Genomic DNA, 113,736 nt, shown 5'->3' with positions numbered 1-113,736 from the left:
GGAAGGGCGATGGAACCAGCCGAGACTTTGCGGACGAACTTGTCGGTACTCAGACTGAAAAAATCCCTGGCGACATCCTCAGCGGGAATGATCGGTCGCCCGGAATACATTGCTATCAAGAGAAACGCCGTGTTCATGATCCCGGAGTGAAGCACGATGGCATAGTTGTGAGAAGGTCGCGCAGCGGGTTGGCGGGGAAGCGGATAGCATGGAGCGCAAATCGGACGGGTACGTTGGGTCGGAGAGACTCTCCGAAGCGTGTGAAAGGGGGTAGGGAGCCCATGCTTGGGTAAGTCGGGCGGGAGCCTCGACGCCAAGCAACGCTTCTGGAGAGGCCGCAAGACAAGTGCACCTTTTGCGGTGCAGGCATCCCCGGATCCCGCTGGGGGCGCTGCCACACTGGTGCTGCCGGCAGGAGGAGGGTCATCCAGGCCCGCGGCAGCGCCTTGAGGGCCGAACCCTCTGCGCTTACCGACCAGAATGCTTTGGCTTGGGCTGATGCAGGCGTCGGCTGGTGTTCTTGCGGAAGGTGTTGCGCAGATCCTTGTTGATCAGCTCGATGTCGAACCAGTCCGGATCGAAATGCCCGCCGGCCCAGCGAAGGTTGGAGCTGTGGTCCTCGTGGTTCGGATCCCGGATGGTCTCGAGGAAATCGGCATAGGACCAGGGGCCGCCGACGTCCTCGGGCGGCCGGGCCCGGGCCCCTTCGGTGCATTCTGCGTGGCGGGGCAGGGGATCGAGGGATAGCCACTCCTCGATCCGGATCACATGGGTCCAGTCATCGCCAAAGTCGTAAAGGTAAGTGAAGGTCAGATCCTGGCCGCTGAAATCCGCCAGCCTGACCTCAGTGTAGTCGAAGGTCTGCGGGCCCCCGAAACCATCCTCAAGCTGATCGGGGTCGCCATATCGCAGCCCGCCGATCCGGAACTCATGCAGATGGCTGTCGGTCCAGCTGAACGCGGCCTGCAGCACCAGATGCAGCCTGTCGAGCGTCCAGTCCGACGGCACGACAAGTCGCCGCCAGATCGGCGGGTCAATCTCCGCCAGAGAGACATGCAGGCGGACGGCATTCGCGGGCTGGTACAAGGCAGGTCCCCCGGTCAGATCGCAAAATCGTCCAGCGATTTGCCCGTAGCCAGCGCCTCGGCGATCCATGCCGGTTTGCGCCCACGGCCGGACCAGGTGATTTCGGCGTTTTCCGGATGGCGGTACTTGGGCGCAGACGCCGCGCGTTTCCGGGTGGGAGCGGCTTCCGCAAGTTCGTCTAAACTGAAACCGAGTTCGCGGGCCAAGTCGTCAACCTTGGCGCGGGCCTCGGCCTTGCGACGGTCCTCGAAACTCGCGATGGCCTTCGCAACATTCTTTTGCAACTGCTTCAGCTCGGGAAGCGACAAGGCGTTAAGATCGATATCCGTCATTTGGTCCTCATTTGTTGCCCGGTGGATTTGAGCCCGAGCCTTGGGGAAGAAAGGCGTCTGGCGCTGGAAAGCAGGCACCGCGATTGCGTGTCAGATAAGCGCAGATATCCTGGGGATTACAACATGTCGGGGATTGGGGTTCGCGAGTGTTGGCTTTTGCCTTTTTCACGCATGGCTCGGCTGAATGCGAGGATCGTCTGGGGGAAAGCCTTCCCCTTGGTCGTCACTGGCATTGCCGACACACCCCCATCAGCGGGGAGACCCCGAAACGCCCCCTGAGAGTGAAAGTGCGGGCGGGTTTTCCGTGACGGGTTGAGGGCTGGAGGAGAGGCCTCCGGCGCCCGTCGCGGAGATCATCCCGATGACTAGAGAGCATCGCGCGGCCCACAAGAGTGGCCCGCGAACGAACCTTTATGACGACATCACCGACAAGATCATCGCCGAGTTGGAGGAAGGCCGGCTGCCCTGGGTCCAGCCCTGGGGAACCGCGGCGGCGCAAGCGCCGCTCGCCATGCCGCGAAACGCCAGCACGGGTCGGCAATATTCCGGGATCAATGTCCTGATCCTATGGGGCGCGGTCATCCAGCGGGGCTATCCAACCCAGCACTGGCTGACCTTCCGCCAGGCGCTGTCGCTCGGCGGCAATGTCCGCAAGGGCGAGCGGGGCACCACCGTCGTCTATGCCGACCGTTTCACGCCTGAAGACGAGAAGCGCCGCGCCCGGGAGACCGGGGAAGATGCAAACAGCATCCCGTTCCTGAAGCGCTTTACCGTGTTCAATGCGGCGCAATGCGATGGTCTGCCCGACGACATCGCCGTAGAGGCGCCGCCACCGCCGCCTGGGCTGATCGAGCCGCAGGTCGAGACGCTGATCGCGAAGACCGGTATCGACTTCCGGATCGGTGGCAACCGCGCCTTCTATGTCCCCGCGCTCGACTATGTGCAGGTCCCACCTCCGCAGGCGTATTTCGAGCCGATCAACTGGCACCGCACGGCGCTGCACGAGATGGGGCATGCCACGGGGCACAGCGCCCGCCTGGCTCGGGATTTCTCGGGCGGCTTCGGAACGAGGAAATACGCCTTCGAGGAACTGATCGCCGAGATTTCGAGCGCGTTCTGTTGCGCCTCGCTCGGGATCGTCCCGACGGTGCGCCACGCCGACTACGTGGGCTCGTGGCTGGAGGTGATGCGCGAGGATTCCCGCGCGATCGTCCGTGCAGCCTCGCAGGCCAGCAAGGCGGCCGACTGGCTGCTGGCCCATCTGCCCGACGACAGCACCGATGTTGAGCGGCAGACCTCGGCGGAAGGGAGCGCTGCGGCATGATCCTCCTGACAGATGCGCAGCGCGCGCACCTTCTCGCCAATGGTCGCCAACCGGATGTCGATCACATTCCTGTCGTCAAATTCTTCAATCCCTTTGGTGCCGGCGTCTGGCTCGCGACCGAACTGGACGCGGACGGTGACATCATGTTCGGCCTGGCCGATATCGGCTATCCCGAGCTTGGCTCCTGGAGCTTCGATGAACTGTGCTCGATCCGGCTGCCCTTCGGCATGGGGATCGAGCGCGATTTACTCTTCACCGGCGACGTGCCGATCTCGGTCTGGGCCGACACCGCGCGCCAGGCCGGCAGCATCCGCGATGCCGAGCGCCTGCTTTACCGCTCGGGCCGCCTGTCGATCAGGCCACCCTCCGATACGGAGGCCCGGCATTCCTGATGTCCGGGTTTCCGGCTTTCCACGCTCGGCGCCGCTCTCTTCGAAGGACGAGGGCGGCGCTTCTCCTCGTGACGCGGTGAAAGTACGGCGCCCGGCCGACTGCCCGTTGGAGAACAGGACCATGACACGAAAGATGAGAACACCCGCCGTCGAACCGCAGCCGCTCCGGTTCTCGGCCCAGGAGCAGGCCGTGGTCTATGAAGCCCGGCAGATCCTGCTGCGCCATCTCAACCAGAACCCTGTCCTGTCGTCCTGGCAGGCGGTGCTCGACTATTGCGCCCTCACCATCAGGGGCGATGTGGAGCGGTTCCATGTCCTCTATCTCGACCGGAGGAACCGGCTGATCTCCGACGAATGCCTCGCCATCGGCACGGTCGATCATGTCCCGGTCTATCCCCGGGAGGTGCTGCGGCGATGCCTGACGCTCAATGCCTCGGCGCTGATCATCGTCCACAATCATCCGGCCGGCGATCCCAAGCCCTCGGCCGCCGACCTCGCGATGACGAAAGAAATCCGGAACGCCTGTGCGTCCCTAGGGGTGATGCTGCACGACCACATCATCACCGGCGCCGGCCGGGAGACCAGCCTGCGTGCCCGCGGCGAGCTCTGATGGGTATGCGCGTTCATCCGCGGCGCGGCCTAGAGAGGGAAAGGAGTGGGGGGAGTTTCGTGACGGGCTGGTTGCCGGAGAGAGAGGCTCCTCGGCGTCCGTCATGGAGACCCTGACATGGCCACTGCCACGCAGAAAATCACCCTGTCGTCCTCGCGCGACATCCCCTTCAACAAGCTGGTGCTCAGCCAGTCCAATGTCCGGCGCGTGAAAGCCGGTATCTCGGTCGAGGAACTGGCCGAGTCCATCGCCCGCCGGGGGTTGATCCAGTCCCTGCATGTCCGGCCCGAGCTCGACGCCAAGGGGCAGGAAACCGGCCTCTTCGAAGTGCCGGCTGGCGGCCGCCGCTATCGTGCGCTGGAGCTTTTGGTCAAACAGAAGCGCCTCAACAAGACCGCGCCGGTGCCCTGTATCGTCTCGGAGGCCAGAGACGATATCCTGATCGACGAGGTGTCGCTGGCCGAGAATATCGAGCGCGCGCCGCTGCATCCGCTCGACCAGTTCCGCGCCTTCCAGGTCCTTCGCGAGAAGGGCATGAGCGAGGAGGAAATCGCCGCGGCTTTTTTCGTCGACGCCAAAGTGGTGAAGCAGCGTCTGCGCCTCGTTTCGGTCTCGCCGGCGCTGCTCGAGACCTATGCGGAGGACGGCATGACGCTGGAACAGCTCATGGCCTTCACCGTCTCCGACGACCATGCACGGCAGGAACAGGTCTGGGAGGTGATTAAGGATAGTTGGCAGAAGGAGCCTTACACCATTCGTCGCATGCTGACCGAGACCACGGTGCGCGCTTCCGACAGGCGGGCGCTCTTCGTCGGCATCGAGACCTATGAGGCGGCGGGCGGCTATGTGCTGCGCGATCTCTTCCAGCAGGACGATGGCGGCTGGCTTCAGGACCCGATGCTGCTCGACCGGCTGGCCGGCGAGAAGCTGAAGGCCGAGGCAGAAACCATCGCCGCCGAGGGCTGGAAGTGGATCGAGGTCGCCGTGGACTTCCCCTATGGCCATACCAGCGGCATGCGCCGTCTGGCCGGTACCACCATCGACCTGACTGACGACGAACGTGCCGAGCGTGAGAAGCTGCGGGACGAGTTCGACGCGCTGGAGGCGGAATATGCCGAGGCTGACGAGTTCCCCGACGAGGTGGACGCGCGGCTCGGCGAGATCGAGGAGGCGCTGGAGGCCTTCGAGGCCCGGCCGATGCGGTATGACGCGGACCAGATGGCGGGGGCCGGTGTCTTCGTTAGCATCCGCCATGACGGCCAGCTCTCCGTCGAGCGCGGCTATGTCCGTGCCGACGACGAGGCGATGGAAGGTCAGGAAGGGCAGGGTGCTGATGGGTGTTCTCCCGAGGAAGGCGAGTCCGGTGGTGTGCAGCGCGCGGTCATCATGGTGGGTGGCACGGCGACCGAACCTGAGGAGGACGAGGACGTCGAAACGATCCGACCTCTGCCGGACCGCCTGGTCAGCGAGCTGACCGCGCATCGCACGCTGGCACTCCGCGATGCCGTGGCGGCGAACCCGCATGTGGCGATGACGGCGCTGCTGCATCGGCTGGTCACCGATTGCTTCCTGCCGCATTCCACCAGGGGGTGCCTCGAGGCTCATGTCCGGGAAGCTCATTTCCCGGTACAAGCCGACGACCTCGGCGAGAGCGTTTCGGCGCGCGCCATCGCCGAGCGGAACGAACGCTGGGGCGATCATATTCCGGCCGACGATGCCGCTCTCTGGGACTGGCTCACCGATCAGGACGACGACACCCGGATGGAGCTGCTCGCCCATTGCGTCAGCTTCGGTGTGAACGCGCTCCATGAGAAGCCCAACCCCTACAGCGGCATGGGCGTCAGCCAGCACGGGCTCGACGTGAGACTGTCTCAGGCCGACCGGCTGGCGCGGGCAACGGGCCTCGACATGGTGGCCGTGGGCTGGCGGCCGACCGTCGGCAACTATCTCGGCCGCGTGACCAAGCCGCGGATCATCGAGGCAGTGCGCGAGGGCGCCGGAGACCGCGCGGCGCAACTCATCGACCATCTGAAGAAGGGCGACATGGCCAAGGAGGCCGAGCGCCTGCTGGCCGAAACCGGCTGGCTGCCGGAACCGCTGCGCATGGTGGATCGCGATGCCGATATCGCGTTGGATGTCGGGGTCGACACGGAGGCGGATGATTTGCCTGAATTCCTTGCCGGCGATGGCGAGGATGAAGAAGTCGCGGAGGACGAGGAGAAGTCGATGGTCGCCGCCGAATGATGCTCAGGCGGGGTGGCCTTCGCTGCCCCGCCTCATCCCTTCCGTTTCCGCAACTTGGCCGGTCCTCGTGACCGGGCTTTTGCATTGGAGAACCCTGATGCCTGATACGATCGATATCGACCGAATATTCCGTGAGAACCGCGCCATTCCGCCATCCGAACGCACGCTGCCCTGGGAGGAAACCTGCGACGGCATCACCGTAGTGGTGGAGCCGAAGCCGCATTGGGCGGATGACATGCGCGCCTTTCGTCTCGAAAGGCGAGAATACTGCCGCTACACCGATTGGGCCGCGAATGGCGGTCATGCCCGGTTCTACGGTCATATCGACACCAGCGGCGATGAGGTGATGATGAGAGCGCGCGCGATGATCGCCCGCGAGATTGCCGATGGACTCTGGGACTGAAGGCCTGTTCACGTCCGACGATAGCCGCCACCGTCTTCCTGTCATGGGCCTCCATGGTTCCAGTTCCAGCATCACCACGGTGCCGCTCATCATGTTCGGCATCGATTTCCGCCCCTGTCCTCGACCACATTCCTGATGCCAGCGTGGCGGCAAGGCTGGCCGGGCGAAGCATCTGCAAGGGGGTCTCCGGCACCTGTCGGATGCAAGACACCACCCCCGCTTCCATTCGCTAACCTTGGTCTGATCCGTCTCTTTGACATTCAACCCCGTAGGGGTCGGCTTGCGCATACGTGCCGCCCTCGGGGATTCGGAAAAAGTCCGAACGCCCGAGGGTGAGTGCAGATCCGGTCAGACACGTCGGGCGCCTGTCGCGCGGGGGATGGTCCCCCGCCTCCAAAGACAGGAGCCAATCCCGATGTCCTATGCAGATGCCACCGCTTTCGCCGCCAGCCTCGCCACCACTCTGATGGTCGTAATCGTCGTGTTCCAGGCCGGGGACGGAACCCACGGCGCCATGCCCGCCGACGAGTTCGACGGCGACGAAGACATGGTGAAGCTGGAACTGGATCCATGGGCCTGAGGCGCGAAAGCGCCTCTCCCCAAACGGCCCGAGCGCGGAGACCCGCGCTTCGGGCCTTCAGTGCCTCTCGATGGTCCCCCGTCGTCGGCAGCGGATCCGGGAACAAGCCCGGTCAGAGAGGAAGAGTGCGGGCCGTTCGGCCGTGACGGGTTGAGGGCTGGAGAGAGAGGCTTTCCGGCGCCCGTCATGGAGTGATCCCGATGACCTTTGCCCGTTCCGAAACCTTACGTTCCATCGGCCAGATTCTGACGGCTGATGTTCTGCCCGCGCTGTATCGGTCGCAAAAGCTGCCGCTGCGCATCTCTTGCCTCGGTGTCGCCAGCTATGACGCCAGTGACGCGGCGAATAGCTTTGACCGCGTGATCCCGCTTGGGGAATGCCCGTCACCGGAACAGGCCATTCAGGCCGCAGCCTTGCGCCTGCCGCGCGGTGATATTTGCACGGGGCCGAATAGCTTTCCGTATTTCCAACCGCGCATCATGCTCATTCAGGACCGCGATCAGCGCCTGGTCCTCGCCGGCGAGATCCGCGCCGGCATTATCCTCTGGCAGCAGCCGGTCGCATCCGATGCCGAGGCACGCAGTATTGTGACCGAGGCCAGCCGATTGCGCGGTATGGCATTCCTAGCCTCGGAGCCCGGTGATGCGCGACGGCTGCGTTACCGCGCTGCTGCTCTGGAGGCACGGTTGGTTGATCCCTTCTGGCGCGAGACCGCGGCCGATCTGCTCCGCCTGCCACAGGCCGCCTGAGCTTCACCCTTTCCATCCCATTCGGCCCGGTGTCACGCCGGGCCATGTCATGCCCGGAGACCATCATGGCCGACTATTTCACCCATTTCTCCTGCCTGCTCGATGTGGGCACCCCCGAGCAGGCCGCCCGTGCGCTCGATCTCTACAATGCGCTCTCGGATGAGAATGCCGCTGGGGATCCGCCTTCGGACGGGTTTCTGCTTTCCATTCAACCCGAGCATGGCGGAACCCAGCTCTGGATGCGCGATGATGGCACCGGCGATCCCGAGCATATCATCCAATTCGTCAAACGCTGCGCGAAGGAGTTCGGGCTGACCGGCCTTTGGGGAATGCAATACGCCAACACCTGCTCGAAGCCGCGTGTGGACGGGTTCGGCGGCGGAGCGCACGTCCTCGATCTCGCCACCGGCGAGACGGTGGACTGGATCTACACGGACGGCTGGCTTTCCACCGTGTTGGGGGGAGGCAATCCCTATGAGTGAGGTCATCGAGATCACTGTCTATCGTCTCGACGAGCTTTCCGATGCAGCTAGGGACAAAGCCCGCGTCTGGTATCGTGAGGGTGGCTTCGGCGATGACTGGTACGATGGCGTCTATGAGGATTTCCAGCGCGTCGCCGAAATCCTAGGGCTGAACCTCAAGACCCGAACCGTCCGGTTGATGGGCGGCGGCACACGGCAAGACCCCTGCATCTGGTTCCGGGGCTTCTGGAGCCAGGGGGATGGCGCCTGCTTCGAAACTTTCTATGCCTATCGCAAGGGCGCGCCGCGCCTGATCAGGGAATACGCGCCGCAGGATACCGAGTTGCACCGCATCGCCGATGCCCTGCAGGCGGTCCAGCGGCGTAATTTCTACCAGCTACGCGCCGAAGCCACCCATCGCGGCCATTATTACCATGAGTATTGCATGGCAATCTCGGTCGAGCGTGACAGCCTGAGTTGGCAGGACTTGACCGCCGACGCCGAGGAGGTGGTTATCGAGGCGTTGCGCGATCTCGCCCGCTGGCTCTACCGCCAGCTCGAGCGCGAATACGACTATCTGTCCTCGGATGAGGTCGTCGATGAGGCCATCATCGCCAACGGTTACACCTTCACCGAAGCCGGACGCAGGTTCGGCTGATCCTGACAAGCGCCCCCACCATCCGGTCGGGGCGCTTTGTTCATGTCGTCGTTTCCAGAGTCAGAGAGGGGCCGGGACGGGGTGAGTCCGGGTGGTCGAGAGAGCGCTGTCCGGGCTTGTCCCTCCCGCTCTCCGAGGATCCCCGATATGAACATCTCGTCTCCCGTGACCGATCCGGTCACGCCGCTCGGCGCCGCACCCGCGATCTTGGCCGCCGCCAATATCCTCCTTCCCCATCTCGAACGCGGTCAACGCGTCGATATTGCGATCCTGCGCGATGCGATGGAAAGCGCTTTCGGCGCCTCCGACGCCAGTGGCGCCTGGGACTGGAAGCTCGCTTATGAGGCCTGCGAGGTCGCCACGGTTCTGTTCCTGCGCAAATACGGAAAGGCGCTGTTCCGCAAAGCCGCCTCCCCGGCGTCCCGGCTCGGTCCTCTGGCGAAGATCGCGGGGTTACTACCGACGCAGACCCGCCGCTCCGAAGAAAGTCAGAGCTTCCAGCAGTTCAGCACGCCTCTGCTTCTCGGCTTTGCCGCCCTGACCGCGGCCGCGATCACGCCCGATGACGTGGTGCTGGAACCCTCGGCCGGCCCCGGCCTGATGGCGATCCTCGCACAGGCTGCCGGCGGCTCGCTGATCCTCAACGAACTCGCCGAGACCCGCGCCGATCTTCTCTCTTCCCTCTTTCCGGCCTTTCCAGTCACCCGGTTCGACGCCGCCCAGATCGACGATCATCTGGTCCCGGAGGCCGTGCCGTCCGTGGTGCTGATGAACCCACCTTTCTCGGTCATGGCCAATGTCGAGGGGCGGATGGCGGATGCTGCCCTTCGTCATGTCGCCTCGGCGCTGGCCCGGCTTGCTCCTGGCGGACGGCTGGTCACGATCACCGGCGCGAACTTCGGACCGGAAGCACCGGCCTGGCGCGACGCCTTCATCCGCCTGCAGGACCGCGGCCGCCTGGTCTTCACCGCGGCGATCGATGGCGCGGTCTTCGCCAGACATGGCACCCGCATCGACACGCGGCTGACGGTGATCGACAAACTGCCCGCCGACGATCCGTCAGTCTTCCCGGCCTCGGCAGGGATTGCACCCGACGTTGTCACGCTGCTCGGCTGGATCGAAAGCCAGCTTCCGCTGCGCTTGCCGGTGTCGCTGCCGAAGGTCGCTTCTCCCGTGCCGGCAGCTGCGCCGAAGACCGTGCGCGGTTATCTCGCTCGCGCCACAGCGTCCCGACCCGCCGCCGCACCAGCGTCCGATCCCGAGGGGGTGGAGCTCGAGTATGAGACCGTGGACTGGGCGCCGCCCGAGGGCGCGCGCTTGTCGGACGCGATCTATGAGGAATATGCGCTGCAATCGCTGCGCATCTCCGGCGCCGAGCCGCACCCGACCAGGCTGGTGCAGTCCGCCGCCATGGCCTCCGTCGCACCTCCGAAGCCCTCCTATCGGCCAATGTTGCCCGCCGACATCCGTACCCGGCTCTCCGACGCGCAGTTGGAGACCGTTATCTACGCCGGGGAATCCCATTTCGATCACCTCGCAGGTGCCTGGACCGTGGACGAGCATTTCGACAAGGTGAGCGCCGCCGCCGAGGATGCTGCCGGCGCTGTCCGTTTCCGCCGCGGCTTCATGCTCGGTGACGGCACCGGTGCCGGCAAGGGCCGTCAGTCGGCCGGGATCATCCTCGACAACTGGCTGCGCGGTCGCCGCAAGGCGGTCTGGATCAGCAAGTCCGACAAGCTGATCGAGGATGCGCAACGTGACTGGTCGGCGCTCGGCATGGAACGCTTGCTGGTCACGCCTCTGTCACGCTTCCCTCAAGGCGCAAAGATCACGCTGTCGGGAGGCATCCTGTTCACCACCTATGCCACCCTACGCTCCGATGACCGGGGCGAGAAGGTTTCGCGCGTCAGGCAGATCGTCGAATGGTTGGGCTCCGATTTCGATGGGGTCATCATCTTCGACGAGAGCCATGTGATGCAGAATGCCGGTGGCGGCAAGGGAGACCGCGGCGATATCGCCGCTTCGCAGCAGGGACGCGCAGGCCTGCGGCTCCAGCATGCCCTGCCGGATGCCCGCGTGGTCTATGTCTCGGCAACCGGGGCCACGACCGTCCACAACCTCGCCTATGCACAACGGCTCGGTCTCTGGGGTGGCGAGGATTTTCCGTTCCAGACCCGCGCTGAATTTGTCGAGGCGATCGAGGCCGGCGGTGTGGCGGCGATGGAGGTTCTGGCCCGCGACCTGCGATCTCTCGGCCTCTATACCGCGCGCTCGCTTTCTTATGACGGCGTCGAATACGAGCTGGTCGAGCACAAGCTCACCGACGAGCAGCGCCGCATCTATGACGCTTACGCGGCCGCGTTCGCCGTGATCCATGGGAACCTGGACGCGGCGATGGAAGCGGCCAATATCACCGGCAGCCCAGAATCTGGTGGGGCGACGCTGAATCGGCAGGCCAAATCCGCAGCGCGCTCGGCCTTCGAGAGCACCAAGCAGCGCTTCTTCGGCCATCTACTGACCTCGATGAAAACCCCGACGCTGATCCGCTCGATCGACGCCGATCTGGAGACGGGCCATGCGGCCGTCATCCAGATCGTCTCGACTGGCGAGGCGCTGATGGAACGGCGGCTGGCGGAGATCCCGACCGAGGAATGGAACGACATTTCCGTCGACCTCACGCCGCGGGAATATGTCGGCTCGTATTTGCAGCATTCCTTCCCGGTGCAGCTCTACGAACCCTTCACCGACAGCGAAGGCAACCTCTCCTCGCGGCCGGTGTTCCGGGACGGTCAGCCGGTCGAGAGCCGCGAAGCCGTGGCCCGGCGGAACGAGATGCTCGAACAGCTCGGCTCGTTGCCGCCGGTTCCGGGGGCGCTCGACCAGATCGTTCAGCGCTTCGGCACCGATCTGGTGGCGGAGGTCACCGGCCGCTCGCGCCGGATCGTGCGCAAGGGCGATGGCGCATCGGCGCGTCTGGCGGTCGAGAACCGTGCGCCCTCCGCAAACCTGGCAGAGACCTCGGCCTTCATGGATGATCAGAAGCGCATTCTGGTCTTCTCGGATGCGGGGGGCACCGGGCGCAGCTATCATGCGGAGCTCTCGGCGCGGAACCAGCGGCTGCGGGTGCATTACCTGCTGGAACCGGGCTGGAAGGCCGATACCGCCATTCAGGGGCTGGGGCGCACCAACCGCACCAATCAGGCGCAACCACCGCTGTTCCGGCCCATCGCCACGGACGTCAAAGCCGAGAAGCGCTTCCTCAGCACGATCGCCCGTCGTCTCGACACGCTCGGCGCGATCACCCGCGGCCAGCGCCAGACCGGCGGACAGGGCCTGTTCCGGCCCGAGGACAATCTGGAATCCGCCTACGCTCGCGATGCGCTACGCCAGCTCTATCTGCTGATCGTGAGCGGCAAGGTCGAGGGCTGCTCGCTGGAGAGGTTTGAATCCGCTACCGGTCTCAAACTGATGGACAGCAATGGGATCAAGGACGATCTGCCGCCGATCACCACTTTTCTCAACCGCCTTCTGGCGCTGACCATCGAGATGCAGGGCATCCTGTTCTCGGCCTTCGAGCAGCTTCTGCAGGCGCGCATCGACGGCGCCATTGCATCGGGCACCTATGACATGGGGCTGGAGACCCTGAAGGCGGAAAGCTTCATCGTCACCGACCGGCAGGTGATCCGTACCCATCCCGGCACCGGTGCCGAAACGCGGCTCCTGACCCTGACCGAGCGCAAGCGCAATCAGCCGGTGACGCTGGATGCAGCTCTTGCAGAACTGGATGATCCACGGGCGAAGCTGCTCGTCAACGAGCGGTCCGGTCGTGCCGCCATGCAGATCCCCACCACCAGCGTCATGCTGGACGATGGCGAGATCGAGCGCCGCGTCCGGCTGATCCGGCCGATGGAAGCGATGAACATGCCAGCGCGGGCGATGGGCGAGACCCACTGGGTCGAGGCCGAACGCGCTGCCTTCGCCTCGGCATGGCAGGCCGAGTTGGACGAAGTGCCGGAGTTCACCGACAGCATCCTGCATATGGTGACCGGGCTGCTGCTGCCGATCTGGAAGCGCCTGCCGCAGGACTCCTCCCGCGTCTATCGGCTCCAGACCGATGAGGGCGAGCGCATCATCGGTCGCCGGGTCTCACCCGCTTGGGCGGCCAATGCCGCCACCAGCGGGGTTGCGACCAGCATCACCCCGGACGAGGCCTATGCCGCGCTGATCGAGGGCCGGACGATCTTCGATCTGGCCGAAGGGCTGCAACTGCGACGCTCGCGTGTCATGGGCGCGAACCGGATCGAGCTCACCGGCTTCACCGATACCATGCGCGATCGGCTGCGCGCCTATGGGCTCTTCAGCGAGATCATTTCCTGGAAACTTCGCTTCTTCGTTCCGGTCGGGGAAGCCGGGCCGGAGATCATCGGCAGACTGCTCGACCGCTTCCCGGTCGAGCGCATTTCCGAGCGGGAGGCCGCGTGATGGCACGCCTCAACGCTTCCGAACTGGCGCAGCGTCTCGGCCGAGAGGCCGAGGCGGTATGCCGCCACTATCTCTCGAATGGGCGCAAACAGGGCAATTACTGGCAGGTCGGCGATGTGCAGAACAGTCCCGGCCGCTCCATGTTCGTCCGTCTGACCGGGCCGGAATCGGGCAAGGGCGCGGCCGGCAAATGGACCGATGCGCAGAGCGGGGAACATGGCGATCTGCTCGACGTGATCGGCGAAAGCCTCGGCCTTATCGATTTTGCTGATGTTGCCGAGGAAGCCCGCCGCTTCCTCAGCCTGCCGCATCCCGAACCGGAGCCACAGTCCCGCAAGTTCCGAACACCGCCGGTACCATCCGGTTCGTCCGAAGCGGCGCGCCGCCTCTGGCACATGACCCGGCCATTGATCGGCAGCCTCGCGGAGACGTATTTACGCGGACGCGGCATTACGGATTTACGCGGAACCGCGAATCTGCGGTTCCATCCGAGCTGCTACTGGCGACCCGAGGGCGATGGGCCGACAGAGGCATGGCCCGCCATGATTGCCGCGGTGACCGACCTCGATGGCAGGATCACCGGCGCGCATCGCACCTGGCTCATCCGCGACGGCTCCGGCAAGGCGCCGCTCGATCCGCCGAGAAAGGCAATGGGAGACCTGCTCGGAAACGCCGTCCGGTTTGGCGGGGTGCAGGTTGTCATGGCGGCAGGCGAGGGGATCGAAACCATCCTCTCGCTGCGGCAGGCATTGCCTAGGATGCCGATGGCCTCCGCACTTTCGGCCGGGCACCTCTCCGCCATCCAGTTCTCCCCGCATCTGCGCAGGCTCTACATCGTCCGCGACAACGATCCGGCAGGTGACGCCGCGCGGGACAGCCTGGTGGACCGGGCCATCGGAGCCGGGATCGAGGCCATCACGCTCTCGCCCATGCTGGGGGATTTCAACGACGATCTCGTGAGCCTCGGCCTGGAGGCGCTTAGGGCGCAGATCCGGGTGCAGATCGCCCCTGAGGACGTCAGCCGTTTCATGTCACGCGCGCCATAGCCAGAGAGGGTCGTGATCTGGGACAAACGATCCCGCCATGGGCAAGGGGTTGGGGCACCTCGGCAAGGGGACCGCGCCTTGGCCTTCTTGAGAGGGCGAGCGGCCCACAAACGCTCCGGCCCGGCAATGGCGGCGCCCGACTGATTTCCGTCGGCGGCCAGCCACCCCACGCGACAGGTCGCGTGGGACCCCGTCTCCCCCGCCTTTACAGCGCGAAGCAAATCAGCCGGGCTTTGCCATCAAGGCCCTCGCAAAGAGCTCGGGCTGCCAGGCCGGAGCGCCCGTGGGCTTGTCGTCGCCATGAAGGCCGCGACGGTCGCGGTCCAGCCGAAGGACACATCCCATGTATGCCCATGACGAATTCGAACCCGATCACAGCACGTCTCCCACCGGCCATGTCATCGAAGAGCTCGAACTCTATGGCTACCGTCCCGCCGAGGGCGAGGCCGACCCCCGGATCACGCCCGAGGACAACGCCATCCAAGGCGCGGTTGCCGACATCTTCGATGCCCTGATCTCCACCATGGCCGACACCAGCCTCGATTTCGACCTAGACGAGATCATGTGGTCCACGGTCAACACCTTCCACCGCGCCGTCGAGCGGATCGAACGCAAACTCGACGATAACGAGCAGGCTCAGAAGCGCCTTCAGCGCGAACAGGACGGAAGCGAGGTGAAATCCGTCCAGTTGGAGACCCTGATCGGCATCGGAGAAAACCTGATCGAGCGTCGCGACAGCATGGAGACCTTCCGCGAGACCGCCGCCGACCTCTTCCTGCGCACCACAGGCACGCCCTGGTCGCCGCGCTCCGGATCACGGGTCAACCATCGCCAGATGACCTCGGCCATGATCGACAGCCGAGATTTTCTCGCCGCCAAGCAGAGGGCCGACAACGAGGTACTGCTACCCGCCGGGCCGAAGATCGCCTTCTCGGGCGGCGACACCACCGATCACCGCACGATCTGGGCCAGGCTCGATCAGGTCCATGCCAAGCACCCCGACATGGTGCTTCTGCACGGCGGCAGCCCGAAAGGCGCCGAACGCATCGCGGCCACTTGGGCCAACAACCGCAAGGTGCCGCAGGTCGCCTTTAAGCCCAACTGGACGAAACACGCCAAGGCCGCGCCCTTCAAGCGCAACGACCGGATGCTCGATACCATGCCGATCGGGGTCATCATCTTCCCCGGCACCGGCATTCAGGAAAACCTCGCCGACAAGGCCCGCAAGATGGGCATCCCGGTCTACCGCCTGGCGGAGGGCAGCGCATGAGCGCTGCCAGCAATCCGTCGACACCATGCCCGGCAGAACTCTCGCCATGCCGGGCAGTTTCATGTTATGTTCGCCTTGCGCCATGGTGGTGGTGGAAGGCGCGACCGTTCCACGTCAAACGGGAGACTCCACCATGATCGTTCTCGGAATCCTTGCATCTTTCGCGGCCATTGCGGGCCTGTGCTGGTTGGTGTTCAACCTCGCCGTCTTCGCCCTGCCGTTCCTCGTCGGGTTTCACACCGGCATCTGGGCGTATGGCACCGGCGCAGGCTGGTTCGGTGCAATCTTTGTCGGTGGCTTCGCCGCCGGCCTGACGCTTGCCATCGGTCAGGCGCTGATCATGCTCGTGCGCCCGCTCTGGGCGCGGTTTGTCATCGCGCTGATCTTCGTGGTACCGGCGATGCTCGCTGGCTTCCACGCCACCCTTGGGATCACCAGGGCCATCATGCCCTCGGAGACATGGCAGATGATCTTCTCGGCCATCGGCGCTGCCGCCGTCGGCATTTCCGCCTTTCTCCGCATTGCCGGTTCGGCAGCCGAGCTTTCGGGTAGGTCTCCCATAGGCGCATGACATTTTTGACGGTCCGATGAGGCGGGGCCTGATCAGTGCTGGACTGCCATCCCAATCGTCAGATTGCCGGTATGGGGCGGGGTGTGGATCGGCAAGAGGCCCGCGTCACGGCCCGTGGCTGCGCAGTGGTAATGGCGGACCGTTCGAGCGGCAAATCGCACCTGTGATCGCGGGGGGGCGCCGGGCGGGGCGCTTGGAGAGTGATGCGCATGGCCTGTCGCGGGTGAGCAAACCCGCCGGTGGAAAGGCCGGTCAGGATGACGGGCATCCGCAGTCGCCATCGTCTCCGTTCCTTGCCCGTCCCATGTCGGCTCCATACGGCCCTTTCAATGGCCTGATCTGGCCGAATACCGGCAGTGCCTCGACCGGCTTGGCGCAACAGCGCCGCCATAACTTTCTTCCCCTGGGCTGCGCCCATCCCGCGCGAAACAAGAAAGTTCTGCCTGTGCTGTCCGGCCCCCGGCACGCCGGGGGTGCGCCGCCGGTCGTCTTCGGCCTGTCGATCGCCATCGGGCCGCAATGGTGCGGACCCGGAAACGGAAAACGGAGACTTAAAATGGCGACCATCGGCACCTTCAAGAAGACCGGCAACGAATTCACCGGCGAAATCGTCACCCTCAGCGTTCAGGCCAAGGGCGTGCGCATCGTCCCCGACACCCGCGCCACCGGCGAGAACGCCCCCAGCCATCGGGTCCTGGTGGGCCGCGCCGAGATCGGCGCCGCCTGGTCCAAGCGCTCGGGCGAGGGCCGCGACTATCTGGGCCTCAAGCTCGACGATCCGAGCTTCACCGCCCCGATCTACGCTAACCTCTTCGACGACGAAGATGGCGAGAGCTACGCGCTGATCTGGTCCCGTCCCAACGGTCGCCGCAGCGAGTAACGACGCCCTGGGCCCCGGCCGAAAGGCCGGGGCCCGCCCGCCAAACCGGGCAACCGAATCAGTTCCTCGGTTCGGCGGTGCCAAGACAAAACGCGATATAAACGCAGAAGAATTCCGGTAGAGATTTCCCGGAGAGCGACTATAATAGTCGTAGTTCTGGCGTGCGCGCCGGGCCGGATGGGAGGTGATCTGCATGATCACCGCCCGACAATCGCGGGCCGCGCGTGCGCTTCTTGGCTGGACACAGGAGCAGCTTGCGGATGAGGCCCGGGTATCTTTGACCGCGCTCAAGCGCCTTGAGTCCGAAAGCGGACTCGAGGTCTACGAGACCACGCGCGATCAGGTTCGACGGGCGTTCGAAGCGAATGGCATTCTGCTCCTGAACTCCGACCAGGGGATTGGAGTGATGCATGTTCAGGCGAAGGCCGTCGCTAAGAGCTGACTATTCCGGCAGGTTTCGCCGTGAACGGAATTGCGCTATTGCCGTGCTCACGAAAACGTCAACCTTCTGTGCTAGGATTGTACAGAAGCCGCAGTGGGGATGCGTGTGACGATCAGCAGCTTGCAGGATGTGCCGCCGCAGGGGACCGTGGTGACGGAGTATGACCGTCGTCACATGGCGCAGTACATGCGTTTGCTCGATGCTGCAGGCGAGGGCGCGAGCTGGCAGGAGGCCGCGCAGATCATCCTGGGTCTCGATGCGCAGAAAGAGCCGGAGCGGGCGCGCATGGTCCATGACGCCCATCTTGAACGCGCGCGCTGGCTTAGTTCCGAGGGCTATCGGCAATTGGCGGCGGGGCGCACCGCCTGAGGAGGTGATGCGCCGCGCGCATCACCTGATGCCTTGGGGCGGGCTTCCCAAGTGATTGATCTCTTGGAATCCTTTTTTGTGATCAACCCAGGGGAGAGGCGATGCCATGCAACCTGATCGCTCGAATTGGCGTGACCAGGCCGCCTACGATTATCTCGATGATCTGGCTGCGCCGGAACTCGGCTGGGAATGCCTGCGCCGCAATCCCGAATATCAGCATGATTACGCAAAGCTCGCAGGAGAACCCCCGGAGAGGGTTGATCTGATGGATCAGGTCGGCCGTCGATGGGGGTTGTGCTTTCCCGGTTCGCCCCGGTCTGAGCGCGACTGTCGCAGAGATATTCTGGCGCCCCGAAATCGATACCAGCGCCGTGGTGCTCGTGGTCGCTCCCGGGTCACTCGTCGACGAGACTGACGACGCTGGCGACGAGATATCTGCCTTAAACGGCAGGGTATCACGCATTGGCAAGCACCTGTGCCACAGGCTACCGGACGGAACATACCTGCATCTCGTCGCTCCGCTGAAACACCGCGGTCGGCTTGTGGCTGCCGTCCCCCTCGGTCCCGAGGGCCTTGATCGCATGGAGGCGATCCAGCGGCTCCTGGCGGACCAGCATCGCCGTCGATCAATCCCACGCGACACCCGCCTGACCGCGCAGCAGAAAGCGCGCCTGCGGCGTGTCCTCCAGGCCTCCGACGCCGCCTTCGACGGCGCGACCCAGAAGCAGATCGCCGAGGTCCTGTTCCGTACCGGTCACCTGGACCGCGATGAATGGCAGGTCTCCTCAGCCCGCTTTGCCGTCTCCAGCCTCCTTCGCGAGGGGCGTGACCTGATCTCCGGCGGCTATCGCAAGCTTCTGCGTCACCAGCGCCGCCTCTAGGTCGGTGATCCCGCGCCGCGGTGTGCGAATTTACCCCTGCCAACTCCCCACTGCATCTGACCGGACGCGCTTCGCCATCGTGACCGTCATCAGCCGCTGTTTCGCGGCACTGGTCACACACAGTAGGGAGACGCCCGATGTCCGCCATCTCAACCGAACTTCCCCCGCGCTATCTGCGCACCAAAGAAGCCGCCCAGTTCCTGAGCCTGTCGGCTCGGACGCTGGAGAAGCACCGGACCTATGGCACCGGTCCCGCCTACCACAAGCTGGGCGGACGCGTGGTCTATGCGATTGAGGACCTGCAGGCCTGGGTCGGACGCGGCGCCGTCACCTCGACATCCGACCCGCGCGGGCAAGTGCTGCCAGCGAAGCGCCACACGCTCCCCAACCTCCCGCAGCCTGGCCGCTTCGTGCGCTGACGCGGGGGCGACACCTTCATGACCGATGGACGCAGACCCCGTTCCGAGCGCGGGCAGCTCGATCTGTTCCGCGCGCTGCCCGGGGATTTCGCCCCCAGAGATGCGCAGGACCTCATGGCCTATCCCTTTTTCTCCCTCGCCAAATCCAAACGGGTCGCACCGATCGACTTTGCCGCTGGCAGCGTCAGCATCCGGGTCGAGGCTGTTCCCGATCACGGTATGGCCACAATCTGGGATGCCGACATCCTGATCTGGGCGGCGAGCCAGATCGTCGAGGCGCGTGACGCGGGGCTGCGCACCTCCCGGCTGATGGCTGCCACGCCATATGAAATCCTCACCTATGTCGGTCGCGGAACCAGTGCGCGGGATTACCAGCGCCTGAAGGCGGCGCTGGATCGTCTGCAGTCGACGACAATCTCCACCTCGATCCGGCAGCCTACGGAAGGACGCCGCCATCGTTTCTCCTGGATCAACGAATGGCAGGAGCGCAGCGACAGGGAGGGGCGCCCGGACGGCATCGAGTTGATCGTGCCCGACTGGTTCTACCAGGCCGTGCTCGACAATGCGCTCGTCCTCACCATCGACCGGGCGTATTTCGACCTGACTGGCGGGCTCGACCGTTGGCTCTATCGCCTGGTGCGCAAACATGGTGGCAGGCAACGGGACGGTTGGCGTTTCGACTTCCACCATCTTCACCAGAAGTCCGGGGCACTGTCGCCCTTCAAGCGGTTTGCCTTCGAGCTTCGCGACATCATCCGGCGGCAGCCGCTGCCTGGCTACACGCTCTTTCTTGAAACTGAAGTTGGTGGCCGCAAGTTGCTGGCCTTCGAGCCTGCGCCGGGCTGTGGAAAACCTGTGAATGCGCTCGTGCTATCGGGAACCCCGACTATCGTGCCATCAGGAACCGGTGGCTCGTGCTATCAGGAACCCAAACAGGGTGTAACGTACGGAAGCAAAATCGGAAATCGCTCCGTTAACTTAGAGTCTAACGAAGACTCTAACTTTGAAGAGCGCGCGGATGGTGTGGAGAACATCATCCGCAGCGCAGCCGGGAGCCTTCGAAAGGCTGAGAAACCGGACGCATCAAGCATGCCTGGCGCTGCCGGATCGCTCCCGGACAGCCCCGCCTCCGACACGATCCGTCGCCCCGTCTTGGCACGCCTTCCACTCGATCTCCCGGGAGATCGGTGATGAGTGTCATTCTGAGACCCGGCAAATCACCCGCGACTGAGGCTTCCTCTCTCAGCTTCGACGGTATGACCCGCGTCGAATTGATCTGGCTGGAGAAGCGGACCGAGTTCTGGATCCGGTTCGGCAACGGGGCAGGGGAGCAGGTCCTGGACCGCAGCCGACGTGTGGTCTTCTTCAAACCTGGTTCTGTCTTCGCCTTCGTTCGCTGGGCGGCGAATGATTATGGAACCGTCCTCTCGCGCGTCGACATCGTGCGGACGATGGCGCCCGGCCGTTCCTATCAGACGCTGCCATTCGTGCGCCCAGGTGGCGAGATTTTGTTGAAGATCGAAGGCTGGCCCAGGGTCGAGAAGGTCCTCCGCCATGTCGATGCCATCGAGGGTCTCGGCATCGATCCTGCCGACGTCGATCCCGATCACTGGCGCCATGTCGCCCACTGGATGAAGGCGGGCGAAGCGCCGCGACCCTATACGGCGGAACGCCATGCCGCATGGCGCCGGCGTCGGGAGATCGGAAAATGACCCGTGCCCGCTACATCATGGTGACGGTTGCCGCGCTCGCCGCCGTCATCGCCGGCAGCATTCCGACTGCGCCACGGCTGGTCTGGAACGCCTCGGCCAGCGTGCCGATTGGTCTCTACGCCATCGCGCCGGCGGATCGGCTCAAGGTGCCAGATCTGGTCGTGGTCATGCCGCCCGAACCCTTTGCAGGTTTCATGGCCGCGCGCGGCTATGTCGGTCGCGATGTGCCGATCCTGAAGCGCGTCACCGGGCTGCCGGGACAACGGGTCTGCCGCGACGGCGCCGCGATCACCGTCGATGGCAGACACCTGGGGGAGGCGCGAGAGCGCGACAGCCAGGGCCGTGATCTTCCCGTCTGGCAGGGCTGCCGCACCATCGTAGAGGGCGAGGTCTTCCTGATGAACCCGGCGGTCTCTGACAGCTTCGATGGCCGCTACTTCGGTCCGTTCCCCGCCTCGGCAGTGATCGGCCGGGCCAGTCCACTGTTCACCGACGAGGGTGGCGATGGCCGCCTCGTCTGGCACGCGCCGGAGTGGTGACGCGCGCTTATGGCGGGACGTGCCAGCGGCCTGCCTCCCATTCACCGCAAGAGGAAGGAGCTTCCAATGCCACAGATCGGCCAATTCACACGCACCCCGTCCGGCTATTCCGGACAGCTTCGCACGCTCTCTCTGGACCTGGAACTGACCTTTGTTCCAACCGATAACGTCGATTCCGAGAAAGCTCCCGCCTATCGCATCCATCTCGGTGACGAGGAGGGCCCGGAGGTTGGTGCGGGCTGGAAACACACCGGCGAAACCGCAGGGGCTTTCGTTTCGGTCCTGCTCGATGATCCGGTTTTTCAGCATCCGATCCGCGCCCGCCTGTTCCAGTCGGATGAGGAGGGCAGGGCGTGGGGGCTGCACTGGGCCCGCCCTAAGAAACGCGACGAGCGGGACTGACGATGATCGTGTCCTGCACCTGTCCCGCTTCGGGGAGATTCGGCGCCCGCGGCCGCATGCTCCTCCTTCTTCTTTCCGGCCTCTTCATTCCGGTCACCGCCACCCAGCCGCTTCTGGCGCAAACCGATGCGCCGGATCACGCAATTGCCGCGCATCCCTACGCCGCCCAGGTCACCGAGGCATCGCAGCGCTTCGGCATTCCGACGACATGGATCATGGCCGTGATGCGGGCAGAGAGCGCGGGCGATCTGCGTGCGGTTTCTTCCGCTGGCGCGATGGGGCTGATGCAGGTCATGCCCGACACCTGGGCCGGGCTGCGCATCCGTCATGGTCTCGGCCATGATCCCTTCGAGCCGCGTGACAACATCCTCGCGGGCACAGCCTATCTGCACGAGATGTGGGACCGCTATGGCAATGTCGCGGCGATGCTGGCGGCCTATAACGCCGGTCCCGCCCGCTACGATGAATACCGCCTGGCGGATCGCCCGTTGCCGGCCGAGACGCGCGCCTACGTCGCTGCGCTTGCACCCGTTCTGCTTGGCGAGCCGTCATCGGGCGGCACTGTTGCTGCAGCCCGGCCGCTCGATTGGCGTGAGGCGGCGATCTTTATCAGCCGCGACGACGGGACGCTTGCGATCGATCCTGTGTCGCCTCACCGGACGGTCGGCAGCTCTCTTTCCCCTGTCCCGGCGGCGCCGCAGGCGAGCATCACCCCGCAGCCTGAGGGCCTCTTCGTCCGGCGGGAGACTGGTGAGGCCCGGCCATGATCCGCGCGACGACACTTCGAATTCTATCGTGCTCTGGCGTGTCTTGGAGGGCGGGAGGGGTGGCGGCGGGCACCACGACCGAAGGATGGCAGGATAAAAGGGCGCACGGTGCGCGGCGGTTGGACGGTTGTTTTTGTTTATGTTTTTGCCGCGCTCCGCACCGTGTGGCGCGTGCCCGTACTGTGCGAGATGTGCCTAACATTCTGATCTTTTGCGTTGTTTCGCACTGTGCGGGGATTTCTTATGCCCGATGATCGCGAGTTCCGCATCCGCCCGGGGCGTATCCGCTCGACACGGGCGCAGCAGGCCCGGCCCTTCATCGCACAGGCCCTGGCTGCCGCGAAAAAGGCCGGGGATGGGGTCTCGCGAGCGGGGCGCGTCACCCCGGGCAATCGGTCCCGCTTCGGGCGCGGTCAGCGCGCCAGTATTCAGGCCAATCGCCTGATCACCGCCCGCACGCGCGGCGCGGTGGTCAAGGCGCGTGTGGTGCGGCACAGCGGGGCGTCCGCGCCTCTCGGAGCCCACCTCGATTACCTGCGCCGGGACGGCGTGACCCGCGACGGGGAGAAGGCCAGACTCTTCGGGCCCGGAACGGAGGATGCCGATGGCCGGGCATTTGCCGAGCGGTGTCGCGATGACCGTCATCATTTCCGGTTCATCGTCTCACCCGACGACGCGCCGGACATGTCCGACCTGCAATCCTTTACCCGCGATCTCGTCGGGCGGATGGAACAGGACCTCGGCACGTCGCTTGACTGGGTTGGCGTCGATCACTGGAACACCGCCCATCCGCATGTCCATCTGATCGTTCGCGGCATGCGCGACGACGGCCAGGATCTCGTGATCTCGCGGGACTACATCAAGGAGGGCATGCGGGACAGGGCACGGGATCTCATCACCCAGGAACTGGGCCCACGCAGCGATCTCGACATCCACCAGACGCTTGAACGTCAGATCGAGGCCGAGCGCTGGACGCAGCTCGACCGTCAGTTGATGCGGGATGCGGGGCGTTCGCGCATCCTCGACATGGCGCCGGATACGGATCGGCAGCCGGATGCGTTTCACGCGCTGAAGGTCGGGCGGTTGCGCCGGCTGGAAGTCCTCGGCGTTGCTGACCAGATCGGACAGGCGCAATGGCACATCAGGGATGATGCAGAGGCAGTCCTGCGGGAGATGGGGGAGCGTGGCGACATCATTAAGCGGATGCATCGTGCCCTGACTGACCGGGGGATCGAGCGCGGGTCCTCGAGTTTCGTCCTTGCCGCGGAGAGCCTCGATGTTCCCGTCATCGGTCGTCTGGTCCAGCGGGGCCTCGATGACGAGCTGAAGGGGACAGCCTATGCCGTCGTCGATGGTGTCGATGGCCGGAGCCACCATATCCGTCTGCCCCATCTCGACGCCGCCGGCGACAGCGCCCTAGGCTCGATCGTGGAACTCCGCACCTATGACGATGCGCGCGGCCAGCGTCGCGTTGCACTGGCGGCTCGGTCCGACCTGCACCTTGCTGCGCAGATTACCGCGTCCGGGGCCACCTGGCTCGACCGGCAGGCCATCGCGCGGGACCCGCTCGCCCTGTCGGACCATGGCTTCGGTGCCGAGGTCCGGCAGGCCCTGGACGCGCGCGCCGATCATCTGACCTCGGAGGGGCTGGTCGAGCAGCGGGGCGGCAGGGTGGTCTTTGCCCGGCGCCTGCTCGGAACCTTGCGCGACCGGGAGTTGCAGGCGGTTGGCGCGCAGCTCTCGGGAGAAACCGGGTTGCCGTTCAACAAGGCGGGGGCGGGCGACTACGTCAGCGGCCTCTATCGCCAGCGCCTCGCGCTGGCTTCGGGGCGCTTTGCCATGATCGAAGGCTACGGTGCCGACGGCGCGCTCGGCTTCCAGCTCGTGCCCTGGTCTCCGTCTCTCGAAAAGCACCTCGGCCGGGATGTCACCGGCGTCGCACGCGGGGACGGCTGGGTGGACTGGGACTTCGGCCGCAAGCGCGGCCTCGGCCTCTGATTGAAACACTGGAAAGGAGCGACAGTCATGTCCGCGACCAAGATCCTCTGGGGGCAGATCTCCATCGTCTTCCTCATCATTTTGGCCACCACCTGGGGCGCAACGCAATACGTGGCCGTGAGCCTCGGCTATCAGGCACAGCTGGGCTCGCCCTGGTTCGTGCTGTTCGGGACGCCCGTCTACTATCCTCCCGCCATCTTCTGGTGGTGGTATTTCTACGAGGCCTACGCGCCACCGGTCTTCGCGACGGGCGGGATCATCGCGGCATCCGGGGGCTTCATCGCCATCGGCGTAGCCATCGCCATGTCGGTCTGGCGCGCCCGCGAGGCGCACAACGTCGCGACTTACGGTTCTGCCCGATGGGCTGAGAAGGGCGAGGTGAAGGCGGCCGGACTTCTAGACCCGGATGGCGTGGTCCTCGGCCGCTATGAGCGGGAATACCTGCGCCACGATGGGCCGGAGCATGTGCTTTGTTTCGCGCCGACACGATCCGGCAAGGGGGTAGGGCTTGTCGTACCCTCGCTTCTCACCTGGCCCGGCTCGGCCATCGTTCATGACATCAAGGGCGAGAACTGGCAGCTGACCGCAGGGTTCCGGGCCCGGCATGGTCGGGTCCTGCTGTTCGATCCGACCAATCCGAACTCTTCAGCCTACAATCCCCTGCTCGAAGTGCGCCGCGGAGAGTGGGAGGTTCGTGATGTTCAGAACATCGCCGACATCCTCGTCGACCCCGAGGGGAGCCTGGAGCGGCGGAACCACTGGGAGAAGACCAGCCACAGTCTGCTCGTCGGCGCGATCCTGCACGTCCTCTATGCCGAGAAGGACAAGACGCTGGCCGGTGTCGCCAACTTCCTGTCCGACCCGCGGCGTCCTGTAGAGTCGACGCTGCGCGCCATGATGCGGACGCCGCACCTGGGCGAGGCGGGGCCGCATCCCGTGGTCGCCAGTGCTGCCCGCGAGTTGCTCAACAAGTCCGAGAATGAACGCTCCGGTGTGCTGTCGACGGCGATGTCATTCCTTGGCCTCTATCGAGACCCCGTGGTCGCCCAGGTCACGCGCCGCTGCGACTGGCGGATCGGCGATATTGTCGGGGGAGTGCGCCCCGTCACGCTGTATCTCGTGGTGCCGCCCTCTGACATCAATCGCACCAAGCCGCTCATCCGGCTGATCCTCAACCAGGTCGGCCGACGCCTGACCGAAGACCTGCAGGGCAAGGATGACCGTCATCGGCTACTTCTGATGCTCGATGAGTTCCCGGCGCTTGGCCGGTTGGATTTCTTCGAGAGCGCGCTGGCCTTCATGGCAGGCTACGGGCTGAAGAGCTTCCTCATCGCCCAGTCGCTGAACCAGATCGAGAAGGCCTACGGCCCGAACAACTCGATCCTCGACAATTGCCACGTCCGGGTGAGCTTTGCGACCAATGATGAGCGTACGGCCAAACGGGTTTCTGATGCTCTCGGCACCGCCACCGAGATGAAGGCGATGAAAAACTATGCCGGGCACCGTCTGGCGCCCTGGCTCAGCCATCTCATGGTGTCCCGGTCGGAAACTGCGCGGGCCTTGCTCACGCCCGGAGAAATCATGCAACTGCCGCCCTCCGACGAGATCGTCATGGTGGCCGGTACACCGCCGATCCGGGCGACGAAAGCACGGTATTACGAAGATACGCGGTTCACCGAACGGGTCTTGCCGCCACCCGACTTGGTGGATGTGGACGCTTCGGGGAAAGATGACTGGAGCAGCCTGGCAGTCCCAACCCAAGACGACGAGCTCGAGCCAGTATCCGAGACGGTACCGGAGGATGAGGACCCGACAGCGTCGGAGCGCCGTCTTCAGCCGGAGCTGGCGCAGCCTCAGCCGGTCGACAGGCAGACGCCTCTCGAGAACGAGTTTGAATTCGACCCACCCGAGGACGAAGAAGATGGCGCCATCCGCAATCGCCGCATCGCGCACCAGATGCGCGGTATCGCGCGGCAGGTCTCCCTCAATCCCGACGACGGGATGGAGCTTTGATCATGACCACCAGCCGCAAGAAGACGAAGATTTCGGTCTACCTCGATCCTGAGGTCATGAAGATGCTGGCAGACTTCGCCGCCCGGCGTGATCGATCCCAATCGATGGTGGCCGAGGCCGCGATCGCATCCTTCCTCTCTCCGGATGACGCAGAGCGCCGCGACGCGGTTCTGGCCCGACGCCTGGATCAGATCGACAGGCGGATCACCCGGCTGGAACGCGATGTCGGGATCTCCGTCGAAAGCCTGGCTGTGTTCATCCGTTTCTGGCTTGCGACAACACCGGCTCTGCCGGAACCCGCAGCCAAGGCGGCGCGGGCCAAGGCAGGGGAGCGTTACGAGGCATTCATCTCGGCTCTCGGTAGGCGCCTGGCCCAGGGGCCGAAGCTGCGGCAGGAGGTGTCGGAAGATGTGGACGGCGGGGCAGGTGCCTGAATGGATGTCACCTATCTCAGCCGCAGACGTCGGAACTGTAGCCGTGATCACCGTGTCCGGGCTGATCGGCCCAGAGCTGCCGCTGAAGTTGACGCCAAATGCTGCGATGCAGCTTCCCCAAGGCGGACGTCCACCACTTAAGCCAAGGCGCGTTGGTTCAGGGCAACCATGATGGGTCGCAATATCGTAACCGTCATTCCCGCTTATCGGTTGCTAGACTGAGTACAGGTGAACGTGACTCGTAGGAGTATCGGGACAAACAACAGTCCTGCGGGCGCTCATTCGCCGTCGACGATATGCTCCTCCGGTAGATTTTCCGGTTTCCGACCTCCTGCGAAAACCGAATGATGGATGCACGAGCCTGAAGGGATGCGCCGAGGTTCCATTCTCGGAATGATCCACCCAAAGACGTCACGTCTCGTGGAGTCCGAAGGCTTTCTCCGCGGAACGAATTCCAGCAGACGCCAGCCAACGCTCATGGAGTCATGCTCGTCCGAGGTCGGATCCGGACCAACGTATTGTCCGTGATCGGCCTTTCCGAGAACCAGTTCATTTACGGTTCGTGTCTTGTAAAGCAGGCCAAAGTCTTTCGTTTCTTCGATCATCCAATGTAGGGGGATCTTGGCCAACCCAGCCTCCTCCTCCGGATACCCGCCTCCGATATCGCCGTGAACACCGGCAAACCACACTTCCTTGAAATCTTGCGGCGTTCCGTCAGTATCATCAAATCTGTTCGCCCTGAATGTTTGACCCTCGTTCCAAAGCTGAGGCCTGAACATCGTTCGTCGATCGGAAATAGCCACGGCATGACGCACTGCCTCAACGGAGGAATTGTTGCGGGTATGGGCATGGCTGCGCAGGCGAGGCAGAGTGCGACCACTCTCGATGACAGATGCGACAGTATCAAAAAGTCCGAGCAGTCGTACGGGTGGACGGTCCGGTCGCATGATCCTCTCGAACAGACGCATTTCGGCGAAGGCATCCTCGCCGCTGGAACCAATGCGCTTGTAGGCCCTGTAAGCGTAGTCGAGAAGATTAAGGTTCCTCGCTTCCATCAAACCGAACGTGTGAATGAAACCCGACAGAACGCGGGCCGAGTACGCTCCGCGTGAGAACCCGAAAATGTAAATCCTATCGCGCTCCCCGCCGTCGTTGCGCTCGTAGTTCTCGATAAGAAATCGATAAGCCTGCTTCACATTGGCATCGAGGCCCCACCCTGTCGCCATACCCCAGATCTCAACGGCCTTGCGCCAAAGATGAGACCAGGCCCCTTCAGCGCCGAAGGTTCCCACGCCTGGATCATAGTAGACGAGCTGCTTTTCGTTCTTCGTCAGCGTTCCATATAGCCGAAGGATGTTGGTCCGGTCGGCTGATATTTCGTTTGATGTGCCGTCAAGCAGAATGACGATATTCTTTGGCATATGCGTACCTCACACTACCGCTTCGAGCCGTTCTTTAAACTCGCGCATCCAGGACTGCGCCATGGCGGAATAAGGCTGATCTTCAGCACACATCTCTACCAGCTCGGCAAGCGTTCGGTCCCCGAACCCGTCCACTTGCAATCCCGCACGCCTGATGTCCGGGTCCGCATTTCCCTTCAACTGTTCAGCCAGGAGTTTCAGATCGATTGCGAGATCGGCCAGAAATTCCAGCCGGCGAAGAAGGCGCGTGCGGGCTTGTACGAGCCTCAGGCGATTGAGGCCGTAGACATGTACCGACGTGGCACCCTTCGAACTCAAGCCGTCCGCACCTGTAAAGTCCGGATCGCCGGCGAGCTCCTTCGCGAGGACGAAGGAGACAGGCCTCTCTCTGTCAAAGAAGTATCTGATATGAAGTTCCGGGTCGTCCTCGCACGGATTCAACAGAAGCGCCTTCTCGGCCGTTATCTGGTCCGTGCGCTTCGAAGCACGAACGCCCGTCCCTGCGAGCGGAAAACTGTCCTTCTTTCCTGATCCGACGGTGGCCGATGCCGAATACCCAGCCGTTTCCTCCAGCAGTCGCACTTGGGACGTATCCCCTTTAGGGGTGACCTGGTTCCGCTTTCGATTGCAATCGATGCAACTTGGAAGCAGGTTTTCCCACACCATCGCCAGCCACCAGTAGCCCCTGTGGTCGCTTTCACCCGCCACGGCGCCTTTGGGACGGAAGTGTTCAACGTCGAGCGGCTGAGAGCTCGCATAGAAGGTTTCGCAGTAGGCACACTTGCCATGAAACATCTTTTCGAGCGCGTCTTTAACAGACTTGAGCTTGTATCTCTTGAAGTCAAAGCTCGCTGGATTTGGAGGATTGCCTTCAAAATGCGTGATCGCATCAAGAAGCTCTTGACCGCCCTTCTCACTCAGATCCTCGGGCGCCGCTTCTGTTCGATCGACCTTTCTCATCCGACGCGCCGCAAGGCTTCGAGAATCGATTGGCGGGTGTCGTCGCGCAGCTGCCGCAGCTTTTCGTCGCTGGCGTCGCGACGCTCACGCAGGAATGTCGCTATTGCCTCCTGGACCAGCCGCTGGACCTCCGTGTGGCCAATCGGCAGGTCCGCGGAGAGTTCCGCAAGATAAGCAGAAAGCTCCGGATCATCCGAAGGTTTGGTACCCTTGGCCAAACGGTCCTCCATGTCCGCCGCGCGCTTTTCCGCGGCGAGGCTTTCTGTTGTTCGCATCTGGAAGAAATCGGCGGTCAGAAGCTGCTCCACCGTCCAGTTCTCGTTGTCGGGCAGATCGACGAGACTATGGGTAAATACGGGAAGGTCGGTGCGGGCCTGATCGCCGGATATCCGCTCCAGGACCATGACCTCGCCTTTCTTCATGCCTCTTAGACAAAGCGGATCATGCGACGTCGCAATGAACGTGACGCCCGGCAACGCCTTTCTCAAACCGGTCATGATTGACATTTTCCAGCGGGGATGAAGGTGGGCCTCGACCTCGTCGACCAAGACCAGTGCCGTCGCTCCATCGAGAGACTCAAAGCCAGGGTTCACCCGCGGGTCCATCAATCCCTGCATGATGTCGCAGAGCATGGCGAGCACGGCGCGAAACCCGGACGATACCTGCTCAATGGGTGTTCTGAGGGGACTTCCCTGCTCCTTGTCGGACGGCTCAGCGACGACGAAAACCTTGCCCTCACTTCGCTCAAGGACGTCGAACGCACCCTCGATACTGAAGACTTCGCGCAGGGCACGTACCACCATATCGAAGTTCGCATCATCCAGTTTGAGCAACCAACGTTCCGGATTGGAGAGGAGCTCGTCTGAATGAAAGAGCGATCTCACATGTTTGTGGACCGCGAAGTTGCGCTCGCCTTTCAGAAATTGTCGGTAGGCACCGTATGCAAAAATGGGCAGATGCACGGAGCCGCTTGGGGTCATCCGGCCGCCTTCTCCGCGCGACAACATGAGCGATATGTTGGGGTGCTCAGTGAACTCTGCCAATATCTCGGCATTGGGCGGCGGCGCCTGATCGGGGGCTCCTAGATATTTTGGATCGAGCACGGCGTTTGACACTTCGAAGCGCAGCTTCGCTCGCGCGGCCTGCGGCATGACCGCCAGGGCAACAGCCTCCAGAATTGTGCTCTTGCCCGTGGCGTTCTCGCCCAGAATCAACAATGCGGGCGCGGGCTGACTTGGTTCCGATGGCGGCAGATCGAAGTCAATTTGCTCGAGCGACTTAAAATTGCGGATTGACACCGACCGCAGCGATGCTGGTTTACCGGGAAGCACAAGCATTGGAGCCGCGGCCTCTTCGTAGACCCCACGCGCGTCGATGCTTTCAATCGCAGCACGGAACCGATCAATTCCGTCATTCGTTCGAGCAAGCGCTGCGATCTGACCGCGCCGGTCGCGGGACACACGGCGCTCCAACGCTTCATGAAGAACCTCGCGTAGGAACAGATCACAGGCGCCCTCGTGTCCGAATTCTGTCGGCTCTGGCCTTTCGGTCTCGCGCCGTAACTGGAGCTCTGTTTGTTGGATCGAGTGTCTAATTGCGCGTTCGCGGCTTTCTTGGAGCTCAGTCCGATCAAGTCGGAAATGCCTGATTGTCTCGTGGCCGCGTCGACTGAGACCAACGACCTCCCCGGTTGAGCGAAAAAATAGGCTTCTCCAAAGTTGCTTGTCCTTGCAGGGATCGAGAAGCACGTGTCGTTCTTCCAGCGGATAGTCCGGCCAACGCCCATCGTTGCGCTCGACAAAGCTCTCCAGCATCTGAAGGTCTGGTATTTTTATCCGTCGCCCATTTACCGGAAAGAAGCTTGGGTTCTCAGGCCTACAGTCATGGCAAATGGGGTAAAGGTTTTCCCAGGCTTCCGCGAGCCAGGCGTAGTACAGGTGAGACACGCTGGCATCTTCGACCGGTTCGGCATTTGCACTTGGCCGAAAACGATAGACCGAAGTTTCGCTAAGAGGTGTCTCGCAGAATGCACATCTGCTCTTGAAAAGTGTCTCCAAAGCATCGCGAACATTCTCACTTGTGCTCGGACCCTTGGGATCAAGAACAGATTCGACCCGCGTCTGATGCAATTTGCGGGCATCCTGGCGGAACATTTCCAACAAATTGCGGCGTGCTTCATGTGCGGTTGAGCGAGAGAACGCTGCCGGGACAGAGATGGCATTACGATCGACAAACCTCACATTGAATTCCTTTCGGCGTGCGGGGTCCTGGAGCAGCTCCTGACCGGACAGAACGAGTACGTCGAATGCCAGTGTCGGTAATTGGCATGCGTAGAACCAGCAAAAAAATAGTTTCTGAAGACGCGGGTAGCTTCACATCTCCAAGTCACACTGTCAAAATCGGTCCTGACAGTGTCCGAAGATGTTCCACTCCGGCAGATTGGACGGCCTGGTTGCCGTTCGCGTGTGCCATTTCGCATACGCAAATTGAGATGCCCCTAGATTTGTAGACGCTTTGCTCCCTAACTTTGAGGCAAGAAGGCCGACAGCCTCGTCTTCCAACGCATGATTGCGATCGCGCTTGGGTAAATCATCGAACGACTTCATCTCATATCATCTACCCGTTCCGCTAACGGTGCGCAGAGGCATGCCGTCTTCTATGTGCTACATATCATTCGAAATTTTGATGCGAAGGTATCAACAACGAATGACTCCGTTGAGGCCAAGACTTGTGAATGTGTACTATTCTTGGCCGCGAGCGAGTACCCTGGCTGGACCACAAAGATCTCGAATTGGTATTCGAGCTGGTTTCGCTGCGAGCGCAGGGCCTTCAAATCGTCAACTCCGCCTTCTTCGAAGCGACTTGGCTTGCCAGCTCGCAGACGATCACCTTCACGCCTAAGCAACCGATCGATCAACCTCTGTGGTCGTTCGCACCTTCGAACTGACCGTTGGGCTTGACCACACACCTCGTAGAGGTCGCCGACCCTCGCACCAGGCGCATCCGAAGACGAATACTTGCAGTGATACAATCGCACCGTGACGTGATTGCCATCTTGCTCGAAAGCCACGACATCAGCGACCTCACCGGTCCCATCATCATTAAATATGATGTGGCTTCCCGTAGCTGAGCGAACCTGCTCGATTGTCCTCGCTTGAACACTATCGGCCCGCCGCTCAAGTCCGAGCGATTCAACGCGGATATCCACACCGGTCCAATCCCAGACCTCGAAATGGTCATCTGGGAAGTACGGCACTTCCGTATCGGGAAGTGGAAAGAGTTCATCCGCCACAAGGGAATCACCGTCGGCGAAGTAGATCGTCGGGGGATACTCATGAAACCAGCGTGACAACGGGACAGGCGTCGCACTCTTTTCGGCTGACGCAGATTGACCTTCCTTCAACGCGTACCGCACGCCTTCGTCGTTGATCGTCATCGTAAACTCTGCACGCGCAGTACCTGCCACTATCGAGAACTCGATGCGGTTCTGTGCGTCATGCGACGAAAGCTCCAGTTCGCAGTCATAAATGGAGTGTCGTTCACCGTTGATTGTGAAAACCCAACTATCTTCATCAAGGACAGACATCCCCTCATACCAATCGACTGCGACTGGAGACTTTTGGGGAACCTCCGAGACAAGCTCGGGCTGAATGAGGCGATCAATGATGCCGGCCGTCGAGATCGTCTCATCGAGAAGTGAACGACCAAGGTCGTGGCACCAGTCCATCCAGCGTCCGAAATCATTGGTACGCTCTTGCGCCCAGATCTTTCCCTTTCGCGAACAGCCGAGCGACACCCTGCCATCGTCAGTGAAGCCGACAACCATCAGGTTTGTCTTGCTGCGCGTCCTGTTCCCACTTCGGCTTCGCAATTCATCAGCAATATCGCTGCCTTGATATTGCGAATAACGAATCTTGCGGCGACGCGTTTCACTCAAGCCTAACGTATTCAGCACCGGACGCCGCAAAGGATCGAGCGCCCGAAAGATATCTTCGCCCCGAATTCGTTCTGCATCGTCGCCGCATAGCGCCTTGGCCAAATCGTCCAAGCGATCATCATGCGAAGCCGAGACATAAAGCAGACCGGCCTCTTGATCCCAATGCACCATGAAGAGATCGTAGGTAACATCGGCGATGCCTTTGAAGCGGCTCCATTTCGGTAGGTCGGCGCGTTCGGTGATGAAGATTGCCAGCGCGTCGTGGTGGTTAATGTGTGGACCGTCGACGATCAGCTGTCGGTGGTCGAACCTTTCAATGCCACCAATTGGGTCCCAAGGCGATTGGGTTGTCTTGTAGACAATCGTCCCCAAGGTCGGGCGCAATGTTTCCAAAGGTATCTCTGCATCGATTCCCCCAAAGCCCTCGAACACCTCTTCGCGTCGGACGGCACGCTCGGTTGCTTTTGAACCAATCTGATTGATGAGCTTGTTCCAATCCGCATCCTCAGCAAACAAACTTGCCAAGGGGCTTCCTTCATCTCGCGTCACCGCAGCGATAACTGTTGCCTCACCCAGATCGTCGCGAGTGCGCGTGAAACGACCAATGAACTGCAGCGTCACGGCCTCTGACTTCTTCGGATCATGCAATCCCGCTATCTTGAGCTCGGGCAGATCAAAACCCTCACCGAGCATATCGACACAAACGACGATGCGATGCTTGCCTGCTCGTAATTTCGTGATCGCATCAGCTTGCTCAGATGCGCTCAAACCGCTGTGTAGAAGAACTGGATTGTATTGAGGCCAACGACGCCGATACTTCTCATGCAACTCTTCCGCTCGGGTCCGCTTGTTTCCCCGCGCCATCGCAAGGTGGCGATATCCGTTCGCCTCGTCCGCTTCGAGAGCTTCACCGACTTTCTCAATGATTTGTTCGTCGATATCGTCGCGGTCGAGCCCATCGACGGGCTGATAGTCGATTTTTCTGAAATAGCCCTCCGCTTGAGCCAGTCCCAGCGGGTAAACAAAAATGAACTTGCCATCGACCCGCATTCCATCATTGCGAAACGGCGTTGCTGTGAATTGAACGATCTTGACCTTACCGAACGCTTCCCTGAATTCGCGCCAGGTTCTCGCAGCCACGTGGTGAGCCTCATCGATGAAAAGATGCGACGTACACTCAGCCATTGCCGCTTGAATTTCTGACGACACACCAGCGGCGATAGACATCGTTGTGATAACGACGTTCGAGATGGCGAACAGACCACGTGCTTCCTCGACACTCGTTGGTCGCTTGCGCAGCAACGATACCACTGGGTATTGCGCGCCTTCATCAATCAAGCCAGCTTTAGGCAGTATACCCAGTTGCTCGAACGCATTTGCAATCTGTGTTCTGAGCGCGTCGCTTGGCACGATCACCAGAATGCAATTTGCCCGTTCTTGAAGACCTGCTGCAATCATCGTCTCCGTCTTACCGGTTCCCGTCGGCATAACGACCGTGGCGATCTTCGCGGACACAGTCCAATGGGCTTGCAAAGCGTGTAGAGCGCCAATCTGAGGTGAACGGAAACCTGGTTTTATGACCTGATCGCCATCCGTTTGCTCGCTTGCGAAAGAAACGCCATTAGTCCAGCTGGAAGCGATCTCATTGCAAAGCTTCGCAATTTCGTCAGCATCTTTTTTCGGGTTCAGCGGCAACGGCGCTAGAAGGGTGAGTGGTGCATCAGATGCCCTCTTGACGAAGGTCTCGACGTCAACTGCCGAGGGGCACACATACACTTTGTCGAACGGAACAGATGAGGTTGTCTTACGCGGAAGAAACAGGATTTCGTGTCCGTCCTGATCTTCGCCGACGACACCGACGAGATGTCGTTGTGAAAACGGTCTTATTCTAAGTCGCCGAGTAATGGCCGGTTCCGCAATTGCCTCAATACTAGCGCCAAACTGCGCTCCAAAAACAGCTAGCCTGCGATCAAAATCGATATCGATCTCGGGCGAGGATTCATCTATATCGAAGAGCGTCCCGACATTATTTCTTCTACCCGTCAAACCCATTACGCCTTTTCTGCTTCTTTATGCTTAAGAGCTTCAGTATACGAACGACCTGCTTTGGACTATGCCGGTTTAGATAACGCGATTCCGGAAGCCCGGTTACAGTCTCCCTCTTGCTGTACCAATTTCTCTGCCGAATGTCTGCTTTTGCAGGAAGCCGTCCCATACCATGCTATAGCAGCGAAGGTTAGCTTCCCGCCCATACCTCCCCCTTTCAATATCCCCTTATAAAAGCGGCGCACCCTGATCGAGCAGCTCCGACAGAACTTCGACGCGCGGGCGCGGACCTTGCAATGCCACGTCCACGGTCCCGGCGGCGACTCTGCGGGCTAGGCTTCTCGCCAGCACACGCTGTTGGGTCGATATTTTCTGCAGATCGGCCCGACCATGGATGAACTGACTGCGCAGCTCGAACAGGTCCTTGTAAGCCTGCACGCTTGACCGATCGTTGAGGAGCGCGCCGATGCGAGCTGCAACCCGGTCTGTCGCCTTCATGCCCTTATGCTGGTCCGGCCTCGGTCGCATAAACGCCTTGTGATCCATCTCCAGACCAACCGCCGCTTCGATCGCGGTCATGTGGGCCATGACCTCATCGATGCCGTCCGACAGGAAGGCCCGCACTAGAAAGTGCACGATCGGCGTCTCGAATAGGGGGGTCGCGCGGGCAGCCTCAACGACGCGCCAAGCCTGATCGGTCATCAACGCGAGCCCCCGCTTGGCATCGTCGCTCAGTGGAAGCTCAGTCGCCCGCTCAAGTTCGATCTCTTCGCCGTCGTCATCGACAATCCATGGTTCGAGCGTGAGGCTGTCCGCGCTCGGTGGGGTCGCCGGCCGGATGAACAGGTCCTCGTCCACCGTGTGAATCCAGGGCAGCCGGAAGCCGCGCCAGTCGACCTCCTGCATAGTCGACCAGTCCTCCCACGGGGCGAGGATCAAGTAGAAGAGCGCAGCCTCAACTGCCGGCGGAAATTGCCCAAGGTGCGGGTCGATCTCCCCGAAGTCGCGGTTCATCGCCATATACAGCCACGGCGACGCGCGCTTCTCCGGTTGAGGATCGAGGGCAATCTCCTCCTCGACGACCAACCACTGAAATTGCGCAAGCCGCCGAGCGTCGAGCGGCTCGTTGGGCATGGTCCGCTCAATCCGTGGGGCATCGAAAAGAGCGGCCAACTCGTCGGCACTGAATTGCGCAACCCGCGACCGCCCAAACGTCATGACCGGGAGATCGTCGGCGAGATCGAGCGGGCATAAGTGACGGCGCACCGACGTCTTGCGGCGGCAAGCCTCATCGAGAGCGTTCGCCGCAACGACAGGATCGAGCGCCAGATGAGTCTTCCCTGCCGGCAGATGGCACGGGAGCCCAAGCGATCGCAGAGCGGTGCTGAGCGCGAACACGGGCTTGTCGATGCCATACTCCGCCGCGCAGAGCTCGCTCAGAGCGTTGAAGCGCGGCGCTCTCAGGAGGTTCTTGGGGCCTGGCCGAGGGATGCGCCAGAGATCCTCGACCACGGCGATCATGGCGGCGTTCGCGCCCATCAGCCGGCCTCGCTGCGCGCCTGTGGAAACCAGCTGCGCTCCGCCCGCTGCTTGACCAGATGGGCTTCGAGGTTTTCGTGCTTCCGCTCGATGCTCTCATTGTAGATATATTCGGCATCCCGCCAGAACGCGGCGATCGCGGTGACGAACTCGCGCAGGGTGGCGACCGGGATCACCATCGAGCCTGCAGGCGGTGGCGCGGGCCCTGCCTGCGGCTCGCCAAAGCCGGGCGGCATGGGCGGCATCACAGGCCAAAGGTCGGGTCGGCGCCGATGCAGTTCTATCGCCGAGTCCCCGTCACCATGGCGGCACGCATTGCCGAGGTGCTGGAGGATATCGATGAGCGGGAAGCTCGGAAACTCGTCCAAATTTATACCGCGCAACCCTCGGAACCACTTTTGCAAATCTTTCCAGTTGGCCTTGTCGATCTTGTCGGCGATGGGCTCGCCGGGGCGTAGTTCGTTCGCGCAACCGCGCAGATAGCTGCGAATCTGCCGTTCCCAGATCGACTGGATCGACAAGCCGAAGGTCAAGATCGCCTCACTCTTCACCGCTTCCATGTCGGCCTGAGCGAATTGATGACCGGGCGAGTCGCTCGCCCCCAGTTCCGCGATCTTTGCGTCGAGCGTCTCGAGCGCCGGCACCATCACGTCGTCCAGGTAGGAGTGGATGGTCAGGCCGTGCTTGCTCGTCAGGACGTCGGCGAAGCAGTTCTTCCAGCGAAACGTGGTCATGTTGGCGCTCCCAACGAAGCTGCCTCGGCGATGCAATCGCGATAAGCGTAGTTGATCAGGTCGCGGACGAGCTCAAGGAGGCTGCCGGTCGGGAGGCCGTCGAACGGGTCGCCGTAGGCGAGTGTGTTCCGCCGCTCGGCAAGGGTTGGGTGAACGTCGCCGGCGAGCTGCCCGATCGCTGTCCCACCGCAGCGCTCGACCGTAGGTATGTCCCTGCCGGTCAGCCCATCGGCTGTCACCATATGCTTGAGGCGTGCAGCGAAGCCGCGTTTTCTCTTCAAGAGCTCCCCGCCGTGGCGGTCCATCACGGCCCGTTCGAGCGCAATCAGTGTGGCCAGCTCGCCGGCCTTGATCAGGCTGAAGTCGATCCAGCCCAACAAGTAGAGCGTCTGCGCCCGGACGAATTTTCGCTGGATAATCTCTGGGATTCGCCGGTCTATCCCCAGCCCAGCGATGAAGGCCCTCCAGGCGTCCGCGCGGTCGAAATGCAGGAATGCTGCGGCGTTGCCCGTCGCCGGCCAGGCCAGGGTCAGGGGTTCGTCACGGCCCTCCAATGTGATGTGGGAAAACGTGCTCATTAAGGAGCCGCGCTATGGGACGAAACAGTGGGCGCGATGATGCGCAAGGTACGCCCCATGGCGTGCGTCGAGTCCGGAGATCATCGCGCCTCGGACGATACCCAATCGGTCGAGATTATCCTGGCTCAGCGTGTTGGAGACGAGCAGCGTTCCGTTGTCCTCGAAGGAAATGAGACCTCGATCGAACAAGGCATCGACATGCACTGCGAGCAAGAGTCCGTTGAAGGGGTCGAGCCGCTCAGTGTTCGTGGAGCTTCGCCACGGCTTGATGTGGGAGGCACGCAAAAGCGGAAGGTGATCAACGCCAGCCAGCGGACACGTCCCGCCCCAAGCGACGACGAGGGCGTTCCGAAAGTCGCCTTGACCGATCCTCGCGGCTTGCAAGCGCTCCTTTTCAGTGAGCGGGTCCTCGGGAGGCGCCACCACCCTGACTGGGCCGTCGTCAGTCTCCAGGCGACTTGCGCGCTCCAACAACGCGATCGTAGCAGCCAGATTCCTATCGGAGACGCCGAGAGCAAACCCGTGACGGCCGACGGTCGTGCGATGTGGCGCGATGTATTCCGGGAATTCCCGAAGATGCGCGTTCACGTAGCTCCGAGGTGGCTCGACGGTATCGACGCCTAGAGCCCGAAGGCTATCCGCCACGTCGAGGAAGCCTGGGTGAACGACCAGGGGCCGAATAGCAGTTTCCCGCTTCACGTAAATAATGAAATCGCCGCGTCGCATCTGCACTACCTTGCCGGTGCGATTACGCTGTTCGAAACCCAACGTCTCCAGCGCATCGACAAGGTCCGCATCATGAATAGGAAGTCCATTCTGCCGCACGAGCGTCGATGGCACCACCGGGAGGCTCAGCCCCTCAGCTTTGCGTTTCCAGGTTCGGACATTGGAATCCGGCCAGTCAACGCGGAGCTTCCCAATCTGCTCGGACAGTTCGCTCCGGAGGTGCGTGGAAAAGCGGTCGACGGGCTTTCCTTCACCGGGCCAGTCCCCGCGATACGGACAGGTCCAATCGGCCACTCCCGTATTCAAATACTTCGCATCGAATAGCCCGACGAAGAGTGTATCGCCCGGATTCGGTGAGACGAACGAGGCCCATATCCTTCGCTTGCGCAAGATAGGGCGGTTCTTCTCTTGGGTGTCTTGGTAGAGGATGAAACCCTCCGGGTCGTCGCGCCAAAGATCTGCGATGCTCGCCGCGGAAGCGCCGCGTTTGGGAGTGTGATGGCGAAGAAGCGCGACCTCCTCTGGAGCAATACCACGTTCCAAAAGCAGATTGTTGAAGGTGGCGCTCATTGATGAAATCCAATCTGGCAGAGTGGCCAAATCGTGCATTGCTGATGACAGACACACATTGAGTACTACGACCTCAGTAGGTCGAAAAACAAGCGAATCTTGAGATTTTGAAGCGTGCGGATCAACCCGCCCAGGCTTTCGAGTTCGACGACGTCCGAGGATGACAGGTGGCTGGTCGCGGCGCGCTCGTAAATTGCCAGGCACTTGCGGCGATGGAGGCCGGAGAAGTAGGGGATGCTGCATTGCCGTCAGGCCGATCTCCGCTCGACACGGAATACTCGCCCACGGTGGTCGCGGCGACCTGCATGAACGTCTGGTTCGCCAGAGTTGTTGCGCTCGCCATGCCGCACTGCCATCAGGCTGCTTCCCGCCCGAATTCACCATGTTCTCATGACGGTTGCCACGATGCCTTCCTCACGGAATGAAACTGGGGATCATTCCGCCGTTTTCCTGTCATTGCACGCCACGCTACGACGCCCCTCGGAAACCTGTTGAGCCGTAGGCATTTACGGCTTTCTTAATCGACCCCGATCCAGGGCGGCCTGTTGGAGGCGCCTGCAAAAGAGCGGGGCCGGCATGGCGAAGACCGATCAGAGACCAGAGGCGATCCGGAGAGGCGCGCGGATGCTGCGCACCGCGCTCGGGCCGGCGATCGCCGGGTTTCTGGACGACCCCATGACCGTCGAGGTGATGCTCAACCCCGATGGGCGGCTCTGGGTCGACCGACTTTCCGAGGGGCTGGCCGACAGCGGCAAGACGCTCAGCGCAGCCGATGGTGAGCGCATCGTACGACTGGTCGCGCACCATGTCGGCGTCGAAGTTCATGGCCTGTCCCCACGCGTCTCTGCGGAGCTCCCGGAAACCGGCGAGCGCTTCGAGGGGCTGCTGCCTCCCGTGGTCTCAGCCCCGGCCTTTGCCATCCGTAAGCCAGCCGTAGCCGTCTTCACGCTCGACGATTACTCCGCCGCCGGGATCATGACCCCTGCGCAGGCCGAGGCGCTGCGGCAGGCGGTTGCGGCACGTGCCAATATCCTGGTGGCGGGGGGCACCTCGACCGGCAAGACCACGCTGACCAATGCGCTGCTCGCCGAGGTGGCCAAGACCTCCGATCGCGTCGTGATCATCGAAGACACCCGAGAACTGCAATGCGCCGCGCCGAACCTCGTGGCGATGCGCACCAAGGACGGCGTTGCAAGCCTGTCCGATCTGGTTCGGTCTTCGCTGCGTCTGCGCCCCGATCGTATTCCGATCGGTGAGGTGCGTGGCGCCGAGGCGCTCGACCTGCTCAAAGCCTGGGGCACCGGCCATCCCGGCGGCATCGGCACCATCCATGCCGGTACCGGGATCGGCGCGTTGCGCCGTCTCGAACAGCTCATCCAGGAAGCCGTCGTTACCGTGCCGCGGGCCATGATCGCGGAGACCATTGATCTCGTAGCCGTCCTGGCCGGGCGCGGCTCCGCACGCCGTCTGGTCGAACTTGCCCGCGTCGAGGGCCTCGGGCCGGACGGCGACTACCGGATTTCACCTGTCATTTCAGAACCCACCACTCACGAACCAGGAGACCTCGAATGATCCGTCACGCCCTGCGCATTCGCCGCCACGTCGCCACCGCGGCCACCGCCACCTATGTCAGCCTGATCATCGCCCCGGCCGCTCATGCTTCCGGTTCTTCCATGCCCTGGGAAGCGCCGCTGCAATCCATCCTCGACTCCGTCGAGGGGCCGGTGGCCAAGATCGTGGCGGTGATCATCATCATCGTCACCGGTCTGACGCTGGCCTTCGGCGATACCGGCGGTGGCTTCCGGCGGCTGATCCAGATCGTCTTCGGGATTTCCATCGCCTTTGCGGCCTCGTCCTTCTTCCTGAGCTTCTTCAGCTTTGGTGGCGGAGCGCTGATCTGATGGCGGTGAGTTTCGAGGCCCTCGACGCAGTTCCGGGGTTCAGCGTTCCGGTCCACCGCGCGCTGAACGAGCCGATCCTGCTCGGCGGCGCACCGCGCTCGGTCGCGATCCTGAACGGCACGCTCGCCGGTGCGGTCGGCCTTGGGCTTCAGCTCTGGCTGGTCGGGATCCTGATCTGGGCAGTTGGCCACATCGCAGCTGTCTGGGCGGCCAGGCGCGATCCGCTCTTCGTCGATGTCGCGCGCCGCCATTTGCGCATTCCCGGTCATCTCTCGGTGTGAACCCCCATGATGAATCTTGCTGAATACCGCCGCACCGCGTCGCGCCTTGCCGACTACCTGCCCTGGGTGGCGCTGGTCGGGGAGGGCGTGGTCCTCAACAAGGACGGCTCGTTCCAGAGGACGGCGAAGTTTCGGGGGCCCGATCTCGACAGCGCCGTCGCGGCCGAACTGGTCGCGGTGGCGGGACGGCTGAACAACGCTTTCCGTCGCCTCGGTTCCGGGTGGGCGATCTTCGTGGAAGCACAGCGCTCTGAGGCCGCGACCTATCCGGTGAGCATCTTTCCGGATGCGGCATCGGCGCTGGTCGATGCCGAGCGCAAGGCCGAATTCGAGGAGAAGGGGAGCCACTTCGTTTCCGGCTATTTCCTGACCCTCCTCTGGCTTCCGCCTGCCGAGGACGCGGCGCGTTCGGAGTCCTGGCTCTACGAGGGACGCGAAACCTCGGGTGTGAATCCCTGGGAACAGGTGCGCAGCTTCATCGATCGAACGGATCGTGTGCTGGCACTGCTCGATGGCTTCATGCCGGACTGCCATTGGCTCGATGACGCGGCTACGCTGACCTACCTGCATTCGACGATTTCGACCAACCGGCACCGCGTGCGCGTGCCCGAGGTGCCGGTCTATCTCGACGCGCTCTTGCCCGACCAGCCGCTGGCCGGCGGGCTGGAGCCGCGCCTGGGCAATCAGCATCTCCGCGTCCTGACGATCACAGGCTTTCCCGGCGCCACGACCCCGGGCCTGCTCGACGAGTTGAACCGGCTGGCCTTTCCCTATCGCTGGTCGACCCGGGCCATCCTCATGGACAAGCTGGATGCGACGAAGCTGCTGACCCGGATACGCCGTCAGTGGTTTGCCAAACGCAAGAGTATCGCCGCGATCCTCAAGGAGGTGATGACCAACGAGCAATCCGCGCTGGTCGATACAGACGCGGCGAACAAGGCCGCTGACGCGGACATGGCCTTGCAGGAACTCGGCGCGGATGTGGCAGGCATGGCCTACGTCACCGCGACGATCGTGGTTTGGGACGAGGATGTCCGCCGCGCTGACGAGAAGCTCAGGCTGGTCGAGAAGATCGTCCAGTCCCGCGATTTCAGCGTCATGGTCGAGACGGTCAACGCCGTCGATGCCTGGCTCGGAAGTTTGCCCGGACATGCCTATGCCAATGTCCGCCAGCCACCGATCAGCACATTGAATCTCGCCCATATGATCCCGCTCTCGGCGGTCTGGGCGGGCGAGGCGCAGGATGAGCATTTCGGCGACGCTCCATTGCTCTACGCCAGGACCGAAGGCTCCACCCCGTTCCGGTTTTCTCTTCATGTCGGGGATGTTGGTCACACCCTCGTCGTCGGCCCGACCGGGGCGGGCAAGTCCGTGCTGCTGGCGCTGATGGCGCTTCAGTTCCGCCGGTATCCGCGCAGCCAGATCTTCGCCTTCGACTTCGGTGGCTCGATCCGCGCCGCCGCGCTCGCCATGGGCGGCGACTGGCATGACCTCGGCGGAGAGCTGACCGACGCGGCCGACACCTCCGTCTCGCTACAGCCGCTGGCCTGTATCCACGAGACCTCCGAGCGCGCCTGGGCGGCTGACTGGATTGTCGCGATCCTCACGCGCGAGAACATCCAGATCACCCCGGATGTGAAGGAACATATCTGGACGGCGCTGACCTCGCTGGCCTCAGCTCCTGTCGGCGAGCGGACCATGACCGGCCTCGCGGTCCTGCTGCAGTCCAACGACCTGAAGCAGGCGCTCCGCGCATACTGCGTGGGTGGACCCTATGGCCGGCTACTCGATGCCGAGACCGAACAGCTGGGTTCGGCAGATGTGCAGGCCTTCGAGATCGAGGGGTTGGTGGGAACCGGCGCGGCGCCCGCCGTCCTCTCTTACCTGTTCCACCGGATCGGTGATCGGCTCGATGGACGCCCCACGCTGCTCATCATCGACGAGGGCTGGCTCGCGCTCGATGACGATGCCTTCGCGGAGCAGCTCCGCGAATGGCTGAAGACGCTGAGGAAGAAGAATGCTTCGGTGATCTTCGCGACGCAGAGCCTCAGCGACATCGACGGCAGCGCCATCGCGCCTGCGATCATCGAAAGCTGCCCGACACGGCTACTGTTGCCCAACGAGCGGGCCATCGAGCCGCAGATCACCGCGATCTATCGCCGCTTCGGCCTCAATGACCGGCAGATCGAGATCCTCGCGCGGGCCACGCCCAAACGCGACTACTACTGCCAGTCGCGGCGCGGCAACCGGCTGTTCGAGCTGGGTCTCAGCGATGTCGGTCTGGCCCTCTGCGCGGCATCGTCCAAATCGGATCAGGCGCTGATTGCCGAGATCTGCGCCGGGCACGGCCGAGACGGCTTCCTCGTCGCTTGGCTGAAGGCGCACGACCTGGATTGGGCCGCCGAGCTGATCCCCGATCTCACCAATCTCGCCCTCGACGCAGACGCGGCCTCTTCGGCCACCATCGCTGTCGAGGACGCCGAACCTGTCCTGAAAGAAGAGGAGATCACATCATGACTCGCAAGATTACGCACCTGTTCGCCGGCCCGTCGCTGCTCGCCCTCGCGCTGGCGATGCCCATGGCCATGTCGCCCATCGCAGCGCCGCCCGCGCATGCGCTCTTCGGCATCGGCGGCGGTCCGTTCATCGTCTATGACCCGACCAACCACGCGGAAAACCTCCTGACCGCGGCGCGGGCTCTGGAGCAGATCAACAACCAGATCGCACAGCTCCAGAACGAAGCGCAGATGCTGATCAACCAGGCGCGCAATCTCGCCAACCTGCCGTATTCCGCGCTCCAGCAGATCCAGCAGAACGTCAGCCGCACGCAACAACTCCTGGCGCAGGCGCAGAACATCGCCTTCGATGTGCAGAGCATCGACCAGATGTTCCAGCAGGACTATGGCAACCTCTCCCTGACCGCGACCGACCAGCAGCTGATCGCCGAGGCCCGGTCCCGTTGGGAGAACACCGTCGGTGGCCTGCAGGATGCGATGCGCGTGCAGGCCGGTGTCGTCGGCAATATCGATGCCAACCGCGCCGAGATGTCCGCGCTCGTGGGGCAGAGCCAGAACGCGGTCGGTGCTCTGCAGGCCACACAGGCGGGCAACCAGCTCCTCGCACTGCAATCGCAGCAGCTCTCGGATCTGATCGCGGTGATCTCGGCAAACGGCCGCGCCAACGCGCTGACCGAGGCCGAGCGCGCCACCGCTGCGGAACAGGGCCGCATCCAGCGCGAGCGCTTCCTGACACCGGGCGCGGGCTACCAGCCCGGCAACGCGCAAATGTTTAACTGAGGCCGGGAGGGGCGACGATGGAGGGGAAGGTGCTGGCCCGGATCGCGGCCATCGCGTTCGTGGCGATCGCGATCACCGCCACAGTGATCGAGATGACGCGCGAGGAAGCTCCCGTGCCGGCCAGCACCGCGCCCGCGCTCCAGCCGTCTGCCGATCCCCTCCGCGCGACCCTGCGCCGGTGCCAGCAGCGTGGCGAGGCCGCTTCCCGCGATGCCGATTGCCTAGCCGCCTGGGCCGAGAGCCGTGACCGGTTCTTCGGTCGGACGCCTGCATCTGAAGCGCCGCAGCGTCCGGGAGATCAGTGAGCCATGGGTGGAACCGGCGTCATCGACAACTTTCTGGGCATCTTCACCAGCTACATCGACAGCGGGTTTGGGCTGCTCGGGGGTGAGGTGGCCTTCATCGCCACCACGCTGATCGTCATCGACGTGACGCTGGCGGCGCTGTTCTGGGCCTGGGGCGCCGATGACGACATCATCGCCCGGCTGGTGAAGAAGACGCTCTTCGTCGGGGTCTTCGCCTATATCATCTCCAACTGGAACAACCTTGCCCGCATCGTCTTCGAGAGCTTCGCGGGCCTCGGTCTGATGGCCTCGGGCACCGGGTTTTCCGCCGCCGATCTTCTGCGCCCCGGCCGCGTCGCCCAGACCGGGCTCGAGGCGGGGCGGCCGCTGCTCGAGAGCATCTCCGATCTGATGGGCTGGGTCGCGGTCTTCGAGAACCTCGTCCAGATTCTCTGCCTGTTCTTCGCCTGGGCGCTGGTGATCCTCGCCTTCTTCATCCTCGCGGTACAGCTCTTCGTCACTCTGATCGAGTTCAAGCTCACGACCCTCGCGGGCTTCGTGCTGATCCCCTTCGGCCTCTTCGGCAAGACCGCCTTCATGGCCGAGCGCGTGCTGGGCAACGTCATCTCTTCCGGCATCAAGGTTCTCGTCCTCGCCGTGATCATCGGCATTGGATCGACGCTCTTCGGCCAGTTCACCGCTGGCTTCGGCGGCGTGACGCCGACCATCGATGATGCCATGGCAATTGTTCTGGCCGCCCTGTCTCTGCTGGGCCTCGGAATATTCGGCCCGGGCATCGCCTCAGGTCTGGTGTCCGGCGGGCCGCAACTCAGCGCGGGTGCCGCCATAGGCACCGGCCTTGCCGTTGGTGGCGCTGCGATCGGGGTCGGAGGGGCGAGCATGCTTGCAGCACGCGGAGCCGGATCAGTACTCTCCGGAGGCGCCGCCCTCGCACGCGGCGGCGCGGCCGCGGCGGGCGCTGCCTCGAGCGCCTACACGCTCGGCTCGATCGGCGGAGGAGGTCTCGCCGGCGGGATGGCCGGTGTAGCGCGCGCCGGGGCCGCTACCGCGGCATCACCGCTCAAGAAGGCGTCCTCTCGCGCGGCTGGCGGCATCCAGTCCAGCTACGCCGAGGGCGTCAAGGGCGGTGTTGCGGCGACGGGCGGAACCACCTCGATGGGCACGGTCGGCGGAGCGGTGCCCGAGCCTTCTTCCGGCCCGTCCGCTTCCGATGGCCCGCCAGCCTGGGCGAAGCGCATGCGTCATAGCCAGGCCGTGAGCCATGGCGTGCGCGCTGCGGCCCATGCCGTCCGGTCGGGCGACAGCCACGGCTCGGGCTCCTCCGTCAATCTCTCCGAAAGGGATCGCTCATGAACCTCTTCAGGCGTTCCGCCACGCATTATGGCAAGACACCTCAACCAGAGACGCCCTATCAGAAGGCTGCGCAGGTCTGGGACGAGCGCATCGGCTCCGCCCGCGTTCAGGCCCGCAACTGGCGCTACATGGCCTTCGGCAGCCTGATCCTGGCGGCGGGTTTTGCCGGCGCCCTGGTCTGGCACTCCGCGCGTGGCACCGTCGTGCCCTGGGTCGTTCAGGTCGACGCGCTCGGCGAGGCCCAGGCTGTCGCTCCGGCCTCCGCCGATTACGAGCCCACCGATCCGCAGATCGCTTTCCATCTTGGTCGCTTCATCGAGCAGGTTCGTTCCATCCCTGCCGACCCGATCATTGTGCGGCAGAACTGGCTGCGCGCCTATGAGTTCACCACGGATCGTGGCGCGGCTGCGCTCAACGACTTCGCCCGCGCCAACGACCCGTTCACCCGCGTCGGTCGCCAACAGATCGCAGTCGAGGTGTCCTCGGTCATCCGGGCCTCGCCGGGATCGTTCCGCGTCGCCTGGACCGAGCGCCACTACGAGAACGGTCAGCTTTCCACGACCGAGCGCTGGACCGCGATCCTGACCGTCGTGATCCAGACCCCGCGCAGCGCCGAGCGTCTGCGCGCCAACCCCCTCGGAATCTATGTCAATGCGATCTCCTGGTCGCGGGAGATGAGCCAATGACTGAAACGCATGTTCGTGCAATCAGGTCTTCGAGCGTCAGGACGCCGACGTTGGTGGCCCTCCTGCTATCCGCATCCGTGCTGGCGGGATGTGCCAGCAACCGGGTGCCGGAATTCAGCTACGACGAGTCCGTGCCGCCGCTACCCACTCCGCCCGCCTCGGCTGCCGAGGAACGTCCTCGACCCCTGCACACGCCGCCGGTCTGGACAGTGGCGCATGGCGGAGCGGTGGCAGGCACACCGACTGATCGCATCGAAAACGCCAATGCTGCCGCCCGGATCGAACCGCGCCGGGAAGGCTATTACAATGCGATCCAGATCTATCCCTGGTCGGAAGGCGCGCTCTATCAGGTCTATGCCGCACCGGGTCAGATCACCAACATCGCACTCGAGCCGGGCGAACGTCTGACCGGCGCGGGTCCGATCGCCGCGGGAGATACCACGCGCTGGATCATCGGCGACACGGAGAGCGGGTCTGGGTCCACCGCTCGCGTCCACATCCTCGTCAAACCGACGCGAGACGATATCTCGACCAATCTGGTGATCAGCACTGACAGGCGGGTGTACACGATCGAGCTGCGTGCGCGCGAGGCGCTCTACATGCCGTCCGTCGCCTGGGCTTATCCGGCTGCGCCGCGTGGCGGTCGACAGGCTGTGGCGCCCGCGCCGACCATCCCGGCGCCGGCGGCCCGCAATCATCGCTACGGCTTGCAGATCCAGGGGGACAGCCCGCCCTGGCGACCGGTCTCGGTCTTCGACGACGGCCGCCGCGTCTATGTCGTCTTCCCGGCTGGCATCGCCCAAGGTGAGATGCCACCGCTCTTCGTGCTCGGTTCGGACGGGGAGCCCGAGATCGTGAACAGCCGCATGCACCGGAACGTTCTGATCGTGGATCGCCTCTTCGGCGCCGCCGAGCTCCGGTTGGGCGCAGGAGACCGCCAGCAGGTGGTCCGGATCGTGCGCATGGAGGAGCGGCAGGCCGATGCGCGGACGGAGGTGGATGCGCGAAGGGGAGGGGCGTCATGAGTGACACCGATCCTGCAGCGCCGATGCGTCTGCGCCCCGATCCGCCGCGCGTGACGAGGCTGTCGCGCAAGGTTCTGGCCGGTGTCGGAGCGGTCGCCTTGTTCGGCATCGGGGGTGCGCTGATTTATGCGCTCCAGACCCGTGAAGCAGGGCCGGGAGGGGGAGAACTCTACTCCATCGACAACCGACCGGCCGCGGACGGCCTGGAAGGGTTGCCGTCCGACTATACCGGACCGGTTCTGGGACCTGCGCTGCCCGGTGACCTCGGGAGGCCGATCCTCGACGCGCAGGAGCGGGGAATTCCCGTGGGCCCTCCGCCGATTGCGGGCCCGACCGTCGATCCGGACGCGGAGCGCCGCAGGGCAGAAGAGGAAACCGCGCGTCTGAGCGGTGTCTTCTTTCAGACGGCGTCTGGCAGGGCGACGACGGCCGGGGTCGGCATGAACCTTCCGGGACTGGGTGGTGCTGAGCAACCCGAGGGGAGTCGGCATACGGCTTTCCTCAACGGTCCGGTGGACCGGCAGACCGTCGCATCGGATCGCATTCAGCCGCCAGCCTCGCCGTACATCCTTCAGGCTGGAGCGGTGATCCCGGCCGCGCTTATCACCGGCATTCGCTCTGATCTCCCGGGGCAGATCACCGCGCAGGTCACCGAGAATGTCTATGACAGCCCGACCGGATCACTGCTGTTGATCCCACAAGGAACCCGCATCATCGGCCAATACGATGACGGCGTGACGTTCGGCCAACGCCGCGTGCTGTTGGTCTGGAACCGCCTGATCCTTCCCGGAGGCCGGTCCATTGTTCTCGAACGTCTGCCGGGGGCGGATGCGAGCGGCTATGCCGGTCTCGAAGATGGCGTCGATTATCACTGGTGGGATCTGATGCGCGCGGCGGGCCTGTCCACGCTGCTCGCGATCGGCGCGGACCTCGCCACCGATGACGAAGACCGCCTGGTCCAGGCGATCCGCGATGGCGCTGTGGACACGATCAACCAGGCCGGTCAGCAGATCGTGCAGCGTCAGTTGCAGGTCGCGCCGACATTGACCATCCGCCCGGGGTTCCCGGTCAGGATCATCGTCACCCGCGATCTCGTATTCGAACCGGCAGGAGGTTGATCATGTCGAAACTCAAGCTTGGGCCTCTGCCCGACGAAAAGCCGGTGAAAGTGACGGTGGAATTGCCCGCGTCCATTCATCGCGACCTTGTCGCCTATGCAGAGGTGCTGGGACGGGAGACGGGGCAAGCTGTTGCCGATCCTGTCCGGCTGATCGTGCCGATGCTGGAGCGGTTCATGGCGACGGATCGTGGGTTTGCGAAGGCGAGGCGGGCTGCTCAATCCCACAGGGATGCCCATTGATCACCCCGCGATTTTCCAGCTCTGCCTTAGCCCTTGCCATGCTCAGAAGACGCCTGAACGCTGGGTTGTCGTTATTCGGAGACCAGATTGCAGAAAATGGAAGGCGCTCGCCCTTGATCGGTCGAAAGACCACTCCCGGATGGGTCGTCACTGTCATTGCCTCGCTGACCACGGTCAAACCTCGCCCAATGGCAACCAATGACAGCAGGTTATCTCGACTTACGGACTGCACATGTATGTCAGGGTGCCAACTGAGCTCTGCCAGCTTCCTCACCAGATAGTCATAGATCTCTTGGCCCGGCGCTGTTTCGCTGACCATGAAAGCCTCGCCGCTAAGCTCGCGCCAGTCGACTGCTGTCCGGATGGCTAACTCATGGCGTTCAGGCAGGACAACGAAAACACCTTCCGACCACATCAATGCGCTGTCGCAATCTTGCCAGGTTCGGGTTCCGGTTAGGAAAGCGACGTCGAGTTTGAGCCCGCGAATGGCAGCGACGTGTTCTTCCGGGTTTCCATCGATCAATTCGATCTGCACATGATTGTGCTGCTCCCCGAAGGAGCGCAGCAATTCGGCCAGAAAGCCCGAGGCAATCGATGAATAAATGCCGACTCTTATACGGCCGTTTTCCGATCTGCCAAGTGCCGCCATCGCGTACAAGCTCTCATCAAGCCCGCGAATTGTCTGACGTGCGCGAGGCAGAAACTGGTGCCCGGCGCGGTTTAGGCTCACGCCGCTTCGATGACGGTGAAACAATGATGTTCCGAGCCGATCCTCAAGGTCGCGGATGCAACGGCTGACTGATGACTGTCGGATACGCATAACGCTACCAGCCTTTCGGAAACTGCCATGATCAGCGGCGTTGACGAAGCATCGAAGGTGTCGAATCTCAATTTCATGTTTTCTCCTTTCCACTTTCCGACATCCTCTCGCACCTCGTGTTTAGGTCCTTTTCTGTGGAGCGCTACACTGACGAGCCGAAACTCAATCCAAGTCTTGAAACTTTGTTTCAAGGCGGCGTATGCTCTGCGTGGAATTGCTAGCGATTGTCAGACGGGTTGAAGCGCAACAGTCGCAGGGCGTTGAGCGTGACCAGCACTGTTGCGCCGGTATCGGCCAGGATGGCGATCCAGAGCCCGGTCAGCCCTAGCACCGACGTTACCAAAAACACAGCTTTCAGACCCAGTGCCAGGGCCACGTTCTGATGGATGTTGGCCATGGCGGCTCGGGCGAGCCGGATCAGGGCAGGTATGTCCACCACCCTGTCGCGCAGGATCGCCGCATCGGCGGTTTCCAGCGCCACGTCGGTGCCGGAGCCCATCGCCACACCTACGTTCGCCTGCTTTAGCGCTGGTGCGTCGTTGATGCCGTCGCCAATCATCATGACGCCGCCGGATGCGCCCATCTCGCGGATCAGCCTCAGCTTGTCCTCGGGCATCATGCTGGCGTGGAATTCCATGCCGAGCCTCCCGGCGATGGCCTCGGCCGTGCGGGGATTGTCGCCGGTCAGGATAACTGGGGCGATGTCCATCGCCCGCAGTTGGGCCATGGCCTCGGCGGCGTCGCCGCGCGGCTCGTCGCGCAAGGCAACGAGGCCGAGGGGTTGGCCGGAACGGAACACCGCGACCACGGTCTTGCCCTCAGTCTCGAGCTGTGCCGCGAACTCGGCCTGGCCGGCGGCGATACCCCCGGCCACCTCGGCATGGCGTGGCGATGCCACCCAGGCCTTCGTGCCGCCGACCAGCGCTTCAACGCCCTTACCCACGATCGCGCGCGCTTCTGTCGCGGGCAGAGCCTCGATCCCGGCCTCCTCCGTTCGGCGGAGGATGGCTTGAGCCAGCGGGTGCGACGATCCGGTCTCGACTGCGGCGGCCACGGCCAGCAGGTTGTCTTCTGTGACGCCAAGGGCGGGCAGGACGTCGGTCACCTTGGGTTTGCCATGGGTCAGCGTGCCGGTCTTGTCAAAGGCGATGGCCGAGACCTTTGCGGTGGACTCGATCACCGCGCCCCCCTTCATCAACAGACCTTTCTTGGCGCCTGAGGACAGCGCAGAGGCAATCGAGGCCGGAACCGAGATCACCAACGCGCAGGGGCAGCCGATGAGCAACAATGCGAGGCCACGATAGATCCAGGTACCCCAGTCCGCCCCTGTCAACAGCGGCGGGATCAGGATGACCAGTGCCGCGAGCGCGACGATGGCTGGCATGTACCAGCGGCTGAATCGATCAATGAATCGCTCGGTCGGCGCGCGGGCGTCCTCGGCGTCCTCGACCAGCTGAATGATGCGCGCAATCGTGTTGTCCGCCGCAGTTTTCGTGACCGTCACGCGAAGCGCGGCTTCGGTGTTGATCGACCCTGCAAAGACTTTCTCACCCGGACCCCGGGTAACGGGTACACTTTCGCCGGTGACCGGGCTTTCGTCGATACCGCTAGTGCCCTCGAAAATCTCGCCGTCGGAGGGGATCCGGTCGCCGGGACGTACCAAAACGCGCTGGCCAATTTGAAGCTGGTCGGCCGGGACTTCGCGGGTCTTGCCGTCGATTTCCAGAAGCGCGGTCTTGGGCACCAAACTGGCCAGCGCTCGGATACCGTCGCGTGCCTTGCCAGCGGCCACGCCTTCCAGTACCTCGCCCACTGCAAAAAGAAACACGACAAGTGCCGCTTCCTCGGCTGCGCCGATAAATAAGGCGCCGACGGCTGCAATGGTCATCAGGCTTTCGATGGTGAAAGGCTGGCCGAGGCGAACGGCCTCGAAGGCGCGCCTGGCCACCGGGGCGACCCCGATCACGCAGGCGAGGGCAAAGGCCCAGTAGCCGTAGTCCGCCGAGGTCAGAAGCTCGAACCCCCAGGCCAGGACCAGCAAGGCGCCGGTGAAGATCACCAGCCGGCCCTTGTCGGTCTGATACCAATTCTTGCCGCGATCGGCGGGGTCGTCATGCACGTGACCTGGGCTGCCATGCCCCGCGTCGCCCTCGTCTGGCGGCGTCCCGTCGTGATCGTGTTCACGGTCATGGCCGTCACAGTCGTGACCATGGCTAAGCGGCTTGTCCGCGGCGTCGAGCGGTTTTCTCTCCGATGTAGCGCCACGCTGCGCAATTCCGTATCCGAGACGCTTCACGATGGTTTCGATCTCCGTCGGGTCCGTCCGGGCAGGCTCGAGATCAAGCGAAAGGCGTTCGCTCATCAGGGCGACCTTTACATCTCTGACACCCGGGAGGCGCTCGACCGCCTTCGTCACTTTTACAGTGCAGGCGGCACAATCCATGCCGCTGACAGTCCACTCCCGGCGCTCGGCTCCACTCATTTTCTTTGCTCCTGGCCCGGCAACTGGCCGGGGCTATCTTTGACCGAGTCGGTTCTTACAGGCTAAAGTAACTGTAGCTTCAAGTCCTTTTCGATGCTGCATGGATTGCTTCGCCCACATTGCTCTTTGATCGAGGTCGGTATCAGCGAACGGCTGCTATCTAGTGGGATTCATCGCCAATCTGATCGGGTTCTGTCGCGACCAGAACTGCAGGAGATTCACTTTTCGACGGATGTGATGCTTTCCACTACAAAAACCGCGAAGACCCTTGATGCTACAGGGGCTAGAGGTTTTATACCGCATCTATCGCGTACAAGCGATCGAACCGGTTCACTGTGTATTTGGGAAACTTGAGATGCTGACGAGACGACACTTTATACAGACAACTGCGGCGCTGCTCCCATCGTCGATCCCGACGCTTTCGTTTGCCAATAACTGGCCCAGCGAAGAACAGAAAACCGCTTGGGACGCGCAGGTCACTCCGCTTGGCTATGATCCCGCGACCACAAACCCTTGGGGGCTGCATCCCAGGTTCCTCCCTCAAAGAGTATTGGCGAACGACGAGCTGCGTCCCGGAGATATCCATGTCGATGCAGTGGCAAGGTACCTTTACCACATAGAAGAAGGCGGTACCGCCATGCGCTATGGTGTGGCCATTGCCCAAGGGGATCTCTACGAGCCAGGTACGTACACCGTCAAACGCATGGTTAGGTGGCCGCACTGGCGGCCTACACGAAACATGATCGAGCGGAACCCCGAGAATGCTCAGTATGCAGGTGGTGTGGAGCCCGGCCCCGAAAATGCACTCGGTTCAAGAGCCATCTATCTGTATGTCGGCGACAGGGACACATATCTCCGCATTCATGGCACCCCGTATCCAGAAAGCATTGGCGGGCGGGCAAGCTCGGGCTGCGTCCGAATGGTGATGGCGCATATAATTGATCTGTTCGAGAATGTTGAAATCGGTTCGACAGTCTACCTTTACTCAGCCGAGGAAAGCCTCGTGATGCCGGGATGAACTCTGGCCTTCCACCTGAGGCGTGGAAGGCCAGAAATCGCTCATGATACCGGCGGCTGCACCACGCATATTGGGCGGCCGCCTGTTGCGCGAAGCGGCACGAGAGTGGTTTCCACTGGGCCGGCATGCATATACCAGTAACAATCGTCTTCGCTTAGCAGGCGAGCCGTCGACAAATCCTGATCGGGAGCGGCCATGGCAACAACATTCTCTGGAATATTGCCGATTTCATATCGATCGTTCTGGCCTTCCGTGTTTGTGATCCCGCAGCTGGCAAGCAGAGCGGAGGCGATAATTACTAGGGAACAGTTTCTGTACTTTGTTTGCATGGCTGCCTCCATTGGGGCGTCTATTGCTTTCCTGTCATGTTGCCACTCCAGGTCGCTGTCCAACGCACTTGGATCGATCCGATCCATCTTGCGGTGTTACCTATAGCTTTAGGAGCTATAGGATCTTGGTAAGTGTGAGGGCAACTCATCCTGAGGTCAATCTGGTTTTCCGAACCATTCGGCGAGCTTCCATGTCCATGCCCGCGACTTATTCTGTTGGAGTCTGGCGTAAGCCTTACCGGTCGGGCGATAGACGCGACAATCCAACGGAGCCACTTCTCGCCGCCGACAGGTCTGAGGTCATCGTCAGATACGCATTCTGGCTCCAGATTTGAAAAAAGTTGTCGAAGAATGGTGACATTGGATGCCCCGACTGTCCGGCAGGCAGCAGGAAGTAGGAGGCCATGTCTTCCGACATACTCATGATCGCCTGAAAGTTGCTGCCAGTATTGCTGACAAATGGGCGATCATTCGTAGGATCGAAGGATGTGGAGAACTGCGTATATGGATCCCCGGAGATTTCTTTCCGAAGAGACAGGAATTCCTTCAGCAGACCTTCTGATGATATCGTCGACGAGTTCATTTCCACGTAATGCTCACTTCCCCACATCCAGCTGGAGGGGTCGGAGCCATGGCGCTGGTTTAACCAGTCAACCGCATCGTCCAGTGCTGCTTCAATCTGATCTTGGCAGGTTTCGACCCGTGATGATGTCCGGATATCGCACCAGTCGGCACTCTCGCCTCGTGCGCTAAGAGCCGAGATAAGGAATTCAGGATTTGGAAGTTTCCACAGCTGCTCTTGTATGGGGAACTCGTCTTTGAGGATGCGTCGTTGCAGAGCGAGTGACCAAGCCCAGAAAGCCAGAGGCTCAGGCGAATAGCGATCCATATTTCCGTTCCATGCAGCGAGAAGATCAAGAACCTGGCTCCGAAGCTGGACGAGGTTCCGATCTTCGCTGGAAAGAACGGGGTTTTGAAACCAGAGCTCGCGGGCCATCAGTGGGAGCAAGACTCGCGAAGCTTCGCTCACGGTATCGCGCTGGACTGCTTTCACACCCTCCATGGAGAAGACTGTCTGCCGGTCCTGAAGTGTGGACAGGCGCAAGGCTCGAAGCGATGGTTTTCGAGAGCGATCGTCTTGTGGACTTGAAGCCGAGGTGTTCCGATCAATAACCAATATTTCCAATCCTGCAGGCAAAATGTCCGATGCCTCTTCAACCGCGTCGCCTGCGTCGGTTGATCGGGGAAGTTTTTCTAATATGGTTATGAAGCTGACCGCGCTCGCAACCTGAAGTGGTTCCAGTGCTTCGTCACGAGGAAAGTCACTTGAACGGAATGCCCATGCGATACGGTCATTGCGCCCCACAAATACGAACGGTATTCCCGGCAGAGTACTCCCCATGACTGCCCCTGTCGGTAACTGAAGATCAGCCAAGTACCATTCTGAAGGTAAGGATAGAGGACCAATACTATCCGCGGCAAGAATAGGAACTCCAGTCACGCTTTGGGCACTTTCCACCGCCCACGCATCAAGGCTCACTCTAGGGTTATACGTGATCATATCTTGGGGAAATGGTGGATTTTCTGAGGGCGTGTCTTCAACGAGGCCAGAATTGGCTAACTCATGGGGCGTCAGACGGAGGCTGGCCAGGAAATACTTCGCGATGTTGAGGCTATCCGCGGGCCTCCAAGGCGTAATTTCATTTTGGCCGGAGATCAATAATTCCGGGGCGCCACGACCTCGCCAACCCTTAGAGACAATGTCCAGCCATGCGTTGACGCCGGCTGTATAGGCTGCAAGGTCGTCTTCGACAGTATTTGGGAGGGGGATCGTCAGGTTCGCAAGTCGTCCTGCGTTCGCTTTCTGTCGTGCGCTTAATAATTGGCTCAGCCTGTCCTGCGCGTGGGAAAACCCAATCGCGAAGTATATGTCGGCAGCCGAACTCCCTATAATATGTGGGATTGCAAAGGAGTCTCTCAGAACATCGACTGTCTGTTCTATGCCAGCGACTGTGAAGTCTTCGTCGTAGTCCGGAACAGATGCGGTCAGTAATACGTACATGAACGCCGATACAGCCAGAGCCAAAGTGGCGAGAGTCCCGAAAGTATACAGCAAAGTTCTGAAAAGACGTCGCAATTTTATGGCACCTCAAAGGTTTTCTAAGACGCCAAACGCAGGAAGACCAATGATACGAAGAAAGTCAGGAGGCCAAAAGCGATACCCGAGCTGACCGCATATTGCATGATATCCAGCCGGTTTCCTTTACGGCGACGCGCCAGATACCCACCCCAGATTGCTCCTGCGAGGATACCCGCGATCGTCAACATGACTTTGCCTCCACTGATGCTTTTTTATTTCTTGCCCGATGCATGCCTGACAGCCTTGAGCCAAGAAACACGATCCAAGTAACGGCGATTAACGCCAGGAACATCCAGTCGCCGAACCGTGCATATGGCGTGGGTTTTAGGGCGCCGGGAAGTTCGGCATCGATGACACCGGTCTCTTCGATGCCAAGCTTCACAATGAGCTCGCCCTTCGCGTCGATTACCGCTGAGATGCCGGTGTTCGCGGCCCTCACAATCGGAAGTCCTTCTTCGACGGCACGCATGCGGACCGCAGCAAGGTGCTGCTCGGGTCCTATACTGGTGCCGAACCAGGCATCGTTTGTTGCGTTGAATATCCAGTCGGGCCGATGCTGATCGTCGATGACGTCGCCCGGAAAGATGATCTCGTAGCAGATGGCCACAGCCAGCGGGGGAGCGCCGGGCAGGGTCAGCGTTCGCGGTCCTGCACCGGGCGTAAAGTCTCCCAGGCCTTGGGTGATCCGGTCGAGCTTAAGCCAGCCGCGGAAGGGGACATACTCGCCGAATGGAACGAGATGGTGTTTTGCATAGCCGGTCAGAATGTCTCCGGTTTGATTGTAAGCTTGGACGGTGTTGAAATAGAGCGTTTCTTGGTCCTTTCGCGTGCGGTCCGGGACGCCGGTCAGAAGCAAAGCGCCGTCCTGCAAGATGGCGGCAATGCGAGATCGCGCCCGCAGATCCTCATCGAGAAAGCCCGGAAAGGCGGTTTCCGGCCACAGGAGCACATCCACCTCGCCGGGACCGCTCGAGAGGTCCAGATAGCGCGTTAAGGTCTCGTCTCGCTGTTCGGGCGCCCACTTCTCCCTTTGCGGCACGTTGCCTTGGACTATACGCACATCGGCATCGGGCGCAGGTCCCGGCTCTAACCCGAGTCGGCCTTGGCCTACGGTCCATATCGTCGCGATCACAGCCGCGAATAGACTAGCGGGGACCCAGCGCCGCCGTCTCTCCGTCACCAGGGCCGCGGCCGGCAGCGTTCCGGCCAGGACTAAAAGAAAGCCCAGCCCATAGCTGCCAATCCATGCGGCCGGCTGCCTCAGTGTCGGGTAGTCGACAAGGGCGTAGGCGGTGAGGTTCCAGGGAAATCCCGTGAGGACGTGCCCGCGCAGCCACTCTGCCGCCGTCCACGAGGTTGCGAACAGCAGGCAGGTCGTTACGCCGGTGACTGCACGGCGGGACATAGTGCCGGAAAACAGCGCCGCCGCCAAGGCCGGAAAGGTGGCCAGACCGGCGGCCAGTGCGGCAACGGCCGGGATGGCCAGCGCCCCGAATTTATCGGGGTCCACATAGAAGCTCTCGGAGATCCATGAGAGGCCGAAGCCGAACTGACCGAGGCCGAAGGCCCACCCCACCAGTGCGGCCGCCCCGACGGAACCAGCGCGCAGCAGAAGTAGCAGCACTGAAAAGGATACGGGCACGAGCAGAATGATCGAGAAGGGCGGAAGCGACAGAACGGTCATCGCTCCTGCTGCGGTCGCGACAATGGCGCGAGACGGCAAGGAAGTCACCCAGCCTCTGCAAAAAGGCAAAGGCGACCTCATGGACCACTCTGGTGTGCTTGCTGGACCTTCGGCCCAATGAGGAGCAATCCGACGCCACATACCACAAACACATCGGCCATATTGAAGGCGGGCCAATGGGCGGTGCTCACATAGAAATCGAGGAAATCCGTGACCCCCTGAAAACGCAGGCGATCCGTTACGTTGCCGAAAGCGCCTCCTATGATCGCGCCGTATGCGACGGCTTCGACTCTGTTGGCAGCTTGACACATCATGAACGTCAACCAGACGCAGACGGCAATGGCCAGCGCCGCCAGGACCCACCATGATGTGCCGCTGAGAAGGCCGAAGGTCACGCCGTCATTACGCAAGTACGTGAGATTAAACCCAGGGGCGATCGGGACGCTAGCGCGCAGGGATTCCGCATTCGCAACCACGATAGCTTTTGTGACTTGATCGACGGAGAAAGCGATGAAAATGGCAAGAGTGCCGCTAACTGACGCTTTTAGAGAGGGCGGCATGTCGTCACCCCAGCCAAACGTCTAGAAACAACATGAGAACAAGGCCAATTGATAGTCCGAGGGTCGCTTTGTTCTGATGGCCGCTTCGATGAGTCTCAGGAATTATTTCGTGGCTGATTACGTAAAGCATCGCACCTGCTGCAAAGGCGAGGCCCCATGGGAGTAGCGGTTCCGACAGTGTGATGATGCCCGCTCCGAGCAAGCCACCAATCGGTTCGACCATGCCGGTGAGGGCCGCGATGGCCCAGGCGCGGAGCCTGGGATACCCTTCACCCAAGAGCGATACCGCGACGGCGAGCCCCTCAGGAGCGTTCTGAAGACCGATGCCGATCGCGATCGGCAGACCGCCCTCCATGCCTCCCGAACCAAATCCCACGCCGACTGCAAGGCCCTCTGGGAAGTTGTGAATCGTAATCGCGAAGATGAAGAGCCAAACCCGCCGCAAGGACTCCGCCTCCGGTCCTTCACGACCCGATCTGAAGTGTTCATGGGGCAGCTTCTCGTTCATCAGCGCTACCGCCCCCATTCCCAGAAGGATCGCAACGCAGACGATGGCGGCCGGTGCAGCTCCGTTGTCGAACAAGGTTTCGGCGGCATCGAGTGCAGGGATAATCAAGGAGAAAAAGGAGGCGGCAAGCATCACCCCGGCCGCGAAGCCGAGCGACAGGTCGCGAGTTGCCCGCGACGGAATGTGACCGAACAAAACGGGCACCGCGCCGACGGCCGTCAGCGTGCCGGCGGCGAGACTTCCAATCAGACCGAGCAGTATCGGGGGCAGGGTGTCCATGTCTGAGCTGGTTCACCCTTCTGGGTAACTCGAGTAGATCTCGGTCGACCCGTCCTGCCGGATTAGAAAGACATCGTAGGCTTCCCGGTCTTCTTCGGGACCCATGCCGGGCGAACCGTAAGGCATTCCGGGCACCGCAAGGCCGATTGCGTCAGGACGTTCTTCCAGAAGACGGCGGATGTCGGAAGCCGGTACATGCCCTTCGATCACATATCCTTCCACCAAACCGGTATGGCAGGAGACCATGCGTTGGGGCACACCTCTCTCCAGCTTGAAACGAACCAGCAGCCCGCCGAACATGTCTTCGCCGGTGGGAACAAAACCGTTTTCCTCGAGATGGTTCATCCACGACAGGCAGCAGCCACAGCCGTTCGTCTTGCGAACCTCGATAGCTGTAACTTCTGCGAATGCCTGGGCAGCCGGAAGCAGTGAGATTGCGAAAACAAGTATATGTTTCAGACTATTCATGGGTCACAGGCTTTCAGTTGCTTGCCGGGCGATCTCGCGTTCCAGGCTGGTGGCCAGACGGGCGCGTGCCTCAGCAAGGCGTGACAACGCGTAGGTATCATCATCCGCCTGGCGCTCTATTGCATTGGCGAGACGGTCGTCGGAGAGAGGATCGGTTGGGCGACCTTCGACGAGAACTTCGTAGTGAAGATTGGGCCCGGTTGCCGTACCGGTGGCGCCGACGCGACCAATCATGTCCCCCGCCGCCACGCGCTGGCCTTGAGCGAGCTCGTCGGGGGTCGAGCTTAGATGCGCGTATCTCGTCATGGTGTCCGAGCCGTGAGTGAGTTCGACGACGCGGCCGTACCCATTCCGCCAGCCGATGAAGCTGACTTGACCGGGGGCTGTCGCATGGACCGGAGTTCCACCCGCTGCTGCGAAGTCGACTCCAGTGTGCATTCGAACATTGCCATAGACCGGGTGTGTGCGACGTCCAAAAACAGAACTGAGGCGCGCACCTTCGACCGGTTGTGCAAAGACCCGCAAGACCTCACCGTCCACATAGATCGTCGCCTGACCGCTTCCGTTATCCGGCCAGACGATTTCGTAGAGGGCTCCGCCGATCTCCAGAGCAGCGAATGCCAGGTCAGGCTGCCCGATTCTTTCGTTTCCAAGCCGGGCCTCTCTCCAAAGAAGTTGCAGTTTTTCGCCGCCCGACATGTCACGACGGAAATCCACAGTTCCGCCGAGCATTTGCGCAAGGTCCACGGCAAACCGGGCGGGCATCTCGGCCTCTTCGAGGGCGGCGAAGAGTGAACTGCCGATCACCGCCTCACCCGCGAGTGTTACGAGTTCGGGTTCAGGTGAAACGACTGATGTAGACAGCTCTTCACCGAAGGTGGCCTCAATTCGAACACCGTCTCCGACGGTAAGCGATACCGAGCGCGCAGCACCATGTGCGTTCGAGATGAGGGTGATGGAATGTCCGGGCCGGAGGCGCCGCAGGTCATATTCAGCACCTATTGCCAAGGCGACTTCTGCCCGTGTGTTTGCCGCGAGGCCGGCCTCCGCCAGGACTGCATCGAGGGTTTCGCCAGGCGCGATTTCGCGCGACCATCTCGTCAGAACGGGTTCAATCTCCGGCAATGCATTGTCGCTGGCCGCGATCTCCTGCAGGAGCGGCAAGGGTTTGAATTCGGGAATTCTTTCGATACCTGGCTGTCCCTGTGCCGGAAAGGCGGTTTCCAAAACCCTGGGAGCTTGCAACGCCGGCGGAGACCACGCGCTAGCTGCGGCGAGCTCCGGAGGAACTGGATCGATCGACCATTCCCAGGATAATGCAAGTCCCCCAGCTGACAATGCCGCTAAGCCTGTGAAACTTGCCGCGAATATTCCAAACTTCATGGTGGCCCCCTAAGATTCTTCTTCAAGTGCACGCCGGATTTTAGGCACGGCGAATTCTCTCGGTTCGTGATAGTCAATCATGGAGACGAACCGGCCCGAACGATCGAACAGGAAGACACTCGCGGTATGGTTCATCGTGTAATCGCCGCTTTCGGTCGGTACGCGCTCGTAGCTTGCACGGAAACCGCGCACGGCTTGTGCGATCTGATCTTGGGCCCCGGTCCATCCACGGATAGCTGAATGGAAATAGCTGACATACTCTTCCATCGTTTCGACGGTGTCTCGCGCAGGATCGACGGTGATAAAGACCACATTCATCTCCGTGGCGTCGTCGCCCAGCTCGTCCAACCAGCCAGAGATGTCCGACAGTGTGGTCGGGCATACGTCCGGACAGTAGGTGAAGCCGAAGAACACCATGGACGGGCGCCCGATCAGAGATTCTGGCCCGACCTCGTTGCCCTCGTGGTCGGTCAAGCTGAAATCCATGACGGATAGGTCAAGGGGAAGCAGGCCGGTCGATTCCGGCGCACCTGGGCCGTCTACCTGCCACCAACCGAATAAGAGCACGGAAGCAAGCGCCCCGGCGCCGGCTACGGCGTATCCAAGGATTGTCCGTCGCCGCATCACTCGCTCGGACCGCGCGCCGCTATTCCTAGGATGGGGACCACGATTTCAACCGTGCTTCCGTTGTCGAACTTCAGCGTTAGCGGAAAGCTCTCTCCTTCCTGCATCGGCGACTGCAGGCGCATCAGCATTGCATGCAGACCGCCCGGCTCCAGTGCCACGTTCTGGCCCGGCTCGATAGTAATCTCCCCGGCTGAGGACATGGAGCTCACGCCTTCGGCATTGGTTCGGGTTTCGTGTATCTCGGACATCTGTGCGATTGGTGTCGCCAGGCCGACGATAGTCACAGGCGTGTCACCGGTATTGCGAATGCTCATGTAGGCGGCGCCGGGGCGGCTTGTCCCGATAGATGCCCGGGCCCATGCGCCCTCGACGACCAAATCCTCCGAACCTGCCAGAGTTGATGTTGGAGCGCCCACGAATGTCAGCAGCGAAACAAGTACTTTGATGAGATGGTTCTTCTTCACAACAGCCTTTCCGATTTGCATGGTTCAGCTCCGCGCCGCGGCGACTTCGGCCGCCACGAGGCGTCGCAGTTCGTCCTCACCGAACGGGTTTAGCGGGCGGCCGTTCACGAAAAAGGTCGGTGTCTGGACTACGCCCATGGCTTCGACATCCGCGCGATCCTGGTTGAGAACGGCCGTCGTCCCTGGAAAGAGCAACTGTTCACGCGCCTCCTCGACGTCCAGTCCGGCGGAGGCGGCAATATCGAGTATCAGATCCGGTTCAGGCGCCCCATGAGAGGCCCAACGCGGCTGCTCGCGCAGGACGGCTTCGAGCACGGGTTCGAAGACGTCTTGCATGCGAGCCGCCTCGAGCACTCGGATGGCCTCTTCTGACGCCTCACCATGAAATGGCGTGTAACGGATCACCACGCGCACGTCGTTGCCGTGTTCGGACATGATGTTCTTGACCACCGGATAAAAGGCCCGACAAGCCTCGCAGGCCGGGTCGAAGAATTCGACAATCGTTACAGGTGCGGTTTCCGACCCGAGGATCGGCGAGTAGGACCGGATCAGCGCATCGGACAGTTCCGGCGGAACGGCCTCTCCCACGGGGGCCGGAGAAGGGCGGGTCACATACCAGGATGCTGCGCCAAACCCTGCTAGACCAAAGGTGAGCACGGAGAGGATCAGGGCACGTCTGTTCATTCTTGCGGTTCCTTCAGGGAGAGGGCGGAGAGTGCTCCAATCACGGTGAAGGCGACCAAGGCCATCAGCGGAATCGGAATTCCGAAGACCAGCTGGTTGTCGTCGGTGCAGGAGGGGCCGGTCGCGGTGCAGGGCTGAATTTGCTCGGGGACCAGGCCCGCATAGAGGCCCAAATGCCAGACCGCCACGGCCGCGCCGCCTAAGGCGAGCGCGATCCCGTAGCGCCCGACGCCATGGTCATTCCACCACAGCCCTAGCCCGAGGATGATCGCCAGCGGAAACATGAAGGCGCGTTGAAACCAGCAGAGCAGACAGGGCGTTTGGCCGAGCACTTCGCCGATGAAAAGAACCGCCAACGAGGCAGAAGTGGCGACGGTCCAGGCCAGCCCGATGGCCATGTCTCCGGGAATGCGTTTCATGTCGGTCAGATCCTTTCCTGCAGATCAGCAAGGATCTCTTCAGCGGACGTGCCGTAGGGCCACGAGGTTGAGTAACCCGCCTGTGGGTCAAATAGGAACAAGTTCGAGGTATGGCTCATTGTGTAGCCCCCCGGAGCGGATGCCTCCTCGTTCCTTTCAAAAAATATGGGGAAGCTATCAGATATCGCAGCCATCTGGTTAGCCGTGCCAGTCAGACCAATTATACCTGCTTCGAATTGCTCCACGTATTGGGAGAGTACCATCGGACTATCGCGTTCGCGGTCTATTGTAATGAAAATGGGCTGGACCTTTTCTGCCTCGCCGCCCAGTCCCTCCATTACGGCGGCGACCTCGGAGAGTGTTGTCGGACAAATGTCCGGGCAATTTGTGAATCCGAAGAAAATCAGCATCCAGCGGCCGGAGAAGTCACGCTGTGTTTGGACCATGCCACGATGATCCGTCAGCTCGAATTCCGCGAAAAACGGGCTATCGCTTGCGGTCCGCTCGTTTTCGGAGACAGAGTCAGGCCGCAGTAGCAAGCCGATGTACAAAAGTGCTGCCGTGGCCGCCATCGCCCACAGTATTTTCTGCAAGTTGGAAAGGTTCACACTGCTTTGCCCGATTCCGATTGTTTGCTCGGGCTTCGTGTACGACCTCTAGCAGCTATAGCTTCAAGCCAAGATGACGTCGCAAGGAACAGCTTCACTGAACTGTGAATGACGGTTCAGACTTGTCATCGATCTGGCGCGAAGCTACACTCGCTGTAGGTATGAGGTCGGGTAAGATGCTGACAATTGGCGCGATGGCGAGAAAAACCGGGACAAAGGTCCAGACGATCCGCTACTACGAGCAGATAGGGTTGATGCCCGAACCAGGCAGAACCGAAGGCGGTCAACGCCGCTACGGAGATGCTGAACTAGATAGGCTGTCATTTGTTCGACACGCTCGGCAACTGGGTTTCTCGCTTGACGCTATTCGTGAACTTCTGAATTTGAGCGACAATCCTGGGACATCCTGCGCCGACGCTGATGCCATTGCGCGTCGGCAGCTTAAGCAAGTGGAGCAACGGTTGAGCCGACTAGAGGCGCTCCGAACCGAGCTGGAACGAATGGTTCATGAGTGCAGTGGTGGACGAACCGCCGATTGCCGTGTCCTTGAGGTGTTGCGTGACCACTCCGAATGCCTCACCGAGCACGATGAAGTTGGTCTTTGAATGGCTGAAATCCGGCTTGTCATGAAGGCTTAGAAAGCTTGTCGGGATCGTTGGGCGTCAGTTCCGATAACTCGGATCGGTGTCTAGGTCATAGACCGTAATCGCGAAGTTCTGGGCGAAAGCTAAGGATTGGTCGGTGGATCATTCGTTGCCGATGGCGAGTTGAATTCCAGGCCAGCTTGCATACTTGTCGCCGGTTTCGCGGATGTGTGTATAGCGTTTGAGGCTGACCCATGACCTGTGCCCACTGACAGCTGCGACGTGGGGAATGTTCCAACCCATCTCAAACAAGCGCGAGATGCCTTCATGGCGTAGATCGTGGAAACGCAGATCGTCGATCCCGAGCAGCTTGCAAGCGCGGGTAAAGTTGGCCGTGATTGCGTCCGGAGAGTAGGGGAAGATCTCAGCTTTGCTCTTGCGCATGCTGTCGATGATCCGAATGGCCTCTTCGGGCAAGTCGACCCAGGTATCGTTTCCGAGCTTTTCGCCGGGATGCTTCATGTCACGGACCAGGATGCGCTTGTGCTCGTTCTGCAAGTCATCCCAGGTGAGCCGGGTTATCTCTGCCTGTCGGCGCGTCGAGAAGAGAGCGAAAACGATCACCTTGTGCATGGGCATGGCTTGAGGTGCTCTCTGGCGCCGATCAATGAAATGGGCCAGCAGCCGGTCGAGTTCATCGAGGGTGGGCCTGCGGTTACGCTGCGCGGAACGGGAGATGATCCCCATACGGCGCGCGACGGTGATCGCGTCTCTCATCTCCCGGTCATCCAGTCGGAAGTCCCACATCGGTCGAGCTATGGCGAACATCGAGGCGAGATGGCTCGCGTAGTTCCCGACGGTTTGCGGTTGTCCGGGCAGAGACTGAAGGAACTCGATGACATCCTTCGACTTGATGGTGGAGCAGGGCAGATCGGCGATCGGGTAGGTGACGATGGTCCTGAGGACCTGGGCTTTTGTGCGACCGATGTCCTTCACGGCTTCTTCAGTATAGCGCTCGATCGCTTTGGACAGCGGAGGGTCGCATACGTTCAACTCTTCCAGCGCACCAGGTTTTGCTAGCTCTTTCTCGCGTTTCTTTATCCAGACGGTCGCAGCTGGGCGTCTGTCAAAAGTCTTCGTCTCGTGATAGACGGTGCCCTCGCGCATCACTCGTACACGTGCCCTGTAGCTGTGACTTCCATCCTTGCGTTTGCGTGTGGTGATCGAGCCCATGATGGTCTCCCCATTTGGTCCACGAAATTGTATTTGGTCCACGGGACCAAATCCAGTGTCAAAATCGACGGGTTTGGTCCATGATGAGCGGAAACGAGACGAACTGTAGGTGCCTGTAAGTGGCGGAAAAATATAAAAAACAAGACTTATCAAGAGCTTCGCGACTGAGCGTGGCACCGATGATGGACTGGACAGACCGCCATTGCCGGTACTTCCACCGGCTCCTGAGCGCGGAGGCGTTGCTCTACACCGAAATGGTCACCGCGCCCGCCCTGGTGCGGGGGGGCGCGTTGCATCTGCTGGACCATCACCCGGCCGAACATCCCGTGGCGCTGCAACTCGGCGGCTCGGACCCGGCCGAACTGGCCCAGGCCGCGCGGCTGGGGGCCCAGGCGGGCTATGACGAGATCAACCTGAACTGCGGCTGTCCGTCCGACCGCGTGCAATCGGGTGCGTTCGGGGCGGTACTGATGCGCCAGCCAGCGCTGGTGGCCGAGTGCGTGGCGGCGATGGTCGAGGCGGTGGATGTCGAGGTCACCGTGAAATGCCGCATCGGTGTCGATGACCAAAAGCCGGAGGAGATCCTGCCCGATTTTCTGGACCAGATCCGCGCGGCGGGATGCAGGCGCGTGACCATCCATGCGCGGATGGCGTGGCTCGACGGGCTCAGCCCGGCGGAAAACCGGACGGTGCCGCCGCTCAACCACGATCTGGTGCGCCGGATGAAGGCCGCGTTTCCGGACATGCATGTGTCGATCAACGGCGGGATTGCCACGCTGGAACAGGCGCAGGCGCTGCTGGCCGATGGCCTTGACGGTGTCATGATCGGCCGCGCCGCCTATCACGAACCGGCGGACATTCTTGCCGCCGCCGATCCGGTGATCTTCGGCACAGGCGCGGCCCGCGATCCCATCGCCGTGGCGCGCACGATGATGCCCTATATCGACGATCACCTGACCTCCGGCGGCCGTCTTCACCAGATCACCCGCCACATGCTGGGCCTGTTCGCCGGCCGCCCCGGCGCCCGCGCGTGGCGGCGGACGCTGTCGGAACAGGGCGTGCGCCCCGGTGCCGGGCCGGAGGTGGTCGAAGCCGCGCTTGAACCCATTTTCGACCTCATGGATCGCGCGGCGGCAGAGTAGGGTGGGGCCCGCGCTTTCGCCTCTGGCAAACCCGCAGCGCGTTGACCGGGTGACAGGAGCCCGCCCGTGAAGACAGTGGCTTTCATGCAAGGCAATCCGGTGCGGTCCGCCGTATGGCAGGTGACCCCGAAATGACCCGCCCCGATTTCGACGACCTGTCACGTGCGTTCCATGCCGATGGCTGGCTGCGGTTTCCGGCCGATCCCGCCGTTCTCGACTGGGCCGAACACGCCCGGCGGGCCGGCGAAGCGGCACTGACCGATCCTGCCTATTCCGCGCTCCATGTCTGCGAAGGCACGTGGTTCGTGGGCCTCGAAGCGCTGCCCAACGATGCGCTTGGCCGTGTCGCAGGGTCCGCGCCGCTGAACGGGTGGGTGATGGCGTTCATAGAACGCCTCTATGGCCCGCTGCCCCTCCACCGGGCCCAGCTTTCAACCGTCTGGCCCGGCTATCCCCGCCCGCGCGATGGTGAAAGCGAGGCCGCGGCGCGCTACCGCGAGAAACGCGATGCCGCCCATGTCGATGGCCTGCGCCGCGACGGCCCCGCGCGGCGGCGGTTCCTCAGCGAACCGCACGCCTACATCCTTGGCCTGCCGCTGACCGATGCCGCGCCCGAGGCCGCGCCGCTGGTCGTGTGGGAGGGCAGCCACCACCTGATCGCCCGCGCGCTGCGCGCGGCGCTGGCCCCGCATCCACCCGCGGACTGGCCAAACATCGACCTGACCGACCCCTACCAGACTGCCCGCCGCACGGCGTTCGACACCTGCAAGCGCGTGACCGTTCCGGCCCGCCCGGGGGAGGCGACGCTGCTTCACCGGCTCGCGGTCCACGGCGTGGCCCCGTGGCAGGCGGATGACGCGGACCCGCGCATGATCGCCTATTTTCGCCCGCATCTGCCGGGCGGCATGACAGACTGGCTCTCGCTGGAGTAGAGTGCCTGACAGTCAACGGGGATGGGACCATGATCGAAGTCACGCAAAGCGGCGCCCAGTTGACGGTGCGCCTCAGCGGCACCGTCACGCAACACGATTATTCCGCCGTGCTTGAACCGGCGATGGAAGCCGCGCTGAAAGCCGAGCCGAAATTGCTGGTGCTTGCCGTGGTGGGTGAGGATTTCCAAGGCTACGACATGGCCGCCGCGTGGGAGGACACGAAACTGGGCCTGTCCCATCTGGGCGCGTTCGACCGGATCGCGATCTGTTCGGACCTGGGCTGGGTGTCCACGGCCGTCCGCGCGGCCGCGGTGTTCCTGCCATATCCTGTGAAGGCGTTCCCGCTGACGGAAGAACCGTCTGCCCGCGAATGGCTGACCATGCCCAAATGACCGGGGGTGCAGGGGGCTTGCCCCCTGTGGGAACGGGGCGCGCGGGGGCAGCGCCCCCGCGTCTGTCGCCGCGCCATGCGCGGCGAAACTTTGCGCTTACAGCTGCGCCATGACCTCGTCGGACGCCTCGAAATTGGTGGTCACCCGCTGGACGTCGTCATCGTCTTCCAGCGCGTCCACCAGCTTCATCAGCTTCTGCAACCCGTCCAGATCCATCTCGGTCGTCGTCATCGGCTTCCAGACCAGCTTGGTGCTCTCGGATTCGCCCAGCGACTCTTCCAGCGCGTTCGACACCTCGTTCAGGTCGGTATCGGCGCAATAGATGAAATGCCCGTCTTCCGAGCTGTCGACGTCCTCCGCCCCGGCCTCGATCGCGGCTTCCAGCACCGTTTCGGCATCGCCCGCATCGGCGGGGTAGGACACTTCGCCCTTGCGTTCGAACATGAACCCGACCGAGCCCGTCTCGCCCAGGTTGCCGCCGTTCTTGGAAAAGGTCGACCGCACGTTCGATGCCGTCCGGTTGCGGTTGTCGGTCATCGCCTCGACGATGATCGCGACCCCGCTGGGGCCATAGCCTTCGTAGCGGATCTCTTCGTAATCGTCGCCGTCACCGGCCTGCGATTTCTTGATGGCGCGGTCGATCACGTCCTTGGGGACGGATTGCGACTTGGCCTCTTTCACCGCCAGCCGCAGGCGCGGGTTCTTGTCGGGATCGGGGTCGCCCATCTTGGCGGCGACGGTGATCTCTTTCGACAGCTTCGAAAACAGTTTCGAACGGGCCGCATCCTGCCGCCCCTTGCGGTGCTGAATATTGGCCCATTTGGAATGTCCGGCCATTGATGATCTCCAGCTCGTGAATTGTCTGACGCGTTCTATAGGCCAGAGCCCCCACGCCCTGCAAGCCGCCGTCGCTTGGTCCGCGCCCCGCGCGCCCGCCGGGGAAGGGGGCGTCGCCGCGCCGGGGCAGGGGCAAACGCGGTCCGACCCCGGATAACCCCTTGCGCTATGGAATAAAAGATGCATCCGTGGCCCATAGCTCACAGCGTTTCCTCACGTCCCGGCGCATAGGCACAGCCGCGACCCAAACGGATTTTCATGACTATCAATCTTTTCGAACAGTTCGTCGTCCTCTGGGTCGTGATCGACCCCATCGGAACCATTCCCGTCTTCACCGCCGTGACGGCGGGCCTCTCCCCGGCGCAACAACGCAAGACCGCGCTGCAGGCCGCACTTGTGGCCGCAGGCGTGCTTTTGTTCTTCCTCGTGCTGGGGCAGTTCCTGATCGATGCGCTGGGGATCTCGCTCCCTGCCTTCCAGATCGCGGGCGGGCTGGTCCTGTTCCTGTTCGCGCTGACCATGATCTTCGCGGACACCGGCAAGGAGTCCGAGCCGTCCGAAGACGACAACCCGGCCATCTTTCCGCTGGCGGTGCCGTCTCTCGCGTCACCCGGGGCGATGCTGGCCATCGTGCTTCTGACCGACAATTACCGCTTCTCGGTTCCCGAACAGGTGGTGACGGCGGGGGTGATGGTGTCGGTGCTGGCCGTGGCCTTCCTGTTCATGCTGGCGGCCACCCCGATCCTGAAGGTGATCGGCCGCACGGGCGCCGCCATCGTCAGCCGGGTGATGGGCATGATCCTGGCCGCCGTGGCCGTCGACAACGTGATCGAGGCCATCGTGCAGCTGATCCGGGACGGCCTGCCCGCGGTCTAGACGGTCCGGCCCGCGCGGCCGGCGCCTGCCGATGCCATCTTGTCCCCTGAACCGAAACGGTTACAGAGTGTTAGCCGGGACTGGCCGCCCCGCCGTCCTTCCTCTGGCCTCCACGATGCGAGGCTCATAGGGTGCGGTCATGACCCAGGATCAGATCATTCTTTTCGCGCTGTTCGGCGCTGTCTTCGGCCTCCTTCTGTGGGGGCGGTTCCGCTACGATCTCGTGGCCTTTTCCGCGCTGCTTGCAGGCGTGGTGCTGGGGGTCGTGCCGTCCGATCAGGCCTTTGCGGGCTTCGGCCATCCCGCGACGCTGGTGGTGGCGCTGGTGCTGATCGTGTCGGCCGGGCTGGTGCGGTCGGGCGCCGTGATGCTGATCACGCGGACGCTCGTCGATACCGGCCGCGGGCTTGGCGCGCATATCACGCTGATGGGCGGGCTTGGCGCCGTCCTGTCGGCCTTCATGAACAACGTGGCTGCCCTTGCGCTCTTGATGCCCGTCGATATCCAGACCGCCCGCAAGGCCAAGCGCCCGCCGGGCCTGTCGCTGATGCCCCTGTCCTTCGCGACGATCCTTGGCGGCATGGCCACGCTGATCGGCACGCCGCCCAACATCATCATCGCCTCGATCCGCAACGATGCCCTTGGCGCGCCCTATTCGATGTTCGATTTCGCGCCCGTTGGCGGGCTGGCTGCCATCGCGGGCCTTCTCTTCGTCTCGCTGATCGGTTGGCGCCTGATCCCGAACCGGGCCGATGCGGGGGCCGAGGCCGCCGATTTCGCCTCCTACATCGCCGAGTTGACGGTGCCCGAGGAATCCGACCAGATCGGCCGCCGTGTGAACGAACTGGACGAAGAGGCCGAGGCCGCGGATGTCGCCATCGTGGGCCTGATCCGCGACGGCGAACGCCGCTATGGCCGTGCCTCCACCGTGAAGCTGATGGCCGGAGACGTGCTGGTGATCGAGGCGACGTCGGAAGCGCTCGATGAATTCCGTGCGGGCCTGTCGCTCGATTTCTCCGACGGGGACCGGCAGGACCAGCTGACCGCCGCGGGCGAGGGGCTGGAAGTGGTCGAGGCCGTGGTGCCCGAAGGCGCCCGCATCGCCGGCCGCACCGCGCAGGCGCTGGGGCTGGCCTGGCGGCAGGGTGCGATCCTGCTGGGCCTGTCCCGGCAGGGTCGTCGCATCCGGTCGCAGATCCGCCGGACGGTGGTGGAACCGGGCGATCTCGTCCTGCTGCTCAGCCCCAAGGGGCGGGGGCAGGTGGTGGCCGACTGGCTGGGCGTGCTGCCCCTGGCCGAACGCGGCCGCGACGTGACCGCCGATGACAAGATCTGGCTGGCGCTTGGTCTTTTCGCCGTCGCGGTTGCGGCGGCGGCCTTCGGGCTGATCTACCTGCCGGTGGCGCTGGGACTGGTCGTCGTGGGCTACGTGCTGGCCCGCATCCTGCCGATCGCCGAGATCTACACCCATGTCGAATGGCCCGTCGTGGTGCTCCTGGGCTCGATGATCCCCCTTGGCGCGGCGCTGGAGACCTCGGGCGGCACCGACCTGATCGCCCGTGCCCTGATCACGCTGACCGACGGCCTGCCGGCCTGGGCGGTGCTGGCGGTGCTGATGATCGTCACGATGAGCCTGTCGGACGTGCTGAACAACACCGCCACGACCATCGTCGCGGCCCCCGTGGGGATCGAGATGGCCCGCGCGCTGGACGTCTCCCCGGACCCGTTCCTGATGGCGGTGGCCGTCGCGGCCTCGGCGGCGTTCCTCACGCCCATCGGTCACAAGAACAACACGCTGGTCCTTGGCCCGGGCGGCTACCGGTTCGGAGACTACTGGCGCATGGGCCTGCCGCTGGAAGTCCTGATCGTCGCGGTATCGATCCCCGCGCTCTTGGTGTTCTGGCCGATGACACCCTGAGCCATGGCCGGGCAGGACCGGTAGGGTGCGTGGTCCCCACGCACCATTCGCCAGCAAGGGGTAATGGTGCGTGCGTAGCAGGCACCCTGCGTCATATAACGGTTCGGACATTGTACCGGCCGAAGTAGCGTTGGCCAAACTATGGAGAGTTCAATGTCCGCAGATCGAGAGTATTTAACAGCTTTTGAAGACGCCGTTGCATACGAAAAACGGCTCCAGCGCGACGCAGATTGGCATCCGGTTATTGCCGTAGTTGGTTTATCTCTAATCGGTTGGTGGTATGGTCTGAATATGGACCATTTGGCATTCTACTTGATAGGATTGCTGATGCTCGCTGTGTATCGGGAAATTTTGCTAACCAGAGCGCAAATAGCCCGGGTGTCAGCTATTTGGATTCGCGAACAGGGTAAGTGTTTTCCTGAATAACTCTTGTACGGTGAGGTTCGCGACAGATTACGAGCGACTTTCGCTACCCCTTGTCCCCGCGAAACCATTTCGCAAGACCTCCATCCTGTCCTAGTCTTCCCCAAAAAAACGGGAGGGGATCACATGGACACAGCCGATGTCATCGTCGTCGGCGGCGGGCTTGCGGGCCTTGTTGCCGCGGCGGAACTGGGCGACCGCGGAAAGCAGGTCCTGATCGTCGATCAGGAGCCCGAATCCTTTCTTGGCGGGCAGGCGTTCTGGTCGCTGGGCGGGCTCTTCATGATCGACACGCCGGAACAGCGGCGCATGGGGATCAGGGACAGCCACGCGCTGGCAAGGTCCGACTGGATGGGCTCCGCCGGCTTCGACCGGGAAGAAGACGCCTGGCCCCGCAAATGGGCCGAGGCGTATCTCGATTTCGCCGCCTCCGACATGCGCCCCTGGCTGAAGGAGATGGGGTTCCGCTGGTTCCCCGTCGTCGGCTGGGCGGAACGCGGCGGCGCGTGGGCCGACGGGCACGGCAATTCCGTGCCACGCTTCCACCTGACATGGGGCACCGGCCCGGGCGTTCTGGCGCCCTTCCTGCGCCGCGTGCGCGCCCATGCGGATGCCGGGCGGATCACGTTCCGCTTCCGCCACCGGGTCGACCAGATCGTGACCGAAGGGGGCGCGGTGAAAGGCGTCTCCGGGCAGGTGCTGGCGCCCGACACCGGCGCGCGCGGGCAGAAGACCAACCGCGACGAGACCGGAAGTTTCGAATTCCGCGCGGGCGCGGTCATCGTCGCGTCCGGCGGGATCGGCGGCAATCACGAGATGGTCCGCAAGGTCTGGCCGGTCGAAGCTCTGGGCGCGCCGCCGGCCGAAATGCTGTCGGGCGTGCCCTTCCATGTCGACGGGCGGATGCAGGGCATCGCGGCCGCGGCGGGGGGCCGGGTCATCAACGAAGACCGGATGTGGCACTACACCGAAGGCATCACCAACTGGGATCCGATCTGGCCCATGCACGGCATCCGCATCCTGCCCGGCCCGTCCTCGATGTGGTTCGACGCGACAGGCCGCCGTCTGGCCCCGCCCGCGATGCCCGGTTTCGACACGCGCGCGACGCTGAAGGCGATCCTGGCCGCGGGCCACGGCTATTCGTGGTTCATCCTCACCCAGAAGGTGATCGAGAAGGAGTTCGCCCTGTCCGGCTCGGAACAGAACCCGGATCTGAGCTCGGGCAAGTGGATGGAGGTGATCCGCGCGCGCCTGTTGTCGGGCAAGGGCGCGCCGGCCCCGATCGAGGCGTTCAAGGAAAAGGGTGACGATTTCGTCGTGGCCAAGGACCTGGAAACTCTGGTCGCCGGCATGAACCGGATCGCGGGCTCCGATCTGCTGGACGCTTCGTCCCTGCGCACCCAGATCGAGGCGCGGGACAGGCAGGTGGACAACCCGTTTGCCAAGGATGCGCAGATCATCGCCATTCAGGCCGCGCGCCATCATCGGGGGGACAGGCTGCTGCGCACCGCGCCGCCGCACAGGTTCCTCGATCCCGCCAACGGCCCGCTGATCGCGGTGCGGCTGCATATCCTGACACGGAAATCGCTGGGCGGTCTGCAGACCGACCTCGATGCCCGGGTGCTGGGGGCCGACGGCGCGCCGGTGCCCGGGCTCTTCGCCGTGGGCGAAGTGGCAGGCTTCGGTGGTGGCGGCTATCACGGCTACAATGCGCTGGAAGGGACGTTCCTGGGCGGTTGCATCTTCTCGGGCCGGCAGGCGGGACGGTCGGATTTCATCGCCTGAAAGCAAACAGTGGCAGCAAGGCCGTGTCCAACGGCCTTGCGACGTGCGTCACAGCGGCCAGAGCAGCGGGATCAACGCCGAGGCCAGCAAACCGATCGACAGGTTCAGCGGGATACCCACCTTCATGAAGTCGGTGAACTTGTACCCGCCCGGCCCGTAGACCAGCATGTTGGTCTGATACCCGATGGGCGTCGCGAACGAAGCCGAGGCCGCGACCATCACCGCCACGATCAGCGGCCGTGGCTCCACCCCCATGGCCTGCGCCAGCCCGATGGCCACCGGCGTCACGAGGACCGCCACGGCATTGTTCGACACAAGCTCGGTCAGGAGCGAGGTCAGCAGGTAGATCGCCCAGACAAGGAAGAAGGGCGGCAGACCCTTCAGGGCAGGGGCCACGGCCTCGACCATCAGCTTGACGGCACCCGAGGCCTCAAGCGCCGCCCCCACCGCCAGCATCGAGAAGATCAGCGCCAGCAGGCGTCCGTCGATGAAGGAAAACGCTTCCTCGGCGTCGATACAGCGGGTCACCAGCACCGTCGCCACGGCGACCACCGACAGGGCAAGGATCGGGGCCACGCCGATGGCGGCCAGGGCCACGATGCCCAGAAGGGCGGCCAGCGCGATGGGGGCCTGGTTGCGGCGGAAGGCCCGGGCCGAGGGTTGCGAGACGGAAACCATGTCCATGTCGGTCGCCAGCCGCTGGATATCTCCCGGCGCGCCTTCCAGCAGCAGCGTATCGCCCACGCGGACGACCAGATCGTCCAGCTGGCGGCCGATGTTCTGGTTCCGCCGGTGCGCGGCCAGAACGTAGATCCCGTAGCGCCGCCGCAGCCGCATCGCGCCCAGCGACCGGCCCACCATCTTGCAGCCCGGCGTGATCAGCACCTCGACCGTGGATGTTTCCACCGCCGACACCTGGTCGACCCGCTTCAGCGACTTGGTGCGCTGAAGGCTCAGAAGCTCGGTCATTTCCGTCCGCAGCACGACCCGGTCGCCCACTTCCAGCGTCACGTCTTCAAGGTTGCGCCGCAGCGAGGCATCGCCGCGGACCACGTCGATCAGCCGCACGCCTTCGCGCTGGAACAGCTGCACGCCGGTAACCTCGCGGCCGATCAGGTTACTGTCGGGCGGCACGACGGCTTCGGTGAAGAACTTCATCTTCGACCGGTCGCTCAGCAGCATCGCAAGGCTGTCGCGGTCGGGCAGCAGCCGGGTGCCGATGAAGCGCAGGTAGATCATGCCCCAGATGACAAGGGCGATGCCCAGAGGCGTGACCTCGAATATGCCGAAGGCGGGCTGGCCGTTGGCGCGGGCCACGCCGTCGACCAGCAGGTTGGTCGAGGTGCCGATCAGCGTCAGCAGCCCGCCAAGGATCGCGGCATATGACAATGGAATCAATGTCTTGGAGGCCGAGATCTTCAGCGTCCGCGACACCTGCACGAAGATCGGGATCATCACCACGACGACCGGTGTGTTCGACACCACGGCCGACGCCACGATCACGAAGGCCATCAGCGCCACGATGGCCATGCGTGGACGTTCGGCCGCCATGTTCTGCGCCCGGCTGGTGAATTCGTCCAGCGCGCCGGTCCGGACAAGCGCGCCCATGATGATGAACATGGCCGCGATGGTCCACGGCGCGGGGTTGTTGAAGACCTTCAGCGCATCGCCATAGGGCAGGATGCCAAGGATCAGCAGCAGCGACACCCCGGTCAGGGCCACGACCTCGGTCGGGTAGGTCTCGCGCAGGAAAAGAACGAACATCCCGCCAACGATGGCCATGGCGACATAGGCGCCGACCGGATCGGGTAATGTTATGAAATCCATGAAGTTCGGCGTGCCTGTGAAAGGGGTCGTCGTTGTTTCTGCGGGTCTGCCGCCGGTGGATCAATACCGGTGGCGACCGAACGTCGCCGGTCGCAAACAGTTACTCCATCACGGAAGTGTCAGCAAGCGCGGCATTTTTGCGGGGCTGCACCAGCGCGATGCCGCACAGCACCAGAACCAGCGCGATCCACACGTAGGGAGAGTACCGTTCCCCCAGCACCAGCATCGCCCAGAAGACGCCGAAACCGGTGACAAGATAGCTGACCTGGGCGGCGAACACGGCGCCGGCCTGGCCCACCAGCCAGACATAGGCGGCATAGACGGCCACGTTGATGATGGCAGAGCCCACGATGGCCCATTCCGGCGCGCCGAAGGGCTGGAACGGGGTGATGAACTGGTCGGTGGCAATCGCGGCGGGCAGCACCAGCACCGCGGTGATCAGCGTGGCGCCGGCCAGAAGCGGAATCGGATCAAGCCCGCCCGTGCCCCATTTCGAGACGAAATTGCCCTCGAACGCATAGAAGATGGGCGCCACCATGGCCAGCGGGATCCAGACCAGCATGGCCGGATCGGGCAGGCTGGCATCGGGCAGGACGAGAATCAGCACACCGCACAACCCCACCGTCAGCCCAAGGAAGCGCCGCAGGGCGAAACGTTCCAGCCCCAGCGCCAGCGAGATCGGGAAGGCGATCATCGGGATCAGCGACAGAAGGATCGACATGATCCCCGATGGCAGGTGCTTGACCGCCATGAACTGCGTCGTGTTGGGAATGGCGGTGCCGATCATCGCGATGAAGGCGCAGAAGGTCAGCGCACGGGCGTTCAGCGGCACGGGCCGCCCGCGCAGCAGCACCAGTATCCACATGAAGGCCGATCCGATGGCCGCCTGCCAGAACATCAGCCCGAAATGGCCATAGCCCGTACTGACCGAGATCTTGGCCAATGGCTGCGTCGCGCCCCAGCCGGCCCCCAGAAGGACCAGCACGCCCAGGAAGGCGTGCTGCCGGGCCGGCGTCATGGGGCAGATTGCTCCAGCAGGCCGCCCACGCGGACCATCTGCGCGGTCACGGCCGCCCCGGTGGCATCGTCGGTTTCCACGAAGATGCCCGAAAGCGTCGCCTCTCCGGCAGCGGGGGTGAAGCGTTCCTTGTTCATGCCGGTCACGAACCGGCGCATCGGTTCGGCCTTGTCCATGCCGATGACGGAATCGTAGTCGCCGCACATGCCCGCATCGGTCAGGTACGCCGTGCCGCCCGACAGGATCCGCATGTCGGCCGTGGGCACATGCGTATGCGTGCCCACCACGAGGCTGGCCTTGCCGTTGCACCAGTGGCCCATCGCCATCTTCTCCGACGTCGCCTCGCAATGCACATCGACGATGATCGCGTCGGCCGCCCCGCCGCGGGGATGGGTCTTCAGCACGGCCTCGACCGCGCCGAACGGATCTTCGAACCCGCGCCGCATGAAGACCTGGCCCAGCACCTGCGTGACCAGAACCTTCTTGCCCGATTGCGTGGTGAACAGCCGGTGCCCGCGCCCCGGCGCGCCCTTGGCGAAGTTCAGCGGCCGGATGATGCGCTGTTCGCTTTCGATGAAGCGCAGCATGTCCTTCTGATCGAAGGCATGATCGCCCAGCGTCAGGCAATCGGCGCCCGCATCCAGAAGCGCCCTGGCATGGTCACCGGAAAGCCCCATGCCGCTGGTCGCGTTTTCGCCATTGACGACGATGAAATCGAGCCGCCAGTCCTCACGGAGCTTCGGAAGCCGTTCGGCAATCGCCGCCCGGCCGGACCGGCCCATGACATCACCCAGAAAAAGTAGTCGCATGCATCGCTGGTAATCGGCAGGTCGGGGAAGGGCAAGCCGGACCTTGCCGATGTCTGACGGAAATGGGGGAGGGACCCGTTTCATGGATCAGGTACCCGGTCGAGCTTGAACGGGGATGGTGCGGGCCCGGCAGGCACAACCCTGCGCCCCCACGGGAACGCCACCGTAGGGTGCGTGGTTCCCACGCACCATCCGCACGGGCCACCGGTGACGGTGCGTGGAAAGCACGCACCCTACGGATGCGGGGGCGCGGGCCTTTTACCGATTACGGTCGCGCGTCGTGACCCGCAGCCGGATGCCGGATTTCGACCGAACGGTCAGGTGGGCCACGGGCACGGGCACGTCCGTCGGTTCGAACCGGTAGGCGCGGGTCAGGGCGGCCAGCAGCAGCGGCCCCTCGACCATGGCGAACCCCGCCCCGGTACAGACCCGCGGCCCGGCCGAGAAGGGGATGTAGGCCTTGCGCTGGCATTCGCGCCCGTTCTCCGTCTGCCATCGGTCGGGGTCGAAGCCATCGGGGTTGTCCCACAGCCGTTCATGCCGGTGCAGATGCCACGGGCTGATCACCAGCGGCGCGCCCCTGGGCACGTGCCTGTCGCGGAAACGCTCGGGTCTCGAGGCCTCGCGCACCATCATCGGCACTGGCGGATACAGCCGCAGCGCCTCGCGGAACACGTCCCGCGTGACGGTCAGGCGCGACACGGCGCCGAAGCCCGGCGTCTCCAGCGCGCGCGCCTCCTCCGCCACCCGCTCCTGCCAGTCGGGATGGGTGGCCAGAAGGTACAGGCACCACGCAAGGGCCGAGGCGCTGGTTTCGTGCCCGGCCAGAAAGAAGATCGCCACCTGGTCGACCATTTCCGAGGTCTCGAAAATCTCGCCCGTTTCCGGATCGGGCGTGGTCATGATCTTGGTCGCCAGATCGTCGGGCGCGGTGCCGGCCGCGATCTGTTCCTGCCGTTCGGTGGTCAGCCGGGTGATCAGGCCGCGGATCTCCTTCGCGGTGGCGCGCGTCCGGCGCGAAAAGAACCGCGGCGCCCATCGGGGCAGGGGCAGGAAGGCCCCAAGGTTCACGATCGGCTGTTCCCGCTGGTAGGCGCGGAACAGGTCAAAGACCTGCGCGGCCACCTCGTGTTCGATGGGGATGGAAAACAGTGTCCGGAAGATCACGTCCGCCGCGGCATGGGACGTCACGGCCTCGATCTCGACCGGGTCGGGGCCTGCCTCCGCCTCCAGCCGCAGCACGCACGCCTCGGCCGCGGCCAGCATGGCGGGCCAGGTTTCCTTCAACCGTCCGCCTTCGAACGCCGGGTCGATGATGCGCCGCTGGCGTTTCCACGTCTCGCCATTGGTCAGGAAGACGGACTGGCCCAAAAGCGGACGCAGCCCCTCGCTCACCCGGTCGGATTTCGGGAAATCGTCGGGCCGGTCCTTCAGCACTGTCTGCACCAGTTCGGGCTGGTTCAGCAGGAAGGACCGGAAGAACGGCGTCTTGAACTCCGCCATCCACGCCCGGTACAGCCGCGCCGGCTGGGCCGACAGCAGATCGGCGCGAAACAGCCGCACGTACCGGCGCAGCGACACCTTGTCGGGCCGGGCAGGCGGCTTCGGCGGGATCACGGCCCGGCCTGCGATGTGAAGGGCGACACCGGCGTCTCGATCCGGCTTTTCGATGGCGGACGGCCTGCAAAACGCTCCCTCAGCGTCAGCGGACCGGCGGTGATACGGAAGTAATCGTAATCGCCGGGCCGATCAAAGGCGCACAGATATTGGAAATGCAGCCGGAAGAACCGCCGTTTCAGTGCGTTCCAGCGCTCGGGGCTCAGCGTTTGCGTGAACGCGCACGAGATCACCAGCGGCCAGCGTTTGCCTTCGGGCGCGACGCCGGTCACCGACACCGGATCGCACAGCGCAAAGGCGCAGCCGTCACCGGGCGCCGACACGTCGACCCACGCGATGCGGTCGGTCACCGACAGTTCTGCCAGATCGCGCCGCAGCCGGTCGGCCCGTGGCAGGAACGACACCATGGGCACGACCTGTCCCAGTGTCAGGAAGTTCAGCGCCGGGCTGTCCGGCACCCGGCCCGCCCGCAACAGGTCCGCCAGTAACGACACGCCCACATGCGCGCCCGAGGAATGGCCCACCACCAGCACCTCATCAACGCCGTCCTCGGCCAGCGCCTCGGCGATCCGGTCGGCAAACCGGGCCATCCGCGCCTCGAGCTCCGGCGGGTTGGCGCCGCCGAAACGCGCCGAAAAGGCGTAATCGTGCATCAGGTAATAGGCCATCAGCCGGTTGTCGATCCGCTTGAACCAGCGAAACAGGGCCCCGGCCGCGACCCCGCCCAGGATCAGGCCGATCAGCCCGCCCGCCACCGTGCCGTTGCCTGTCCCGGTCCCCGACAGCGCGCCGCCCGTCCAGCGGCCGATCAGGTTCAGGCCCCAGACGACGAGCCCCACCAGCAACAACTGCCCCAGCAGCACGGCCACGGGATACAGCGCCGCGATCACCGGCCCCTTCCGCAGCTTCATCAGCCGGAACAGGATCCCCGATCCCACGTAGGCTCCCACCGCCTGCGCAAGCTGCCGGTAGGTGGCGACGGTGGTCTGCTCCATGCTGCCCTTCACGATGTCGGACCATTCCAGCACGTCCACATCGACGCGCACCTCGGCGCCGTCCATCCGGCCCATGGCAGACCAGCCGAACGTATCGCCCGCCCGCGCGGCCTTCGGCAGCATCTCCAGCCCATAGCCGGAAATCCGCGCCTGCTCCGCCCCCTCGCGGCGGTAAAGCTCGCGGTAGCGGCGGGCGTGGATGGGATCGTAGCCCGGAATGTAGAACACCTTCCGGTGCCGGACCGGGTCCGTATTGCCCATGCGCGCCCTCAGCCGTTTTCGGGCACTCTATCCCCCGTGCCCGGGGCTGTGGAGTCCCGAAGGGCGCGGTGCGTGCAGAGCACACACCCTACGCAAGGCACGCGCGACGGCGCCCGGCGTCTTTGGTCCGCAAATACCTCGGGGGAGTCCGCGCGCCGCGCGGACGGGGGCAGCGCCCCCGACACGGGTCAACGCCCGACGCATCGTCCGGAAGGTGCATTGTCCAGAAAGTATAGTGCCCCCGGCGAAGATGCGTGCAGAGCACGCACCCGTCGCGCCGGATCAGTGACCGCCGGACAGGACCAGCGTCCGCACCGGGTAAAGCAGCGACTGGCTCCGCAGGATCGCTGCGTGGACAAGGCCCACGGCGTCGACCACGTGCAGGCCCACGGCGTGCAGGCCCGACACCTCACCCGATTCCAGCCGGTCGTGGTTGCTGGTATAGGCATTGGCAATGCAGCGGCTGCCCGGGATCAGATTGTCGATCCCGCCTTCGTACAAGGGCTCCATGATCGCGGTGACCGACCCCTGCGGCGGGATGCGCGAGGCATCGACTAGGTTGTCGGTCGGGCGGAACTGGCCCGAGGCGATCACGTCCTGCACATCCACGATCACCATGGGAATAACGGTGAAGGGCACCGACGGGCACGAGATCTCGGCGATCATCCCCGGCTTCACGACCTGCGCCGTCAGCTGGCCAAAGCCCGCCTGCACCCGTTTCCGGCCCGGGACGGTGGGCAGGATGATGCCCGCCGGCCGCAGGATCGGGTTGATGTAATCGCCCGGCTGCAGGGCGAACTGTTCCAGCGTGCCATCGGTGCTGGACGTCACGCGGGTATAGGACAGCTCCACCTCGGCCTGGGTCACCGCCGCCTGCGCCGATTTCAGCTGCGCGGGAAGCTGGTCTTCCAGTTGCGAGGCGATCTGCTCCTCGCCCGCTTTCGCTGCATCCAGCGAGGACGTCAGCGTATCGACCCGAGCCTTCTGGCGGTCAAGCTCCTGATCGCTCACGACATTCGCGTTGCGTTCCTGCAGGTCGAGGTTCCTCTGGTACTCGTTCGTGGCCTGGTCAAGCGACGCCTGCGCGGCCGAAACCTGCGCCTGGGCGGCATGCAGTTGCGCCTGCATCGCGGTGATGGTGGACTTGACCTCGTTCACCTTTGCCTCCGCCGTCTCCAGCGCGGACCGCTGGCGGGAATCCTCCAGCGTGAAGAGAAGCTGGCCGGCCTGCACCTCTTCGAGGTTCGTCACCAGAACCTCGTCCACGCGGCCGGGGGTCTGGGGCAGGATCGTCACCGTGCGGAAGAAGTACATCGCGTTGGTGGTCGACGGATGGAAATAGAAGATCAGCGTGATCAGCGCGATCGTCAGCATGGCGCAGGCGGTGATGCCGTAGCGCAAGACGTACCAGACCGAAAACAGCGTGATCTCGTGCCCGAAACGTTTGCCCTGCACGTAGCGGCGGAACAGGTAATCGGGCAGAATCGTCACGCACGAGGCGAACATGAACTCGAACATGGCTCTATGCCTCTTTGCCGGTCGTGGTGTCTTTGGCCGGCGTGGTGTGCGCCGGGTGGGGTTCGTCCTCGTCCCCCGCATTGTCCGGCACGTATTCGCGCCCGGCCAGCGCGGCCAGCGATCCGGCGATACTGTTGAGCGGCCCCATCAGGTTGGGCAGCTGGATGGCGGCCAGCAGGAGGGCCGCGATCCAGAACAGGTTTTCATGGGTGAACAGGCCGATCAGCGCAAGGATAGCCACCAGCTGGTACTGGGCCCGGTTCATGCCGTGGGCCATGTTCTCGGGCAGCGAATGCAGCCAGAAATACAGCGCGCCGGCGAAGAAGACGCCGATGACCACGATGATCGTCACCGTGACGAACATCTGGTCCGACCCGTCCGGCCCGGGGATGTAGAACGGGATGTAGTGGGGGGCCAGTGGGTGCAACGCTGCGCCGGTATCCGCCATGATGTGCTCTGCCTTGCTGGTTGCTGAATCCCGGATGGGCGGAAAGCCTGTTTTCCAGTGAATTCAGAGGATTCCTGTTTCCTTGCTCAGTAGCCTGCCAGATGCGGAACCGCAACAACGGCGGTCCCTCTGCGCCGCGGGATCAACCTTCCAGGAAGGTCGCGATCTCGTCCATCGGTTTCTTGATCTTGGCCGCTGCGGGCACCGTCGCGTCCGGCGCGGGATGGCCCACGGCGATGATCATCGTGGGCTTTTCCGATGACGGGCGCCCCAGCGCGTCGTTCAGGAACTTCATCGGGTTGGGCGTGTGGGTGAGCGTGTTCAACCCGGCATGGTGGAGTGCGGCCAGCAAAAGCCCCGTGGCGATGCCCACGCTTTCGGGCACGTAATAGTTCTTGTACCGCGTGCCATCGTCGAAACTGCCCCAGCGCTGCGCGAAGACGACGATCAGCCATGGCGCGATGGTCAGGTGGGGTTTCTCGGCGGTGGTGCCGATGGGCTCCAGCGCCTTGATCCATTCGTCGCCGCCACCGCCGGCATAAAACTGGCGTTCCTCTTCTTCGGCCTCGTCCCGGATCTTCGCCTTCAGCGCCGGGTCCGAGATCGCCACGAAATGCCATGGCTGGTGATTGGCGCCAGACGGAGCGGTCCCGGCGGTCTCTATCGCCATCGCGATCAGGTCCTGCGGGACAGGCGTGTCGACGAAATCCCGCGTCGTGTGGCGCCGCTTCATCCGGTCCAGAAAGCCCTGCGCTTCGGCCCGTGCCTGGGCTTCGGTCATCTCGGACCGGTCGGGCAGGGGGATCGCCTGAAAGCCAAGCTGGGATCTGCTGAACATGACGGCATTCCTTTCGTGATCGTGCGCGCCACTCTGCCACCGGATCGGCCGGTCCGACAGGGCGGATCGGCGGCATCCGCGGAAATACCGTGCCGTCAGACTTGAATGCCGCGCCTGCGCGGTGTTCAGAGGTCGGATGCTCCCGACACGAACACCCCGCCCCGTACTTGCCATTTTCTGGATGTTGCTGACAGGCATTCTGTTCGTGGGCGTCACCGCCCTGGTCAAGATCCTGGGGCAGGAGATGCCGGCCCAGCAATCGGCCTTCCTGCGCTACCTGTTCGGGATCGTCTTCCTTATCCCGATGATCCGGCCGATCCGGCGGACAACGATCACGCCGCGCCTGTGGAAGCTGTTCATCGTCCGCGGGGGCCTGCACGGGATCGGGGTGATGCTGTGGTTCTATGCCATGTCGCGCATTCCCATCGCCGACGTCACGGCGCTGAATTACCTGTCGCCCATCTACGTGACCATCGGGGCCGCGATCTTTCTTGGCGAAACGCTGGCCGTGCGCCGGATCATCGCCATCGTCGCGGCGCTGATCGGCATGGTCATCATCCTGCGCCCCGGCGCGCGCGAGATCGAGCCGGGCCACCTTGCCATGCTGGTGACCGGTATCGTGTTCGGCGCATCCTACCTGCTGGCCAAGATCACGACGGACGAGACCAATCCGGCCGTCGTCGTCGCCATGTTGTCCTTCTGGGTCACGGTCGTTCTGGCGCCGTTCGCGTGGTCCGTCTGGATGCCGCCCACATGGCACGACATCGTGCTGCTGTTCATCACCGCGGCCTTTGCGACCGGCGGGCACTACACCATGTCGCTGGCCCTGCAGGAGGCACCGCTGAACGTCACCCAGCCCGTGACCTTCCTGCAGCTTCTGTGGGCCACGCTGCTGGGCGTCGTGGTCTTCGGCGAGCCGCTGGACATCTGGGTCATTGTCGGCGGCGTGCTGATCCTGGGCTCGATCACCTACATCACGTGGCGCGAGGTGGTGATCAAGCGCCGCTCGGTCACGCCGCCGCCCAACGCCACTAAGATGTAGACACGAAAAAAGCGCGCCCGGGTCGGGGCGCGCTTTCGTCGTCTTTCAGTCTGAAATCAGCTCAGGGCTCAGTTCAGCGCCTTGTCCGTGATATCCAGCGTGTAAGCGCCTTCCGGCTGCTTCGTGATCACCGGGTCCGAGCCGCCGGCCAGCAGCGTGTCGACCGTGCGCTGATAGTCGGCCGGGTCAAGCGTGCCGTTCGAGCCGGCCGTCAGCTTGGCCACTTCGCCCATCATGAACTTCTGGTGCTCTTCCGTCTGGGCGCCGGATTCGTCGTATTCCAGCACGATCTCGGCGGCTTCGTCCGGGTTCTCCTCGGCGTACTTCCAGCCCTTCATAGACGCGCGCACGAAACGCACCATTTCATCGACGAAGGCGGGATCTTCCAGCTTTTCTTCCAGCACGTAGATGCCGTCTTCCAGGGTCGACACGCCTTCGTCTTCATACTTGAAGGTGATCAGCTCGTCCGGGGACACGCCCGCTTCCAGCACCTGACCGTATTCGTTGTAGGTCATGGTGGAGATGCATTCCGCCTGCCGCTGAAGCAACGGATCGACGTTGAAGCCCTGCTTCAGCACCGTGATGCCGTCGTCGCCGCCTTCGGTCGAAATGCCTTCCTGGCTCATCCACGACAGGAACGGGTATTCGTTGCCGTAGAACCAGACGCCGATGGTCTTGCCCTTGAAGTCTTCGGGCCCGGTGATGCCGGTGTCCTTCCAGCAGGTCAGCATCAGGCCCGAGCTTTTGTAGGGCTGGGCGATGTTCACAAGCGGCAGGCCCTTTTCGCGCGCCGACAGCGCCGAGGGCATCCAGTCGAGCATCACGTCCGCGCCGCCACCGGCCAGAACCTGGCTGGGCGCCACGTCGGGGCCGCCGGGCAGGATCGTAACGTCGAGGTCTTCTTCCTCGTAGAACCCTTTTTCCAGCGCCACGTAGTAGCCCGCGAACTGGGCCTGCGTGACCCATTTCAGCTGCAGCTTCACCTCGTCTGCGGCCATGGCGGCACTTGCGCCCATGGCCAGCACTGCCGCGCCTGCAAGTGTGTTTCTGATCGTCTTCATCTGTCTTCTCTCCATGTTGGTTGGTTTTTTAGAGTTGGTTTTATCGTGTCGTCCCGTCATCCCCGCTGCGAGGGATGCCAGAAGGTCACCCATTTCTCGACCAGGGCAACCAGCCCGAAAAAGGCCGATCCGGCAAGGGCCGCGACGACGATTTCGGCCCAGACCATGTCCAGCGCCAGTTGCCCGACCGAGGTCGAGATCCGAAAGCCCATCCCCACGGTGGGCGAGCCGAAGAATTCAGCAACGATAGCACCGATCAGCGCCAGCGTGGTCGAGATCTTGAGCCCGTTGAACACAAAGGGCATCGCGGCGGGCAGGTCGAGCTTGCGCAGGCTCTGCCAGCCGCCCGCGGCATAGGTGTGCATCAGGTCGCGCTGCATGGCGGTGGGTTCGGCCAGGCCTGCGACCGTGTTCACCAGCATCGGGAAGAAGACCATCACGGTGACGACGGCGGCCTTGGACTGCCAGTCGAACCCGAACCACATGACAAGGATCGGCGCCGTGCCGACAATGGGCAGGGCGGCGGCGAAATTGCCCACCGGCAGCAGCCCGCGCCGCAGGAAATCCGACCGCGCGGCGAAGATGCCGGCTACGAAACCCGCCGCACACCCGATGATATAGCCCGACAGCGCGCCCTTCAGGATCGTCTGCACGAAATCCTGCCACAGGATATGCCCGTTCTTCGCGAATGCGGCCGCCACGGCGGACGGCGGGGGCAGGATCACGCCAGGCACGTTCAGCCCGCGCACGATCAGCTCCCACATCAGCAAAAGAGTGATGCCGAAGATCACGGGCACGCCGATCTGCGCGGCGCGCGTTTCGGCCACGCCATCGCGGGCGAGCGTCAGGTTCAGACCCCAGCCAAGGGCCCAGATCACGAGCGCTGCGGCGACAAGGATCATCGGGCCAGCCCCATCTTGCGAAGCACGTTGCGCTCGGTCATGCTGACGATGCCCACGAGCACCGATGCCAGGATCGCGGCGGCAAACAGCGCCGACCAGATCTGCACCGTCTGCCCGTAATAGCTTCCCGCCAGCAGCCGCGCGCCAAGGCCCGCGCGGGCACCGGTGGGCAGTTCCCCCACGATGGCCCCGACCAGCGAGGCGGCGATGCCCACCTTCAGCGAGGCAAAGAGATAGGGCAGCGACGACGGCAGCCGCAGCTTCCAGAACGTCGATGTCTTCGAGGCATTGTAGGTGTGCATCAGGTCCGTCTGCATCCGGTCCGGGCTGCGCAGGCCCTTCACCATCCCGACGACGACAGGAAAGAAGCTGAGGTACGCGCTGATAACGGCCTTGGGGATGATCCCCTGCACCCCGATGGAATAGAGCACCACGATGATCATCGGCGCCAGCGCGATGATGGGAATGGTCTGGCTCACGATGGCCCAGGGCATGACGGACATGTCCATGACCTTGGAATGCACGATCCCCACGGCCAGCACGATCCCAAGGCCGGTCCCGATGGCAAAGCCCAGAAGCGTCGCCGACAGTGTCACCCACGCGTGATAGACCAGACTGCGTTTCGACGTGACCTTCTTCAGAACCGTCGTTTCCCACAGTTCGACCGCCACCTGGTGCGGGGCGGGCAGGACGGGGCGCTTTTCGGCCCATGTCAGCGGAATGGCCTGCGGGTTGTTCGCCGCCAGCACCCAGCCCGAGATATCGCGCCGCTCGGCCGCACCGGGCGGGTTCACCTCCATCCCGCCGCGTTCGGCCTGCGTCAGCGAGCCCGCGATGTTCATCGGCACGGCGGCCACGTACCAGATCGCAAGGATCACCAGCACGACCGACAGGATCGCCAGCAGGGACTTCATGCCAGCACCTCACACATCGGCATGACCCGCGCGCAGGCCCTCGCGCACGCGGTGGGCGATTTCGATGAATTCCGGCGTGTCGCGGATCTCCAGCGGGCGCGCCCGGGGCAGGGGGCTTTCGATCACGTCGGTGATCCGCCCGGGCCGGGGGCTCATGACCACGATCCGGGTCGACAGGTAGACGGCTTCGGGGATCGAGTGGGTCACGAAACAGATCGTCTTCTCGGTCCGCGCCCAAAGCTCCAGCAACTGTTCGTTCAGATGGTCCCGCACGATTTCATCGAGCGCGCCGAACGGTTCATCCATCAGCAGCAGATCCGCATCGAAGGCCAACGCCCGTGCGATGGAGGCGCGCTGCTGCATGCCGCCCGACAATTGCCACGGATACTTGCCGCCAAAGCCGTCCAGATCGACCAGCTTCAGAACCTGCTCGACACGCCGGTCCTGTTCGGCGCGGTCGAAGCCCATGATTTCCAGCGGCAGCTTGATGTTCTTCGCAATCGTCCGCCACGGATAAAGCCCCGCGGCCTGGAACACGTAGCCATAGCTCCGCGCCTTGCGCGCCTCGTCCGGGGTCATGCCATTGACGGTCAGCGTGCCGTTGGTCGGTGTCTCCAAAGCCGCGATGCACCGCAGGAAGGTCGTTTTCCCGCAGCCCGACGGCCCGATGAAGGACACGAAATCCCCCTTCTGCACGTCAAGGTTCACGTCCTTCAGCGCATGCACGGGGCCGTCGCCCGTCTGGAACGTCAGGTCCAGCGCGCTGGCCTGGATCACGGGGGCACTCATTCTTCGATCCCCCACAGGGCGGGTTCGGCGAACTCGATCGAATTCCCGGCCGGATCGCGGACATAGATGGAGCGGGGGCCATGCGGCCAGTTGAAATCCGCCTCAATGGGCACGTTGTTCGCCTTCAGATGAGTCTCGATGTCGTCAAGCTGCGCAGCCGAAGCCGCGAAGCACAGATGCCCTTCGCCGGTTGCGCCATGCGTGGGCACCGGCAGGTCGTCGTCTCCGGGCGGCACCTTCGTGGCCTCGGCCCGGAACACCAGCACAATGGTCTGCCCGGCCTTGAAGAACACATGCCGCCCGTCCTTCCGGATCACCACCGGCAGGCCGAGGAGGCCATGATAGAACGCCTCCGCCGCGTCCAGATCGTCGGCATAGAGAGCGGCTTCCAGAACGCCGGGGAGATCGGGCATTGCCATGGTCGTGCGGTCACACGCCGGTCGCCGGAATGCCCGTCCGTTCCACTGGACGCGGCGCGGTCAGGTCCTTCCACTGCGACAGCGCCTTGTTGACCGACATGTTGGCCTCGCGCGGCACGAACTGGCCGTGGCCCTCCTGCGGGCGCAGTTCGCCGTCATGGACGGCCACGCGGCCGCGGGTCAGGGTGAAGCGCGGCAGGCCCTTCACGTGCTTGCCTTCGAACACGTTGTAATCAATGGCCGAGACCTGTTTGTCGGCGGTAATGGTCTTCTCCTTCTCCGGGTCCCAGACCACCAGATCGGCATCCGCGCCCACCAGCACGGCGCCCTTCTTCGGATAGCAGTTCAGGATCTTGGCGATATTGGTCGAGGTCACGGCCACGAATTCATTGGGCGTCAGCCGCCCGGTGCCCACCCCGTAGGTCCAGAGCATCGGCAGCCGGTCCTCCAGCCCGCCGGTCCCGTTCGGGATCTTGGTGAAATCGCCCACGCCATAGCGCTTCTGATCGGTGGTGAAGGCGCAATGGTCGGTCGCCACGACCGAAAGCGTGCCGGATGCAAGCCCGTTCCACAAGGAATCCTGGTGCATCTTGTTGCGGAAGGGCGGCGACATCACGCGGCGCGCGGCATGGTCCCAATCGGTGTTGAAGTACTCGCTCTCGTCCAGCGTCAGGTGCTGGATCAGAGGCTCCCCCCAGACCCGCTTGCCCGCCAGCTTCGCGCGCCGGATCGCCTCGTGGCTTTCCTCGCACGAGGTGTGGACCACGTACAAAGGCACGCCCGCCATGTCGGCGATCATGATCGCGCGGTTGGTGGCCTCGCCCTCCACCTGAGTGGGCCGCGAATAGGCATGCGCTTCCGGGCCGGTATTGCCCTCGGCCAGCAGCTTCGCCGACAGTTCGGCCACCACGTCGCCATTCTCGGCATGGACCATCGCGATGGCGCCCAGTTCCGACAGGCGCTGGAAGCTGGCATACATCTCGTCATCGTTGACCATCAGTGCGCCCTTGTAGGCCATGAAGTGCTTGAAGGTGGTGATCCCGCGTTCCTTGACGACGGTCTCCATCTCGTTGAAGACCTGCTCGCCCCACCATGTCACGGCCATGTGGAACGAATAATCGCAATGCGCCTGGGTCGACTTGTTGTCCCAGCGTTTCAGCGCATCCAGCAGGCTTTCGCCCGGGTTGGGCAGGGCGAAGTCGATCACCATTGTGGTGCCGCCCGCCAGCGCCGCCTGCGTGCCCGAGTTGAAATCGTCGCTGGAGTACGTGCCCATGAACGGCATCTCCAGGTGTGTATGCGGGTCGATCCCGCCGGGCATGACATAGCAGCCGGTGGCGTCCAGCACCTCGTCGCCTTTCAGGTCCGGCCCGATCTGGGCGATCACGCCGCCTTCGATCAGCACATCGGCCTTGTAGGTCAGATCCGCGGTGACGATGGTGCCGTTCTTGATGACGGTGGTCATGACAAAACTCCCTGTTCTGCTGCTCGGATGCAAAGCACCCGTTCCCTATTGCACGGATGCAAAGCATCCGATGGCGGGCCCGTGCACGCCGATATCCAAAGGTCCGAAATCGCTGTCCACGCACAGCGAGAAGTAGCCCGCGCTCGGCAAGTAGATCACCGAGTAACACCCGTCCGTTCGCGTGACCGACCAGCATTTCTGCGTGAACCCGCCCGAAAAGTTCACCGTGATCTTCCGGGGCCGATGCCGCGCCGCCCGAAACGCCGCCAGCGTCATCCGCCCGGCGCGGCTGCCGTCGTCGAAACCGGCAATCTCCGCATCCAGCAACGCGTCTATGCTCTCAGCTTCCGGTGCCGCCTCGGCCATCACGCCCCTGTCTTCTTCTTTCCAAAAATACTCCGGGGGTTCGGGGGCTGGCCCCCGATCTGCCCCGGCGTCGCAATCACGCCACGACCTCGGCCTTTTCCAGCACCGCGTGCAGCAGCACGTTGGTCCCGGCCTCGGCCCATTCGGGGCTGATCTCCTCGGCCTCGTTATGGGACAGCCCGTCAACGCAGGGGCAGAAGATCATCGCCGTCGGCGCCACCTGGTTGATCCAGCAGGCATCGTGCCCCGCGCCCGACACGATATCGCGATGGGAATAGCCCAACGTTTCCGCGGCCCGGCGCACCATGTCGACGCAGCCGGGATCGAATTCCACCGGGTCGAAGCCGCCGGTCTTCTCGAACTCCACTTCCACGCCCATGTCGTCGCAGATCTTCTGCGCGCGCTCGCGGATCGTGGCCTCCGCGGCCTTCAGCACCTCGATATCCGGCGTCCGGAAATCCACCGTGAAGACGGCCTTGCCGGGGATCACGTTGCGCGAGTTCGGATAGATGTCGATATGGCCCACCGCACCCACGGCATTGGGCTGGTAGGACCACGCGACCTCGTCCACCACTTCCATGATCCGCGCCATGGCCAGCCCCGCGTTCTTGCGCATCGGCATGGGGGTCGAGCCGGTATGCGCGTCCTTGCCGGTGACCGTCATCTGCAGCCAGCACAGCCCCTGGCCGTGGGTCACGACGCCGATATCCGCGCCCTCGGCCTCAAGGATCGGGCCCTGTTCGATGTGCAGCTCGAAGAAGGCATGCATCTTGCGCGCGCCGACCTCTTCCTCGCCCCGCCAGCCGATCCGCTGCAGCTCGTCGCCGAACGCCTTGCCTTCGGCATCCGTCCGCCCGTAGGCCCAGTCCTGCGTGTGCACGCCCGCGAACACGCCCGAGGCCAGCATCGCCGGCGCAAACCGGGTGCCTTCCTCGTTGGTCCAGTTGGTGGCGACGATCGGGTGCTTCGTCTTCACGCCCATGTCGTTCAGCGTGCGGATCACTTCCAGCGTCGACAGCACGCCCAGCACGCCATCGTATTTCCCGCCCGTGGGCTGGGTGTCCAGGTGGCTGCCCATGTAGACGGGCAGGGCCTCCGGATCGGTGCCGGGCCGCATCGCGAACATGTTGCCCATCTGGTCGAGCCCCATTTCGCAGCCCGCGTCCTCGCACCATTTCTGGAACAGCGCGCGGCCTTCGCCGTCTGCGTCGGTCACGGTCTGGCGGTTGTTGCCGCCCGCCACGCCGGGGCCGATCTTGGCCATCTCCATCAGGCTGTCCCATAGCCGGGCGCCATCGATCTTCAGGTTCTCTCCGGGTGCTGCCATGGGGAGCTGCCGCCTCTTGTCGTGCCTGAGCCCGGCTGCAACAGGTCGAAGCCGGGCCGGGTCGCATGATTTGACCAATCGGTCAAAGCAACGCTATCACGGGGGAGAGAGCAGTCAAGCGACAGGGACGGCGGTTTCGCCCGCCGACAAAGCATATGCCCAAAAATCCGGCACCCCGCGCGGCGCGTGACCGTGCACAGGAAGGCGAGGCCAGTGGCGCGTCCCGCCCGGCCACGCGGATCCAGACGGAAAAGCGCGCGCTGATCCTGGATGCGGCGCTGGAGGTGTTCTCCGAACGCGGTTTTCGCGGCGCCACGGTGGATGAAATCGCGGGGCGGGCCGGGCTGTCGAAGCCGAACCTGCTCTATTACTTCCCGTCGAAGGAGGCGATGCACGAGGCGCTCCTGAACGGCCTTCTGGATACTTGGCTGGACCCCCTGCGCGAGATCGACCCGAACGGCGAGCCGCTGGACGAGATCCTGGCCTATGTCCGCCGCAAGCTGGAGATGAGCCGCAAGTTTCCCCGCGAAAGCCGTCTCTTCGCGAACGAGATCGTGCAGGGCGCCCCCCGGATCGGCGATACGCTGGGCACGGATCTGAAAGTATTGGTCGACGAGAAGGCCGCGGTGATCCAGGGCTGGATGGACGACGGCCGCCTTGCAACATCGCATCCCCATCACCTGATCTTCTCGATCTGGTCGCTGACCCAGCATTACGCCGATTTCGACGTGCAGGTCCGCGCGGTTCTTGGCGGGGAGGACCCGCTGGATGGCGCACCGGCCTTTCTGGAAACGCTCTATCGGCGGACGCTGGTTCCCTGATCCGGGGCGGTGCGTGCGAAGCACGCACCCTACGGCGGGGTCTTGGACGTTCGGGGCGTTTCGGGCAGGTCAGCTCGGGTTCACCACAGAGATGGGGCCGCCATCTCTCCGAATCCACCGTCGCCTGTTTGGGGCCTGAGCGCTCACATCCTTCCCGTCAAGGGCAAGCCGCGCATCCGCGCGGGCCTGCGGCCCCTTGACGGGAAGGACGCGACCGCTCCGATCGGCCCCAGGCGACGGTGGCTCCGCAGAGATGGCTTTGGGGCGATACATGTGCGCCGGTCAGTGGCGGTCCTGTTTTCTTCTTTCCCCAAATACTCCCGCCGGAGGCAGGCGCCGAAAGGCGCCTTCGGCTACTCCGCGGCCTGGGCCGACGGATTGTTGGGATGGGTCGTCCAGTTGGCGTACTCCGCCTCGACCACCTTGCCGGTGCGCGGGTCGACCGTGCCGGGGGCGAGGCGCTCCATGGTGATGCAATCCTCCACCGGGCAGACGTCGATGCACAGGTTGCAGGCGACGCATTCGTCGTCCTTCACCTCGAACACGCGGCCCGGGTTCATCGCGATGGCCTGGTGCGAGGTGTCCTCGCACGCGGCGTAGCAGCGGCCGCACTTGATGCAGAGATCCTGGTCGATGCGGGCCTTGGCGACGTAGTTGAGGTTCAGGTACTGCCAGTCGGTCACGTTGGGCACCGCACGGCCGACGAAATCGGAGGTCGAGGTGAAGCCCTTTTCGTCCATCCAGCGGGAGAGGCCGGCCTTGATTTCCTCGACCACCTTGAAGCCATAGGTCATCGCCGCGGTGCAGACCTGCACGTTGCCGCAGCCCAGCGACATGAACTCGGCCGCGTCGCGCCAGGTGGTGACGCCGCCGATGCCGGAGATCGGCAGGCCCGCGGTTTGCGGATCGCGCGCGATTTCGGCCACCATGTTCATCGCGATGGGTTTCACCGCCGGGCCGCAATAGCCGCCGTGCGAACCTTTGCTGTCGATCATGGGTTCCGGGCTGAAGTTGTCGAGGTTCACGGACGTGATCGAGGACACCGTGTTGATCAGCGACACGGCGTCCGCACCACCGGCATGGGCCGCGCGGGCGGGGTAGCGGATATCGGTGATGTTGGGCGTCAGCTTCACGATCACCGGCTTGTCGTAGTTTTCCTTGCACCAGCGGGTAACCATCTCGATGTACTCGGGCACCTGGCCCACGGCGGCGCCCATGCCCCGTTCGCTCATCCCGTGGGGGCAGCCGAAGTTCAGCTCGATCCCGTCTGCGCCGGTCTCGGCCACGCGGGGCAGGATGGCCTTCCACGAGGCTTCCTCGCACGGGACCATCAGCGACACGATCACCGCCCGGTCGGGGTAGTCGGCCTTGACCCGGGCGATTTCTTCCAGGTTCGTCTCGAGCGGGCGGTCGGTGATCAGTTCGATGTTGTTCAGGCCCAGCAACCTACGGTCCGCGCCGTAGATCGCGCCGTAGCGGGGGCCGTTCACGTTGACGACGGGCGGGCCCGCTTCGCCCAGCGTCTTCCACACCACGCCGCCCCAGCCGGCCTCGAAGGCGCGGCGGACGTTGTATTCCTTGTCCGTGGGCGGCGCAGAGGCCAGCCAGAACGGATTGGGGCTTTTGATGCCCAGGAAGTCGGTCGTCAGGTCAGCCATGGCTTGCCTCCGTTACGGTCTGGATCGGGACGCTAGGGTCCGTGTCTTGGCCGTGTGCCGCGTCAGGCGGCACCGGTGAGTTTCGCGTGAATGTCCATCGCGGCGTCGCGGCCTTCTGCAACGGCGGTGACGGTCAAGTCCTCGCCGCCCGCGGCGCAATCGCCGCCCGCCCAGACATCCGCCAGCGCGGTGCGGCCCGGGCCGGTCACGGCGATCTTGCCGCCCTCCAGCGTGAGCCCGTCGGGCACGGCCACAAGCGTCTGGCCAATGGCCTTGAAGACCTGGTCGGCGGGCAGGGTGGCCGTTTCGCCGGTGGGTTCCAGCTTGCCGTCGCGTGTTTCGGTGTAGGTGAGCGTGATCGCCTCGACCTTGCCATCGCCTTTGACCGCATCGGGCTGGACGTTGAACATCAGCTTCACGCCCTTGGACGCGGCCAGATCCTGTTCGAACCGGGAGGCGCCCATGTCCTCCTGGCCACGCCTGTACGCGACGGTCACGTTTTCCGCGCCCAGCAGCTTCGATTGCACGGCGGCGTCGATGGCCGTCATGCCGCCGCCGATCACCACGACGTCGCGGCCGATGGGGAGGACGGTCAGGTCGGCGCTCTGCCGCAGATCGGCGATGAAGGACACGGCGTCTTCGGCCATGTCGGCCCCTTCGGCCCTGAGCGCGTTCACGCCGCCCAGGCCCATGCCAAGAAACACGGCGTCATAATTGGTGCGCAGGCCGTCGAGCGAGATGGCCTCGCCCAGGGCGGAGCCCGTCTCGATCGTGATGCCGCCGATGGAGAGGAGCCAGTCGACCTCGGCCGCGGCGAAGTTCATCGGCGTCTTGTAGGCGGCGATACCGTACTCGTTCAGGCCGCCGGGCTTGGGCCTGGCTTCGTGGATCACGACGTCATGGCCCAGCATGGCCAGCCGGTGCGCGCAGGCGAGGCCCGCGGGGCCGGCGCCCACGATGGCGACGGTCTTGCCGGTGGGCGCGGCACGGTCATAGGGGTGCTTGTTCGCGCGCATCGCCGTGTCGGTGGCGTAGCGCTGAAGGCGGCCGATCTCGACGGGCCGGCTTTCGGCGGTCTCGCGCACGCAGGCTTCCTCGCACAGCGTTTCCGTGGGGCAGACGCGGGCGCACATGCCGCCAAGGATGTTCTGATCGAAGATCGTCTGCGCGGCCCCCATGGGAGAGCCCGTCTGGATCTGGCGGATGAACAGCGGGATATCGATGTCGGTGGGGCAGGCCGTCACGCAGGGCGCGTCGTGACAGAAATAACAGCGGTCCGCCGCCACCGCCGCTTCGTGCGGGGCCAGGGGCGGATGAAGGTCCGAGAAATTGTCGGCGATCTGGGCCTTGGTCCGGCGACCGGCGACGATCCCGTCCGCGCGTTCTTTTCGTGTGCTGGCCTTCTGTGTGCTGGCACCCATGGCATTCTCCCGAAACGGTACAACTCTGCCCCTCCAGACTGACAGATCCGATTTTTTTATCAAATGGTAAATTTTTCAAGTTTGCCTCAAGGTGCTGTTTGCCGGCGCTGCTGCCCAAAAAATCGGCAGACGGGGCCTTGGACTGTCAGCGGGCTGAGGCTTTGCGGCGGGTTTTCGTTCTGCTACGGAATGATAGCGTTGCATCCGACCGCCACAACCCGCGCACCGCGCGCAGGGGAACGAGTGAACCGACCATGCCCCAGACGGCCTTGCCCCCCGATTTCAATGTCGTCGTCATCGGACAGGCCGGACGGCTTCAGTACGAGGCGGTTCTTTTCGCCGCCTCGCTGCGCGCCAGGAGCCCGGCGTTCAAGGGACGCCTGTTCGTGGCCGTGCCGACCCACGGGCCGAGATGGGTGAAGGATCCGACGATCAGCCATGACCCTGTGCTGGAGGCCTTGAAACGGCTGAAGGTCGAGATCCTGCCGTTCGAGAACAAGGTGTTCGGCCAGTCCTACCCCTATGGCAACAAGATCGAGGCGTTGCAGGCCCTGCCCGAAGGCGAGCCGTTCGTCTTCTTCGACACCGACACGCTGATCACGGGGGAGCTGACCTCGGTCCCGTTCGATTTCGACCGGCCCTCCGCCTCGCTGCGCCGCGAGGGGACGTGGCCTGTGCCGACGCTCTATGGCCCGGGCTACGCGGCGATGTGGAAATCGCTGTACGACCGGTTCGGACTGGATTTCGACTCCAGCCTCGACCTGTCGCAGCCGGACGAACATTGGCGGCGGTACCTGTATTTCAATGCGGGCTACTTCTACTACAAGTGCCCGCGTCTCTTCGGGGACCGGTTCCTGGACTACGCCTTGGTGATCCGGGACGATCCGCCGGTAGAGCTTGTTGGCCAGTCGCTGGATCCCTGGCTGGACCAGGTGGCGCTGCCTTTGGTGATCCATTCGCTGGGTGGCGGGCGGGATGCGCTGCCGGACGGATATCTGGACGGCACGGTCAGCTGCCATTACCGGCATTTCCCGCTGCTTTACGCGCAGGAGAGCGACCGGACGGTCAAGGTGCTGGAAGAGGTCGCCGCGCCCAACTGGGTAAAGAAGGTCCTGAAGGAATACGAGCCGATCAAGCGCACGGTCTACCAGGGGCGGGGCGACAAGGTGCGCGCGATGTTCGACCGCGATGCGCTGCCCACCCGCGAACAGGTGATCCGCAACAGGATCAAGGCGGCGAAGTTCTGGATGCGGTAGGACGGGTTGCGGTGCGTGGGGACCACGCACCCTACGGCGGCGTACACGGGGTTGCGATCAGCTGTGCGTTTCGCTGTCCCCATGGGAGCGCTATCCGGTGCGTGATTGCGCGACGGAGACCACCATGGATATCACCTTCACCCGCCTGACAAAGATCCCGCTGGATCGGATCGCGGCGCACATGTCCGATCCGCGTGTGGTGGCGCACATGCCGCTGGCGGTGGGGGGCTGGGACGCGGCGCGCTGCGCGGCTTTCGTGGACATGAAGGAAGGGTTCTGGACGCGCGACGGGCTGGGCCACTGGGCCTTTCTGGCGGATGGCGCCTATGTCGGATGGGGCGGGTTCCAGAAGGAAGGCGATGACTGGGATTTCGGCCTTGTCCTGACACCCGACAGGTTCGGCCTTGGCCAGCGGATCGCGTTCAAGGCGCTGGACTTTGCCCGCGCCGATCCGCGCATTCCCTACGTGACCTTCCTGCTGCCGCTGTCCCGCAAGCATCTGCGGGCGCTCGACCGGCTGGGTGCGCGGCCACAGGGAGAGATCGACCTTGGCGGCGCAAGATTTCGCAAGTTTTTCCTGCCAACCTAGCAACTTTTCATCTGACAAGAGTCAGGTTTTGCTGATACACTGGCCGGACCAGAACCGGTGAAAGAGCGTCAGGATGCCCGGAGAGCATTGATAAGGCGTCACAATCCGGCCGGGACAGCGCCACCGTTTGGCTGAATCAGGAGTACTTCATTTTACTCCCTGTTCAGTAAACTGGCAGCCAATAACCGCGAAAAAGCGGAATCGAAGATCCTTGGGAGGAGAAATCGAAGATGAAACACACAAGATTGGTGCGTCCAACGTCACGTGCGCGAGGCCTTGTCGCGGCTTCCGCCATGGTCCTTTGGCTGGTCGCAGGGACCGGTGCTCACGCTGCCGACAATGAACTGACGGTCGCGATCGAAACCGACGTGCGCGGCTTCGACACCGTCGATGGCGGCGTGCTGGGTCAGACGGGCGAGATCGTGATGCGCGCGATCCAGGAGCCGCTGGTGCGCTGGAACCCCTCCACGAACGAGGCCGAGCCTCTGCTGGCGACCGAGTGGGAAACCAACGACGACCAGACCGAATGGACCTTCAAGCTGCGCGATGACGTGACCTTTCACGATGGTTCGAAATTCGATGCCGAGGACGTGGCCCATCACTACAACCGCATTCTGGACCCCGAGAACAAGTCGCGCTCGCGCACGTTCATCGCGTCGATCGAGAATGTCGAGGCCGTGGATCCGACCACGGTGAAGTTCCACCTCGCCCATCCGTGGCAGGCGCTGCTGCCCTACCTGGCGACTACGTCGATGTCGGGCCCGATCCCGTCCAGCGACGCGGTGGATGCCGGCACCCAGAACCGCGCGCCGGTGGGCACGGGGCCGTTCAAGTTCGTGGAATGGTCCTCGGGCGACCGGATCGTGGTGGAAAAGAACCCCGATTACCGCGACGCGGACGAGATCAAGCTGGACCGCATCACCTTCCGCATCCTGCCCGACACGCAGACCCGCTTTGCCTCGCTGAAATCCGGTGAAGTGGACGTGATCTGGACCGACCGCGGCCCGACCATCGTCGAGGCCAAGGAAGACCCGGACATCGTCACGCTGACCTCGGAAGGGGCGGGCGCCGCGATCAACCTGCTGAACGGCAAGAAGGAGCCTCTGTCGAACCCGCTGCTGCGCAAGGCGCTGGCCCATGCGTGGAACCAGGACGCGCTGGTGCAGATCTCGTGGCAGAACACCCGCCCGGCCGTTACCCATCCGCTGGGGCCGGTGATGGATTGCGGGGAGGCGAACTATCGCCATTTCGATATCGAGAAGGCCAAGGAACTGCTGGAGCAATACAAGGCGGAAACCGGCAAGACCGAGATCCCGAACATCGTGATGATCCACACCGCAACGCCGCGGGGCCGGGAACTGGGCGAGATCTACCAGCAGACCGCGAAGGCCGCCGGAATCCCGATCGAGCTTCAGCCGGTGGACCAGTCGACGCTGGTGAAGCGCGTCTTCACCAACGATTTCGACATCTCGGGCTGGCGGATCGCCGATGGCGCCGACATGGGGCCGCAGCTGTTCGCCTACGTGGCGCCGGGCTCGTCCTATAACCTGACCGGGTTCGACGATCCCAAGCTGGCCGATCTCGCGATGGAGATGCGCACGGCCACCACCATGGAAGAACGTCTGCAGAAGCAGTGCGACATGGTGTCGATCATGAACGATGACGGCGGGCTCCTGTATCGTGGGGGCGGGCGGTACCACGCCTTCACCCGGCCCGAGGTCAAGGGCGTGCCGGCCCCCTATCGCGGCGTGGTCGACGTGACCCGCGCCTATATCGAAGAGTAAGACACCGGTGTTTCGACCGTCCGGCGTAGCTTGCGCCGGACGGGCGGGACCGGCTCCGCTTCGGGGGGCTTCATGCGCTACTTGCTTCGGCGGGTGCAGCGGCTGGCCATCGTGCTTGCAGCTGTGACCCTTGTCACATTCCTTCTGGTCAACGTCCTGCCCGGCGATGTCGCCTACGAGATGGCGGGCATCAATTCCTCGGAAGAGGAGGTGCAGGAGATCCGCGAGGATCTGGGCCTGAACCGCCCCGTCCTGGTGCGCTACTGGGACTGGGTGACCGGCGTCTTCACCGGCGACTGGGGGCAGAGCTTCGTCAACAAGGAAGACGTGTGGGAGACGATCGTCCACCGCTTTCCCGTCAGTTTCGAACTGATGCTGCTGGCACAGCTCATGGCGCTGGCGATGGCCGTACCCGCCGGGATGATCTGTGCCTTCCGGCCCGACAGCACCGCCGACAAGATCATCGGCGGGATCGCCTTTGCCTCGGTCTCGATGCCGTCGTTCATGTCGGGCATCCTGCTGATCTACTTCTTCTCGCTGAACCTGGGCTGGCTGCCCGCAACGGGGTACGAGCCGCTGTCCGAAGGGCTGTGGGCCAACCTGAAGCCGATGCTGCTGCCCGCGCTGTCGCTTGCACTGGTGGAATGGACGATCCTGATGCGGACACTGAGGGCCGAGATGATTTCCGTCCTGCAGGAAGATTACATTTCGCTCGCCCGGGCCAAGGGGATGTCGAACTTCCGCATCCTTCTGGGCCACGCGCTCAGGCCCTCCAGCTTCACCATGCTCACGATTCTTGGCCTGCAGGTGGCGCGGCTTCTGGGGGGCACGGTGATCATCGAACAGATCTTCGGTATTCCCGGCATCGGGCGCTTGCTGATCCACGCCGTCTTCACCCGCGATTACATCGTCATACAGGGCTGCGTGACCTTCTTCGCGCTGGTCTTCGTCGCCGCGAACTTCCTTGTCGATGTGGCCTATGCCTGGCTCGATCCGCGGGTGCGCAACGAAAGGCTGTCCCATGGCTGATCTGACGTCACAGGGCACCGCCGGGAAAACGCCCGACACCACCGACGCGCACGAGGCCGCGCTGCTCGCCTATGCCCGCAAGAAGAAGCTGAGCCCGTTCCTGTACCTGCCCGTCGCGTGGCTGGTCTTCGTGATCCTGCTGGCGGTCTTCGCGCCGTGGCTGGGTCTCTGGCCCGCGGACGAGATCGACTGGGTCGCCCTCCGCGTGCCGCCCGGCGCGAACGAGGCGCATCCGCTGGGCACCGATCATCTGGGCCGGGATATGCTGTCGCGGCTGATCTACGGCGCGCGGGTGTCGCTGACCGTTGGCTTTGCCGCCCCGGCCATCGGCGTGGGCTTCGGCATGGTGCTGGGCATGGCCGCCGGCTACTGGCGCGGCTGGATCGACGAGGTCGTGGGCATCGCCATAGATTCATGGCTGGCCATTCCCGGGCTGGTGATCCTGCTGCTGTTCGCGCTGGTCTTCGGCGGGTCGCTTTTCATGGTCTGCTTCTCGCTGGGGCTTCTCTTCATCCCTACCGCCGCGCGGATCACGCGGGCGGCGACGATGAAATTCGCCAACCGCGAATTCGTGCTGGCCGCGCGCGCGCTGGGCGCCTCGGACCTCCGGATCCTCGTGCGGGAAATCCTGCCCAACGTGATCTGGCCGCTGATTGCCTTCATCCTGATCGACATCCCGATTGCCATCGTCATCGAAGGCGCGCTGTCGTTCCTTGGCCTGTCGGTCAAGGCGCCGACGCCCAGCTGGGGCGGGATCATCGCGGAGGGGCGCGAGTACCTCGAAACCGCGCCATGGATCAGCCTGATCCCCACGGCGGTGATGTTCACCACGGTTCTCAGTTTCAACCTTGTGGGCGACGCGATCCGCCGCCGCATGGCCGATGTCAGGGAGAGCCAGGTCTGATGGGAGAGATCGTTCTGGACGTCGTGAACCAGCGTACCGCCTTCGCCACGGGGCGGGGTATGCTGACGGCGGTGAGCGGCGTCAGCCTGTCGCTGGAGCGCGGCAAGACGCTGGGGCTTGTGGGCGAAAGCGGTTCCGGAAAATCGGTGCTGGCGCGCTCGATCATGGGCCTGCTGCCGCGGGCTGCCGTGACGGGGCCGGGCAGCCGGGTGCTGTTGAACGGGCGGGAACTGACGCGGCTGTCGGAACGCGAGCTGCGCCCGATCCGGGGGGCCGAGATGTCGGTGGTCTTCCAGGACCCGATGACATCGCTGAACCCCACGCTGACCATCGGCAAGCAGCTGACCGAGACCTTGCGGTTTCACAAACGCCTGTCGAAAGCGGGGGCACGGCAGAGGGCGGTCGAGCTATTGCGTTCGGTCGGACTGCCCCAGCCTGAAATACGGGTCGACCAGTATCCGCATCAACTGTCCGGCGGGATGCGCCAGCGGGCGGCGATCGCCATCGCGATCTGCTGTGACCCGGACCTGCTGATCGCGGACGAGCCGACGACGGCGTTGGATGTGACCGTGCAGGCCGAAATCCTCGACCTGCTGCAACGCATGGTCCGCGAGCACAACATGGCGATGATCCTCATCACCCATGACATGGGGGTGGTCGCGGGCCGCTGCGATGACGTGGCCGTCATGTATGCCGGACGCATCGTCGAACAGGGCCCGGTGCGCGAGATCTTCCACCGCACGCGGATGCCTTACACCGCGGCGCTTTTGTCCTCGATCCCGCGGATCAGCGACCCGGCGCATCGCAGGCTGGACGCCATCGGCGGCCGCCCGCCCGACCTGATCGACCCGCCCCCGGGCTGCGCCTTCGCGCCCCGCTGCAAGCATGTCAGCGACCGCTGCCACCGCGTGCGCCCGGAACCCGTGACCGAGGCCGGGCACATGTACGCCTGCCACTATCCCCTGGGCATGAAGGAACCGGCATGAAGGACATTGTGGAAGACGCGTTCCTGTCGCTGGAGGACCTGACGGTCGAATACCGGCTGACCCGCCGCACGCGGGTGCATGCAGTGTCGGGGCTGACGGTGCATGTGAAGAAGGGCGAAACACTGGGGCTGGTGGGCGAAAGCGGCTGCGGCAAATCCTCGGCCGCGCGGGCGGTGATGCAGTTGCCGCGGCCCACATCGGGGCGCGTGGTGCTGGATGGGGTCGACTTGGCGTCGCTCAGCCACAGCGACCTGCAAAAGGCCCGCCGCCGCTTCCAGATGGTGTTCCAGGACCCCATCGCCTCGCTCAACCCCCGCCAGACGGTGCGGGAGATCCTGTCGGCACCGCTGGAGATCGCCCGCGAGAAGGAGACGGGAGAGGCCCGGGACCAGCGCATCATCGACATGCTGGACCGCGTGGGCCTCAACGGCGAACAGGCCTTGAACCGCCGGCCGCATGAATTCTCGGGCGGGCAATGCCAGCGGATCTCCATCGCCCGCGCGCTGATCCTGCGGCCGGAATTGCTGGTCTGTGACGAAGCCGTCTCGGCGCTCGACGTGTCTGTCCAGGCGCAGACGCTGAACCTGCTGGAGGATCTGAAGCTAGAATTCGGGCTGACGATGCTGTTCATCTCCCACGATCTGGCGGTGGTGAAGCATGTCTCGGACCGGGTGGCGGTGATGTACCTGGGCATGCTCTGCGAACTGGCCGATGCCGAAACGATCTATCGCAAGCCGGCCCATCCCTACACGCGCAACCTGATCGCCGCTGTGCCGGAACCCGACCCGGACGCCGAGCCCAACACGCTGGAACTGGTGCCGGGCGAACTGCCGTCGCCAATCAACCCACCGTCGGGTTGCCGGTTCCGCACGCGCTGCCCGCTGGCCACCGACCGTTGTGCGTCAGAAGTCCCCATTGCGCAGGAGCTTGCCCCGGGGCACACAGTCGCGTGCCACCATCCAATGAGCTGACATGAGCGAAATGCCCGCGACCGAGAGCCTGATCGACCGTTTCGTGAGACTTCTGACGGTCGAACGCCTGGAAGAAGACTATTTCCGCGGGATCGCGGCGCCCGGTGCGCGCGGGCACCTGTTCGGCGGGCAGATCATCGGGCAGGGGCTGATGGCGGCGGCGCAGACCGTGGCGCCCGAGCGCGTGGCGCATTCGCTGCATGCCTATTTCATCCGGGCAGGCGTGGCCGAGAAGCCGATCCTCTACAACATTTCGCGTGATCGCGACGGCGGCAGCTTTTCCACCCGCCGCGTCGTGGCAATCCAGGAAGGCAAGCCGATCCTGACGATGTCGGCGTCGTTCCAGATCCGCGAAAAGGGGCTGTCCTACACCGCCGAGATGCCCGACGTGCCGGGCCCCGAAGAGTTCAAGAACGAGATCGAGCTGAACGAGTTCTACGCCGACAAGCTCCCCGTTCGGCTGCGCACCTACCTGGCCGAAAACCGGCCGGTGGAACTGCGCCCCACGATTGTCCGCGCGCCTTACGTCCACAAGCCGATGGAGCCGCAATTCGCCGTCTGGATCCGTGCCAAGGGCCCGATGCCGGACGATCCGCAACTGCACCGGTCGGGCATCGCCTTCGCATCTGACATGCAATTCATGGGCACGGCGTTGATGCCCCACGGCCGCGGTTTTGCCGATCCCGACATGCGTTGCGCCAGCCTCGACCATTCGGTCTGGCTGCACGAGGACGCGCGCCTGGACGACTGGCTGCTCTACGTCTCCGACAGCAACTGGTCGGGTGCGTCCCGCGGCCTGTCCCACGGCAAGGTCTTTACTCGCGATGGCAAGCTGGTGGCGCAGACGGCGCAGGAAGGTCTGATGCGGCAGATCGGATCGAAAGACGGCAAGTCCAGGTAGACGTGTTCAAGCGTCTTTCTTGACGATCCCGTTCAGGAACAAGTCGAGGAAATGCCCGGCCACCTCTTCGGGGCTCATCGCGTCGTCTTCGGTGTGCCAGCGCAGAATCCAGTTCACGGCGCCAAGGAAGAAGTTCGAGGTCAGCCGCACATCGACTTCGCGGATCGCGCCTTCTTCAATGGCTCTTTCGATCAGCATCCGGGAATAGCGGTCGAGGTTCCGGCGGCGCTCCAGCAGTTCGGCCTGGGCGTCTTCGGGCAGGGCGCGGATATTGGCCATCGTGGTATAGGCGCCGCGTTCGACGATCAGAAGTTCGATGAACCGGCGATACAGGAATGTCAGCTTGTCGATGGCGGGGCCGTCCAGCGCCTCGCTTTCAAGGCGTGCGGTCTGGCCGCAATCGTAGGTCAGCTTGATGCATTCATACAGCAACTGTTCCTTGTTCTTGAAGTAGTAATAAAGCGCCGTCTTGGTGACCCCGATGACATCGGCCACCTCGTCGAGCGAGGTCGCGTGATAGCCCTTTTCGTTGAAGATCCGCGCCGCCACCCGCAACGCCGCGCGCCGCTTCAGCTGCCGGACTTCTTCCCGCGATGCGACCGCGCCATCCCACTTTGCCATATGTCCCGAACCCTTTTCGCGATACCCTGTACGTTACATCCGCCATCGCCAGCCCGGGGCGCGGGGCAGCGGCCCTGGCAGTGCGCAGCGCCATCCGTCCGGCCGGCAGCACAGCCCGAAGCCCGTGAACGCAAGCCCCGTCCACGTTACCATCATGGGCCGCGGATCAATAGACCCAGAAGTACAAAAAAGGTCTTTCAAGTAAGTTCATTTGACAGCAGTTTTCACGGCGCCTTATGGTATCCTGACATGGGACAGGCAAAAAATTGTCGTCCCATGACACCACTTTGGGGAGGAAAAAGTGACCACAAATTCAAACCGTGTGAACCGTCGTGCCATGCTGCGTGGTGCCGCGATGGGCGCCCTTGCGGCTCCCGCGCTGATCGGAAGCGCCGCTGCGGCTGCCGAACCCGAAGTTACCTGGCGCGTGCAATCGCACTGGCCCAAGGCGTCCAGCTCGTTCGATGACAGCCTTCAGGTTCTGGCCGACCAGCTTCTGGAACGCACCGACGGCCGCTTCAAGCTGGAACTCTATGGCGCAGGGGAGTTCGCCAAGGGACCGGACATCTACAATCTTGTGCGCAAGGGCGTTGTGCCCATGGGCACGATCAGCCCGTCCTACATCCAGGACAAGGCGCAGGCCGCGGGCTTCCTGTACGGGATACCCGGCACGTTCCGCGAAAGCTGGGAAGTGCAGCATGCGGCCAAGAACCTCGGGCTCGAGGATCTGGTGAACGAGGAACTGGTCGAAGACGGCGTTCTGCTGATGTCGGAAAAGGCCTATCCGACCGAAATGGTGGTGTCGAAGCCCATCACCTCGGCCGCCGATTTCGAAGGTCTGAAGATCCGGTCATCGGGCACGATGCTGGATTACCTGAAGGCCGCCGGCGCCGCGCCGCAGTACATTCCGGGGTCCGAACTGTACCAGTCGCTGTCGTCGGGCGTTGTCGACGGGGCGCACTGGGGCGCGGCCATCGGTGCCAAGTCCATGTCGCTGTGGGAGGCCGCGAAGTACCACGTCAAACCGGCGCTCGGCTTCACCATCGACGCGTTCATCGTGAACGTAGACGCGCTGGAGGATCTGCCGCCAGATCTGCGCGCGGCGCTTCTGGACCTGATGGAGATCCGCTTCTTCCAGCGGTCGTCGGAATACATGCACAAGGAAGCCATCGCGCTTGCCGCGGGCATGGATGAAAACGGCGTCGAAGTGATCGAGCTTCCCGAGGAAGTGCTGACCGTCATGGGGCAGGCGTCGAAAGACATCATGGCGACCGAGGCCGCGAAGGGCCCGCTGGCTGAGAAGGCCGCGGGGATCTACCAGACCCTGATGTCCGACCTGGGTTACAACTAAGGTCCCTGTTCTGACCGACCGGCCGGGGCGCTTCGCGCGTCCCGGTCCTCACCGCGCCGGGAACCGGCGGAGCCGCGAACGCCTCGCGGCTGAAGATCTGTTGCGGCCGGTGCACGGGCCGCAGGGGCCGGGACACGCACGTGCTGACGTCCGCGATTGCGAACGGGGCAGGGAGTGGTTCCGGACCTGACCATTGGGGAGCTTCGAAGCAGATCATGCAGAATCTTGCGCGCGCAATCACGCGCCTGAACCGGGAGATCGGGAAATGGGCGTCGCTTGGCGTCCTGGCCATCTTCGTGCTTTTGCTGGCGGATGTCGTCATGCGCTACCTGGTCGGGCAGCCCACGATCTGGACAGCGGAGCTGGCCACCCTGATCTTCGGCGTCTACGCCATCATCGGGGGCGGTTACCTGATGGCCGAACGCGGCCATGTCAGCGTCGACATCATCTACGGCTCGTTCTCGCGCAAGCGGAAGGCGCTGATCGACATCATCACGTGGCCCTTGTTCCTGCTCTTTGTCGGCACCCTGCTGTGGCAGGGCTATGACCTCGCGTCCGAGGCGATCGCGGACATGGAACGGTCGAACTCCACGTGGAAGGCGCCGCTCTGGCCCACGAAATCGCTGATCCCGGTCGCGGCCGCGCTGCTGCTCCTGCAGGGGATGGTGCGGCTCTGGTCCGATGTGCGGGTGCTGATGGGGCTTGAGAATGACGATGCCGTCTTCGGCACGCAGGCGGTCGATGAACCGCACCATCCCGAAAAACCCGGGGAGATCCAGGAATGAGTGTCGAACTCCTAACGCTCCTGTTCTTCGGGTCGCTGATCCTGTTCGTGCTGCTGGGCACGCCGCTGGCCTTCGTGCTTGGCGGTGTTTCGGTGGTGTTCCTGTATTACGAGATGGGGCCGCTGGGCTTCTATCTGCTGGCCTCGAAGATGTGGGAGACGATGCAATCGCCCACCTTGATGGCGGTGCCGCTCTTCGTCTTCATGGCGATCCTGTTGGAGAAATCCGGGGTCGCGAACGACCTTTACGACATGATGCACCAGTGGTGGGGCGGTCTGCGCGGCGGCCTGGCCATTGGCACGGTGCTGATCTGCGTGATCTTCGCCGCCATGTCCGGGATTTCGGGTGCTGCCGTGGTGACGATGGGCACCATCGCGCTGCCCAAGATGCTGGAGCGTGGCTACGACAAGAAACTGGCCCTTGGCGCCATCAACGCGGGCGGCGGCTGGGGCATTCTTATTCCGCCGTCGATCCTGATGGTCCTCTATTCGCTGCTGACCGAGGTATCGGTGGGCCGGCTGTTCGCGGCGGGTGTGGGGCCCGGCATCCTGCTCTTCGTGCTGGTGTCGATCTATATCGGCGTGCGCTGCTGGATCCAGCCCGAGATGGGCCCGGCGCTGCCCAAGGAAGAACGCGGCGACTGGGGCAAGAAGATCGCCTCGCTCAAGGCCGTGATCCTGCCGGTGCTGATCGTGGCCATCGTGTTGGGTGCGATCTTCGGCGGCTTTGCCACGCCCACGGAAGCCGCGGCCATCGGCGTTTTCGGCGCCATGTTCGCGACCTTCGTGAACCGGCAGCTGTCGTGGGGGGTGATTCACGACGCCGCGATTTCCACCCTGAAACTTACGGCGCTGGTGATGTGGATCCTGTTCGCGGCCCACGCGTTTTCCACCGCCTACACGGCGCTTGGCGCACACGGGCTGATCCAGAACCTGATGGGCTACATTCCGGGCGGCAAATGGGGTGCGCTGGCCTTCATGCTGTTCGTGCTGTTCCTCTTCGGGATGGTGCTGGACCCGGTGGGCATCATGCTGATCACACTGCCCGTTTTCCTGCCGATCATCTCGGCGGCGGGCTTCGATCCGATCTGGTTCGGGATCCTGTTCATCATCATGATGGAGGTCGGCTACATGACGCCACCCTTCGGGTTCAACCTGTTCTACCTGAAGGGAGTGGCACCCCCCGGCGTGACGATGGGGGATATCTATGCCTCGGTCGTGCCCTACGTGCTAGTGACGCTGCTGGGGCTGTTCCTGATCATCCTGATCCCGAACATTGCGCTTTACCTGCCGAACCTGTTCTACGGCAGGTAGGCAATGGCTGGCGACGCCCGTACCCCGCCCCGGCAGCCCGCTGCCGGGGCGGGAGCGTTGAGCGCATGGTTGTCCTGACCGACGAACAGCGGATACTCAAGGATCAGGTCGACCGCTGCTTCGCTGCCAACGTCGCGCCCCAGATCAATGGCGCGCTCCGATGTCGTAGAGCATGATCCAGATCGCGGACCGCGGCGCCGGATCCGAATGGATGGAGGGGTAAGGGTGAGACCCGGCCTGACACCGGGGTAACGTGGGACCCACCGCGTAGCACGGCGAGCCCCCCACTCATTACCCGAACCCATTGTTTAACATGTTTGGTTTATCTGCAAGTCCGCGGTGCACCTGCGCCGCATCGCGCCCGAGACCTGCCGGGCCTGCGCGAGGTCTTGCTGGCTGGCACCTGGCGCGGACACGCATGGCGACCAGGTTCGCGCACCAGGCAAGGAGGGCGCGAACCGCTTGTCCGGCGCTGCGTCGATCCCGCCGTGCGCTATATCGCTTGGGCCGCATCGAAGACCATCACCATCGCGGCAGCGCACCTCAATGCGCAGTTCCAACAAACCCCGCAGTCTTCAAGAACCGCTGACAACGCACGCGCCCCATGTTTCTTCTTTCCTCAAATACTCCGGGGGAGCCCGCGCCGCAGGCGAGGGCGGGGGCAGACTCCCCTACGGCGGTGCCGCACCATCCCCCCGCGGAATCGTGCCGGCAAAGGCCTTGGCCACCGCGACCGACAGGATGATCCGGACCACGTGATGCGTCGTGACATAGAGGACCGAGATGTTCATCGAGAACGCCACCAGCGACATCTCGGCCAGCCCGCCGGGAGCGAAGGCCAGCACCACGGCCTCGACCCGCTCGCCCACGATCTCGTGCATCAGGACCCCCGCGCCCATGGCAAGGATCATGGTGAAACAGATGTTCAGGAACGCGAGGTAGAGCGACCCGAAAAAGGCCCGCGGCACCATCCCCACGAAGCGCGTCCCCAGCGCCACGCCGATGATCAGCTGGGTCACGTTGATCAGCCAGACCGGCGGCGCGGCCTCCAGCAGCCCCGTCAGGTGGGCCACGCCCGAGGCAAGGATCGGTCCGGTGATCAGGTAGGCCGGCAGGTTCAGCTTCCGTCCGCCGAAGAAGCCGATGACGCCGACGACCACGTGCCAGAACAGCTCCTCGGCCGTGAACGGCACGCCCGGCAGCGATATCGCGGCGCCGGCGGCGGATCCCACCGCGCCGCCGTTCACGATGGTGAAGGCCAGCGGCACCAGAAGGATCGTCAGGATCAGACGCAGGAATTGCAGCGCCGTCAGCATCTGCACGTCGGCGCCGTTCTCCTCGCCCATCTGGATGCATTCCAGCAACCCGCCCGGCACGGCAGAATAATAGGCCGTGACCTTCGACAGGCCGCCCGTCACCATGAATCCGCGATAGCCCACGTAATGCGCCAGCGGAATGTAGACGAAGATCGCCAGAAGCGACGGCCACCACAGCCGCACTTCCTCCAGCACCGCGGGGGTGAAGGCCGATCCGATGGACAGGCCGATGATCGGGATGAAGAACAGGCGCAGCCAGAACGGAACCTTGGGCGGATGGCCCCCGGGCTTGAACCCGAAGATCGACAGCGCCCCCACCGTCACGACCGATCCCAGAAGCATCGGGATCGGCAGCCCGGCGAATTTCGCAGCGAATCCGCCCACGATCCCGACGCTGAAAACCGTCGCAAGCATCAGGGGATAGATCTCTTCACCGGCGATACGGATGGTTCTCATGTGGCGCCCGGTCTTTCGTGGATGTAGTCGTGGATCATGCCTTTACCGCCGCCGATCGCCATGGCGTACTGCCTGTGCACGCCCATGGATCGTCGGACGGGACATCGCGATACACCGGTATGCGGGCCGAAGGTTTTACTTTTCGGTCAGCGTGCATAACATCGAGTAATCAAGTTTCCGAAGGAGGGCAACGGCCATGACGGAACAGCGAAAGGGCCGGCAGGAAGATCTGCGGCTGGTCACGGGGACGGGCGATTACACCGATGACCGTGCCGTGGATGGCGTGCTGTTCGGCTGCTTCGTGCGGTCCGACATGGCGTCGGCCCGGATCCAGTCGGTCGATATCGACGCGGCCTGCAACATGCCCGGCGTGATGGCCGTCTTCACCGGTGCGGACCTATCGGCCGACGGGGTGGGGCCGGTCTTCGTTCCCATGAAGATCCCCGGCCACGACGGCACCGAATGGCGCGCCACCCCGCGCGATCTGCTGCCCACCGACCGCGTGCGGTTCCTTGGCGAACCGCTGGCTTTGGTCGTGGCGGAAAGCCGGGCACAGGCGCAGGACGCCGCCGAAGCGGTCGTGCTCGACCTGGAAGAACTGCCCGCCGTCACCACCATCGCGGCGGCAAGGGCCGATGGCGCGCCGCTGGTCCATGACGACCGGCCCGGCAACCTTTGCATGACATGGGGCAGGGGCGATTGGGACGCGGCGGGAGAGGCCATCGATTCCGCATTCCACACAGTGAGGATCGAGGTGCCCGTGAGCCGTGTGACGGCCGTGGCGATGGAGCCGCGCACCGCGCTGGCCGGTCCCATCGGTGGGGGGCGGATGGAGATGGTCTGCTCCCACCAGAACCCGATGGCGCTGCGCCCGGCGCTGGCGAATGCCTTCGGAATGGAGCCGCAGGACATCCGCTGCCACAACGGCGATGTCGGCGGCGCGTTCGGCATGAAATCGGGGCCACTGCGCGAGGAATGCACCCTCTTCTGGGCCGCGCGCAAGCTGGACCGCCACGTGCGCTGGACGGCGACCCGGGCGGAAAGCTTCCTGATCGACGAGGCGGGGCGCGACATGCATTTCACCTGCGAACTGGGCATGGACGCAGACGGCACCTTCACCGCGATGCGCTTCGGGGTGGAATTGAACGTGGGTGCCTATGTCTCAACCCGCTCGGCCGTGATGGTCGCGAATTTCGGCGGCGCCGCGGGTGTCTACCGGACGCCGCTGATCGCCGGGCGGATCGAAGGCTACCTGACCCACACCGTGCCGCCCGCGCCCTATCGCGGGGCCGGCCGGCCCGAGGCGACGCTGGCCGTGGAATCGCTGATCGACGCGGCGGCCCGGCAATGCGGCTTCGACCGGATCGACCTGCGCCGCCGCAACCTGATCCCCGCGGATGCCATGCCCTGGAAGAGCCCGTTCATCTTCGACTACGATTGCGGCGATTTCGAACGGATCATGGACGCAGGCATTGCGCGCGCCGACCTTGCGACCTATGGCCAGCGCGCGGCGGCATCGGCCGCGAAGGGCCGGGTGCGGGGCCTGGGCCTTGCGATGTGCATCGAGACGGCGGGCGGTCTATACGGCAACCCGGGCCAGGATGTCTCGAACGTCGAGCTGCGAGCCGACGGGTCGGTGCTTCTGGCGATGGGCACCTATTCCGCCGGATCGGGGATCGAGACGGTGATGACCGATCTCGCCGCCGAGGCACTGCAAATCCCGACCGACAAGGTGGAATACCACCAGGGCGACACGGATGTGCAGGCCGCGGGCAAAGGCATGGGCGGGTCTGCGGGCATGCCGCAAGGCGCGCCGGCACTTCAGGACGGCATGGCGAAATTGGTCGAGGTCGCGCGCAAAGCGGCCGCGGACATGCTGGACGCGGACCCGTCGGATGTCGAATACGCGGCCGGGACCTTCCGGATTGCCGGGACGAACCATGTGCTGACGCTTGAACAGGTGGCCGAGGGCGCCGCCCAACGCGGGATCCGGCTGGTGGGCGAAGGCAGCTTCGCGCCCGAGGCGCCGACTTTCCCCAACGGGTGCCATGTCTGCGAGGTCGAGATCGACCCCGAGACGGGGTTCTGCGAGATCGTCTCCTATACCGGGGTGGAGGATATCGGCACGGTGATGAACCGGCAGCTTGCCGAGGGCCAGGTGCAGGGCGGCGTGGTGCAGGGGCTGGGCCAGATCCTGTGCGAGGAGATGGTCTACGACCCCGCCGACGGACAGCTTCTGTCGGGCACGTTCATGGATTACGCGATGCCGCGCGCCTCGGACATGCCGCCGCTCGATTGCGGGTTCGAGCCGGTGCCCACGCGGATCAACCCCTACGGCGCCAAGGGCGTGGGCGAGGCGGGAACGGTCGGCGCTCTGGCCGCCGGCATGAGCGCCATCACCGACGCCATGGCGCAACTGGGGGTCGAGGGGTTCGCGATGCCCGCCACCCCCGGCCGCGTCTGGTCGGCGCTGAAGGCGGCAGAGGACACGGCGGCCTGACGGCAGACAATCGCGCCCTCGGCGGGCCCGCCCGCCTCCCTCGCCGGATGCGTGCCGCATCCGGCGACCCGCGCTCGGGCGCGATCCGGCGCTGACGCGCCGGGGGCGGTGGCGCGGAACGGCGCTGGCACCTTCCGGGCGGCGTGCCTGTTTCGGCGCTGCACCGCCTCCGGCGGGAGTATTTGGGGAAAAGAAGAAGGGGGCTTCTTTGGTCCCCAAATACCTCGGGGGTGCGGGGGGAGAGCCCCCGTTCTTTCGGTCAAACGCCGTTGCCACGCCTGACCGGAGTGATCGGCACGACTTTTCCCGCGCATATACCGTGCGATGCTTCGCAGACGGTTGCAGGGTGGAGAATATCCGAATAGCTTGCCCGCAATTCTGCGAAACAAAGTTTCGCACTGCGGGAGGACGCCATGACCATGACGATCAAACCGGGCTCGCGCCCGTGGCACAAGCACTACCGTGACGGGATCCGGCCGGACTATGTGCCAGAGGATACCACGCTGTCGGCGATCCTGACGAAAGCTTTCGACACCTGGGGCGATCAGCTTTTCATCGAGTACTATGGCCAGAGTTTCACCTATACCGAGATGAAGGCGAAAGTGGCCGAGGTCGCGGCGGCGCTGAAGGCCTTCGGGATAGAAAAGGGCGACCGTGTCGCGCTGCACCTGCCGAACTGCCCGTGGCATCCGATCTTCTTCTTCGCCACCATGGTCGCGGGCGGCGCGGTGACCCACCTGTCGCCGCTGGATGCCGACCGCGAGATCGCGCACAAGCTGCATGAAAGCGGCGCCAAGCTGGTGGTCAGCCTGACGACACCCGAATTCGCGCGCCATTTCGGGCCGCTGATTGCCTCGGTCGAGACGCCGACGTTGGTGCAGTGCCCGGACCCGATCTCGGGGCAGGGGCGCGCGTGCCCGGTGACCGACGGGGCCGTGGCGGTGGCCGATTTCCTGGCCGGTCACGAAGGGGCTGCCTATGACCCGGTGCCTGTCACATCCGCCGACATGGCGCTGTTGCAGTTCACCGGCGGCACCACGGGCGTGCCCAAGGCAGCGGTGCTGACCCATCGCAACCTGTC

General features: G+C 63.5%; 110 protein-coding genes and 1 pseudogene (2 of these 111 running past the window's edge). 61 read left to right on the top strand and 50 right to left on the bottom strand.

Annotated elements, in window-relative coordinates; genetic code table 11:
* The 3 genes from D4754_RS06190 to D4754_RS06180 form a co-directional block, all read right to left on the bottom strand.
* Positions 1–137, bottom strand: partial view of a pyocin activator PrtN family protein gene (locus tag D4754_RS06190; RefSeq protein ID WP_121062036.1) — the 5' portion only. The gene continues 127 nt to the left of window position 1, outside the view; only the first 137 of its 264 coding nucleotides appear in the window; the start codon lies at positions 135–137; the stop codon falls past the left edge of the window.
* 331 nt (positions 138–468) lie between these two features.
* Positions 469–1,086 carry a plasmid pRiA4b ORF-3 family protein gene (locus D4754_RS06185; protein WP_121062035.1) on the bottom strand — a complete coding sequence of 206 codons (618 nt, stop codon included), beginning with the start codon at positions 1,084–1,086 and terminating at the stop codon, positions 469–471.
* A 14-nt stretch (positions 1,087–1,100) separates the two neighbouring features.
* Complete coding sequence (locus D4754_RS06180) at positions 1,101–1,418, bottom strand: H-NS histone family protein (protein ID WP_121062034.1); 318 nt, start codon at positions 1,416–1,418, stop codon at positions 1,101–1,103.
* Positions 1,419–1,779: 361 nt separating this feature from the next.
* On the opposite strand from D4754_RS06180, the gene D4754_RS06175 reads away from it, so the two are divergent.
* The 16 genes from D4754_RS06175 (at position 1,780) to D4754_RS06100 (ending at position 17,899) form a co-directional block, all read left to right on the top strand.
* On the top strand, positions 1,780–2,742 hold the full coding sequence (locus tag D4754_RS06175) for an ArdC family protein (protein WP_076623794.1): 963 nt from the start codon (positions 1,780–1,782) through the stop codon (positions 2,740–2,742).
* A complete protein-coding gene (locus D4754_RS06170) occupies positions 2,739–3,134 on the top strand; it encodes a DUF2958 domain-containing protein (protein ID WP_121062033.1) in 396 nt (131 codons plus the stop codon). The genes D4754_RS06175 and D4754_RS06170 overlap by 4 nt, the downstream gene beginning before the upstream one ends.
* Positions 3,135–3,267: 133 nt before the next feature.
* Positions 3,268–3,744: a JAB domain-containing protein gene (locus D4754_RS06165; RefSeq protein WP_121062032.1), complete on the top strand. Its 477-nt coding sequence runs from the start codon at positions 3,268–3,270 to the stop codon at positions 3,742–3,744.
* A 117-nt stretch (positions 3,745–3,861) separates the two neighbouring features.
* Positions 3,862–5,988, top strand: a complete 2,127-nt coding sequence (locus D4754_RS06160) for a ParB/RepB/Spo0J family partition protein (RefSeq protein WP_121062031.1) — start codon at positions 3,862–3,864, stop codon at positions 5,986–5,988.
* A gap of 97 nt (positions 5,989–6,085) precedes the next feature.
* Entirely contained in the window at positions 6,086–6,391 is a 306-nt protein-coding gene (locus D4754_RS06155) for a hypothetical protein (protein ID WP_111774770.1), read from the top strand.
* A 415-nt stretch (positions 6,392–6,806) separates the two neighbouring features.
* Positions 6,807–6,971, top strand: coding sequence for a hypothetical protein (locus D4754_RS06150; RefSeq protein WP_156876264.1), 165 nt, complete (start codon positions 6,807–6,809; stop codon positions 6,969–6,971).
* A gap of 200 nt (positions 6,972–7,171) precedes the next feature.
* Entirely contained in the window at positions 7,172–7,720 is a 549-nt protein-coding gene (locus tag D4754_RS06145) for a hypothetical protein (RefSeq protein ID WP_163025794.1), read from the top strand.
* 65 nt (positions 7,721–7,785) lie between these two features.
* On the top strand, positions 7,786–8,202 hold the full coding sequence (locus D4754_RS06140; protein ID WP_121062029.1) for a hypothetical protein: 417 nt from the start codon (positions 7,786–7,788) through the stop codon (positions 8,200–8,202).
* Positions 8,195–8,839, top strand: a complete 645-nt coding sequence (locus D4754_RS06135; protein ID WP_121062028.1) for an antitoxin of toxin-antitoxin stability system — start codon at positions 8,195–8,197, stop codon at positions 8,837–8,839. Before D4754_RS06140 ends, D4754_RS06135 begins: the two co-directional genes overlap by 8 nt.
* 147 nt (positions 8,840–8,986) lie before the next feature.
* Positions 8,987–13,321 (top strand): strawberry notch-like NTP hydrolase domain-containing protein, encoded by a 4,335-nt coding sequence (locus D4754_RS06130; protein WP_121062027.1) that lies wholly within the window; start codon positions 8,987–8,989, stop codon positions 13,319–13,321.
* On the top strand, positions 13,321–14,367 hold the full coding sequence (locus D4754_RS06125) for a DUF7146 domain-containing protein (protein WP_121062026.1): 1,047 nt from the start codon (positions 13,321–13,323) through the stop codon (positions 14,365–14,367). Before D4754_RS06130 ends, D4754_RS06125 begins: the two co-directional genes overlap by 1 nt.
* Before the next feature lie 343 nt (positions 14,368–14,710).
* Positions 14,711–15,637 carry a DUF2493 domain-containing protein gene (locus D4754_RS06120; protein WP_121062025.1) on the top strand — a complete coding sequence of 309 codons (927 nt, stop codon included), beginning with the start codon at positions 14,711–14,713 and terminating at the stop codon, positions 15,635–15,637.
* Between the two features lie 133 nt (positions 15,638–15,770).
* Positions 15,771–16,208: a hypothetical protein gene (locus tag D4754_RS06115; protein WP_121062024.1), complete on the top strand. Its 438-nt coding sequence runs from the start codon at positions 15,771–15,773 to the stop codon at positions 16,206–16,208.
* 556 nt (positions 16,209–16,764) lie between these two features.
* A complete protein-coding gene (locus D4754_RS06110) occupies positions 16,765–17,088 on the top strand; it encodes a DUF736 domain-containing protein (RefSeq protein ID WP_121062023.1) in 324 nt (107 codons plus the stop codon).
* 193 nt (positions 17,089–17,281) lie between these two features.
* On the top strand, positions 17,282–17,530 hold the full coding sequence (locus tag D4754_RS06105; RefSeq protein ID WP_021120486.1) for a helix-turn-helix domain-containing protein: 249 nt from the start codon (positions 17,282–17,284) through the stop codon (positions 17,528–17,530).
* Positions 17,531–17,629: 99 nt separating this feature from the next.
* Positions 17,630–17,899: a DNA -binding domain-containing protein gene (locus D4754_RS06100; protein WP_121062022.1), complete on the top strand. Its 270-nt coding sequence runs from the start codon at positions 17,630–17,632 to the stop codon at positions 17,897–17,899.
* An 82-nt stretch (positions 17,900–17,981) separates the two neighbouring features.
* Here D4754_RS06100 and D4754_RS24700 read toward each other — a convergent pair whose 3' ends face one another.
* Entirely contained in the window at positions 17,982–18,362 is a 381-nt protein-coding gene (locus tag D4754_RS24700) for a hypothetical protein (RefSeq protein WP_163025764.1), read from the bottom strand.
* Between D4754_RS24700 and D4754_RS06095 the strand changes: the two genes are divergently transcribed.
* The 10 genes from D4754_RS06095 (at position 18,271) to D4754_RS06050 (ending at position 27,064) form a co-directional block, all read left to right on the top strand.
* Complete coding sequence (locus D4754_RS06095; protein ID WP_338031138.1) at positions 18,271–18,780, top strand: DUF2285 domain-containing protein; 510 nt, start codon at positions 18,271–18,273, stop codon at positions 18,778–18,780. The two genes, D4754_RS24700 and D4754_RS06095, sit on opposite strands and share 92 nt — an antisense overlap.
* A 137-nt stretch (positions 18,781–18,917) precedes the next feature.
* Positions 18,918–19,199, top strand: a complete 282-nt coding sequence (locus tag D4754_RS06090; protein WP_009573772.1) for a helix-turn-helix transcriptional regulator — start codon at positions 18,918–18,920, stop codon at positions 19,197–19,199.
* An 18-nt stretch (positions 19,200–19,217) separates the two neighbouring features.
* A complete protein-coding gene (locus D4754_RS06085) occupies positions 19,218–20,390 on the top strand; it encodes a replication initiator protein A (protein WP_121062021.1) in 1,173 nt (390 codons plus the stop codon).
* A 65-nt stretch (positions 20,391–20,455) separates the two neighbouring features.
* Positions 20,456–20,911, top strand: a complete 456-nt coding sequence (locus D4754_RS06080) for a DUF2840 domain-containing protein (protein ID WP_240453765.1) — start codon at positions 20,456–20,458, stop codon at positions 20,909–20,911.
* Positions 20,908–21,450, top strand: coding sequence for a S26 family signal peptidase (locus tag D4754_RS06075; RefSeq protein ID WP_076623812.1), 543 nt, complete (start codon positions 20,908–20,910; stop codon positions 21,448–21,450). The genes D4754_RS06080 and D4754_RS06075 overlap by 4 nt, the downstream gene beginning before the upstream one ends.
* Positions 21,451–21,516: 66 nt before the next feature.
* Positions 21,517–21,852 carry a DUF736 domain-containing protein gene (locus tag D4754_RS06070; RefSeq protein WP_121062019.1) on the top strand — a complete coding sequence of 112 codons (336 nt, stop codon included), beginning with the start codon at positions 21,517–21,519 and terminating at the stop codon, positions 21,850–21,852.
* A gap of 2 nt (positions 21,853–21,854) precedes the next feature.
* On the top strand, positions 21,855–22,619 hold the full coding sequence (locus D4754_RS06065; RefSeq protein ID WP_121062018.1) for a lytic transglycosylase domain-containing protein: 765 nt from the start codon (positions 21,855–21,857) through the stop codon (positions 22,617–22,619).
* Between the two features lie 243 nt (positions 22,620–22,862).
* Positions 22,863–24,617, top strand: coding sequence for a relaxase/mobilization nuclease domain-containing protein (locus D4754_RS06060; protein ID WP_121062017.1), 1,755 nt, complete (start codon positions 22,863–22,865; stop codon positions 24,615–24,617).
* A gap of 27 nt (positions 24,618–24,644) precedes the next feature.
* On the top strand, positions 24,645–26,630 hold the full coding sequence (locus D4754_RS06055; RefSeq protein ID WP_121062016.1) for a conjugal transfer protein TraG: 1,986 nt from the start codon (positions 24,645–24,647) through the stop codon (positions 26,628–26,630).
* A 2-nt stretch (positions 26,631–26,632) separates the two neighbouring features.
* Positions 26,633–27,064 carry a CopG family transcriptional regulator gene (locus tag D4754_RS06050; protein ID WP_121062015.1) on the top strand — a complete coding sequence of 144 codons (432 nt, stop codon included), beginning with the start codon at positions 26,633–26,635 and terminating at the stop codon, positions 27,062–27,064.
* Positions 27,065–27,342: 278 nt separating this feature from the next.
* Here the strand turns inward: D4754_RS06050 and D4754_RS06045 are convergent, their stop codons facing one another.
* From D4754_RS06045 to D4754_RS06010, 8 genes are all read right to left on the bottom strand, one after another.
* On the bottom strand, positions 27,343–28,485 hold the full coding sequence (locus D4754_RS06045) for a DUF2235 domain-containing protein (RefSeq protein ID WP_121062014.1): 1,143 nt from the start codon (positions 28,483–28,485) through the stop codon (positions 27,343–27,345).
* Between the two features lie 9 nt (positions 28,486–28,494).
* Positions 28,495–29,445 carry an HNH endonuclease family protein gene (locus D4754_RS06040; RefSeq protein WP_121062013.1) on the bottom strand — a complete coding sequence of 317 codons (951 nt, stop codon included), beginning with the start codon at positions 29,443–29,445 and terminating at the stop codon, positions 28,495–28,497.
* Positions 29,442–31,598: an AAA family ATPase gene (locus D4754_RS06035; protein ID WP_121062012.1), complete on the bottom strand. Its 2,157-nt coding sequence runs from the start codon at positions 31,596–31,598 to the stop codon at positions 29,442–29,444. The genes D4754_RS06040 and D4754_RS06035 overlap by 4 nt, the downstream gene beginning before the upstream one ends.
* Before the next feature lie 503 nt (positions 31,599–32,101).
* The gene (locus tag D4754_RS06030; RefSeq protein ID WP_121062011.1) at positions 32,102–35,434 is read right to left on the bottom strand and encodes a DEAD/DEAH box helicase; all 3,333 of its coding nucleotides are present in this window, start codon (positions 35,432–35,434) and stop codon (positions 32,102–32,104) included.
* A 222-nt stretch (positions 35,435–35,656) separates the two neighbouring features.
* Positions 35,657–36,967 (bottom strand): hypothetical protein, encoded by a 1,311-nt coding sequence (locus D4754_RS06025; protein ID WP_121062010.1) that lies wholly within the window; start codon positions 36,965–36,967, stop codon positions 35,657–35,659.
* On the bottom strand, positions 36,967–37,701 hold the full coding sequence (locus D4754_RS06020; protein WP_121062009.1) for a hypothetical protein: 735 nt from the start codon (positions 37,699–37,701) through the stop codon (positions 36,967–36,969). The genes D4754_RS06025 and D4754_RS06020 overlap by 1 nt, the downstream gene beginning before the upstream one ends.
* A complete protein-coding gene (locus tag D4754_RS06015; RefSeq protein ID WP_121062008.1) occupies positions 37,698–38,279 on the bottom strand; it encodes a hypothetical protein in 582 nt (193 codons plus the stop codon). The genes D4754_RS06020 and D4754_RS06015 overlap by 4 nt, the downstream gene beginning before the upstream one ends.
* 12 nt (positions 38,280–38,291) lie before the next feature.
* Entirely contained in the window at positions 38,292–39,575 is a 1,284-nt protein-coding gene (locus D4754_RS06010; RefSeq protein ID WP_163025793.1) for an HNH endonuclease, read from the bottom strand.
* A 624-nt stretch (positions 39,576–40,199) separates the two neighbouring features.
* Between D4754_RS06010 and trbB the strand changes: the two genes are divergently transcribed.
* The 11 genes from trbB to D4754_RS05955 are packed head-to-tail and all read left to right on the top strand — an operon-like array spanning position 40,200 to position 49,782.
* Positions 40,200–41,147: a P-type conjugative transfer ATPase TrbB gene (gene trbB / locus D4754_RS06005; protein WP_432806921.1), complete on the top strand. Its 948-nt coding sequence runs from the start codon at positions 40,200–40,202 to the stop codon at positions 41,145–41,147.
* Positions 41,144–41,476, top strand: coding sequence for a TrbC/VirB2 family type IV secretion system protein (locus D4754_RS06000; RefSeq protein ID WP_121062005.1), 333 nt, complete (start codon positions 41,144–41,146; stop codon positions 41,474–41,476). The genes trbB and D4754_RS06000 overlap by 4 nt, the downstream gene beginning before the upstream one ends.
* Complete coding sequence (locus tag D4754_RS05995) at positions 41,476–41,757, top strand: VirB3 family type IV secretion system protein (protein WP_121062004.1); 282 nt, start codon at positions 41,476–41,478, stop codon at positions 41,755–41,757. The genes D4754_RS06000 and D4754_RS05995 overlap by 1 nt, the downstream gene beginning before the upstream one ends.
* 6 nt (positions 41,758–41,763) lie before the next feature.
* Entirely contained in the window at positions 41,764–44,274 is a 2,511-nt protein-coding gene (trbE, locus tag D4754_RS05990; protein ID WP_121062003.1) for a conjugal transfer protein TrbE, read from the top strand.
* Positions 44,271–45,053: a P-type conjugative transfer protein TrbJ gene (gene trbJ, locus D4754_RS05985; RefSeq protein ID WP_121062002.1), complete on the top strand. Its 783-nt coding sequence runs from the start codon at positions 44,271–44,273 to the stop codon at positions 45,051–45,053. The genes trbE and trbJ overlap by 4 nt, the downstream gene beginning before the upstream one ends.
* A 17-nt stretch (positions 45,054–45,070) precedes the next feature.
* Positions 45,071–45,358, top strand: coding sequence for a putative entry exclusion protein TrbK-alt (gene trbK-alt / locus D4754_RS05980; RefSeq protein ID WP_121062001.1), 288 nt, complete (start codon positions 45,071–45,073; stop codon positions 45,356–45,358).
* A gap of 3 nt (positions 45,359–45,361) precedes the next feature.
* The gene (trbL, locus tag D4754_RS05975; RefSeq protein ID WP_121062000.1) at positions 45,362–46,711 is read left to right on the top strand and encodes a P-type conjugative transfer protein TrbL; all 1,350 of its coding nucleotides are present in this window, start codon (positions 45,362–45,364) and stop codon (positions 46,709–46,711) included.
* Entirely contained in the window at positions 46,708–47,397 is a 690-nt protein-coding gene (gene trbF, locus D4754_RS05970) for a conjugal transfer protein TrbF (RefSeq protein WP_121061999.1), read from the top strand. Before trbL ends, trbF begins: the two co-directional genes overlap by 4 nt.
* Positions 47,394–48,422, top strand: a complete 1,029-nt coding sequence (trbG, locus tag D4754_RS05965) for a P-type conjugative transfer protein TrbG (RefSeq protein ID WP_121061998.1) — start codon at positions 47,394–47,396, stop codon at positions 48,420–48,422. Before trbF ends, trbG begins: the two co-directional genes overlap by 4 nt.
* Positions 48,419–49,540 (top strand): TraB/TrbI/VirB10 family type IV secretion system protein, encoded by a 1,122-nt coding sequence (locus D4754_RS05960; RefSeq protein ID WP_121061997.1) that lies wholly within the window; start codon positions 48,419–48,421, stop codon positions 49,538–49,540. The genes trbG and D4754_RS05960 overlap by 4 nt, the downstream gene beginning before the upstream one ends.
* Positions 49,541–49,542: 2 nt before the next feature.
* Complete coding sequence (locus D4754_RS05955) at positions 49,543–49,782, top strand: DUF2274 domain-containing protein (RefSeq protein WP_121061996.1); 240 nt, start codon at positions 49,543–49,545, stop codon at positions 49,780–49,782.
* On the opposite strand, the gene D4754_RS05950 is transcribed toward D4754_RS05955, so the two are convergent.
* The 3 genes and pseudogenes from D4754_RS05950 to D4754_RS05945 form a co-directional block, all read right to left on the bottom strand.
* Complete coding sequence (locus tag D4754_RS05950) at positions 49,715–50,431, bottom strand: LysR family substrate-binding domain-containing protein (protein ID WP_240453791.1); 717 nt, start codon at positions 50,429–50,431, stop codon at positions 49,715–49,717. The genes D4754_RS05955 and D4754_RS05950 overlap by 68 nt on opposite strands.
* Before the next feature lie 120 nt (positions 50,432–50,551).
* A pseudogene (locus D4754_RS24340) lies at positions 50,552–50,695 on the bottom strand (LysR family transcriptional regulator); the annotation flags it as partial.
* Between the two features lie 124 nt (positions 50,696–50,819).
* Entirely contained in the window at positions 50,820–53,084 is a 2,265-nt protein-coding gene (locus D4754_RS05945; protein WP_121061995.1) for a heavy metal translocating P-type ATPase, read from the bottom strand.
* A 355-nt stretch (positions 53,085–53,439) separates the two neighbouring features.
* On the opposite strand from D4754_RS05945, the gene D4754_RS05940 reads away from it, so the two are divergent.
* Positions 53,440–54,102 carry a L,D-transpeptidase gene (locus D4754_RS05940; RefSeq protein WP_121062258.1) on the top strand — a complete coding sequence of 221 codons (663 nt, stop codon included), beginning with the start codon at positions 53,440–53,442 and terminating at the stop codon, positions 54,100–54,102.
* Between the two features lie 41 nt (positions 54,103–54,143).
* Here D4754_RS05940 and D4754_RS05935 read toward each other — a convergent pair whose 3' ends face one another.
* The 13 genes from D4754_RS05935 to D4754_RS05880 form a co-directional block, all read right to left on the bottom strand.
* Positions 54,144–54,518, bottom strand: a complete 375-nt coding sequence (locus D4754_RS05935) for a hypothetical protein (RefSeq protein ID WP_420837199.1) — start codon at positions 54,516–54,518, stop codon at positions 54,144–54,146.
* A gap of 148 nt (positions 54,519–54,666) precedes the next feature.
* Entirely contained in the window at positions 54,667–56,493 is a 1,827-nt protein-coding gene (locus D4754_RS05930; protein WP_121062255.1) for a penicillin acylase family protein, read from the bottom strand.
* Between the two features lie 98 nt (positions 56,494–56,591).
* Entirely contained in the window at positions 56,592–56,759 is a 168-nt protein-coding gene (locus D4754_RS23865) for a hypothetical protein (protein WP_163025792.1), read from the bottom strand.
* Positions 56,753–58,336, bottom strand: coding sequence for an apolipoprotein N-acyltransferase (lnt, locus tag D4754_RS05925; RefSeq protein ID WP_121061994.1), 1,584 nt, complete (start codon positions 58,334–58,336; stop codon positions 56,753–56,755). Before lnt ends, D4754_RS23865 begins: the two co-directional genes overlap by 7 nt.
* The gene (gene lspA, locus D4754_RS05920; protein WP_121061993.1) at positions 58,333–58,815 is read right to left on the bottom strand and encodes a signal peptidase II; all 483 of its coding nucleotides are present in this window, start codon (positions 58,813–58,815) and stop codon (positions 58,333–58,335) included. The genes lnt and lspA overlap by 4 nt, the downstream gene beginning before the upstream one ends.
* 4 nt (positions 58,816–58,819) lie before the next feature.
* Positions 58,820–59,602 carry a ZIP family metal transporter gene (locus D4754_RS05915; RefSeq protein WP_121061992.1) on the bottom strand — a complete coding sequence of 261 codons (783 nt, stop codon included), beginning with the start codon at positions 59,600–59,602 and terminating at the stop codon, positions 58,820–58,822.
* 12 nt (positions 59,603–59,614) lie between these two features.
* The gene (locus tag D4754_RS05910) at positions 59,615–60,070 is read right to left on the bottom strand and encodes a DUF411 domain-containing protein (RefSeq protein WP_093411672.1); all 456 of its coding nucleotides are present in this window, start codon (positions 60,068–60,070) and stop codon (positions 59,615–59,617) included.
* Positions 60,071–60,073: 3 nt separating this feature from the next.
* Positions 60,074–61,453, bottom strand: coding sequence for a M23 family metallopeptidase (locus D4754_RS05905; protein ID WP_121061991.1), 1,380 nt, complete (start codon positions 61,451–61,453; stop codon positions 60,074–60,076).
* A gap of 9 nt (positions 61,454–61,462) precedes the next feature.
* Positions 61,463–62,077 (bottom strand): SCO family protein, encoded by a 615-nt coding sequence (locus D4754_RS05900; RefSeq protein ID WP_121061990.1) that lies wholly within the window; start codon positions 62,075–62,077, stop codon positions 61,463–61,465.
* Positions 62,077–62,544 carry a copper chaperone PCu(A)C gene (locus D4754_RS05895; protein WP_420837204.1) on the bottom strand — a complete coding sequence of 156 codons (468 nt, stop codon included), beginning with the start codon at positions 62,542–62,544 and terminating at the stop codon, positions 62,077–62,079. Before D4754_RS05895 ends, D4754_RS05900 begins: the two co-directional genes overlap by 1 nt.
* A gap of 24 nt (positions 62,545–62,568) precedes the next feature.
* The gene (locus D4754_RS05890) at positions 62,569–63,228 is read right to left on the bottom strand and encodes a DsbA family protein (RefSeq protein WP_121061988.1); all 660 of its coding nucleotides are present in this window, start codon (positions 63,226–63,228) and stop codon (positions 62,569–62,571) included.
* On the bottom strand, positions 63,225–63,647 hold the full coding sequence (locus D4754_RS05885; protein ID WP_121061987.1) for a disulfide bond formation protein B: 423 nt from the start codon (positions 63,645–63,647) through the stop codon (positions 63,225–63,227). The genes D4754_RS05890 and D4754_RS05885 overlap by 4 nt, the downstream gene beginning before the upstream one ends.
* Before the next feature lie 5 nt (positions 63,648–63,652).
* Positions 63,653–64,219 carry an SCO family protein gene (locus D4754_RS05880; protein WP_121061986.1) on the bottom strand — a complete coding sequence of 189 codons (567 nt, stop codon included), beginning with the start codon at positions 64,217–64,219 and terminating at the stop codon, positions 63,653–63,655.
* 212 nt (positions 64,220–64,431) lie between these two features.
* Here D4754_RS05880 and D4754_RS05875 point away from each other — a divergent pair, with 212 nt between their 5' ends.
* Positions 64,432–64,860 (top strand): MerR family transcriptional regulator, encoded by a 429-nt coding sequence (locus D4754_RS05875; protein WP_076625383.1) that lies wholly within the window; start codon positions 64,432–64,434, stop codon positions 64,858–64,860.
* A gap of 141 nt (positions 64,861–65,001) precedes the next feature.
* Here the strand turns inward: D4754_RS05875 and D4754_RS05870 are convergent, their stop codons facing one another.
* Positions 65,002–66,072: a site-specific integrase gene (locus tag D4754_RS05870; RefSeq protein WP_163025791.1), complete on the bottom strand. Its 1,071-nt coding sequence runs from the start codon at positions 66,070–66,072 to the stop codon at positions 65,002–65,004.
* A gap of 119 nt (positions 66,073–66,191) precedes the next feature.
* Here D4754_RS05870 and dusA point away from each other — a divergent pair, with 119 nt between their 5' ends.
* From dusA to D4754_RS05855, 3 genes are all read left to right on the top strand, one after another.
* The gene (dusA, locus tag D4754_RS05865) at positions 66,192–67,214 is read left to right on the top strand and encodes a tRNA dihydrouridine(20/20a) synthase DusA (RefSeq protein ID WP_121061984.1); all 1,023 of its coding nucleotides are present in this window, start codon (positions 66,192–66,194) and stop codon (positions 67,212–67,214) included.
* Positions 67,215–67,345: 131 nt separating this feature from the next.
* Entirely contained in the window at positions 67,346–68,146 is an 801-nt protein-coding gene (locus D4754_RS05860) for a phytanoyl-CoA dioxygenase family protein (RefSeq protein WP_121061983.1), read from the top strand.
* A gap of 29 nt (positions 68,147–68,175) precedes the next feature.
* Positions 68,176–68,538, top strand: a complete 363-nt coding sequence (locus D4754_RS05855; RefSeq protein ID WP_121061982.1) for a SpoIIAA family protein — start codon at positions 68,176–68,178, stop codon at positions 68,536–68,538.
* A 96-nt stretch (positions 68,539–68,634) separates the two neighbouring features.
* On the opposite strand, the gene D4754_RS05850 is transcribed toward D4754_RS05855, so the two are convergent.
* A complete protein-coding gene (locus tag D4754_RS05850; protein ID WP_121061981.1) occupies positions 68,635–69,375 on the bottom strand; it encodes a YebC/PmpR family DNA-binding transcriptional regulator in 741 nt (246 codons plus the stop codon).
* A 258-nt stretch (positions 69,376–69,633) separates the two neighbouring features.
* On the opposite strand from D4754_RS05850, the gene D4754_RS05845 reads away from it, so the two are divergent.
* The 4 genes from D4754_RS05845 to D4754_RS05835 all read left to right on the top strand — a co-directional run bounded on the left by D4754_RS05845 (position 69,634) and on the right by D4754_RS05835 (position 74,377).
* Positions 69,634–70,251 (top strand): MarC family protein, encoded by a 618-nt coding sequence (locus D4754_RS05845; RefSeq protein ID WP_121061980.1) that lies wholly within the window; start codon positions 69,634–69,636, stop codon positions 70,249–70,251.
* A gap of 139 nt (positions 70,252–70,390) precedes the next feature.
* Entirely contained in the window at positions 70,391–72,169 is a 1,779-nt protein-coding gene (locus D4754_RS05840; protein WP_121061979.1) for an SLC13 family permease, read from the top strand.
* Positions 72,170–72,322: 153 nt separating this feature from the next.
* Positions 72,323–72,595 (top strand): hypothetical protein, encoded by a 273-nt coding sequence (locus D4754_RS23860; RefSeq protein WP_163025790.1) that lies wholly within the window; start codon positions 72,323–72,325, stop codon positions 72,593–72,595.
* 123 nt (positions 72,596–72,718) lie between these two features.
* A complete protein-coding gene (locus D4754_RS05835) occupies positions 72,719–74,377 on the top strand; it encodes an FAD-binding dehydrogenase (protein ID WP_121061978.1) in 1,659 nt (552 codons plus the stop codon).
* A 48-nt stretch (positions 74,378–74,425) separates the two neighbouring features.
* Here the strand turns inward: D4754_RS05835 and D4754_RS05830 are convergent, their stop codons facing one another.
* The 8 genes from D4754_RS05830 to D4754_RS05795 all read right to left on the bottom strand — a co-directional run bounded on the left by D4754_RS05830 (position 74,426) and on the right by D4754_RS05795 (position 83,708).
* On the bottom strand, positions 74,426–76,204 hold the full coding sequence (locus tag D4754_RS05830; RefSeq protein ID WP_121061977.1) for an SLC13 family permease: 1,779 nt from the start codon (positions 76,202–76,204) through the stop codon (positions 74,426–74,428).
* 100 nt (positions 76,205–76,304) lie between these two features.
* The gene (locus D4754_RS05825) at positions 76,305–77,222 is read right to left on the bottom strand and encodes a DMT family transporter (RefSeq protein WP_121061976.1); all 918 of its coding nucleotides are present in this window, start codon (positions 77,220–77,222) and stop codon (positions 76,305–76,307) included.
* The gene (locus D4754_RS05820; protein WP_121061975.1) at positions 77,219–78,031 is read right to left on the bottom strand and encodes a TIGR00282 family metallophosphoesterase; all 813 of its coding nucleotides are present in this window, start codon (positions 78,029–78,031) and stop codon (positions 77,219–77,221) included. Before D4754_RS05820 ends, D4754_RS05825 begins: the two co-directional genes overlap by 4 nt.
* Positions 78,032–78,289: 258 nt before the next feature.
* Positions 78,290–79,648 carry a cytochrome P450 gene (locus D4754_RS05815; RefSeq protein WP_121061974.1) on the bottom strand — a complete coding sequence of 453 codons (1,359 nt, stop codon included), beginning with the start codon at positions 79,646–79,648 and terminating at the stop codon, positions 78,290–78,292.
* Positions 79,645–80,904, bottom strand: coding sequence for a lipase family protein (locus tag D4754_RS05810; RefSeq protein WP_121061973.1), 1,260 nt, complete (start codon positions 80,902–80,904; stop codon positions 79,645–79,647). The genes D4754_RS05815 and D4754_RS05810 overlap by 4 nt, the downstream gene beginning before the upstream one ends.
* 282 nt (positions 80,905–81,186) lie before the next feature.
* A complete protein-coding gene (locus D4754_RS05805) occupies positions 81,187–82,422 on the bottom strand; it encodes an HlyD family secretion protein (protein WP_121061972.1) in 1,236 nt (411 codons plus the stop codon).
* Between the two features lie 4 nt (positions 82,423–82,426).
* A complete protein-coding gene (locus tag D4754_RS05800; protein WP_121061971.1) occupies positions 82,427–82,870 on the bottom strand; it encodes a hypothetical protein in 444 nt (147 codons plus the stop codon).
* Positions 82,871–83,012: 142 nt separating this feature from the next.
* Positions 83,013–83,708 carry a nitroreductase family protein gene (locus D4754_RS05795; RefSeq protein WP_121061970.1) on the bottom strand — a complete coding sequence of 232 codons (696 nt, stop codon included), beginning with the start codon at positions 83,706–83,708 and terminating at the stop codon, positions 83,013–83,015.
* 136 nt (positions 83,709–83,844) lie between these two features.
* On the opposite strand from D4754_RS05795, the gene D4754_RS05790 reads away from it, so the two are divergent.
* Complete coding sequence (locus D4754_RS05790) at positions 83,845–84,750, top strand: DMT family transporter (RefSeq protein ID WP_121061969.1); 906 nt, start codon at positions 83,845–83,847, stop codon at positions 84,748–84,750.
* Positions 84,751–84,818: 68 nt separating this feature from the next.
* On the opposite strand, the gene D4754_RS05785 is transcribed toward D4754_RS05790, so the two are convergent.
* From D4754_RS05785 to D4754_RS05750, 8 genes are all read right to left on the bottom strand, one after another.
* Positions 84,819–85,811: an ABC transporter substrate-binding protein gene (locus tag D4754_RS05785; protein WP_121061968.1), complete on the bottom strand. Its 993-nt coding sequence runs from the start codon at positions 85,809–85,811 to the stop codon at positions 84,819–84,821.
* 56 nt (positions 85,812–85,867) lie between these two features.
* Positions 85,868–86,713, bottom strand: a complete 846-nt coding sequence (locus D4754_RS05780) for an ABC transporter permease (protein ID WP_121061967.1) — start codon at positions 86,711–86,713, stop codon at positions 85,868–85,870.
* The gene (locus tag D4754_RS05775; RefSeq protein ID WP_121061966.1) at positions 86,710–87,627 is read right to left on the bottom strand and encodes an ABC transporter permease; all 918 of its coding nucleotides are present in this window, start codon (positions 87,625–87,627) and stop codon (positions 86,710–86,712) included. Before D4754_RS05775 ends, D4754_RS05780 begins: the two co-directional genes overlap by 4 nt.
* Before the next feature lie 9 nt (positions 87,628–87,636).
* On the bottom strand, positions 87,637–88,416 hold the full coding sequence (locus tag D4754_RS05770; protein ID WP_121061965.1) for an ABC transporter ATP-binding protein: 780 nt from the start codon (positions 88,414–88,416) through the stop codon (positions 87,637–87,639).
* Complete coding sequence (locus D4754_RS05765) at positions 88,413–88,835, bottom strand: VOC family protein (protein ID WP_121061964.1); 423 nt, start codon at positions 88,833–88,835, stop codon at positions 88,413–88,415. The genes D4754_RS05770 and D4754_RS05765 overlap by 4 nt, the downstream gene beginning before the upstream one ends.
* 10 nt (positions 88,836–88,845) lie before the next feature.
* The gene (gene hydA / locus D4754_RS05760) at positions 88,846–90,300 is read right to left on the bottom strand and encodes a dihydropyrimidinase (RefSeq protein ID WP_121061963.1); all 1,455 of its coding nucleotides are present in this window, start codon (positions 90,298–90,300) and stop codon (positions 88,846–88,848) included.
* Between the two features lie 45 nt (positions 90,301–90,345).
* Entirely contained in the window at positions 90,346–90,669 is a 324-nt protein-coding gene (locus D4754_RS05755; protein WP_163025789.1) for a hypothetical protein, read from the bottom strand.
* A 73-nt stretch (positions 90,670–90,742) separates the two neighbouring features.
* A complete protein-coding gene (locus tag D4754_RS05750; RefSeq protein WP_121061961.1) occupies positions 90,743–91,993 on the bottom strand; it encodes a Zn-dependent hydrolase in 1,251 nt (416 codons plus the stop codon).
* A 155-nt stretch (positions 91,994–92,148) separates the two neighbouring features.
* Between D4754_RS05750 and D4754_RS05745 the strand changes: the two genes are divergently transcribed.
* Entirely contained in the window at positions 92,149–92,814 is a 666-nt protein-coding gene (locus tag D4754_RS05745) for a TetR family transcriptional regulator C-terminal domain-containing protein (RefSeq protein WP_121061960.1), read from the top strand.
* A gap of 353 nt (positions 92,815–93,167) precedes the next feature.
* Here D4754_RS05745 and preA read toward each other — a convergent pair whose 3' ends face one another.
* Positions 93,168–94,472 carry an NAD-dependent dihydropyrimidine dehydrogenase subunit PreA gene (gene preA, locus D4754_RS05740; RefSeq protein ID WP_121061959.1) on the bottom strand — a complete coding sequence of 435 codons (1,305 nt, stop codon included), beginning with the start codon at positions 94,470–94,472 and terminating at the stop codon, positions 93,168–93,170.
* A 62-nt stretch (positions 94,473–94,534) separates the two neighbouring features.
* Positions 94,535–95,893: an NAD(P)-dependent oxidoreductase gene (locus D4754_RS05735; protein WP_121061958.1), complete on the bottom strand. Its 1,359-nt coding sequence runs from the start codon at positions 95,891–95,893 to the stop codon at positions 94,535–94,537.
* 254 nt (positions 95,894–96,147) lie between these two features.
* Here D4754_RS05735 and D4754_RS05730 point away from each other — a divergent pair, with 254 nt between their 5' ends.
* The 8 genes from D4754_RS05730 to D4754_RS05695 all read left to right on the top strand — a co-directional run bounded on the left by D4754_RS05730 (position 96,148) and on the right by D4754_RS05695 (position 104,313).
* Positions 96,148–97,149, top strand: coding sequence for a hypothetical protein (locus tag D4754_RS05730; RefSeq protein WP_121061957.1), 1,002 nt, complete (start codon positions 96,148–96,150; stop codon positions 97,147–97,149).
* A 124-nt stretch (positions 97,150–97,273) separates the two neighbouring features.
* Positions 97,274–97,738, top strand: a complete 465-nt coding sequence (locus tag D4754_RS05725) for a GNAT family N-acetyltransferase (RefSeq protein ID WP_121061956.1) — start codon at positions 97,274–97,276, stop codon at positions 97,736–97,738.
* A 293-nt stretch (positions 97,739–98,031) separates the two neighbouring features.
* Positions 98,032–99,522 carry an ABC transporter substrate-binding protein gene (locus D4754_RS05720; RefSeq protein ID WP_163025788.1) on the top strand — a complete coding sequence of 497 codons (1,491 nt, stop codon included), beginning with the start codon at positions 98,032–98,034 and terminating at the stop codon, positions 99,520–99,522.
* 72 nt (positions 99,523–99,594) lie between these two features.
* Positions 99,595–100,551 (top strand): ABC transporter permease, encoded by a 957-nt coding sequence (locus D4754_RS05715; RefSeq protein WP_121061954.1) that lies wholly within the window; start codon positions 99,595–99,597, stop codon positions 100,549–100,551.
* A complete protein-coding gene (locus D4754_RS05710; RefSeq protein ID WP_121061953.1) occupies positions 100,544–101,455 on the top strand; it encodes an ABC transporter permease in 912 nt (303 codons plus the stop codon). The genes D4754_RS05715 and D4754_RS05710 overlap by 8 nt, the downstream gene beginning before the upstream one ends.
* On the top strand, positions 101,455–102,441 hold the full coding sequence (locus D4754_RS05705) for an ABC transporter ATP-binding protein (RefSeq protein ID WP_121061952.1): 987 nt from the start codon (positions 101,455–101,457) through the stop codon (positions 102,439–102,441). The genes D4754_RS05710 and D4754_RS05705 overlap by 1 nt, the downstream gene beginning before the upstream one ends.
* Positions 102,438–103,412 (top strand): ABC transporter ATP-binding protein, encoded by a 975-nt coding sequence (locus D4754_RS05700; protein WP_121061951.1) that lies wholly within the window; start codon positions 102,438–102,440, stop codon positions 103,410–103,412. Before D4754_RS05705 ends, D4754_RS05700 begins: the two co-directional genes overlap by 4 nt.
* Before the next feature lies 1 nt (position 103,413).
* On the top strand, positions 103,414–104,313 hold the full coding sequence (locus D4754_RS05695) for an acyl-CoA thioesterase (RefSeq protein ID WP_240453761.1): 900 nt from the start codon (positions 103,414–103,416) through the stop codon (positions 104,311–104,313).
* Between the two features lie 6 nt (positions 104,314–104,319).
* Here D4754_RS05695 and D4754_RS05690 read toward each other — a convergent pair whose 3' ends face one another.
* Positions 104,320–104,934, bottom strand: a complete 615-nt coding sequence (locus D4754_RS05690; RefSeq protein WP_121061950.1) for a TetR/AcrR family transcriptional regulator — start codon at positions 104,932–104,934, stop codon at positions 104,320–104,322.
* Between the two features lie 301 nt (positions 104,935–105,235).
* Between D4754_RS05690 and dctP the strand changes: the two genes are divergently transcribed.
* The 3 genes from dctP (at position 105,236) to D4754_RS05675 (ending at position 108,383) form a co-directional block, all read left to right on the top strand.
* Positions 105,236–106,285: a TRAP transporter substrate-binding protein DctP gene (gene dctP / locus D4754_RS05685; RefSeq protein WP_240453760.1), complete on the top strand. Its 1,050-nt coding sequence runs from the start codon at positions 105,236–105,238 to the stop codon at positions 106,283–106,285.
* Positions 106,286–106,500: 215 nt separating this feature from the next.
* Positions 106,501–107,070 (top strand): TRAP transporter small permease subunit, encoded by a 570-nt coding sequence (locus tag D4754_RS05680; protein ID WP_121061948.1) that lies wholly within the window; start codon positions 106,501–106,503, stop codon positions 107,068–107,070.
* Positions 107,067–108,383, top strand: a complete 1,317-nt coding sequence (locus D4754_RS05675; protein ID WP_121061947.1) for a TRAP transporter large permease — start codon at positions 107,067–107,069, stop codon at positions 108,381–108,383. Before D4754_RS05680 ends, D4754_RS05675 begins: the two co-directional genes overlap by 4 nt.
* Positions 108,384–109,054: 671 nt before the next feature.
* On the opposite strand, the gene D4754_RS05670 is transcribed toward D4754_RS05675, so the two are convergent.
* The gene (locus tag D4754_RS05670; protein WP_121061946.1) at positions 109,055–110,155 is read right to left on the bottom strand and encodes an AbrB family transcriptional regulator; all 1,101 of its coding nucleotides are present in this window, start codon (positions 110,153–110,155) and stop codon (positions 109,055–109,057) included.
* A 196-nt stretch (positions 110,156–110,351) separates the two neighbouring features.
* Between D4754_RS05670 and D4754_RS05665 the strand changes: the two genes are divergently transcribed.
* The gene (locus tag D4754_RS05665; RefSeq protein ID WP_121061945.1) at positions 110,352–112,655 is read left to right on the top strand and encodes a xanthine dehydrogenase family protein molybdopterin-binding subunit; all 2,304 of its coding nucleotides are present in this window, start codon (positions 110,352–110,354) and stop codon (positions 112,653–112,655) included.
* 413 nt (positions 112,656–113,068) lie between these two features.
* On the top strand, positions 113,069–113,736 hold the 5' end (the start) of the coding sequence (locus D4754_RS05660; protein WP_121061944.1) for an AMP-binding protein. The gene runs 1,006 nt beyond the window's last position; 668 of the gene's 1,674 nt are visible here — the first part of the coding sequence; its start codon is at positions 113,069–113,071; its stop codon lies beyond the right edge, outside the window.

It is taken from the genome of Chachezhania antarctica (genome assembly GCF_003646465.1).
GTDB classification, from domain to species: domain Bacteria; phylum Pseudomonadota; class Alphaproteobacteria; order Rhodobacterales; family Rhodobacteraceae; genus Chachezhania; species Chachezhania antarctica.
This window is presented reverse-complemented; position numbering and strand designations above follow the sequence as displayed.

Coding starts and splice junctions, on each gene's coding strand:
- D4754_RS05780 (WP_121061967.1), bottom strand. CDS start 86,713: ATGATCCTTGTCGCCGCAGCGCTCGTGATCTGGGCCCTTGGCTGGGGT.
- D4754_RS05810 (WP_121061973.1), bottom strand. CDS start 80,904: ATGGGCAATACGGACCCGGTCCGGCACCGGAAGGTGTTCTACATTCCG.
- D4754_RS05875 (WP_076625383.1), top strand. CDS start 64,432: ATGCTGACAATTGGCGCGATGGCGAGAAAAACCGGGACAAAGGTCCAG.
- D4754_RS05670 (WP_121061946.1), bottom strand. CDS start 110,155: ATGAGAACCATCCGTATCGCCGGTGAAGAGATCTATCCCCTGATGCTT.
- D4754_RS06170 (WP_121062033.1), top strand. CDS start 2,739: ATGATCCTCCTGACAGATGCGCAGCGCGCGCACCTTCTCGCCAATGGT.
- D4754_RS23860 (WP_163025790.1), top strand. CDS start 72,323: ATGTCCGCAGATCGAGAGTATTTAACAGCTTTTGAAGACGCCGTTGCA.
- D4754_RS05845 (WP_121061980.1), top strand. CDS start 69,634: ATGACTATCAATCTTTTCGAACAGTTCGTCGTCCTCTGGGTCGTGATC.
- D4754_RS05930 (WP_121062255.1), bottom strand. CDS start 56,493: ATGTACGTATTACTGACCGCATCTGTTCCGGACTACGACGAAGACTTC.
- D4754_RS05835 (WP_121061978.1), top strand. CDS start 72,719: ATGGACACAGCCGATGTCATCGTCGTCGGCGGCGGGCTTGCGGGCCTT.
- D4754_RS05705 (WP_121061952.1), top strand. CDS start 101,455: ATGGGAGAGATCGTTCTGGACGTCGTGAACCAGCGTACCGCCTTCGCC.
- D4754_RS06140 (WP_121062029.1), top strand. CDS start 7,786: ATGGCCGACTATTTCACCCATTTCTCCTGCCTGCTCGATGTGGGCACC.
- D4754_RS06160 (WP_121062031.1), top strand. CDS start 3,862: ATGGCCACTGCCACGCAGAAAATCACCCTGTCGTCCTCGCGCGACATC.
- D4754_RS05785 (WP_121061968.1), bottom strand. CDS start 85,811: ATGAAGACGATCAGAAACACACTTGCAGGCGCGGCAGTGCTGGCCATG.
- D4754_RS05945 (WP_121061995.1), bottom strand. CDS start 53,084: ATGAGTGGAGCCGAGCGCCGGGAGTGGACTGTCAGCGGCATGGATTGT.
- D4754_RS06120 (WP_121062025.1), top strand. CDS start 14,711: ATGTATGCCCATGACGAATTCGAACCCGATCACAGCACGTCTCCCACC.
- D4754_RS05725 (WP_121061956.1), top strand. CDS start 97,274: ATGGATATCACCTTCACCCGCCTGACAAAGATCCCGCTGGATCGGATC.
- D4754_RS06135 (WP_121062028.1), top strand. CDS start 8,195: ATGAGTGAGGTCATCGAGATCACTGTCTATCGTCTCGACGAGCTTTCC.
- D4754_RS06110 (WP_121062023.1), top strand. CDS start 16,765: ATGGCGACCATCGGCACCTTCAAGAAGACCGGCAACGAATTCACCGGC.
- D4754_RS06030 (WP_121062011.1), bottom strand. CDS start 35,434: ATGGGTTTGACGGGTAGAAGAAATAATGTCGGGACGCTCTTCGATATA.
- D4754_RS06070 (WP_121062019.1), top strand. CDS start 21,517: ATGCCACAGATCGGCCAATTCACACGCACCCCGTCCGGCTATTCCGGA.
- D4754_RS06130 (WP_121062027.1), top strand. CDS start 8,987: ATGAACATCTCGTCTCCCGTGACCGATCCGGTCACGCCGCTCGGCGCC.
- D4754_RS06165 (WP_121062032.1), top strand. CDS start 3,268: ATGAGAACACCCGCCGTCGAACCGCAGCCGCTCCGGTTCTCGGCCCAG.
- D4754_RS05715 (WP_121061954.1), top strand. CDS start 99,595: ATGCGCTACTTGCTTCGGCGGGTGCAGCGGCTGGCCATCGTGCTTGCA.
- D4754_RS06035 (WP_121062012.1), bottom strand. CDS start 31,598: ATGTTCCGCCAGGATGCCCGCAAATTGCATCAGACGCGGGTCGAATCT.
- hydA (WP_121061963.1), bottom strand. CDS start 90,300: ATGACCACCGTCATCAAGAACGGCACCATCGTCACCGCGGATCTGACC.
- trbG (WP_121061998.1), top strand. CDS start 47,394: ATGACTGAAACGCATGTTCGTGCAATCAGGTCTTCGAGCGTCAGGACG.
- D4754_RS05805 (WP_121061972.1), bottom strand. CDS start 82,422: ATGTTCGAGTTCATGTTCGCCTCGTGCGTGACGATTCTGCCCGATTAC.
- D4754_RS06025 (WP_121062010.1), bottom strand. CDS start 36,967: ATGGGCGCGAACGCCGCCATGATCGCCGTGGTCGAGGATCTCTGGCGC.
- preA (WP_121061959.1), bottom strand. CDS start 94,472: ATGGCTGACCTGACGACCGACTTCCTGGGCATCAAAAGCCCCAATCCG.
- D4754_RS05870 (WP_163025791.1), bottom strand. CDS start 66,072: ATGGGCTCGATCACCACACGCAAACGCAAGGATGGAAGTCACAGCTAC.
- D4754_RS05680 (WP_121061948.1), top strand. CDS start 106,501: ATGCAGAATCTTGCGCGCGCAATCACGCGCCTGAACCGGGAGATCGGG.
- trbF (WP_121061999.1), top strand. CDS start 46,708: ATGAACCTCTTCAGGCGTTCCGCCACGCATTATGGCAAGACACCTCAA.
- lspA (WP_121061993.1), bottom strand. CDS start 58,815: ATGCCGCCCTCTCTAAAAGCGTCAGTTAGCGGCACTCTTGCCATTTTC.
- D4754_RS24700 (WP_163025764.1), bottom strand. CDS start 18,362: ATGCGTGATACCCTGCCGTTTAAGGCAGATATCTCGTCGCCAGCGTCG.
- D4754_RS06125 (WP_121062026.1), top strand. CDS start 13,321: ATGGCACGCCTCAACGCTTCCGAACTGGCGCAGCGTCTCGGCCGAGAG.
- D4754_RS05675 (WP_121061947.1), top strand. CDS start 107,067: ATGAGTGTCGAACTCCTAACGCTCCTGTTCTTCGGGTCGCTGATCCTG.
- D4754_RS05770 (WP_121061965.1), bottom strand. CDS start 88,416: ATGAGTGCCCCCGTGATCCAGGCCAGCGCGCTGGACCTGACGTTCCAG.
- D4754_RS06080 (WP_240453765.1), top strand. CDS start 20,456: ATGACCCGCGTCGAATTGATCTGGCTGGAGAAGCGGACCGAGTTCTGG.
- D4754_RS05765 (WP_121061964.1), bottom strand. CDS start 88,835: ATGGCAATGCCCGATCTCCCCGGCGTTCTGGAAGCCGCTCTCTATGCC.
- D4754_RS05720 (WP_163025788.1), top strand. CDS start 98,032: ATGGTCCTTTGGCTGGTCGCAGGGACCGGTGCTCACGCTGCCGACAAT.
- D4754_RS05910 (WP_093411672.1), bottom strand. CDS start 60,070: ATGAATAGTCTGAAACATATACTTGTTTTCGCAATCTCACTGCTTCCG.
- D4754_RS06045 (WP_121062014.1), bottom strand. CDS start 28,485: ATGCCAAAGAATATCGTCATTCTGCTTGACGGCACATCAAACGAAATA.
- D4754_RS05830 (WP_121061977.1), bottom strand. CDS start 76,204: ATGGATTTCATAACATTACCCGATCCGGTCGGCGCCTATGTCGCCATG.
- D4754_RS06100 (WP_121062022.1), top strand. CDS start 17,630: ATGCGTGTGACGATCAGCAGCTTGCAGGATGTGCCGCCGCAGGGGACC.
- D4754_RS05825 (WP_121061976.1), bottom strand. CDS start 77,222: ATGACGCCGGCCCGGCAGCACGCCTTCCTGGGCGTGCTGGTCCTTCTG.
- D4754_RS23865 (WP_163025792.1), bottom strand. CDS start 56,759: ATGTTGACGATCGCGGGTATCCTCGCAGGAGCAATCTGGGGTGGGTAT.
- D4754_RS06055 (WP_121062016.1), top strand. CDS start 24,645: ATGTCCGCGACCAAGATCCTCTGGGGGCAGATCTCCATCGTCTTCCTC.
- trbB (WP_432806921.1), top strand. CDS start 40,200: ATGCTGCGCACCGCGCTCGGGCCGGCGATCGCCGGGTTTCTGGACGAC.
- D4754_RS06075 (WP_076623812.1), top strand. CDS start 20,908: ATGACCCGTGCCCGCTACATCATGGTGACGGTTGCCGCGCTCGCCGCC.
- D4754_RS05995 (WP_121062004.1), top strand. CDS start 41,476: ATGGCGGTGAGTTTCGAGGCCCTCGACGCAGTTCCGGGGTTCAGCGTT.
- D4754_RS06010 (WP_163025793.1), bottom strand. CDS start 39,575: ATGAGCGCCACCTTCAACAATCTGCTTTTGGAACGTGGTATTGCTCCA.
- D4754_RS06000 (WP_121062005.1), top strand. CDS start 41,144: ATGATCCGTCACGCCCTGCGCATTCGCCGCCACGTCGCCACCGCGGCC.
- D4754_RS05710 (WP_121061953.1), top strand. CDS start 100,544: ATGGCTGATCTGACGTCACAGGGCACCGCCGGGAAAACGCCCGACACC.
- D4754_RS06040 (WP_121062013.1), bottom strand. CDS start 29,445: ATGAGAAAGGTCGATCGAACAGAAGCGGCGCCCGAGGATCTGAGTGAG.
- D4754_RS06060 (WP_121062017.1), top strand. CDS start 22,863: ATGCCCGATGATCGCGAGTTCCGCATCCGCCCGGGGCGTATCCGCTCG.
- D4754_RS05800 (WP_121061971.1), bottom strand. CDS start 82,870: ATGGCGGATACCGGCGCAGCGTTGCACCCACTGGCCCCCCACTACATC.
- D4754_RS05840 (WP_121061979.1), top strand. CDS start 70,391: ATGACCCAGGATCAGATCATTCTTTTCGCGCTGTTCGGCGCTGTCTTC.
- D4754_RS05935 (WP_420837199.1), bottom strand. CDS start 54,518: ATGGATCGGATCGATCCAAGTGCGTTGGACAGCGACCTGGAGTGGCAA.
- D4754_RS05820 (WP_121061975.1), bottom strand. CDS start 78,031: ATGCGACTACTTTTTCTGGGTGATGTCATGGGCCGGTCCGGCCGGGCG.
- D4754_RS05855 (WP_121061982.1), top strand. CDS start 68,176: ATGATCGAAGTCACGCAAAGCGGCGCCCAGTTGACGGTGCGCCTCAGC.
- D4754_RS06150 (WP_156876264.1), top strand. CDS start 6,807: ATGTCCTATGCAGATGCCACCGCTTTCGCCGCCAGCCTCGCCACCACT.
- D4754_RS06180 (WP_121062034.1), bottom strand. CDS start 1,418: ATGACGGATATCGATCTTAACGCCTTGTCGCTTCCCGAGCTGAAGCAG.
- D4754_RS06155 (WP_111774770.1), top strand. CDS start 6,086: ATGCCTGATACGATCGATATCGACCGAATATTCCGTGAGAACCGCGCC.
- D4754_RS05790 (WP_121061969.1), top strand. CDS start 83,845: ATGCTCCCGACACGAACACCCCGCCCCGTACTTGCCATTTTCTGGATG.
- D4754_RS05850 (WP_121061981.1), bottom strand. CDS start 69,375: ATGGCCGGACATTCCAAATGGGCCAATATTCAGCACCGCAAGGGGCGG.
- D4754_RS05960 (WP_121061997.1), top strand. CDS start 48,419: ATGAGTGACACCGATCCTGCAGCGCCGATGCGTCTGCGCCCCGATCCG.
- D4754_RS06050 (WP_121062015.1), top strand. CDS start 26,633: ATGACCACCAGCCGCAAGAAGACGAAGATTTCGGTCTACCTCGATCCT.
- trbE (WP_121062003.1), top strand. CDS start 41,764: ATGATGAATCTTGCTGAATACCGCCGCACCGCGTCGCGCCTTGCCGAC.
- trbL (WP_121062000.1), top strand. CDS start 45,362: ATGGGTGGAACCGGCGTCATCGACAACTTTCTGGGCATCTTCACCAGC.
- D4754_RS05915 (WP_121061992.1), bottom strand. CDS start 59,602: ATGGACACCCTGCCCCCGATACTGCTCGGTCTGATTGGAAGTCTCGCC.
- D4754_RS05700 (WP_121061951.1), top strand. CDS start 102,438: ATGAAGGACATTGTGGAAGACGCGTTCCTGTCGCTGGAGGACCTGACG.
- D4754_RS06020 (WP_121062009.1), bottom strand. CDS start 37,701: ATGACCACGTTTCGCTGGAAGAACTGCTTCGCCGACGTCCTGACGAGC.
- D4754_RS05735 (WP_121061958.1), bottom strand. CDS start 95,893: ATGGGTGCCAGCACACAGAAGGCCAGCACACGAAAAGAACGCGCGGAC.
- D4754_RS05905 (WP_121061991.1), bottom strand. CDS start 61,453: ATGAAGTTTGGAATATTCGCGGCAAGTTTCACAGGCTTAGCGGCATTG.
- D4754_RS06085 (WP_121062021.1), top strand. CDS start 19,218: ATGACCGATGGACGCAGACCCCGTTCCGAGCGCGGGCAGCTCGATCTG.
- trbK-alt (WP_121062001.1), top strand. CDS start 45,071: ATGGAGGGGAAGGTGCTGGCCCGGATCGCGGCCATCGCGTTCGTGGCG.
- D4754_RS05890 (WP_121061988.1), bottom strand. CDS start 63,228: ATGAACAGACGTGCCCTGATCCTCTCCGTGCTCACCTTTGGTCTAGCA.
- lnt (WP_121061994.1), bottom strand. CDS start 58,336: ATGAGGTCGCCTTTGCCTTTTTGCAGAGGCTGGGTGACTTCCTTGCCG.
- D4754_RS06105 (WP_021120486.1), top strand. CDS start 17,282: ATGATCACCGCCCGACAATCGCGGGCCGCGCGTGCGCTTCTTGGCTGG.
- D4754_RS06065 (WP_121062018.1), top strand. CDS start 21,855: ATGATCGTGTCCTGCACCTGTCCCGCTTCGGGGAGATTCGGCGCCCGC.
- D4754_RS05950 (WP_240453791.1), bottom strand. CDS start 50,431: ATGGCGGCACTTGGCAGATCGGAAAACGGCCGTATAAGAGTCGGCATT.
- D4754_RS05730 (WP_121061957.1), top strand. CDS start 96,148: ATGCCCCAGACGGCCTTGCCCCCCGATTTCAATGTCGTCGTCATCGGA.
- D4754_RS05955 (WP_121061996.1), top strand. CDS start 49,543: ATGTCGAAACTCAAGCTTGGGCCTCTGCCCGACGAAAAGCCGGTGAAA.
- D4754_RS05745 (WP_121061960.1), top strand. CDS start 92,149: ATGCCCAAAAATCCGGCACCCCGCGCGGCGCGTGACCGTGCACAGGAA.
- D4754_RS05900 (WP_121061990.1), bottom strand. CDS start 62,077: ATGCGGCGACGGACAATCCTTGGATACGCCGTAGCCGGCGCCGGGGCG.
- D4754_RS05940 (WP_121062258.1), top strand. CDS start 53,440: ATGCTGACGAGACGACACTTTATACAGACAACTGCGGCGCTGCTCCCA.
- D4754_RS06090 (WP_009573772.1), top strand. CDS start 18,918: ATGTCCGCCATCTCAACCGAACTTCCCCCGCGCTATCTGCGCACCAAA.
- D4754_RS06175 (WP_076623794.1), top strand. CDS start 1,780: ATGACTAGAGAGCATCGCGCGGCCCACAAGAGTGGCCCGCGAACGAAC.
- D4754_RS05690 (WP_121061950.1), bottom strand. CDS start 104,934: ATGGCAAAGTGGGATGGCGCGGTCGCATCGCGGGAAGAAGTCCGGCAG.
- D4754_RS05860 (WP_121061983.1), top strand. CDS start 67,346: ATGACCCGCCCCGATTTCGACGACCTGTCACGTGCGTTCCATGCCGAT.
- D4754_RS05665 (WP_121061945.1), top strand. CDS start 110,352: ATGACGGAACAGCGAAAGGGCCGGCAGGAAGATCTGCGGCTGGTCACG.
- trbJ (WP_121062002.1), top strand. CDS start 44,271: ATGACTCGCAAGATTACGCACCTGTTCGCCGGCCCGTCGCTGCTCGCC.
- D4754_RS05750 (WP_121061961.1), bottom strand. CDS start 91,993: ATGGCAGCACCCGGAGAGAACCTGAAGATCGATGGCGCCCGGCTATGG.
- D4754_RS05885 (WP_121061987.1), bottom strand. CDS start 63,647: ATGAAACGCATTCCCGGAGACATGGCCATCGGGCTGGCCTGGACCGTC.
- D4754_RS05775 (WP_121061966.1), bottom strand. CDS start 87,627: ATGAAGTCCCTGCTGGCGATCCTGTCGGTCGTGCTGGTGATCCTTGCG.
- D4754_RS05695 (WP_240453761.1), top strand. CDS start 103,414: ATGAGCGAAATGCCCGCGACCGAGAGCCTGATCGACCGTTTCGTGAGA.
- D4754_RS06015 (WP_121062008.1), bottom strand. CDS start 38,279: ATGAGCACGTTTTCCCACATCACATTGGAGGGCCGTGACGAACCCCTG.
- D4754_RS05880 (WP_121061986.1), bottom strand. CDS start 64,219: ATGGCGGCCACGGCAGCACTTTTGTACATCGGCTTGCTACTGCGGCCT.
- D4754_RS06115 (WP_121062024.1), top strand. CDS start 15,771: ATGATCGTTCTCGGAATCCTTGCATCTTTCGCGGCCATTGCGGGCCTG.
- D4754_RS06145 (WP_163025794.1), top strand. CDS start 7,172: ATGACCTTTGCCCGTTCCGAAACCTTACGTTCCATCGGCCAGATTCTG.
- D4754_RS05795 (WP_121061970.1), bottom strand. CDS start 83,708: ATGTTCAGCAGATCCCAGCTTGGCTTTCAGGCGATCCCCCTGCCCGAC.